This is a genomic window from Microbacterium sp. BLY, assembly GCF_017939615.1.
Classification (GTDB): Bacteria; Actinomycetota; Actinomycetes; order Actinomycetales; family Microbacteriaceae; genus Microbacterium.
In genome coordinates, this window is sequence record NZ_JAGKSR010000001.1 from 1,847,331 (window position 1) to 1,957,113 (window position 109,783).

Annotated in this window: 118 protein-coding genes, 1 tRNA gene and 1 riboswitch (2 of these 120 only partly in view); of the genes, 69 read left to right on the plus strand and 50 right to left on the minus strand. The window is 70.6% G+C overall.

The genetic code is table 11. The features are described 5' to 3' along the window. From KAF39_RS09110 to KAF39_RS09150, 9 genes are all read left to right on the plus strand, one after another. A protein-coding gene (locus KAF39_RS09110; RefSeq protein WP_210676968.1) for a DUF1648 domain-containing protein crosses the window boundary here: on the plus strand, window positions 1-640 show its 3' portion. The gene continues 416 nt to the left of window position 1, outside the view; only the last 640 of its 1,056 coding nucleotides appear in the window; its start codon lies off the left edge, out of view; it ends in the stop codon at window positions 638-640. Continuing rightward, on the plus strand, window positions 637-1,617 hold the full coding sequence (locus KAF39_RS09115; RefSeq protein ID WP_210676969.1) for a CPBP family intramembrane glutamic endopeptidase: 981 nt from the start codon (window positions 637-639) through the stop codon (window positions 1,615-1,617). Before KAF39_RS09110 ends, KAF39_RS09115 begins: the two co-directional genes overlap by 4 nt. 4 nt (window positions 1,618-1,621) lie before the next feature. Beyond that, on the plus strand, window positions 1,622-2,281 hold the full coding sequence (locus tag KAF39_RS09120) for an O-methyltransferase (RefSeq protein ID WP_210676970.1): 660 nt from the start codon (window positions 1,622-1,624) through the stop codon (window positions 2,279-2,281). Window positions 2,282-2,390: 109 nt separating this feature from the next. Further along, window positions 2,391-3,671, plus strand: a complete 1,281-nt coding sequence (eno, locus tag KAF39_RS09125) for a phosphopyruvate hydratase (protein WP_210676971.1) — start codon at window positions 2,391-2,393, stop codon at window positions 3,669-3,671. Between the two features lie 218 nt (window positions 3,672-3,889). Beyond that, window positions 3,890-4,291: a septum formation initiator family protein gene (locus KAF39_RS09130; protein ID WP_246878269.1), complete on the plus strand. Its 402-nt coding sequence runs from the start codon at window positions 3,890-3,892 to the stop codon at window positions 4,289-4,291. A 46-nt stretch (window positions 4,292-4,337) separates the two neighbouring features. Continuing rightward, entirely contained in the window at window positions 4,338-4,880 is a 543-nt protein-coding gene (locus tag KAF39_RS09135; RefSeq protein ID WP_210676973.1) for a DUF501 domain-containing protein, read from the plus strand. 11 nt (window positions 4,881-4,891) lie between these two features. Then, complete coding sequence (locus tag KAF39_RS09140) at window positions 4,892-6,196, plus strand: S8 family serine peptidase (RefSeq protein WP_246878270.1); 1,305 nt, start codon at window positions 4,892-4,894, stop codon at window positions 6,194-6,196. Window positions 6,197-6,221: 25 nt separating this feature from the next. Continuing rightward, on the plus strand, window positions 6,222-7,721 hold the full coding sequence (locus KAF39_RS09145) for an NAD(P)/FAD-dependent oxidoreductase (protein WP_210676975.1): 1,500 nt from the start codon (window positions 6,222-6,224) through the stop codon (window positions 7,719-7,721). A gap of 268 nt (window positions 7,722-7,989) precedes the next feature. Then, window positions 7,990-8,649 (plus strand): cation-transporting ATPase, encoded by a 660-nt coding sequence (locus KAF39_RS09150; RefSeq protein WP_210676976.1) that lies wholly within the window; start codon window positions 7,990-7,992, stop codon window positions 8,647-8,649. Between the two features lie 3 nt (window positions 8,650-8,652). Here the strand turns inward: KAF39_RS09150 and KAF39_RS09155 are convergent. After that, window positions 8,653-8,725 (minus strand) — tRNA-Leu (locus tag KAF39_RS09155). Window positions 8,726-8,790: 65 nt separating this feature from the next. On the opposite strand from KAF39_RS09155, the gene KAF39_RS09160 reads away from it, so the two are divergent. The 3 genes from KAF39_RS09160 to KAF39_RS09170 all read left to right on the plus strand — a co-directional run bounded on the left by KAF39_RS09160 (window position 8,791) and on the right by KAF39_RS09170 (window position 11,998). Then, complete coding sequence (locus KAF39_RS09160) at window positions 8,791-10,035, plus strand: alanine racemase (protein WP_210676977.1); 1,245 nt, start codon at window positions 8,791-8,793, stop codon at window positions 10,033-10,035. Continuing rightward, entirely contained in the window at window positions 10,032-11,345 is a 1,314-nt protein-coding gene (locus KAF39_RS09165) for a D-arabinono-1,4-lactone oxidase (protein ID WP_210676978.1), read from the plus strand. The genes KAF39_RS09160 and KAF39_RS09165 overlap by 4 nt, the downstream gene beginning before the upstream one ends. Before the next feature lie 86 nt (window positions 11,346-11,431). Next, window positions 11,432-11,998, plus strand: a complete 567-nt coding sequence (locus KAF39_RS09170) for a LemA family protein (RefSeq protein ID WP_136051621.1) — start codon at window positions 11,432-11,434, stop codon at window positions 11,996-11,998. Window positions 11,999-12,001: 3 nt separating this feature from the next. Here KAF39_RS09170 and KAF39_RS09175 read toward each other — a convergent pair whose 3' ends face one another. Then, window positions 12,002-12,901 (minus strand): hypothetical protein, encoded by a 900-nt coding sequence (locus KAF39_RS09175; protein ID WP_210676979.1) that lies wholly within the window; start codon window positions 12,899-12,901, stop codon window positions 12,002-12,004. Continuing rightward, entirely contained in the window at window positions 12,898-14,157 is a 1,260-nt protein-coding gene (locus KAF39_RS09180; protein ID WP_210676980.1) for a winged helix-turn-helix domain-containing protein, read from the minus strand. Before KAF39_RS09180 ends, KAF39_RS09175 begins: the two co-directional genes overlap by 4 nt. 85 nt (window positions 14,158-14,242) lie before the next feature. On the opposite strand from KAF39_RS09180, the gene KAF39_RS09185 reads away from it, so the two are divergent. Together KAF39_RS09185 and ilvA are read left to right on the plus strand one after the other, a co-directional pair. Next, window positions 14,243-15,439 (plus strand): AI-2E family transporter, encoded by a 1,197-nt coding sequence (locus KAF39_RS09185; RefSeq protein ID WP_210676981.1) that lies wholly within the window; start codon window positions 14,243-14,245, stop codon window positions 15,437-15,439. Beyond that, window positions 15,436-16,665 carry a threonine ammonia-lyase gene (ilvA, locus tag KAF39_RS09190; RefSeq protein ID WP_210676982.1) on the plus strand — a complete coding sequence of 410 codons (1,230 nt, stop codon included), beginning with the start codon at window positions 15,436-15,438 and terminating at the stop codon, window positions 16,663-16,665. The genes KAF39_RS09185 and ilvA overlap by 4 nt, the downstream gene beginning before the upstream one ends. A 63-nt stretch (window positions 16,666-16,728) precedes the next feature. Here ilvA and greA read toward each other — a convergent pair whose 3' ends face one another. Together greA and KAF39_RS09200 are read right to left on the minus strand one after the other, a co-directional pair. Next, a complete protein-coding gene (gene greA / locus KAF39_RS09195; protein WP_210676983.1) occupies window positions 16,729-17,217 on the minus strand; it encodes a transcription elongation factor GreA in 489 nt (162 codons plus the stop codon). 97 nt (window positions 17,218-17,314) lie between these two features. Next, entirely contained in the window at window positions 17,315-17,701 is a 387-nt protein-coding gene (locus KAF39_RS09200) for a DUF4307 domain-containing protein (RefSeq protein ID WP_210676984.1), read from the minus strand. 68 nt (window positions 17,702-17,769) lie between these two features. Here KAF39_RS09200 and KAF39_RS09205 point away from each other — a divergent pair, with 68 nt between their 5' ends. Further along, on the plus strand, window positions 17,770-18,066 hold the full coding sequence (locus KAF39_RS09205; RefSeq protein ID WP_210676985.1) for a hypothetical protein: 297 nt from the start codon (window positions 17,770-17,772) through the stop codon (window positions 18,064-18,066). Window positions 18,067-18,073: 7 nt separating this feature from the next. Here the strand turns inward: KAF39_RS09205 and KAF39_RS09210 are convergent, their stop codons facing one another. Further along, the gene (locus KAF39_RS09210) at window positions 18,074-18,805 is read right to left on the minus strand and encodes a hemolysin III family protein (RefSeq protein WP_210676986.1); all 732 of its coding nucleotides are present in this window, start codon (window positions 18,803-18,805) and stop codon (window positions 18,074-18,076) included. Window positions 18,806-18,902: 97 nt separating this feature from the next. Here KAF39_RS09210 and KAF39_RS09215 point away from each other — a divergent pair, with 97 nt between their 5' ends. From KAF39_RS09215 to KAF39_RS09225, 3 genes are all read left to right on the plus strand, one after another. After that, window positions 18,903-19,682, plus strand: a complete 780-nt coding sequence (locus tag KAF39_RS09215; RefSeq protein ID WP_210678010.1) for an isoprenyl transferase — start codon at window positions 18,903-18,905, stop codon at window positions 19,680-19,682. 33 nt (window positions 19,683-19,715) lie between these two features. Then, window positions 19,716-20,846 carry an aminotransferase class V-fold PLP-dependent enzyme gene (locus KAF39_RS09220; protein ID WP_210676987.1) on the plus strand — a complete coding sequence of 377 codons (1,131 nt, stop codon included), beginning with the start codon at window positions 19,716-19,718 and terminating at the stop codon, window positions 20,844-20,846. Window positions 20,847-21,037: 191 nt separating this feature from the next. After that, window positions 21,038-22,387: a PhoH family protein gene (locus KAF39_RS09225; RefSeq protein WP_210678011.1), complete on the plus strand. Its 1,350-nt coding sequence runs from the start codon at window positions 21,038-21,040 to the stop codon at window positions 22,385-22,387. A gap of 535 nt (window positions 22,388-22,922) precedes the next feature. Here KAF39_RS09225 and KAF39_RS09230 read toward each other — a convergent pair. The 6 genes from KAF39_RS09230 to xseA form a co-directional block, all read right to left on the minus strand. Continuing rightward, on the minus strand, window positions 22,923-23,759 hold the full coding sequence (locus tag KAF39_RS09230; protein ID WP_210676988.1) for a type IV toxin-antitoxin system AbiEi family antitoxin domain-containing protein: 837 nt from the start codon (window positions 23,757-23,759) through the stop codon (window positions 22,923-22,925). 322 nt (window positions 23,760-24,081) lie between these two features. Beyond that, window positions 24,082-25,476 (minus strand): aspartate ammonia-lyase, encoded by a 1,395-nt coding sequence (locus tag KAF39_RS09235; RefSeq protein WP_210676989.1) that lies wholly within the window; start codon window positions 25,474-25,476, stop codon window positions 24,082-24,084. Continuing rightward, window positions 25,473-26,147, minus strand: a complete 675-nt coding sequence (locus KAF39_RS09240) for a carbonic anhydrase (protein WP_210676990.1) — start codon at window positions 26,145-26,147, stop codon at window positions 25,473-25,475. Before KAF39_RS09240 ends, KAF39_RS09235 begins: the two co-directional genes overlap by 4 nt. Continuing rightward, a complete protein-coding gene (locus KAF39_RS09245) occupies window positions 26,144-26,788 on the minus strand; it encodes a DUF4245 family protein (protein ID WP_210676991.1) in 645 nt (214 codons plus the stop codon). Before KAF39_RS09245 ends, KAF39_RS09240 begins: the two co-directional genes overlap by 4 nt. Next, window positions 26,785-27,024 (minus strand): exodeoxyribonuclease VII small subunit, encoded by a 240-nt coding sequence (locus KAF39_RS09250; RefSeq protein WP_210676992.1) that lies wholly within the window; start codon window positions 27,022-27,024, stop codon window positions 26,785-26,787. The genes KAF39_RS09245 and KAF39_RS09250 overlap by 4 nt, the downstream gene beginning before the upstream one ends. Window positions 27,025-27,060: 36 nt before the next feature. Continuing rightward, window positions 27,061-28,338: an exodeoxyribonuclease VII large subunit gene (gene xseA / locus KAF39_RS09255; RefSeq protein WP_210676993.1), complete on the minus strand. Its 1,278-nt coding sequence runs from the start codon at window positions 28,336-28,338 to the stop codon at window positions 27,061-27,063. 99 nt (window positions 28,339-28,437) lie between these two features. On the opposite strand from xseA, the gene KAF39_RS09260 reads away from it, so the two are divergent. The 3 genes from KAF39_RS09260 to KAF39_RS09270 all read left to right on the plus strand — a co-directional run bounded on the left by KAF39_RS09260 (window position 28,438) and on the right by KAF39_RS09270 (window position 31,041). After that, on the plus strand, window positions 28,438-29,484 hold the full coding sequence (locus KAF39_RS09260; RefSeq protein ID WP_210678012.1) for a 4-hydroxy-3-methylbut-2-enyl diphosphate reductase: 1,047 nt from the start codon (window positions 28,438-28,440) through the stop codon (window positions 29,482-29,484). A gap of 2 nt (window positions 29,485-29,486) precedes the next feature. Then, window positions 29,487-30,278 carry an IclR family transcriptional regulator gene (locus KAF39_RS16245; RefSeq protein ID WP_210676994.1) on the plus strand — a complete coding sequence of 264 codons (792 nt, stop codon included), beginning with the start codon at window positions 29,487-29,489 and terminating at the stop codon, window positions 30,276-30,278. Window positions 30,279-30,510: 232 nt separating this feature from the next. Further along, window positions 30,511-31,041 carry a DUF6264 family protein gene (locus KAF39_RS09270; protein WP_210676995.1) on the plus strand — a complete coding sequence of 177 codons (531 nt, stop codon included), beginning with the start codon at window positions 30,511-30,513 and terminating at the stop codon, window positions 31,039-31,041. Window positions 31,042-31,105: 64 nt separating this feature from the next. Here the strand turns inward: KAF39_RS09270 and fbaA are convergent, their stop codons facing one another. Next, the gene (gene fbaA / locus KAF39_RS09275; protein WP_210676996.1) at window positions 31,106-32,134 is read right to left on the minus strand and encodes a class II fructose-bisphosphate aldolase; all 1,029 of its coding nucleotides are present in this window, start codon (window positions 32,132-32,134) and stop codon (window positions 31,106-31,108) included. 185 nt (window positions 32,135-32,319) lie between these two features. Here fbaA and glpX point away from each other — a divergent pair, with 185 nt between their 5' ends. Beyond that, window positions 32,320-33,306 (plus strand): class II fructose-bisphosphatase, encoded by a 987-nt coding sequence (glpX, locus tag KAF39_RS09280; protein WP_210676997.1) that lies wholly within the window; start codon window positions 32,320-32,322, stop codon window positions 33,304-33,306. A 168-nt stretch (window positions 33,307-33,474) separates the two neighbouring features. Then, a complete protein-coding gene (locus tag KAF39_RS09285; protein WP_210676998.1) occupies window positions 33,475-33,762 on the plus strand; it encodes a hypothetical protein in 288 nt (95 codons plus the stop codon). A gap of 57 nt (window positions 33,763-33,819) precedes the next feature. Here the strand turns inward: KAF39_RS09285 and rmuC are convergent, their stop codons facing one another. Together rmuC and KAF39_RS09295 are read right to left on the minus strand one after the other, a co-directional pair. Continuing rightward, a complete protein-coding gene (gene rmuC / locus KAF39_RS09290; RefSeq protein WP_210676999.1) occupies window positions 33,820-35,100 on the minus strand; it encodes a DNA recombination protein RmuC in 1,281 nt (426 codons plus the stop codon). 51 nt (window positions 35,101-35,151) lie between these two features. Next, complete coding sequence (locus KAF39_RS09295) at window positions 35,152-35,745, minus strand: exonuclease domain-containing protein (protein ID WP_210677000.1); 594 nt, start codon at window positions 35,743-35,745, stop codon at window positions 35,152-35,154. A 59-nt stretch (window positions 35,746-35,804) separates the two neighbouring features. Here KAF39_RS09295 and KAF39_RS09300 point away from each other — a divergent pair, with 59 nt between their 5' ends. Together KAF39_RS09300 and ychF are read left to right on the plus strand one after the other, a co-directional pair. After that, entirely contained in the window at window positions 35,805-36,545 is a 741-nt protein-coding gene (locus tag KAF39_RS09300; RefSeq protein WP_210677001.1) for a class I SAM-dependent methyltransferase, read from the plus strand. A gap of 115 nt (window positions 36,546-36,660) precedes the next feature. Continuing rightward, complete coding sequence (ychF, locus tag KAF39_RS09305; RefSeq protein ID WP_210677002.1) at window positions 36,661-37,734, plus strand: redox-regulated ATPase YchF; 1,074 nt, start codon at window positions 36,661-36,663, stop codon at window positions 37,732-37,734. A 30-nt stretch (window positions 37,735-37,764) separates the two neighbouring features. On the opposite strand, the gene KAF39_RS09310 is transcribed toward ychF, so the two are convergent. After that, window positions 37,765-38,871 (minus strand): site-specific integrase, encoded by a 1,107-nt coding sequence (locus KAF39_RS09310; protein ID WP_246878271.1) that lies wholly within the window; start codon window positions 38,869-38,871, stop codon window positions 37,765-37,767. Next, window positions 38,864-39,412 carry a helix-turn-helix domain-containing protein gene (locus tag KAF39_RS09315; protein WP_210677003.1) on the minus strand — a complete coding sequence of 183 codons (549 nt, stop codon included), beginning with the start codon at window positions 39,410-39,412 and terminating at the stop codon, window positions 38,864-38,866. Before KAF39_RS09315 ends, KAF39_RS09310 begins: the two co-directional genes overlap by 8 nt. Before the next feature lie 103 nt (window positions 39,413-39,515). On the opposite strand from KAF39_RS09315, the gene KAF39_RS16250 reads away from it, so the two are divergent. From KAF39_RS16250 to KAF39_RS09350, 8 genes are all read left to right on the plus strand, one after another. After that, window positions 39,516-39,695: a helix-turn-helix domain-containing protein gene (locus tag KAF39_RS16250; RefSeq protein ID WP_307805160.1), complete on the plus strand. Its 180-nt coding sequence runs from the start codon at window positions 39,516-39,518 to the stop codon at window positions 39,693-39,695. Window positions 39,696-39,697: 2 nt separating this feature from the next. Further along, a complete protein-coding gene (locus KAF39_RS09325) occupies window positions 39,698-40,414 on the plus strand; it encodes a hypothetical protein (protein ID WP_210677004.1) in 717 nt (238 codons plus the stop codon). Continuing rightward, the gene (locus tag KAF39_RS09330; RefSeq protein WP_210677005.1) at window positions 40,411-41,796 is read left to right on the plus strand and encodes an AAA family ATPase; all 1,386 of its coding nucleotides are present in this window, start codon (window positions 40,411-40,413) and stop codon (window positions 41,794-41,796) included. The genes KAF39_RS09325 and KAF39_RS09330 overlap by 4 nt, the downstream gene beginning before the upstream one ends. Before the next feature lie 83 nt (window positions 41,797-41,879). After that, window positions 41,880-42,014 carry a hypothetical protein gene (locus tag KAF39_RS16155; protein ID WP_282595490.1) on the plus strand — a complete coding sequence of 45 codons (135 nt, stop codon included), beginning with the start codon at window positions 41,880-41,882 and terminating at the stop codon, window positions 42,012-42,014. A 142-nt stretch (window positions 42,015-42,156) separates the two neighbouring features. Then, window positions 42,157-42,492, plus strand: coding sequence for a hypothetical protein (locus KAF39_RS09335; RefSeq protein ID WP_210677006.1), 336 nt, complete (start codon window positions 42,157-42,159; stop codon window positions 42,490-42,492). A 104-nt stretch (window positions 42,493-42,596) separates the two neighbouring features. Beyond that, entirely contained in the window at window positions 42,597-42,911 is a 315-nt protein-coding gene (locus KAF39_RS09340) for a hypothetical protein (RefSeq protein WP_210677007.1), read from the plus strand. A 2-nt stretch (window positions 42,912-42,913) separates the two neighbouring features. Beyond that, entirely contained in the window at window positions 42,914-43,105 is a 192-nt protein-coding gene (locus KAF39_RS09345; protein ID WP_210677008.1) for a hypothetical protein, read from the plus strand. Then, window positions 43,102-43,920: a hypothetical protein gene (locus KAF39_RS09350; RefSeq protein ID WP_210677009.1), complete on the plus strand. Its 819-nt coding sequence runs from the start codon at window positions 43,102-43,104 to the stop codon at window positions 43,918-43,920. Before KAF39_RS09345 ends, KAF39_RS09350 begins: the two co-directional genes overlap by 4 nt. A gap of 177 nt (window positions 43,921-44,097) precedes the next feature. Here KAF39_RS09350 and KAF39_RS09355 read toward each other — a convergent pair whose 3' ends face one another. The 3 genes from KAF39_RS09355 to KAF39_RS09365 form a co-directional block, all read right to left on the minus strand. Beyond that, entirely contained in the window at window positions 44,098-44,328 is a 231-nt protein-coding gene (locus tag KAF39_RS09355) for a DUF2188 domain-containing protein (RefSeq protein ID WP_210677010.1), read from the minus strand. A gap of 76 nt (window positions 44,329-44,404) precedes the next feature. Beyond that, window positions 44,405-45,013, minus strand: a complete 609-nt coding sequence (locus tag KAF39_RS09360) for a hypothetical protein (protein WP_210677011.1) — start codon at window positions 45,011-45,013, stop codon at window positions 44,405-44,407. A 17-nt stretch (window positions 45,014-45,030) separates the two neighbouring features. Beyond that, window positions 45,031-45,762: a DUF3800 domain-containing protein gene (locus tag KAF39_RS09365; RefSeq protein WP_210677012.1), complete on the minus strand. Its 732-nt coding sequence runs from the start codon at window positions 45,760-45,762 to the stop codon at window positions 45,031-45,033. A 124-nt stretch (window positions 45,763-45,886) separates the two neighbouring features. On the opposite strand from KAF39_RS09365, the gene KAF39_RS09370 reads away from it, so the two are divergent. Further along, window positions 45,887-46,585, plus strand: a complete 699-nt coding sequence (locus KAF39_RS09370; protein WP_210677013.1) for an AbiV family abortive infection protein — start codon at window positions 45,887-45,889, stop codon at window positions 46,583-46,585. On the opposite strand, the gene KAF39_RS09375 is transcribed toward KAF39_RS09370, so the two are convergent. Beyond that, the gene (locus KAF39_RS09375; protein ID WP_210677014.1) at window positions 46,504-47,169 is read right to left on the minus strand and encodes a WhiB family transcriptional regulator; all 666 of its coding nucleotides are present in this window, start codon (window positions 47,167-47,169) and stop codon (window positions 46,504-46,506) included. The two genes, KAF39_RS09370 and KAF39_RS09375, sit on opposite strands and share 82 nt — an antisense overlap. A 166-nt stretch (window positions 47,170-47,335) precedes the next feature. Here KAF39_RS09375 and KAF39_RS09380 point away from each other — a divergent pair, with 166 nt between their 5' ends. Further along, the gene (locus tag KAF39_RS09380) at window positions 47,336-47,677 is read left to right on the plus strand and encodes a hypothetical protein (protein WP_210677015.1); all 342 of its coding nucleotides are present in this window, start codon (window positions 47,336-47,338) and stop codon (window positions 47,675-47,677) included. Window positions 47,678-47,723: 46 nt separating this feature from the next. On the opposite strand, the gene KAF39_RS09385 is transcribed toward KAF39_RS09380, so the two are convergent. The 5 genes from KAF39_RS09385 to KAF39_RS09405 form a co-directional block, all read right to left on the minus strand. Next, window positions 47,724-48,008, minus strand: a complete 285-nt coding sequence (locus KAF39_RS09385; RefSeq protein WP_210677016.1) for a hypothetical protein — start codon at window positions 48,006-48,008, stop codon at window positions 47,724-47,726. Beyond that, a complete protein-coding gene (locus KAF39_RS09390) occupies window positions 48,005-48,511 on the minus strand; it encodes a BLUF domain-containing protein (RefSeq protein ID WP_307805161.1) in 507 nt (168 codons plus the stop codon). The genes KAF39_RS09385 and KAF39_RS09390 overlap by 4 nt, the downstream gene beginning before the upstream one ends. Further along, a complete protein-coding gene (locus KAF39_RS09395) occupies window positions 48,508-48,765 on the minus strand; it encodes a hypothetical protein (protein WP_025102908.1) in 258 nt (85 codons plus the stop codon). Before KAF39_RS09395 ends, KAF39_RS09390 begins: the two co-directional genes overlap by 4 nt. Window positions 48,766-48,849: 84 nt before the next feature. Further along, entirely contained in the window at window positions 48,850-51,207 is a 2,358-nt protein-coding gene (locus KAF39_RS09400) for a glycoside hydrolase family 65 protein (protein ID WP_210677017.1), read from the minus strand. Window positions 51,208-51,420: 213 nt separating this feature from the next. Further along, window positions 51,421-52,302 (minus strand): manganese catalase family protein, encoded by an 882-nt coding sequence (locus KAF39_RS09405; protein ID WP_210677018.1) that lies wholly within the window; start codon window positions 52,300-52,302, stop codon window positions 51,421-51,423. Window positions 52,303-52,496: 194 nt separating this feature from the next. Between KAF39_RS09405 and KAF39_RS09410 the strand changes: the two genes are divergently transcribed. Then, window positions 52,497-53,891: a M20/M25/M40 family metallo-hydrolase gene (locus KAF39_RS09410; RefSeq protein WP_210677019.1), complete on the plus strand. Its 1,395-nt coding sequence runs from the start codon at window positions 52,497-52,499 to the stop codon at window positions 53,889-53,891. Window positions 53,892-54,036: 145 nt separating this feature from the next. Further along, window positions 54,037-54,606, plus strand: a complete 570-nt coding sequence (locus tag KAF39_RS09415; RefSeq protein WP_210677020.1) for an alpha/beta fold hydrolase — start codon at window positions 54,037-54,039, stop codon at window positions 54,604-54,606. 61 nt (window positions 54,607-54,667) lie between these two features. Here KAF39_RS09415 and KAF39_RS09420 read toward each other — a convergent pair whose 3' ends face one another. Then, a complete protein-coding gene (locus KAF39_RS09420) occupies window positions 54,668-54,967 on the minus strand; it encodes a Fe-S cluster assembly protein HesB (protein ID WP_210677021.1) in 300 nt (99 codons plus the stop codon). 107 nt (window positions 54,968-55,074) lie between these two features. Next, complete coding sequence (locus KAF39_RS09425) at window positions 55,075-55,563, minus strand: GNAT family N-acetyltransferase (RefSeq protein WP_307805162.1); 489 nt, start codon at window positions 55,561-55,563, stop codon at window positions 55,075-55,077. 119 nt (window positions 55,564-55,682) lie between these two features. On the opposite strand from KAF39_RS09425, the gene KAF39_RS09430 reads away from it, so the two are divergent. Further along, window positions 55,683-56,243, plus strand: coding sequence for a Dps family protein (locus tag KAF39_RS09430; protein WP_210677022.1), 561 nt, complete (start codon window positions 55,683-55,685; stop codon window positions 56,241-56,243). Window positions 56,244-56,265: 22 nt separating this feature from the next. Here the strand turns inward: KAF39_RS09430 and KAF39_RS09435 are convergent, their stop codons facing one another. Continuing rightward, window positions 56,266-56,820, minus strand: coding sequence for a DUF6328 family protein (locus tag KAF39_RS09435; RefSeq protein ID WP_210677023.1), 555 nt, complete (start codon window positions 56,818-56,820; stop codon window positions 56,266-56,268). Between the two features lie 81 nt (window positions 56,821-56,901). Here KAF39_RS09435 and KAF39_RS09440 point away from each other — a divergent pair, with 81 nt between their 5' ends. Continuing rightward, on the plus strand, window positions 56,902-57,111 hold the full coding sequence (locus KAF39_RS09440; RefSeq protein ID WP_210677024.1) for a hypothetical protein: 210 nt from the start codon (window positions 56,902-56,904) through the stop codon (window positions 57,109-57,111). 7 nt (window positions 57,112-57,118) lie between these two features. Here KAF39_RS09440 and KAF39_RS09445 read toward each other — a convergent pair whose 3' ends face one another. Both KAF39_RS09445 and KAF39_RS09450 read right to left on the minus strand, forming a co-directional pair. After that, complete coding sequence (locus KAF39_RS09445; protein ID WP_210677025.1) at window positions 57,119-57,694, minus strand: 1-acyl-sn-glycerol-3-phosphate acyltransferase; 576 nt, start codon at window positions 57,692-57,694, stop codon at window positions 57,119-57,121. A gap of 22 nt (window positions 57,695-57,716) precedes the next feature. Continuing rightward, window positions 57,717-58,307 (minus strand): carboxymuconolactone decarboxylase family protein, encoded by a 591-nt coding sequence (locus KAF39_RS09450; protein ID WP_210677026.1) that lies wholly within the window; start codon window positions 58,305-58,307, stop codon window positions 57,717-57,719. A 131-nt stretch (window positions 58,308-58,438) separates the two neighbouring features. Between KAF39_RS09450 and KAF39_RS09455 the strand changes: the two genes are divergently transcribed. Continuing rightward, window positions 58,439-58,585 carry a hypothetical protein gene (locus KAF39_RS09455; RefSeq protein ID WP_210677027.1) on the plus strand — a complete coding sequence of 49 codons (147 nt, stop codon included), beginning with the start codon at window positions 58,439-58,441 and terminating at the stop codon, window positions 58,583-58,585. A 30-nt stretch (window positions 58,586-58,615) separates the two neighbouring features. Here the strand turns inward: KAF39_RS09455 and KAF39_RS09460 are convergent, their stop codons facing one another. Then, on the minus strand, window positions 58,616-60,091 hold the full coding sequence (locus KAF39_RS09460; protein ID WP_210677028.1) for an MDR family MFS transporter: 1,476 nt from the start codon (window positions 60,089-60,091) through the stop codon (window positions 58,616-58,618). A 169-nt stretch (window positions 60,092-60,260) separates the two neighbouring features. Here KAF39_RS09460 and KAF39_RS09465 point away from each other — a divergent pair, with 169 nt between their 5' ends. Then, window positions 60,261-62,330, plus strand: a complete 2,070-nt coding sequence (locus tag KAF39_RS09465; protein WP_210678018.1) for an ABC transporter ATP-binding protein — start codon at window positions 60,261-60,263, stop codon at window positions 62,328-62,330. A gap of 23 nt (window positions 62,331-62,353) precedes the next feature. On the opposite strand, the gene KAF39_RS09470 is transcribed toward KAF39_RS09465, so the two are convergent. Genes KAF39_RS09470 through KAF39_RS09500 form a run of 7 tightly spaced genes read right to left on the minus strand, consistent with a single transcriptional unit; the run spans window position 62,354 to window position 69,676 of the window. Then, on the minus strand, window positions 62,354-63,169 hold the full coding sequence (locus KAF39_RS09470; RefSeq protein ID WP_246878272.1) for an SDR family NAD(P)-dependent oxidoreductase: 816 nt from the start codon (window positions 63,167-63,169) through the stop codon (window positions 62,354-62,356). After that, window positions 63,153-64,100: a glycosyltransferase family 2 protein gene (locus KAF39_RS09475; RefSeq protein ID WP_307805163.1), complete on the minus strand. Its 948-nt coding sequence runs from the start codon at window positions 64,098-64,100 to the stop codon at window positions 63,153-63,155. Before KAF39_RS09475 ends, KAF39_RS09470 begins: the two co-directional genes overlap by 17 nt. A 22-nt stretch (window positions 64,101-64,122) precedes the next feature. Then, window positions 64,123-65,259 carry a cysteine desulfurase family protein gene (locus KAF39_RS09480; RefSeq protein WP_210677029.1) on the minus strand — a complete coding sequence of 379 codons (1,137 nt, stop codon included), beginning with the start codon at window positions 65,257-65,259 and terminating at the stop codon, window positions 64,123-64,125. A gap of 4 nt (window positions 65,260-65,263) precedes the next feature. After that, the gene (gene nadC, locus KAF39_RS09485) at window positions 65,264-66,115 is read right to left on the minus strand and encodes a carboxylating nicotinate-nucleotide diphosphorylase (RefSeq protein WP_210677030.1); all 852 of its coding nucleotides are present in this window, start codon (window positions 66,113-66,115) and stop codon (window positions 65,264-65,266) included. Beyond that, window positions 66,115-67,629 carry an L-aspartate oxidase gene (nadB, locus tag KAF39_RS09490; RefSeq protein ID WP_210677031.1) on the minus strand — a complete coding sequence of 505 codons (1,515 nt, stop codon included), beginning with the start codon at window positions 67,627-67,629 and terminating at the stop codon, window positions 66,115-66,117. Before nadB ends, nadC begins: the two co-directional genes overlap by 1 nt. Beyond that, window positions 67,626-68,963 carry a quinolinate synthase NadA gene (nadA, locus tag KAF39_RS09495; RefSeq protein WP_210677032.1) on the minus strand — a complete coding sequence of 446 codons (1,338 nt, stop codon included), beginning with the start codon at window positions 68,961-68,963 and terminating at the stop codon, window positions 67,626-67,628. The genes nadB and nadA overlap by 4 nt, the downstream gene beginning before the upstream one ends. Next, complete coding sequence (locus KAF39_RS09500) at window positions 68,960-69,676, minus strand: NUDIX domain-containing protein (protein ID WP_210677033.1); 717 nt, start codon at window positions 69,674-69,676, stop codon at window positions 68,960-68,962. The genes nadA and KAF39_RS09500 overlap by 4 nt, the downstream gene beginning before the upstream one ends. A 265-nt stretch (window positions 69,677-69,941) precedes the next feature. Here KAF39_RS09500 and KAF39_RS09505 point away from each other — a divergent pair, with 265 nt between their 5' ends. From KAF39_RS09505 to KAF39_RS09565, 13 genes are all read left to right on the plus strand, one after another. Beyond that, entirely contained in the window at window positions 69,942-71,633 is a 1,692-nt protein-coding gene (locus KAF39_RS09505; RefSeq protein ID WP_210677034.1) for an ABC transporter substrate-binding protein, read from the plus strand. Between the two features lie 41 nt (window positions 71,634-71,674). Next, window positions 71,675-72,670 carry an ABC transporter permease gene (locus tag KAF39_RS09510; RefSeq protein WP_210677035.1) on the plus strand — a complete coding sequence of 332 codons (996 nt, stop codon included), beginning with the start codon at window positions 71,675-71,677 and terminating at the stop codon, window positions 72,668-72,670. Further along, entirely contained in the window at window positions 72,663-73,643 is a 981-nt protein-coding gene (locus KAF39_RS09515; protein ID WP_210677036.1) for an ABC transporter permease, read from the plus strand. Before KAF39_RS09510 ends, KAF39_RS09515 begins: the two co-directional genes overlap by 8 nt. After that, entirely contained in the window at window positions 73,640-74,491 is an 852-nt protein-coding gene (locus KAF39_RS09520) for an ABC transporter ATP-binding protein (protein ID WP_210677037.1), read from the plus strand. Before KAF39_RS09515 ends, KAF39_RS09520 begins: the two co-directional genes overlap by 4 nt. After that, complete coding sequence (locus tag KAF39_RS09525) at window positions 74,488-75,345, plus strand: ABC transporter ATP-binding protein (protein ID WP_210677038.1); 858 nt, start codon at window positions 74,488-74,490, stop codon at window positions 75,343-75,345. Before KAF39_RS09520 ends, KAF39_RS09525 begins: the two co-directional genes overlap by 4 nt. A gap of 49 nt (window positions 75,346-75,394) precedes the next feature. After that, window positions 75,395-75,489: riboswitch (glycine riboswitch) on the plus strand. A gap of 148 nt (window positions 75,490-75,637) precedes the next feature. Further along, complete coding sequence (gene gcvT / locus KAF39_RS09530; RefSeq protein WP_210677039.1) at window positions 75,638-76,753, plus strand: glycine cleavage system aminomethyltransferase GcvT; 1,116 nt, start codon at window positions 75,638-75,640, stop codon at window positions 76,751-76,753. Next, window positions 76,750-77,127, plus strand: a complete 378-nt coding sequence (gene gcvH, locus KAF39_RS09535) for a glycine cleavage system protein GcvH (RefSeq protein WP_210677040.1) — start codon at window positions 76,750-76,752, stop codon at window positions 77,125-77,127. The genes gcvT and gcvH overlap by 4 nt, the downstream gene beginning before the upstream one ends. A 61-nt stretch (window positions 77,128-77,188) precedes the next feature. Beyond that, entirely contained in the window at window positions 77,189-80,029 is a 2,841-nt protein-coding gene (gcvP, locus tag KAF39_RS09540) for an aminomethyl-transferring glycine dehydrogenase (RefSeq protein ID WP_246878593.1), read from the plus strand. Between the two features lie 218 nt (window positions 80,030-80,247). Next, window positions 80,248-81,873 carry an ABC transporter substrate-binding protein gene (locus tag KAF39_RS09545; protein ID WP_210677042.1) on the plus strand — a complete coding sequence of 542 codons (1,626 nt, stop codon included), beginning with the start codon at window positions 80,248-80,250 and terminating at the stop codon, window positions 81,871-81,873. Between the two features lie 80 nt (window positions 81,874-81,953). Next, the gene (locus tag KAF39_RS09550; protein ID WP_210677043.1) at window positions 81,954-82,883 is read left to right on the plus strand and encodes an ABC transporter permease; all 930 of its coding nucleotides are present in this window, start codon (window positions 81,954-81,956) and stop codon (window positions 82,881-82,883) included. Then, entirely contained in the window at window positions 82,873-83,826 is a 954-nt protein-coding gene (locus KAF39_RS09555; RefSeq protein ID WP_210677044.1) for an ABC transporter permease, read from the plus strand. The genes KAF39_RS09550 and KAF39_RS09555 overlap by 11 nt, the downstream gene beginning before the upstream one ends. Next, window positions 83,823-85,553, plus strand: coding sequence for an ABC transporter ATP-binding protein (locus KAF39_RS09560; protein ID WP_210677045.1), 1,731 nt, complete (start codon window positions 83,823-83,825; stop codon window positions 85,551-85,553). The genes KAF39_RS09555 and KAF39_RS09560 overlap by 4 nt, the downstream gene beginning before the upstream one ends. Further along, entirely contained in the window at window positions 85,550-86,116 is a 567-nt protein-coding gene (locus KAF39_RS09565) for a PH domain-containing protein (protein WP_210677046.1), read from the plus strand. Before KAF39_RS09560 ends, KAF39_RS09565 begins: the two co-directional genes overlap by 4 nt. A gap of 7 nt (window positions 86,117-86,123) precedes the next feature. Here KAF39_RS09565 and KAF39_RS09570 read toward each other — a convergent pair whose 3' ends face one another. Then, complete coding sequence (locus KAF39_RS09570) at window positions 86,124-86,867, minus strand: CPBP family intramembrane glutamic endopeptidase (RefSeq protein ID WP_210678020.1); 744 nt, start codon at window positions 86,865-86,867, stop codon at window positions 86,124-86,126. A gap of 192 nt (window positions 86,868-87,059) precedes the next feature. On the opposite strand from KAF39_RS09570, the gene typA reads away from it, so the two are divergent. Both typA and KAF39_RS09580 read left to right on the plus strand, forming a co-directional pair. Further along, on the plus strand, window positions 87,060-88,973 hold the full coding sequence (gene typA / locus KAF39_RS09575; RefSeq protein ID WP_210677047.1) for a translational GTPase TypA: 1,914 nt from the start codon (window positions 87,060-87,062) through the stop codon (window positions 88,971-88,973). A 186-nt stretch (window positions 88,974-89,159) separates the two neighbouring features. Next, complete coding sequence (locus KAF39_RS09580; RefSeq protein ID WP_210677048.1) at window positions 89,160-90,044, plus strand: phospholipase; 885 nt, start codon at window positions 89,160-89,162, stop codon at window positions 90,042-90,044. Between the two features lie 105 nt (window positions 90,045-90,149). Here KAF39_RS09580 and KAF39_RS09585 read toward each other — a convergent pair whose 3' ends face one another. Further along, window positions 90,150-90,698: a helix-turn-helix domain-containing protein gene (locus KAF39_RS09585; protein WP_210677049.1), complete on the minus strand. Its 549-nt coding sequence runs from the start codon at window positions 90,696-90,698 to the stop codon at window positions 90,150-90,152. Window positions 90,699-90,794: 96 nt separating this feature from the next. Between KAF39_RS09585 and KAF39_RS09590 the strand changes: the two genes are divergently transcribed. The 6 genes from KAF39_RS09590 to KAF39_RS09615 all read left to right on the plus strand — a co-directional run bounded on the left by KAF39_RS09590 (window position 90,795) and on the right by KAF39_RS09615 (window position 95,200). Beyond that, a complete protein-coding gene (locus KAF39_RS09590; RefSeq protein ID WP_210677050.1) occupies window positions 90,795-91,505 on the plus strand; it encodes an AzlC family ABC transporter permease in 711 nt (236 codons plus the stop codon). After that, window positions 91,502-91,816: an AzlD domain-containing protein gene (locus tag KAF39_RS09595; protein WP_210677051.1), complete on the plus strand. Its 315-nt coding sequence runs from the start codon at window positions 91,502-91,504 to the stop codon at window positions 91,814-91,816. The genes KAF39_RS09590 and KAF39_RS09595 overlap by 4 nt, the downstream gene beginning before the upstream one ends. Before the next feature lie 41 nt (window positions 91,817-91,857). Further along, window positions 91,858-92,268, plus strand: coding sequence for a histidinol dehydrogenase (locus KAF39_RS09600; protein ID WP_307805165.1), 411 nt, complete (start codon window positions 91,858-91,860; stop codon window positions 92,266-92,268). A gap of 9 nt (window positions 92,269-92,277) precedes the next feature. Further along, window positions 92,278-92,598, plus strand: coding sequence for a ferredoxin (gene fdxA / locus KAF39_RS09605; protein WP_017203330.1), 321 nt, complete (start codon window positions 92,278-92,280; stop codon window positions 92,596-92,598). Window positions 92,599-92,607: 9 nt separating this feature from the next. Beyond that, window positions 92,608-93,720 carry a succinyldiaminopimelate transaminase gene (dapC, locus tag KAF39_RS09610; RefSeq protein WP_210677052.1) on the plus strand — a complete coding sequence of 371 codons (1,113 nt, stop codon included), beginning with the start codon at window positions 92,608-92,610 and terminating at the stop codon, window positions 93,718-93,720. 190 nt (window positions 93,721-93,910) lie between these two features. After that, on the plus strand, window positions 93,911-95,200 hold the full coding sequence (locus KAF39_RS09615; protein WP_210677053.1) for a citrate synthase: 1,290 nt from the start codon (window positions 93,911-93,913) through the stop codon (window positions 95,198-95,200). Window positions 95,201-95,281: 81 nt separating this feature from the next. Here the strand turns inward: KAF39_RS09615 and KAF39_RS09620 are convergent, their stop codons facing one another. Both KAF39_RS09620 and dapD read right to left on the minus strand, forming a co-directional pair. Further along, the gene (locus KAF39_RS09620) at window positions 95,282-96,652 is read right to left on the minus strand and encodes a DEAD/DEAH box helicase (protein WP_246878274.1); all 1,371 of its coding nucleotides are present in this window, start codon (window positions 96,650-96,652) and stop codon (window positions 95,282-95,284) included. A gap of 237 nt (window positions 96,653-96,889) precedes the next feature. After that, on the minus strand, window positions 96,890-97,843 hold the full coding sequence (dapD, locus tag KAF39_RS09625) for a 2,3,4,5-tetrahydropyridine-2,6-dicarboxylate N-succinyltransferase (protein WP_210677054.1): 954 nt from the start codon (window positions 97,841-97,843) through the stop codon (window positions 96,890-96,892). Window positions 97,844-97,909: 66 nt separating this feature from the next. On the opposite strand from dapD, the gene dapE reads away from it, so the two are divergent. The 3 genes from dapE (at window position 97,910) to KAF39_RS09640 (ending at window position 100,448) form a co-directional block, all read left to right on the plus strand. Then, window positions 97,910-98,983, plus strand: a complete 1,074-nt coding sequence (gene dapE / locus KAF39_RS09630; protein ID WP_210677055.1) for a succinyl-diaminopimelate desuccinylase — start codon at window positions 97,910-97,912, stop codon at window positions 98,981-98,983. Continuing rightward, window positions 98,965-100,182: a hypothetical protein gene (locus KAF39_RS09635; RefSeq protein WP_210677056.1), complete on the plus strand. Its 1,218-nt coding sequence runs from the start codon at window positions 98,965-98,967 to the stop codon at window positions 100,180-100,182. Before dapE ends, KAF39_RS09635 begins: the two co-directional genes overlap by 19 nt. A 92-nt stretch (window positions 100,183-100,274) precedes the next feature. Then, window positions 100,275-100,448, plus strand: a complete 174-nt coding sequence (locus KAF39_RS09640; RefSeq protein ID WP_071328210.1) for a DUF3117 domain-containing protein — start codon at window positions 100,275-100,277, stop codon at window positions 100,446-100,448. 83 nt (window positions 100,449-100,531) lie between these two features. On the opposite strand, the gene KAF39_RS09645 is transcribed toward KAF39_RS09640, so the two are convergent. Then, window positions 100,532-101,170: an O-methyltransferase gene (locus KAF39_RS09645; protein WP_210677057.1), complete on the minus strand. Its 639-nt coding sequence runs from the start codon at window positions 101,168-101,170 to the stop codon at window positions 100,532-100,534. Window positions 101,171-101,260: 90 nt separating this feature from the next. Between KAF39_RS09645 and KAF39_RS09650 the strand changes: the two genes are divergently transcribed. Then, window positions 101,261-101,635 carry a twin-arginine translocase TatA/TatE family subunit gene (locus KAF39_RS09650; protein ID WP_210677058.1) on the plus strand — a complete coding sequence of 125 codons (375 nt, stop codon included), beginning with the start codon at window positions 101,261-101,263 and terminating at the stop codon, window positions 101,633-101,635. 10 nt (window positions 101,636-101,645) lie between these two features. Here the strand turns inward: KAF39_RS09650 and KAF39_RS09655 are convergent, their stop codons facing one another. Genes KAF39_RS09655 through KAF39_RS09670 form a run of 4 tightly spaced genes read right to left on the minus strand, consistent with a single transcriptional unit; the run spans window position 101,646 to window position 105,070 of the window. Then, window positions 101,646-102,140: a YcxB family protein gene (locus KAF39_RS09655; RefSeq protein ID WP_210677059.1), complete on the minus strand. Its 495-nt coding sequence runs from the start codon at window positions 102,138-102,140 to the stop codon at window positions 101,646-101,648. Between the two features lie 22 nt (window positions 102,141-102,162). Next, complete coding sequence (locus KAF39_RS09660) at window positions 102,163-103,284, minus strand: Mrp/NBP35 family ATP-binding protein (protein ID WP_210677060.1); 1,122 nt, start codon at window positions 103,282-103,284, stop codon at window positions 102,163-102,165. After that, window positions 103,281-103,802 (minus strand): DUF1003 domain-containing protein, encoded by a 522-nt coding sequence (locus KAF39_RS09665; RefSeq protein ID WP_210677061.1) that lies wholly within the window; start codon window positions 103,800-103,802, stop codon window positions 103,281-103,283. The genes KAF39_RS09660 and KAF39_RS09665 overlap by 4 nt, the downstream gene beginning before the upstream one ends. Then, complete coding sequence (locus KAF39_RS09670) at window positions 103,802-105,070, minus strand: magnesium transporter MgtE N-terminal domain-containing protein (RefSeq protein WP_210677062.1); 1,269 nt, start codon at window positions 105,068-105,070, stop codon at window positions 103,802-103,804. The genes KAF39_RS09665 and KAF39_RS09670 overlap by 1 nt, the downstream gene beginning before the upstream one ends. Before the next feature lie 86 nt (window positions 105,071-105,156). Between KAF39_RS09670 and KAF39_RS09675 the strand changes: the two genes are divergently transcribed. Further along, complete coding sequence (locus tag KAF39_RS09675) at window positions 105,157-105,855, plus strand: general stress protein (protein ID WP_210677063.1); 699 nt, start codon at window positions 105,157-105,159, stop codon at window positions 105,853-105,855. After that, on the plus strand, window positions 105,852-106,529 hold the full coding sequence (locus tag KAF39_RS09680) for an alpha/beta family hydrolase (protein WP_210677064.1): 678 nt from the start codon (window positions 105,852-105,854) through the stop codon (window positions 106,527-106,529). The genes KAF39_RS09675 and KAF39_RS09680 overlap by 4 nt, the downstream gene beginning before the upstream one ends. 268 nt (window positions 106,530-106,797) lie before the next feature. Here KAF39_RS09680 and KAF39_RS09685 read toward each other — a convergent pair whose 3' ends face one another. Continuing rightward, window positions 106,798-108,207 carry an aminopeptidase P family protein gene (locus KAF39_RS09685; protein WP_210677065.1) on the minus strand — a complete coding sequence of 470 codons (1,410 nt, stop codon included), beginning with the start codon at window positions 108,205-108,207 and terminating at the stop codon, window positions 106,798-106,800. A gap of 36 nt (window positions 108,208-108,243) precedes the next feature. Continuing rightward, window positions 108,244-109,266, minus strand: a complete 1,023-nt coding sequence (locus KAF39_RS09690) for an endonuclease/exonuclease/phosphatase family protein (RefSeq protein ID WP_210677066.1) — start codon at window positions 109,264-109,266, stop codon at window positions 108,244-108,246. 115 nt (window positions 109,267-109,381) lie between these two features. Here KAF39_RS09690 and KAF39_RS09695 point away from each other — a divergent pair, with 115 nt between their 5' ends. Continuing rightward, on the plus strand, window positions 109,382-109,783 hold the 5' end (the start) of the coding sequence (locus KAF39_RS09695; RefSeq protein ID WP_210677067.1) for a PHP domain-containing protein. 462 nt of this gene lie beyond the right edge of the window; only the first 402 of its 864 coding nucleotides appear in the window; the start codon lies at window positions 109,382-109,384; the stop codon falls past the right edge of the window.

Below are 109,783 nucleotides of genomic sequence, written 5' to 3' on the forward strand. Positions count from 1 at the left end.
CGTGATGGGAGTGGCTTTCGCGGCCCTCCTCCTCGTGGGCGGCCTGGCCTGGGTCGTGCAGCCGCGCGTGTCCGCCATCGCCGGGCCGACTCTCGAGTCGCGCCGCACCGTGCGGATCGGTGACGGGGAGCGCGTCGTCTGGGTGGGCACCACGACCATGCCCACCGGAGCGCTGCTGCTCCTCCTCGTCGTGCTGCTCGGGCTCGTGGCCCTCGCCGTGACGATGGCCGTCACCGGGGTCCCGCTGGCCTGGGTCTCCGCGCTGGTCGCCCTCGTGGTCGGGTTCGCCGTGGCGGCGACGGCCTCCTTCCGGGTGCGGGTCACCCCCGACGGCATCGACGCGCGGGCGCTCATCGGATGGCCGCGGAAGGCCATCCCGGTGGCCGAGATCGTGTCGGCCCGGGCCGTCCGGGTCTCGCCGTTCGGGGAGTTCGGCGGGTGGGGCTGGCGGCTGGCCCCCGATGGGCGCAGCGGGATCGTGATGCGTCAGGGCCCGGCCATCGAGGTGCATCGCCGCGAGCACGGCCCCTTCGTCATCACGATCGACGGCGCGGAGGAGGCGGCCGCTCTCCTGCAGGCGTACGTGGAGCGATCTGCCGGGCCGGCACCCTCCAGCGAGACGGGGAGGGCCGCGCGATGACGACCACCGCCCCCCGCACCACACTGACGCGCGTGCCCTGGCGCGCCGTCCTCATCTTCACCCTCACGTCCTGCGGTCTGGCCGCTCTCGTCTGCCTGCCGCTCTGGCTCGGCGACGGGCTCGCCGAACCTTTCGCGGGAGCCCTCCTTCCGGTCATGATGTTCACGCCGGCGGCCGCGGTGGTCGTCGTGATGCTGACCACGGGGGTGCCGGAGAAAGGCACCAGGGCGCGTTTTCTCGGGCTCTGGCCGCTGCGACCGGCGAAGCGCGTGGTCGGGCTCCTGTTCGTCGCCTGGCTCGTGCCGCCGGTGCTCGTCGGTCTCGGCATCCTCGTCGCGGCCGCTGTCGGCTGGCTGCAGCTCGACCTCACGTTCGCGGCCTTCGCGGACCAGCTCGCCCGTGCGCTCCCGGCGGGGACGCCGCAGCCGCCGGTCGGCGTCGTCGTGTTCGCGCAGCTCGCCCTGATCCCGCTCGCGGCGCTCGTCAACAGCGTGCTCGCCTTCGGGGAGGAGCTCGGCTGGCGGGGCTGGCTGCTTCCGGCCCTGCGGCCGCTCGGCACATGGCCGGCCCTGCTGCTCAGCGGGGCGATCTGGGGCGTGTGGCATAGCCCGGTCATCCTCCTCGGCTACAACTTCGGCCGGACCGACATCACCGGCGTGCTGTTCATGATCGGCGGCTGCGTCGCCTGGGGCGTGCTGTTCGGCTGGCTGCGGCTGCGTTCCGGCTCGGTGTGGCCAGCGGTGGTCGCGCACGGCGCGCTCAACGCCGCGGGCGGGATGGTCCTGATCTTCGCGGCCGCCCTCCCCGACCTCGCTCTCGCCGGACCGCTCGGCGTCGCGGGATGGATCGTCGCTGCCGTCGTGGTGGCGGTGCTGGCGGTCACCGGGCAGTTCCGGACGCAGCCCGCGCTCGCGGCGCCGCGGACGCCGCCGTCCGCCCCCGCGCTTGACGCCCGCCCGGACCCGGGGGTTGGCTGAGGTCATGGACTCCACCCCTGCCGCCTGGGCACGCGCCGACACCTTCCTCGCCGATACGCTCCTGGGGCCCGACCCGGCATTGGAGGCGGCGCTCGAGGCCCAGCGCGCCGCAGGGCTCCCGGAGATCGAGGTGGCCCCCGTGGCCGGCAAGCTGCTGAACCTCCTCGTGCGGATCAGCGGTGCCCGGCGCGTGCTCGAGATCGGCACCCTGGGCGGCTACTCCACGATCTGTCTGGCGCGCGCCGTGGGGCCGGAGGGACGGGTGGTCACGATCGAGGCGGAGGCCGACAACGCCGCGGTCGCCCGGGCGAGCATCGACGCGGCCGGGGTGGGGGAGCGGGTGGAGATCCGGATCGGTCGCGGAGCCGACGTGCTCCCGACCCTCGTGGGCGGCTTCGACCTCGTCTTCATCGACGCCGACAAGGAGTCCAACACCGTGTACCTGGACTGGGCGGCGAAGCTCGGGCACCCGGGCACCGTGGTCGTCCTCGACAACATCGGCCGCGACGGCGAGATCGTCCGCGACGACTCCACGGATCCCAAGGTCAACGGCACCCGTGCGGGACTGCGCATGCTGGGAGAGGACCCCCGTTTCGAGGCCACGGCGCTGCAGACCGTCGGCCTGAAGGGGTGGGACGGCTTCGCGCTCGCTCTCGTCGTGTGACCGGGGGCGCTCCCGCCCCGTCTCCCTGCCGGTCCGGATGCCGGGGATAGACTGGGCGCGGATCGACGACGCTCCACACACCCTTCCATCCTGAGCAAGGAGCACATCAGTGGCACTGATCGAGGCTGTAGGCGCACGCGAGATTCTCGACTCGCGCGGAAACCCGACCGTCGAGGTGGAGGTGCTCCTCGACGACGGCATCGTGCAGCGCGCGGCCGTCCCCTCGGGTGCCTCGACCGGCGCCTTCGAGGCGTACGAGCTCCGCGACGGCGACAAGAGCCGCTATGGGGGCAAGGGCGTGCGCAAGGCCGTCGAAGCCGTCATCGACGAGCTCGGGCCGGCGCTCGAGGGCGTGGAGGCGAGCGAGCAGCGCATCGTCGACGAGATCCTCATCGAGGTCGACGGCACCGAGAACAAGAAGCGCGTCGGCGCGAACGCCATCCTCGGCGTGAGCCTCGCCGTGGCCAAGGCCGCCGCCGACTCCGCCGACCTGCCGCTGTTCCGCTACCTCGGCGGACCCAACGCCCACGTCCTGCCCGTGCCGCTGTTCAACGTCATCAACGGCGGCGAGCACGCGGACAACGGCATCGACATGCAGGAGTTCTTCCTCGCGCCGATCGGTGCGGAGACCTACTCCGAGTCGCTGCGCTGGGGCGTCGAGACGTACCACGTGCTGCGGGCCGAGCTGAAGGCCGCCGGCTACGCGACGGGCCTCGGCGACGAGGGCGGCTTCGCTCCTGACCTGCCCAGCAACCGCGAGGGCCTGGACTTCCTGGTCAAGGCGATCGAGAAGGCCGGTTTCACCCCCGGCACCGACATCGCGCTCGGCCTCGACGTCGCCGCCACCGAGTTCTTCTCCGACGGCGTCTACCGTCTCGACAACAAGGACTGGGACGCCGAGGCGCTCACCGAGTACTACGTCGGACTCGTCAACGACTTCCCGATCGTCACGATCGAGGACGCGCTCGCCGAGGACGACTGGGACAACTGGAAGCACCTCACCGAGGCCCTGGGCTCGAAGGTGCAGCTGGTCGGCGACGACCTCTTCGTCACCAACCCGCAGCGTCTCGCCGACGGCATCTCGCGCGGCGTCGCCAACTCGCTGCTGGTCAAGGTGAACCAGATCGGCACGCTGACCGAGACGTTCGACGCGGTGAGCCTCGCGCAGCGCTCGGGCTACACGGCCATGCTCTCGCACCGTTCGGGCGAGACGGAGGACACCACGATCGCCGACCTGGTCGTCGCGACCAACGCCGGACAGATCAAGGCGGGGGCTCCGGCGCGCAGCGAGCGCGTCGCGAAGTACAACCAGCTGCTGCGCATCGAGGAGGAGCTGGGCGACGCCGCGGTGTTCGCCGGTCGCTCCGCCTTCCCGCGTTACCGGGGCTGAGCAGCCGCACCAGCGATGACGCCGCTTTCGCGGCACGACAGCGCCGTCCGGATGACGGCGGACACGAAGGAGGAGCCGTGGCACGACGACCGGCTCCTCCTTCGTCGTCTTCGCCGGGGCCCGCCGCCTCTCGGCCGGCCGCCTCGCGCACCCGTCGTCCGCCGCGCGGCTCGGCGAAGCCCGCCCCCCGTGTCGACGTCCGCGAGTGGGCCTCCGGGATGCGGCTGTCCGCGTTCTCGGTGATCATGCTGTCCCTCGTGGTGCTGGGGGCCTGGGTGCTCGTGCCCACGCTCGACACGTTCATCGATCAGCGGCAGAAGATCGCCGCGCTCGAGCAGTCCGTGCGCGTGAGCGAGGACGAGATCGCGGCCCTGACCGCGGAGCGCGAGCGCTGGGACGACCCCGCCTACATCACGACGCAGGCGCGCGAACGGCTCTACTACGTCAAGCCGGGGGAGGTCGTCTACCTGATCGACAACGACCTCGACCCGTCCGCCCTGCCCCGGGAGCAGGAGCCGGTGAGCGACACCCTCGAGGAGAAGCCCGCGGACTGGATGCCCCAGCTGCTGCGCACCCTCGTGTCCGCCGGTCTGAGCGACACGGCCGCCGCGGCCCCCTGACCGCCGCTCCGAGCATCCTCCCTGGCGGCTCCCCTACGCTGGTGGGGTGACCACCCCGCCGTTCCCCGCGCCCACTTCCGCCGAGCTCGCCGTCGTCTCGGCCCAGCTCGGACGACCCGCTCGGGGCGTCGTCGGCATCGCCGCGCGCTGCCGCTGCGGCAATCCGACGGTGGTCGCCACGGCCCCGCGTCTGGCGGACGGGACGCCGTTCCCCACGTTCTACTACCTCACCCACCCGGCGGCGACGGCGGCGATGTCGACGCTCGAGGCGAACCAGGCCATGCCCGAGCTGGCCGCGCTGCTCGCGGAGGACGAGACGGTGGCCGCCGCCTACCGGGCGGCCCACGAGGCGTACCTCGCCGACCGTGCGCAGTTCGGCGAGGTGCCCGAGATCGACGGCATCTCCGCCGGTGGCATGCCCACCCGTGTGAAGTGTCTGCACGCCCTCGCCGGCCACGCTCTGGCCGCCGGGGCCGGTGTGAACCCGATCGGCGACGCCGCGCTCGCCCGCAGCAACTGGTCTCCCGAGGTCTGCCGCTGCGAGGACCCCGGCGCCGCCCTCCGCGACGAATCGGCACGTTCGGCATGACGCCGGGGCGGATGCGGCGAGCCGCCGTCGTCGTCGTGGCGATGGCGGCATCCGTCCTGCTCCTCGGTGCCACCGCCACCCCGACCCCGACCCCGCCGCCGGTTCCCGACGACCCCGCGGACCCGGTCCGGGCCTCCGAGTACTGGCTGGACGGCGCCCGCATCCGTGAGGCCTGGCACACGACGCGCGGCGAGGGCGTCACCATCGCGGTCATCGACACGGGCATCGGCAAGGTGCCGCAGGTGTTCGATGATGCGGTCGTCGGTGGCACCGATGTGTCGGGAGCGGGGACGCCGGACGGCCGGACCCCGCTGGGCGCGGTGGACGGCAATCACGGATCGTGGGTGGCCTCGCTCGCCGCGGGCCGCGGCAAGCCCGACGGCACCGGCATGATCGGCGTGGCGCCGGAGGCGAATCTCCTCTCCATCTCCGTGGGCTTCGGGGCCGCGGCGGCGGTGCCGTTCACCGAGCAGGTGGCGAAGGGCATGCGCTGGGCGGTCGACAACGGCGCCGACATCATCAACCTGTCGTTCACGACCAACACCCTCGACTGGGACGAGAGCTGGGACGACGCGTTCCTGTACGCGTTCGAGCACGACGTCGTGGTGGTCGTCGCCGCGGGCAACAGGGGGAGCGGGACGAACATCATCGGCGCTCCCGCGACCATCCCCGGTGTGCTCACGGTCGGCGGTGTCGATCAGACCGGGACGGCGAGCATCGAGGCGTCCACGCAGGGCATCACGATCGGCATCTCGGCACCGAGCGAAGGTCTGCTCGGCGTGTCGGCGGACGGCGAGGTCGTCTCGTGGCGGGGGACGAGCGGCGCCGCCCCGATCGTGGCGGGGATCGCCGCGCTGATCCGCTCGGCGCATCCGGACATCTCGGCGAACGATGTCATCAACCGCATCATCAAGACGGCGATGCCGGTGGCGGACGCCCAGAAGCCCCGCGATCCGCTCTACGGCTTCGGGCTCGTGGACGCGGAGGCGGCCATCTCCGCGAGCATCCCCACGGTGAGCGAGAACCCGATGGGCGACCTGGCGGAATGGGTTCGCCTGTTCCGGCGCGCGGACAGCGAGCCCACCCCCGAACCGACCGTCGCGCCGGTGGAAGTGCCTCCGCTGCCCGACGCGGACGCGCCGACCGAGGCCGGTTCACCGCTGCTTCCCAGCGCGGATTCGCTGCGCTACGGTACCCTGCCGCTGATCGCCCTCACGGTCCCTGGTATCCTGGTAGCGCTTGGCGTCACCGCAGCTGCCCGGCGCATCCGATCGGCGCGCGTTCCCGTACGCCAAATTCCCGACTCCGAGGAGTAGTTCTTCTGTGCCTCAGAACAGCACTGTGCCCAAGATCCTGATCGTCGGCGGAGGGTACGCGGGTTTCTACACCGCGTGGAAGCTCGAGAAGCACCTGCGCAAGGGTGAGGCCGACGTGACCATGGTCGACCCGCTGCCGTACATGACGTACCAGCCGTTCCTCCCCGAGGTCGCCGCCGGATCCATCGAGGCCCGCCACTCGGTCGTCGCGCACCGTCGTCACCTGAAGCGCACGAACGTGCTCACCGCCAAGGTCACGAACATCAACCACGCGCAGAAGGTCGCGACCATCACCCCGCCCGTGGGTGAGCCGTACGAGTTCGCGTACGACCAGATCGTGGTCACCGCCGGTGCGGTGTCGCGCACGTTCCCGATCCCGGGCATCGCCGACAACGCCATCGGTCTCAAGACGATCGAAGAGGCCGTCGCGATCCGCGACAAGGTCATGTCGAACTTCGACAAGGCGGCCTCCCTCCCGGCCGGCCCGGCGCGCGACCGTCTGCTCACCGTCGTCGTGGTCGGCGGCGGTTTCGCGGGCATCGAGGTCTTCGCCGAGCTCCGCTCGCTGGCGTCGTCGCTTGTGAGCAAGTACCCGCAGCTGAGCTTCGAGGACACGCACTTCCACCTCATCGAGGCGATGGGCCGCATCATGCCCGAGGTCTCGCTGAAGACGAGCGAGTGGGTCCTCAAGGACCTCGCCAAGCGCGGCGCCAACGTCCACCTCGACACGCAGGTCACCGGCGCCATCGACGGCAACGTCGAGCTCTCGACCGGCGAGGTCATCCCGACCGATGTCATCGTCTGGACCGCCGGTGTCATGGCCAACCCGACCGTCGTGCGCGGCGGCGACCTCCCGGTGGAGGAGCGCGGCCGCATCCAGACCCGCGCCGACCTCCGCGTCGGCACGCCCGAGGCGTTCGTCGAGGGAGCCTGGGCCGCCGGTGACGTCTCGGCCGTGCCCGACCTCTCCGGCGGCGGCGTCGGCGGCTTCTGCGTCCCGAACGCCCAGCACGCGGTGCGCCAGGCCAAGCTCCTGGCCAAGAACCTCGTCGCCGTGCTCCGCGGGGAGAGCCCCAAGGAGTACTTCCACAAGAACCTCGGCGCTGTCGCTGGCCTCGGCCTGTACAACGGCGTCTTCCAGTCCGGCAAGATCGCCCTCAAGGGCTTCATCGCCTGGCTCGCGCACCGTGGCTACCACGGTCTCGCGATGCCGACGTGGGAGCGCAAGTGGCGCGTGCTCTGGGGCTGGTGGAACAACCTGTGGCTGGGTCGCGACCTCGTCAACCTCGAGACCGTCCAGAACCCGCGGTACGTGTTCGAGGAGTTCGCAGCGCGCCCGCGCCCGGCGGCTCCCGCCGATGCGGCTCCCGCCGCGACGGCTCCGGCTGCGGCGAAGCCCGCCGCCGACGCCCCGGCCGCCGAGAAGCCTGCGGACGTGAAGAAGCCGGCCACGAAGAAGCCCGCCGCCAAGAAGGCCCCCGCCGCCGCGGCGAAGGACTCGGTGGAGACCGCTGCGACGAAGTGACCGTCCGGTTCTGAGAGCAAGGCCCCGAGCGCGCGAGCGCCGGGGCCTTCTCCGTGTGGAGCCGATCCATAGCCCGACCCGGTAGCGTGCGGAGGGCAAGGGGAGTACTCCCGTCTGCAGCGTCGTCGTCATGACGGGCATGTCATCGTGCCCCGGCCCGCTGGCCCGCGAGGGTGGAGGAGACCTTGGCACCCGAATCACGGGCTGCCGGGAATCCTTGTCGTCCGACAGGGCGCAGAACGGCTGCCCGTCCCACGAAGGGACTTCCATGTCGACACTCTCCCGCCTGATCCGCCTCGCCACCGACGCGCTTCAGACCACGGCGACCCCCGGCGCGCGGAACGCGTCCGCGCCGCGCGCCTCTGCCGCGGATCGCGCCGCCATCGCACGGTACGACTACCTCCTGCAGACCGCCGACCCTCACCGCATCGAGCAGATCCACCGCGAGGCGTTCGCCCGGCTCACGCCCGCACAGCGCGCGCTGGTCGAGGAGCGCATGCGGGCCGAGCTCCCGGCGGGCGAGCGTCCGCGCTCGTCGTCGGCCGACGACCTGGCGCGGGCCGCCGGGCGGGCGGAGGCGATGGAGCCGGGGCGTGTTCGGGGGCTTCTGTCCCGCGTCCGCGGCGCCTCGGCCGGTGGGGCCGCGGTCGCCGCGGGCGGGGCCGCGGTCGGTGTCCTCGGTGTGGTCGCGGGAGGGGCGGTCATGAGCGCCGTGGCCGCGCCGCTCCTGGAACAGGCGGCGGGGCTGGGCGTCGATTTCGACGCACTCGCGGAGGGCGTCGACCTCGAGGCCCTGACCGGCGGCGCCGGGGAGATGCTCGGGTCGGCCGGCGAGGCCGTGTCCGGGCTCGGCGACACGGCAGCGGGATGGGGCGAGCGGCTCGGCGACATCGGCCTTCCCGGGCTCGGCGACATCTTCGGCCGCTGACGGTGCCCCCGCTGGGACTCGAACCCAGACTGCGGCGATTTTAAGTCGCCTGCCTCTGCCATTGGGCTACGGGGGCCGCGTCGTCAGCCTATCGTCGGCGGAGGTCGTGACCCGGCGGGGCTGGAGCCGTAGGGTGGGGGAGTGCTCGACCTCACCGACGAACTGAGCCCCGCCTCGGGAACCCCCGCGATCGCCCCCGAGTGGGAGGATCCCGGCCGCTACTGGCCGCGCCTGTCCGCCGCGACCGGGCACTTGCCCGCTCCCGTCGCCGTCATCGACCGGGAGGCGCTGCGGTACAACGCGATGGACCTTCTGGTCCGCGCCGGCGGCCTGCCGATCCGGGTCGCGTCGAAGTCGGTCCGGGTGCGAGCGGTCCTCGACGCCGTGCTCCGTCTCCCGGGCTTCCGGGGCATCCTCGCATTCACCCTGGAGGAGGCGCTCTGGCTCGCGGAGACGCACGATGACATCGTGCTCGGCTATCCGACGGCAGACCGCGCCGGCCTCGAGCGGCTCTGCGGCGACGAGCGGGCGGCACAGCGGATCACCCTCATGGTCGACGACCCCGTGCACCTCGACCTCGTCGACAGCGTCGCGGGTCCCGCGCGACGACCGGAGATCCGGGTGGCGATCGATGTGGATGCGTCCTGGCGCTCGGCGCTGCTCGGGCACATCGGCGTGCGTCGGTCTGCGCTGTTCACGGCCGGTGAGGTCGCGGCGTTCGCACGGAAGATCGTCGCGCGCCCCGGTTTCCGCCTCGTGGGTCTGCAGATGTACGACGCGCAGATCGCGGGCCAGGGCGATGCCGGTCCCGACGCCCCGCTCATCCGCATGGTGCAGGCGCGCTCGCGTGAGGAACTGCGGGCGCGTCGGGCTGCGATCGTCGCGGCGGTCGGCGCCGTCGCGCCCCTCGAGTTCCTCAACGGCGGCGGCTCCGGCTCCCTCGAGTTCAGCGGCAGCGACGAGTCGCTCACCGAGGCCAGCGCGGGCAGCGGCCTGCTCGGCGGACATCTCTTCGACGGCTACCGGTCCTTCCGTCCCGCACCGGCCGCGGCGTTCGCCTTCGACGTGGTGCGTCGTCCCGCGGCGGATATCGCCACGGTCCTCGGCGGCGGATGGATCGCCTCTGGGCCTGCGGTCTCCTCGCGGCAGCCGCGGCCGGTGTGGCCGCCGAACCTCCGGACCCTCCCGCGCGAAGCGGCCGGTGAGGTGCAGACGCCGCTGCAGGGCCCGGCCGCCGCGACGCTCGGCGTCGGCGATCGCGTCTGGTTCCGTCACGCCAAGAGCGGCGAACCGGCCGAACGGATCGCCGCCTACCATCTCGTGTCCGGTGACGAGGTCATCGACGAACTGCCGACCTACCGCGGCGAGGGAAAGGCCTTCCTGTGACGAGGATCGGCGGCACCTGGCAGAACTGGGGCCGCTCGGCATCGGTCCGCCCGGTGCGGGTCGAGCGTCCGCGCAGCCCCGAAGGCGTGCAGCGCGCCGTCGTGGCCGCCGTTCGGCAGGGCCTGACGATCAAGGCCGTCGGCGCCGGGCACAGCTTCACCGGGATCGCCGTGGCGCCCGGCGTGCTCCTGGAGCTCGACGACCTCCAGGGGCTGGTCTCGGCGGACGCGACGAGCGGACGCGTCACGCTGCTCGCCGGCACCCGCCTGCACCGTATCCCCGGACTCCTCGCCCGTTACGGGCTCGCGATGGAGAACCTCGGCGACATCGACCGGCAGTCCATCGCGGGCGCCCTCTCCACGGGCACGCACGGCACCGGGGCCGGATTCGGGGGGCTCGTGACGCAGGTGGTGGGGGTGACCCTCATCACCGCCGACGGCGCGTTCCTCCGCATCGATGAGAAGCACAGCCCCGAACTGCTGCCGGCCGTCGCGCTCGGGCTCGGCGCGCTCGGCATCATCGTCGAGGTGACGCTCCAGTGCGTGCCGACGTTCGTGATGCACGCGGTCGACGAGCCGCTTCCGCTGGAGGACGTCCTGTCGACGATCGACGAGCGCGTGGCCGCGGCCGACCACTTCGAGTTCTACTGGTTCCCGCACACGGAGGTCGCGTTGACGAAGCGCCAGACGCGCCTCCCCGAGTCCGCGCGACGCGAGCCGCTGCCGGTCGTGGGGCGATGGCTGGACGAGACCGTGCTCGCGAACGGCGTGTACCGCGTCGTCTGCGCGGCGGGTCAGGCCGTGCCGGCGGTGACGCCGCCCTTCAACCGGCTCGCCGTGCGGCTGACCGGCGACCGCGAGTACACGGACCTCTCGCACCGGGTGCTCACGCAGAGCCGGACGGTCCGGTTCCGCGAGATGGAGTATGCGCTGCCGGCGGCCGAGGTGGTGCCCGCATTCCGAGCGCTGCAGGAGCTCATCGCGCAGCGCGGCTGGCGCATCGAGTTCCCCGTGGAGGTGCGCTTCGCGGCGGCGGATGATCGCTGGCTCTCGACCGCTCATGGGCGGCCGAGCGCCTACATCGCCGTCCATCGGTACTGGCGCGCGGACCCGACCGCCTACTTCGCGGCGGTGGAGGAGATCATGCTCGCCCACGGCGGACGTCCGCACTGGGGCAAGCTGCACACGCTGACGCACGAGGCGCTGCGCGAGCGCTACCCGCGCTTCGACGATTTCGTGGCCCTGCGCGATCGCCTCGACCCGGACCGCCGATTCGCGAACCGCTATCTGGAACGCGTGCTCGGCCGCTGAGCGCAGGGCCGGAGCCCTCGCATCCCCAGTCCACGTGCAGGCACCGCGTCTAGGATGAGAGAAACACGGGAAAGGGTGGGGCTCTGATGGAATGGCTCGTGCCGGTACTGATCGTCGTCGGGGTGATCCTGCTCGTCGGCGTCTATCTCTGGGCGACGTACAACTCGCTGGTGCAGCTGAACGTCCGCGTGGACGAGGCATGGAGCGGCATCACGGTTCAGCTGAAGCGCCGCGCCGATCTCATCCCCAACCTCATCGAGACGGTCAAGGGCTACGCCTCGCACGAGAAGGCGGTCTTCGAGAACGTCACGCGGGCACGCGCCGAGACCCTGTCCGCCGGCAGCCCCGGGGAAGCCGGGATCGCCGAGGGGCACCTCCAGCAGGCGCTGCGCAGCCTCTTCGCGGTGGCGGAGGCGTATCCGCAGCTCCAGGCCAGCCAGAACTTCCTCCAGGTGCAGCAGGCCCTCGTCGACACCGAGGACAAGATCCAGGCGGCCCGGCGGTTCTACAACGGCGGTGTCCGTGAGCTGAACACGAAGATCAAGGTGTTCCCCAACAACCTGTTCGCCAAGGGGCTGGGCTTCACCGAGCGCGAGTTCTTCGAGGTCGCCGACAGCGGCGCCATCTCCGAACCGCCACGCGTGCAGTTCTGAACCTCACCGGACGGTGAGGATGAGATCGTCCGCGGTGAAGGCGACCTCTCCGCGGACGCTCCACGTCTCGCTGCGGTAGGTCACCGAGCGGGGCGCTCCGTCCTGGCCGGTTCCGGTCACCGTGGCCACCAGCACGCCGTCGTCCGCGGTGAACGTGGTCGGCGTGAGTGCCACGGCGGGGAACCGTTCGACGGTGAAGGCGACGCCCGTCACCGCACGGAACTCGGTGCCCCAGGGGATCCAGATGCCGCAGTGCCCGGGCGTCGCGGAGCCGCCGGCCGTGCAGGTCTCCAGGTAGGAGTCGAGTTGCTCCTGCGCGGCCTCCGTGGTCTCGGGGCGGAGCTCGGCGGTGACCTCCGTCTCGACGACCTCGTCCGGCAGCACGACCACCTCGGACGCCCCCGCGAGCAGCGCCGTGGGCGCGGCGGCCACCGGGTACACGGCGGGGAGCAGCGCGGTCTGCTCCCCGGCAGGGATCACGGCGCCGCCGAGGGCCACCGCCGAGCCGATCGTGGTCGACGCGGTCAGCCGGCCGAGGCCGGAGTCGTCCACGGTCCATCGGCCGTTCTGCGGCGTCAGCCGCAGTCGGGCCTCGTGCGCCGCGCCGTCGAGCCGGAACGAGACGGTCGCGGTCGCCTCGTCGTCGCCGTCGCGCACCCGGGTCACCGCGGCGTCCGCGATCGTCGCCGTCGCCCCGGCGAACGCCGTCAGCGCGTCCTCGGACACGTCGATCCCGGTCGCCGTGACCTGGGCGGGATCGCCGGACTCCAGGGCATGCAGATACGCCTGTGCCGCGTCCTCGGGCGAAGCCGGTCGCAGCGCAGCGACAGCCCACCAGGCGACGGCAGCGACCGCCAGCAGCGCGACGATCCCGCCCATGAGGGCCCAGCGGCGGCGGCTCATGCGACCCCTTCTCGGACGTGACGGTGACGGCGCACCGCGGCCGTGTCGTCCGCCGACAGGGCGGCGTGCACCGCCGCGGTCGCGTCTCCCCATCCGGAGACCGAGACGTGGTCGAGGCCCTGCCACCGCGCGGCCCGCAGGAGCTCCGCCGCGATCGCATCGGCGTCACCCGGCCGTGCCTGCGGCTCCCACCAGGCCGACTGCACCTGGAGGGCCGAGCCGGCGCGGTCGGCCTTGAGGTCGACACGCGCCACGATCCGGTCGCCGACCAGCACGGGCAGCGAGTAGTAGCCGTAGCGGCGCTTCGCGGCCGGCACGTAGATCTCGATGCGGTAGTCCAGCCCGAACGTCCGCAGGGCGCGGTCGCGGAACCAAACGACGGGGTCGAACGGTGTCAGCAGGGCGGCGGTCTCGACGCGCCGCGGGAGCACGGCGTTGCGATGCCGCCACGCCGGGAGGGGGCGGCCACCGCGCTCCCACCCGCGAACGGACACGGGCTGCAGCTCGCCGGCGTCGACGAGCTCGGCGATGGCCGTGGTCACGGCGACGCGATCGCGGATCCGGTAGTAGTCGGCGAGGTCGGCCGCCGTGGCGACCCCGCTCGAGCGCGCCGCGCGGCGGATGAGCTCGCGGATCGCCTCCTCGCGGGAGACGTCCTGGGTGCGGATGTGCTCCGGGATCACGTCCTCGGCGCGCGCGTAGACGCGTTCGAATCCACGGCGCCCGCGGACCGCCACGTCGCCCGTGCGCCACAGATGCTCGAGGGCGAGCTTGACCTCGTCCCAGTCCCACCACGTGCCGCGCTCCCGCGGGGCGTCGGCCCGGAGGTCCGCCGGGCGGAGCGGTCCGCGGGTGCGGAGCTCGTCCTGCACCCATTGCACCGTGCGCGCGTTGGAGCGGAGCCAGGAGTCCTCCGCCGCCCAGCGCCGGCGGAAGTCGTCCCGCCGGAAGCGCCACAGCGGCCAGTCCTCGACCGGCACGAACGTCGCCTCATGGGCGAGGTACTCGATGTAGCGCGTGGAGGGGGAGAGGAAGTGGCGGTCGAGCAGCGCGGGGTCGTACGAGCCGAGGCGGGAGAACAACGGAAGGTAGTGCGATCGGGCGAACACGTTCACGGAGTCGATCTGCAGCACGCCGAGCCGGTCCATCACGCGGTGCAGATGGCGGGCGGAGACGGTGGCGGGGCGTGCACGGGTGAAGCCCTGTGCGGCGAGGGCGATCCGGCGCGCCTGAGCGGGACTGAGGGTGTCGGTCACGCCGCCAGCGTATCCCCGGAGGCCGACATCGTCCCGGCCGGCAAGATGCGTCGAACGGCATACGGCATGACCGTAGACTGAGGCGATGAGCGAGGACCAGCGACCCCGGCTGCGCGATCTGTTCCGTCCGCGCCCCGTGGTGACCGATCGGACCGTGACCACCGAAGCGGACGAGGCAGTGCCGCTGCCGCTGCGGATCACGGCGAGCTACGCCTGGCGCCTCCTGCTCATCGCGGCCGCCGCCGGTGTCTTCATCTGGCTCGTGATGCTGCTGAAGCTGCTCGTCATCCCGCTGATGGTCGGCATCCTCATCACGGCGCTGCTCTGGCCGGCCTTCTCCTGGATGCTCCGCCGTGGTTTCCCGCGCTGGCTCGCGATCGCGATCTCGCTCATCGGGACGATCGCCATCGTCACGGGGCTCATGTGGCTCGTCGTCTGGCAGGTGCGCGCCCAGCTCCCCGACGTGCAGCAGCGGACCACCGAGGCGTTCGACCAGTTCCAGGTGTGGCTCCACGACGGGCCGCTCAACCTCTCCGACACGCAGATCGCCGACTACCTCCAGCAGGGCCTCGACCTCATCAGCGAGCAGGCCCAGGTGCTGTGGACCGGGGCCCTCGCGATCGGCACCACCGTCGGCCACGTGGCGACCGGTGCGCTGCTCGCCCTGTTCATCCTCATCTGCCTCCTCGCGGACGGCGCGGGCATCTGGCGCTGGACCCTGAAGATCTTCCCGCGTCGCGCCCGGCCCGCCGTCGACGGCGCCGCCCGCAACGGCTGGACGACGATCGTCAACTACGCGCGGACCCAGCTGTTCGTCGCCACGATCGACGCGATCGGCATCGGCCTCGGCGCCTTCCTGCTCCAGGTCCCGCTCGCGCTCCCCGTCGCCGTGCTGGTGTTCCTCGGCTCGTTCATCCCCATCGTCGGTGCCGTCGTGACCGGTGCCGTCGCCGTCTTCCTGGCGCTCGTCTACAACGGTCCGTGGATCGCGCTCTGGATGCTCGTCGTCGTGCTGGCCGTCCAGCAGATCGAGGGGCACATCCTGCAGCCGATCATGATGGGGTCCGCCGTCAAGGTGCACCCCCTCGCCGTCGTCCTCGTGGTCGCGGGCGGCGCCATGATCGCGGGCATCCCCGGTGCCCTCTTCGCCGTCCCGTTGGCCGCGTTCGTGAACGTCGCCGCGGTGACCATCAGCTCGGGATCCTGGCGCACCGGCGTCGGACCGAGCGGAGACCTGATCTGGAGCACAGTTCCGCGCGAGCGGAGACGGAGGAATCGATGAGCGCAGTCCCCAGCCTGACCGAGTTCCAGGACGCGGCTCGAAGTCTGGCTGAGGTGATTTCGCACACTCCGACGCTGCCGTCCCGGGCGCTCTCGGACGCGGTCGGCGCCCCCGTGCTGCTGAAGATGGAGAATCTGCAGCGCACGGGCTCGTTCAAGATCCGCGGTGCCGCCTACCGGCTGTCCCGGCTCAGCGCCGAAGAGCGGGCGCGCGGCGTCGTCGCCGCCTCCGCCGGCAACCATGCGCAGGGCGTGGCCCTGGCCGCGCAGGCCCTCGGCATCCCGGCGACGATCTTCATGCCCCTCGGGGTGCCGGTGCCCAAGCTCCTCGCCACGCGCGGCTACGGGGCGGAGGTCGTTCTCGAGGGCGAGACCGTCGCCACCTCGCTGCGTCTGGCCGCGGAGTTCGCCGAGCGGACCGGAGCCGTGCTGATCCACCCGTTCGACCACCGCGACATCGTCATCGGTCAGGGCACCCTCGGCCTCGAGCTGCTGGAGGACGCCCCCGAGATCGACAGGGTCGTCCTCGGCATCGGGGGAGGGGGGCTGATCGCGGGTGTCGCTGCGGCGGTCAAGGCCCGGGCCGCCGAACTCGGCCGCACGATCCGGGTGATCGGGGTGCAGGCGGAGAACGCGGCCGCGGTACCGCCGTCGCTGGATGCCGGTGAGCCGGTGGACATCGTGACACGTCCGACCATCGCCGACGGCATCCTCGTCGCCCGCCCGGGAGCGGTGCCGTTCGAGATCATCAAGGACCTCGTCGACGAGGTGGTCACCGTCTCCGACGACGACCTCGCCCGTGCCATCCTCGTGCTCCTGGAGCAGGCGAAGGTCGTGGTCGAACCCGCCGGTGCCGCGGGAGTCGCGGCGCTCCTGTCCGGCCGGGTGGCGGCGACGGGCACGACGATGGCGGTGCTGACCGGAGGGAACATCGACCCCCTCCTGCTGCAGCGGGTCGTCTCCCACGGCCTGGCCGCGTCCGGCCGCTACCTGACGATCCGCATCCCGCTGCCCGACCGTCCGGGGCAGCTCGCGCGGGTGTCCGAGCTCATCGCGGAGGCGGGGGCGAACGTCATCGAGGCGATGCACACCCGCCACGGGCACGGACTGCAGATCAGCGAGGTCATCCTCGAGCTCAGCGTCGAGACCCGCGGGGCCGACCACTCGGCGCACACGCTGGACACCCTGCGGCGTGCCGGCTTCGCCCCCATCGTCGTCCCGGACTGACTCCCGAACGTGCGACACCCCCTCGACCGTGGCGGTCGAGGGGGTGTCGTGTGATCCGGGGCGTCAGCCCGTGTAGGTCTCCACCTTCACGATCTCGACGCTGATCGAGCGGCCGTTGGGAGCCTCGTACGACGACGAGTCGCCGACCTTGAGGCCGAGGATGGCCTGTCCGAGCGGGCTGGCCTCGCTGTAGACGTCGAGGTCGCTGCCGGCGGCGATCTCACGGCTGCCGAGGAGGAAGACCTCCTCGCCGCCCGCGACGATCGCGGTGACGACGGTGCCCGGCTCGACGATCCCGCGGCTGGCGGGAGCCTCGCCGACCTTCGCCGTCTTCAACAGGGCCTCCAGGGTGCGGATGCGGGCCTCCTGCTTGCCCTGCTCGTCCTTCGCCGCGTGGTAGCCGCCGTTCTCCTTGAGGTCGCCCTCTTCCCGGGCGGCTTCGATGCGCTTGGCGATCTCGTCGCGACCGACGGTGGAGAGGTGCTCCAGCTCGGCGACGAGCCGGTCATAGGCTTCCTGCGTGAGGAAGGGGACCTGAGCATCGGTGGACATGACGAAGCTCCTTCTATCGGGATCCCGCCGAGATGCCGCGGGGGATATGCCAAGACGCCCCGGCACGGTGCCGGGGCGTCGTCTGTCTGGCATCAGTCTAGGCGACCCAGCAGGTGTTCACCAAACCTGTCGTGGCCTCGGCGACGGTGGGGATTCGCTCCGCGCGGGTGAGGGAGTGGGCGTCTCCGGCCGGGATCTCCACGACCTTCCAGCCCACGACGCCGAACTCCTCGTCGAGCGCCTCGAGCACGCAGACCACGTCCTTGCCCTGCACGCCGGTCACCTGGAAACGCAGGTCGACGGCGTGCTCGTCGACGAGTTCGAACCCCAGGTCGTCGGCGTCGACGGAGCTGAGGGACTGGCTCACGGTGGACCAGGCGAGGGCGCCGACGAGGAGCAGGGCGACGGCCCCGCCGAGGATCCACGGCCACCGGCCCCGGCGGGTGCGGCCATAGCGTTCGTCGAGCTGGGAGGCGGTCGTCACAGGTGGGGTCTTCCGGTCGTTAGGCTGGTGATACCAGGTTATGCGACCTGCGTACGAAAGGCCGATTCATGCGCTTCCTCTCCGATACTCCGATGCCGACGCCGTCGATGACGGTGGCGCCGGAGTCGGTCACGCCGGGCTTCGCCGGCTTCGCGGTGATCGTCATCGTGCTCGTCGCCGTGATCCTGCTGATCTGGGACATGAACCGGCGGATCCGTCGCGTGCGCTATCGCGAAGAGGTTCGCGAGGAGCTCGACGCGGAAGAGGCCGCCCGCGCTGCCGCGGAGGGCGACGGCCCCGCTCCGGAGACGCCGGACGCGCGCGATGCCGAGCGCCGCGGCGACGAGGAGCCGCGCGACCGCTGACGCCGGCTCAGGGGGCGCCGAGCGACGGCGACAGCGGGTGCAGGGCGATGAGCAGACAGGCGGCCCAGTGGCACAGGAACGCCAGCACGGTGCACACGTGGAAGATCTCGTGGAAGCCGAAGTGCCCGGGCCACGGGTTGGGCTTCTTCAACGCGTAGACCACGGCGCCGCCCGTGTAGAGCAGTCCGCCGATGATCACGAGCACCATCATGGCCACGTTCGCAGTGAGCAGGTCGACGATGTACATCACGGCGGCCCAGCCGAGCAGCAGGTACAGCGCGACGTACAGCCAGCGCGGCGCGTTGATCCAGAACACCCGGAAGAGGATGCCGAGCAGGGCCCCGCTCCAGACGAGCGTCAGCAGCAGCACACCCTTCTCGGGCGGCAAGGCCAGAGTCGCGAGGGGGGTGTAGGTGCCGGCGATGAGCAGCAGGATGTTCGCGTGGTCGATGCGCTTCAGGATGCCCTTCACCCGCGGCCGCCAGTTGAAGCGGTGGTACATGGCCGAGTTTCCGAACAGCAGCAGCGACGTGGCCATGAAGACCGCCGCCGCCCACTTCGCCGGTGCGCCGTGGGACGCGACGATGAGGACGATGCCCGCGACGATCGCGACGGGGAAGGTGCCCGCATGGATCCAGCCGCGCCAGGTCGGTTTGATCTCGGTGGCCGCATCGGCGGCCGCCGCTTCGAGCAGCGGCAGCTGGGGAAGGTCGGCGCCGGTCTGGTCGGGAGTGCTCACACGCCTACTGTAAGCGGGCCCGCATGCCGCGAACCGCACACGTCCCCAGACTCTGCACACGGCGCGGAACGGCGGGTCAGGGTAGCGTAGGTGGGTGATGTCACGCGAGAGCCCGGGGCGCGGGCCGCTGTACCGGCTGTACACCAGCCGGCTGCGTCGTCACCTCGATCCGGCCTCGGTCCCGCATCACGTCGCGATGATGATCGACGGAAACCGCCGATGGGCCCGACAGCTCGGGTTCGACACCCCCGCCGAAGGGCACCGCGCGGGCGCCGCCAAGATGCAGGAGTTCCTCGGCTGGTGCGACGAGCTGGGGGTGCGGGTGGTCTCGCTCTACCTCCTCTCCAGCGACAACCTGCGCAAGCGGGACTCCGCCGAACTCGCCGACCTCATCGAGATCATCGCGGAGCTCGCGGAGGCCCTGTCGCAGAAGGGGAACTGGCGGGTCCAGCACGTCGGGCGCTCCGACATCCTCCCCGCCGAGCTGGCACGTGTGCTGGCCGATGCGGAGGAACGGACGAAGGACCACACCGGACTGCACGTGAACCTCGCGGTCGGCTACGGCGGGCGCAACGAGATCGTCGACGCCGTGCGCAGCATCATCACCCAGCACGAGGCGTCGGGCGGCACGATGGAGGACCTCGCGGCGCAGCTCACACCGGAGATGATCGGCGAGCATCTGTACACCGGCGGTCAGCCTGACCCGGACCTCGTGATCCGCACGAGCGGCGAGCAGCGACTGAGCGACTTCCTGCTGTGGCAGAGCGCCCACAGCGAGTTCTACTTCGTCGAGGCGCTCGGACCGGACCTCCGGCAGGTCGACTTCCTCCGCGCGATCCGCGACTACGCCGACCGGGACCGCCGATTCGGGCGGTGACCGCGGCGGCCGGGTGCGTGCCACAATGACGCAGTGAGCACATTCGAGGACTACGTCGGCAGCTTCGACATCGAGCCGGGGTACCTCAACTGGGCGGCGTTCGGGCCCCTCTCGCCGTCGGTGCGCGCGGAGGTCTTCGCGGACGCGGACCTGCTCGGCAGCGGACGACCCTCGTCACTCGCGCTCGTGGGGGAGCGGATCGGCCAGGCGCAGGAGTACATCGCCGAGCTGCTCGGTGTGACCGCCGAGGAAGTGACGCTGCAGCCGTCGTCCACGCACGGCCTGCAGCATGCGCTCTCCGGCGTCTCCGGCGCGGTCATCGCGAGCACGGCGGAGTTCCCGAGCGTGAGTCTGACCCTCGAGCGGGCGGCGACGGCGTCCGACCATGCGGTGACGCCGCGGTGGATCACTCCCGCCGACGGCCGGGTCACCCCGGAGGTGGTGGCCGCCGCGCTCGACGACGACGTCACAGCCCTGGCCGTCAGCCACGTCGACTTCCGGACCGGATACCGGGCGGACCTCGCCGCGCTGCGTGACGTGCTCGGCCCGGACCGGCTGCTCATCGTCGATGCGGTGCAGTCCTTCGGCGTAATCGATGTCGAGCACACGATCGCCGACGTCGTCGTCGGTCACGGCTACAAGTGGCTCCGTGCCGGACGCGGCACCGGATTCGCCTGGTTCTCGGCGCGGGCGCGGGAACGGATCGCCCCCGTGCTCTCGGGCATCACCGGCACGACGGCCAGCGGGCTGGTCGTCGACGAGCGCCCGCCGCCCGCGCTCTCCGCCCGCGCGTACACCGTGAGCATGCCCGACACCCTCGCGGCCGGCCGCCTCGCGATCGGCGCACGCGACGTGCGCGACGTGGGCGTCGCGGCGATCGAGGAGCGGCTCGCCGCACAGGTGGACGCGGTCATCGAGACCGCCGATCGCCACGGGATCGCCGTCGTGTCGCCTCGCGAGCGCGCGGAGCGCGCCGGGATCGTGGCGCTCGCGCCCGAGGAGCCGGCGCGGCTCGCTGCGACTCTCGCCAATGCGGGCGTGGTCGTGACGGCGCGCGGCGATTCGATCCGCGTCGCGCCGCATGCGGGGACGGATGCCGACACCCTCGCCCTTCTCGACGAGGCGCTCGGGTCATCCGGCAGGGAATCGTTCATCGTCCCGTAACGAATCGCTGGCGTGTCGAGCCCGTGGAAAACCGTCCTGCGGTCGTACCTTCAAGGCATCGGGCAAGGCGCCCGGTCGGGTCGGCCTCAGGTTCGCGACTCGTGACCCCCTGGTCGACTCGTTCGAATAGCCGGGATTCCCCGGGTCGGGAGTGGGTCGTGACCACACGTACAGCGCAGCAGTCCACCAGCATCGCGCAGCAGTCCACCCGTCAGACGCCGAGTCAGGCCGCGGCCGCAGAACCGGATCAGGATCTGCGCACCTACGTCCTCGACACCTCGGTCCTGCTGAGCGATCCGCAGGCGCTCTTCCGCTTCGCGGAGCACTCGGTCGTCCTCCCGGTGGTCGTCATCACCGAGCTCGAGGGCAAGCGGCACGACCCGGAGATCGGCTACTTCGCCCGGCAGGCGCTGCGGCACCTCGACGACCTGCGCATCGAGCACGGTCGCCTGGACTTCCCGGTGGAGGTCGGCGAGGGGGGCACCCTTCGCGTCGAGCTCGGCAACACCGACCTCTCCGTCCTGCCCGCGGGAATCCGCCTCAGCGACAACGACAGCCGCATCCTCTCGGTGGCGATGCACCTGGCGCAGGACGGCCAGGACGTGACCATCGTGTCGAAGGACCTCCCGATGCGGGTGAAGGCCGCGTCGCTCGGGCTGCGCGCGGAGGAGTACCTCGCGGAGCAGGCCGTCGACTCGGGCTGGACCGGGATCGCGACGCTCGATCTCTCCGGTGACGACATCAGCGACCTCTACGAGAGCGAGGTCGGACTCAGTGAGGACGTGCACGGCCTTCCGGTGAACACCGGACTCATCATCCACTCCGAGCGCGGCTCGGCGCTGGGCCGGGTCACCGGTGACGGGGAGTTCCGCCTGGTGCGGGGCGACCGCGACATCTTCGGCATGCACGGGCGCTCGGCGGAGCAGCGCATCGCCATCGATCTGCTCCTCGACCCCGAGGTGGGCATCGTGTCGCTGGGCGGCCGCGCGGGCACCGGCAAGTCGGCGCTGGCGCTGTGCGCGGGCCTGGAAGCCGTGCTGGAGCGGCAGCAGCAGAAGAAGATCATCGTCTTCCGTCCCCTGTTCGCCGTCGGCGGGCAGGAGCTCGGATACCTGCCGGGTGACCAGGGGGAGAAGATGAACCCCTGGGGGCAGGCGGTGTACGACACGCTCGGCTCGGTCGTGTCGGGCAACGTCATCGACGAGGTCGTGGAACGCGGGCTGCTGGAGGTCATGCCCCTCACCCACATCCGCGGACGGTCCCTGCACGACGCGTTCGTGATCGTCGACGAGGCGCAGTCGCTGGAGCGCAACGTGCTGCTCACCGTGCTCAGCCGCATGGGTCAGAACTCGCGCGTCATCCTCACCCACGACGTGGGGCAGCGCGACAACCTCCGTGTCGGACGGCACGACGGCATCGCGAGCGTCATCGAGACCCTCAAGGGTCACGACCTCTTCGGCCACGTCACCCTCACCCGCTCGGAGCGCTCCGCGATCGCCGCGCTCGTCACCGACCTCCTGGAGGGCGGCGAACTCAGCTGACCCGAGCCGACGGGCGGGCCCGCCCGCACGACGGGCCCGCCCTCGCCCGCCCGCCCGCCCGCCCTCGTCCTGCCCGCCCGAACGACGGGCCCGCCCGCCCCGGTTCCGGTCGCACGACCTGCCCCCATTCGCGAGCCTCGTGGGCCTATCCGATCGTGCATCCGTGACGGGCTCGTGCACTCGTGGGCCCGCCGCCACTTCTGACGAGTCGGTGGATGCACAGTCCCGTCGGCAGCACGATCCGACAAACGGCCGCGCGGTCACGCGGATGCACGATCCGATGACGACAGTGGGTCCACCGGAGGGATTCAGTCGTGCAGGCGTATTCGGCTCGTGCGTCCGTCCGAGTGGTGTGCGGTGACGTCGGTAGCGGCACCTGCACGATCCTGCACCGACAGCCGGCCGTTGGGGGTGGATGAGTCGTGCGGGCGGAACCGCGTCGTGCGGACGGAAGGAGGTCGTGCGGACGGAACCGGGGCGTGCGGGCGGAACCGGGTCGTGCGAACGGAACGAGGACCTGCAGAGGCTGCCGCCGTCAGAGGCGGTCGCGGGCTCGACGCAGGGCTCCTTCGATCGCGGCCTGGACCGCGGGCCAGTCGTGCACGACCTGCGCGTAGTCGAAGCGCAGAGTCTCATACCCGAGTCGCGATGCTGCGGCGTCGCGGGCGAGATCCCGGTGACGCATCGCGGGGGCGCCGTGGTGCTCCCGGCCGTCGACCTCGATGATGAGACGGCCGTCGACCACGAAGTCGACGCGGCCGACACCGGGGATCGCGAGTTGCGTCGTGAGGTGGACGCCGAGGAGATGGAGACGGAGTCGGAGAAGGGATTCCAGTCCGCTGTCCGCGTCCGGACGAGCGAAGTCCACGAGCCAACGGGCGGACCGCGGCAGCGCGGCGCGGATCCGGTCGCGCGCCGCCCGCCCGATCAGTCCGAGCCGCCAGGCCGACTCGAACGAGACGAAGAACGACTCGTCGCCCTCGCAGGTGTGCAGATGCTGGAGCGCGTCCTCGACCTCCACGATGCCGAACCGGGTGCGTCCCTCGAAATGGTGCCGGACGCAACGGCACCCGAGGTGCGGGTGCGCGCGGCCGTTGCGACCGAGCCACACGTGCGGCGCGTCGCTTTCCGACAGCACCCAGACGCCATGGGTGCGCAGTGCGCTTCCGCAGGTGAGGGCGCCACCATGTGCGGCCGCGGTGACGACGTCGGCGTCGGTGCCGTGAGTGGCGAAGACGCCGGCGCGGACGCGGAGGATGCGACCGGCGTTCACCGAGCGGGACAACGCCGACCGGGAGATACCCAACGCGCCGAGCTGGCGGCCGCGGGCGATGCCTCCGAGACGGTGAAGGGTCGAGACGGGATCGAGCATCCGCCGATTCTGCGTCTTCCCGCGCCGCCACGGGACGCGCGGGGAGCTTTGGGGACGAGCCGGGGAGTCCGAGGATTCGTGGAGGAGGGGTCACGTGCACGATCCGGAGCCGCGGGTAGTCATGATCCGGGGAAACCGTCGTGCGGACGGAGCGCGGTCGTGCATCCGAGACACGAACGAGGGCGGACGGGGACGGGATCCGGGTCGACGGGGACCGCGGCGGGGCCGGGAAGGTGAGCCGGGAGGACGGGACAGAAAGGGGGCGGAGACGACGGATGCCGCGAGGACCGTGGTCCTCGCGGCATCCGTCGTCGAGCGCGGGTCAGCCCGGGTGGGTCATCGACAGCAGGTCGAGCTTCTCGTCCAGCTGCTCCAGCGTGAGCTCGCCGCGCTCGACGTAGCCGAGATCGATCACGGCGTCGCGCACCGTGATGCCGTTGGCGACCGAGTGCTTCGCGATCTTCGCTGCGGCCTCGTAGCCGATGAGCTTGTTCAGCGGGGTCACGATCGACGGGCTCATGCCGGCGAAGGCGGCGGCGCGGTCGAGGTTCGCCTGCAGGCCGTCGATCGTCTTGTCGGCGAGCACCCGCGAGGCGTTCGACAGCAGACGGATCGACTCGAGCAGCGCGGTGCCCATGACCGGGATGGCGACGTTCAGCTCGAACGAACCGGAGGCCCCGGCCCAGGCGACGGTGGCGTCGTTGCCGATCACCCGCGCGCACACCATGAGCACGGCCTCGGGCACGACGGGGTTGACCTTGCCCGGCATGATCGAGGAACCCGGCTGCAGGTCCGGGATGTGCAGTTCGCCGAGACCGGTGTTGGGACCGGAGCCCATCCAGCGCAGGTCGTTGTTGATCTTCGTGAGCGATACCGCGATGGTGCGGAGCGCACCGGATGCCTCGACGAGGCCGTCGCGGTTCGCCTGCGCCTCGAAGTGGTCCTTCGCCTCGGTGATCGGCAGCTCGGTCTCGGCCGCGAGCAGCTCGATGACCTTCTGCGGGAAGCCCAGCGGCGTGTTGATGCCGGTGCCGACCGCCGTGCCACCGAGGGGCACCTCGGCCACACGGGGGAGCGCCGACTGCACGCGCTCGATACCGAGGCGGATCTGACGGGCGTAGCCGCCGAACTCCTGGCCGAGCGTGACGGGGGTCGCGTCCATGAGGTGCGTGCGGCCCGACTTGACCGCGTCCTTCCAGAGCTCCGCCTTGGCCTCGAGCGCGACGGCGAGGTGGTCGAGCGCCGGGATCAGGGTGTCGATGAGCGCCTGGGTGACCGCGATGTGCACCGAGGTCGGGAACACGTCGTTCGACGACTGCGACGCGTTCACGTGGTCGTTGGGGTGCACCGTCGAGCCGAGGATGCGGCTCGCGAGCGTCGCCAGGACCTCGTTCATGTTCATGTTTGACGAGGTGCCGGAGCCGGTCTGGTAGGTGTCGACCGGGAACTCGCCGTCGTGACCGCCGGCGGCGACCTGGTCGGCGGCCTGCGCGATCGCGTCGGCGATGGCTCCGTCGAGCGTGCCGAGCTCCTTGTTGGCCAGGGCGGCGGCCTTCTTGATGCGCGCGAGCGCGGCGATCTGCGTGGACTCCAGGCCCTTGCCGGAGATCGGGAAGTTCTCCACGGCTCGCTGCGTCTGCGCTCCGTAGAGCGCGTTCACGGGCACTCGCACCTCACCCATGGTGTCGTGTTCGATGCGGTACTCGGTGTCGGTCATTCCGAACCCTCCTTGGTTGCGGGGTCGATCCCCTCGGCCTCGATGCCGACCGTGACGACGGGCACTGCCTCGCCCTCGGCCAGACGGTAGTTCGCGCCGACGATGCCCAGACGGCCCTCGGCGACGGCGTTGCTGATGATCTCGGAGGACTGCAGCAGGTCGTTGACCGTGTTGCGCAGGTGCTCGCGTCCGACGAGATCGGCGTCGATGTCGGCGACCGTTCCGCCGCCGCTCTCGGCGAGGACCTTGCGGGCGGCGGGGACGATCGGCGCGATCAGCTTCCAGATGTGCGGGGGCAGCGGCTCCGCGTCGATCGCGGTGCCGTCGATGGCGGCACGCACCGCCCCGCACGAGTCGTGCGCGAGGACCACGATGAGCGGCACCTCGAGAACGGCGACCGCGTACTCGAGACTCGCCACGATCGACTCGCCGATCACCTGACCGGCGTTGCGCACGACGAAGAGGTCGCCGAGACCGAGGTCGAAGATGATCTCGGCGGCGAGACGGGAGTCGGAGCAGCCGAACAGCGTCGCGACCGGGTGCTGCGCCGCGGTCAGGTCCTTGCGGCGGTCGACGTTCTGGTTCGGGTGCTGCGGCTCGTCGCGCACGAAACGGCGGTTGCCGTCCTGCATCTGCTTCCAGGCGGCGGCGGGGGTCAGCGGGTGGGTCATCGGGTCTCCGAGATGGTGCGGATCTGGGGGATGAGCGACTCGGCGAGCTCCGCGGTGGAGTCCGCCGAGCGAGAGCCATAGAGGAGCACGTAGTCGTCGCCGGCCTGCGTGCCGAGGGCGTAGGTGATGTTCGCCTCGGCGCCGGCCGAGCCCGGCTGGTAGACGTCCCAGTCGAGGCCGCCGATGCGCACGGTGTCGGTGGGCGCGGCGCCGTTGAGACGCTGCGGGGCCCACGAGGCGTCGGCGTCGAAGGCCTGGGCGAGCTTGATGAAGCCGCGCTCGTCCTGTGCGGCGGGCGCGAGCGTGACGTCCCAGACCACCGTCGCGCCGCTCTGGAGCTCCGCCGCGTTGACCCGCCAGAACTCGTCGGCGTCCGGCACGATCGCCGGGCTGCCCATCGACGACTCGACGTCCGCGGCGATGGCGGCCACGTCGATCGGCTTCGCGGCGACCGGCTCACCCCGGGGGACGAGCGCGATGATGACGACGACGACCGCCAGGGTCACGAGGAGGGCGGCGACGAGATTGCGGACCGTCTGGCTCGAGCGGTAGGCCTTGCTCGACGCGGCCTTGCGCGACGCGGTCTCCTCCGGGGTCTCCGGACGACCGAGGTCGGCGTTGATCGCGGGACCCTTGCTCATGACGTCTCGCCTGCGCTCTCGTCGGTCGAGGCCGCGCGGGCGGCGTCCAGACGACGCTTGGCGCCCAGCAGCCATTCTTCGCAGCGGGCGGCCAGAGCCTCGCCCCGCTCCCAGAGTGCCAGCGAGTGCTCGAGGGTCGGTGCCCCCTGCTCGAGCTCGGCGACGACCCGCACGAGCTCGTCGCGGGCCGCCTCGAACGACAGCGTGTCCACGGGGGTGTCGTTCACGGCGCTCACTCCTCCATCCTACGTCGTGGCCTGGACGCCTCCGGCTCAGGCGCCTTCCGCGATCTCGCCTTCCGAGCGTGCGGCGAGCGACCCGCGGTCCACCGTGAGGGTGAGGGCGCTGCCGGCGGGGGCATCGGCGGCATCCCGGAGGATGACGCCGCCCTCCAGGTGCGCGATCGCGTAGCCCCGGGCGAGGGTCGCAGCGGGGGAGAGCGCACGCAGCGAGGCGCGGAGCTCCCCGGTGCGTCGCCCCGCGTCGTCGAGCTGCCGGGCGACCGCGTCGCGACCGCGGGCGAGGAGCAGGAAGGTCTCCTGGGCGCGCGTGTCGATGATCGGATCGGGCGAGCGCAGCACGGGGCGTGACCGCAGCTGCTCCAGCTGCGCGATGTCGTGCGTCAGTCGCTGGGTGAGCCGGGTGGTGGCGCGGGAGCGGAGCTGCGCGATCAGAGCGCGCTGCTCGCCCACGTCGGGCACGACCCGCTTGGCCGCGTCGGTCGGCGTGGACGCGCGCAGATCGGCGACGTCGTCGAGCAGCGGGTGGTCGTTCTCATGACCGATGGCGCTGACCACTGGCGTGGACGCCGCCGCCACCGCGCGGACGAGGCGCTCGTCGCTGAAGCCGAGGAGCGTCTGCGGGTCGCCGCCGCCGCGCGCGATGATGATGACGTCGACCTCGGGATCGGCGTCGAGGCGGGCGAGCGCGGCCAGGGTGTCGGGAACGCAGCGGTCGCCCTGCACCGCGGCGTACGCGGTTGTGAACCGCACTTGCGGCCAGCGCAGCTCGGCGTTGCGATGCACATCCTTCTCGGCGTCCGAGCGCTCGCCGGTGATGAGGCCGATGACGTGGGGGAGGAACGGGAGCCGCTTCTTGCGGGACGCGTCGAAGAGGCCCTCCTGACGCAGCTGCACGCGCAGGCGCTCGAGCCGCTCCAGCTGATCGCCGAGGCCCACGTGCTTCATGGCGGAGACCGCGAAGCTGAAGTCGCCGGAGCGGACGAAGTAGTCGGCCTTGACGGCGGCGACGACGTGGTCGCCCACACCAAGGTCGGTCGGGATGCGGCCGCGGACGCTCGACCAGACGCGGATGGAGATCTGCGCATCGGAGCGGGTGTCCTTCAGGCGCGCGAACACGTTGCCGGCACGGACGTTCCACGACGTGATCTCGCCCTCGACCCAGACGGTGTTCCAGCGGGCGACGAAGTCGCGGATGGTGGCGTTCAGGCGCGCGACGGAGGTCGGCGCCTGGGCGGTGGAGTCGCGGGGAGCGACGGCATCCGCCGGCGGGGTCTCGCCCGGTCCCGTCGCCGCTTCGAAGACTGTCATCTGCATCCGTTCCTGCCGTGCGCTCACCGGCCCCGCCCAGCCGGACGACGGTAGAATCGAGGGGTGACTTCGACTGCCGTTCATCTTCCCGCTCCTCGCATCCCACGAGTGCGCGCCGCGGCCGGGCGGCTTCAGGATAACCCGGTGCCCGGACACAAGCGCGTCCTCCTCGCTGCCCCGCGCGGGTACTGTGCCGGCGTAGACCGAGCCGTGGTGGCTGTGGAGAAGGCGTTGGAGCGCTACGGTGCCCCGGTCTACGTGCGCAAGCAGATCGTGCACAACATCCACGTCGTGACCGAGCTCGAGGCGAAGGGCGCGATCTTCGTCGAGGAGGTCGACGAGGTGCCGGAGGGCGCGCACGTCGTCTTCAGCGCCCACGGCGTCTCCCCGGCTGTCGTGAACGCCGCATCGGACCGTGGTCTGCATGCCATCGATGCGACCTGCCCGCTCGTGACGAAGGTGCACCGCGAGGCCGTCCGCTTCGCGCGGGACGACTTCGAGATCCTGCTCATCGGCCACGACGGCCATGAGGAGGTCGAAGGCACCGCAGGCGAGGCCCCCGATCACGTCACCGTCGTGAACTCCCCGGAAGAGGCCGACACCGTGCAGGTGAAGGACCCGTCGAAGGTGGTGTGGCTGTCGCAGACGACGCTCTCCGTCGACGAGACCATGGAGACCGTGAACCGCCTCCGCACCCGGTTCCCCGACCTGCACAACCCGCCGTCGGACGACATCTGCTACGCCACGCAGAACCGCCAGGTCGCCATCAAGAAGGTCGCCCAGGGTGCCGATCTCGTGATCGTCGTCGGGTCGGCCAACTCATCCAACAGCGTCCGCCTCGTCGAGGTGGCTCTGGAGTACGGGGCGAAGGCCGCGTACCGGGTGGACTACGCCGAGGAGATCCGGCAGGAGTGGCTCGACGGGGTGGAGACCGTGGGCGTCACCAGTGGCGCCTCGGTGCCCGAGGTCCTCGTGCGCGAGGTCCTCGACGCGATCGGCGACGCCGGTTACCGCGACGTCGAAGAGGTCAAGACGGCGGAGGAGGACCTCATGTTCTCCCTGCCGAAGGAGCTCCGTCAGGACGCCACGGGTCAGCGCGACGCGCGCGCCCTCGGCGGTCGCGCCTCCGCAGGAGGAGGCGCGTAGCGGTGAACGCCGCGGAGGCGGAGCCGACCCTCATCGGGTCCGTGCAACGCGCGCTCCGCCTCGTCGACATCGTCGCGAACTCCCCGCGGCCGCTTCCGGCGAAGATGCTCTCGTCGATCACGGGGCTCACCCCGGGGACGACGTACAACCTCGTGCGCACGCTCGTGCACGAGGGCTATCTGCGGGCCGAACCGGACGGCCTCGTGCTGGGAGAGCGGTTCCCGTCCTTCCAGCAGCAGATCGATTCGCGGGGAGTCTTCCTCGCGCGGGTGCGTGCGGCGCTGCGCGCGGTCACAGAGGACGTCGGGGCCACGGCCTACCTGTCCCGGTACGCCGACGGCGAGATGCACCTCGTGGACATCGTCGACGCGGTGCGCAACCCCCGCATCGAGCTATGGGTGGGGCTGCAGGCGAGCGCGCATGCCACCGCGCTCGGCAAGCAGATCCTCGCGGCGCTCTCCGAGGAGGACCGCCTGGACTACCTCTCGCGCCACCGACTGGAGGAGCTCACCCCGCGCACCATCAGCGATCGGCGGACGCTCCTCACCCAGCTGGAACAGACGCCGGGGTGGGCGATCGACCGCGAGGAGTACTCGATCGGCGCCACCTGCGTCGCCGTGCCCGTCGTCGCCCCCGGCGTGACCGCCTCGCTGGCGATCTCGCTGCCCGCCGATCGTGCGGTCGTGAACCGGCGACTCGTGTCGAACCTCCAGCGCACGGCGCGTCGACTCTCCCTGCAGCTCGGAGCCGACGTGCTCGACGGCGAGGGACCCGATGCGGAGTTCACCATCTGAATTCGAAGCCCTGGCGCGCGCATCCGGGCTTCCCTATGATCGAAGGCGTAGTGGCTGACAATGCCCTACTGATCGCCCCAGGCGTCCCCAGCGCCGGCGACCAACGGGATGAGGAGCGTCCCCAGCGCTCCACGTCCGCGGCCCCGAGGAGTCCCCACTTCTCCGGGGCCGCTATCGGTTGAGGCCCCGGTTCTCTGAACGGCCGTCCAGCCCCGGCCGATACCATGGCGGGATGACCGACCAGCGCCCCCGGTACGGGGAACTCGCCACGCCAGAGGAGCAGCGGAGAGCCGCGGGACTGCCGCCCGTGGCCGAGGTGGTCACGCCGGCCCTCCCGACGACGCCTCCGCCGGCACCCGAGCCCGGGGGAGTCGCTCCGGCCCGCCCCCACCCGCTGGACCGGTTCGCGACGATCGCCCTGCTGGCGTACGGTCTCGTCAACGTGATCGTCTCGGGCCTGTCGTACCTCGACATCGTCCCGGTCATGAACCAGACCATGGGCATGCTGGGCATCGAGGGCGAGTTCACGAACTACGCTGCCGGCCGCACGTGGGGCACCATCGCCGCCGCCGTCCTCGTCGTCGGTTGGTGCGTGACCGCGGCCCTCTCGATCCGTCGCCTGCGCCGCGGCCGGCTGACCTGGTGGGTTCCCGTCGTCGGGGCCGTGGTGACGGTGGGCATCGCCGCCCTCTGCCTCGTCGTGCCGATGATGGGGGATCCGGCCTTCATCGCCTATCTCGATCAGGCGACCGGCGGACGCTGATCCCTCCCGACACGATGAAAGGGGCCCGGCATCATGCCGGGCCCCTTCGTCATGCAGACCGGGATCAGCTCTTCGACTGACCGTACGAGCCGAGCTGGCGCGTCGACTCGACGACGCGGGCGGCCATCGCCGACTCGGCGATCTTGCCCCACGCGCGCGGGTCATACTGCTTCTTGTTGCCGACCTCGCCGTCGACTTTGAGGACGCCGTCGTAGTTCTTGAACATGTAGTCGGCGATCGCGCGGGTGTACGCGTACTGCGTGTCGGTGTCGATGTTCATCTTGATGACGCCGTTGGCGACCGCGAGCGCGATCTCCTCGTCCGTCGAGCCCGAGCCGCCGTGGAAGACGAGGTCGAGCGGCTTGGCTCCGGTGTTGTACTTCGCGGCGACCTCGGCCTGGATCTCGCCGAGGAGCTCCGGACGCAGCTTGACGCCGCCCGGCTTGTAGACGCCGTGGACGTTGCCGAACGTGAGGGCGGCGATGTAGCGGCCCTGCTCGCCGAGGCCCAGGGCCTGCACGGCCTGATCCACGTCCGCGAACGTCGTGTAGAGGGCCTCGTTGGAGCCCTCGTGCTGCACGCCGTCCTCCTCGCCGCCGACGACGCCGATCTCGACCTCGAGGATGGCGTTGATGGCCTTCATGCGGGGGAGCAGCTCCTTTGCGATCTCGATGTTCTCGGCGAGCGGCACAGCCGAGCCGTCCCACATGTGCGACTGGAAGATCGGGTTGCGACCGGCCTTGACCTCTTCCTCGGAAGCGGCGATGAGCGGTTCGACGAAGCCGGCAAGGGCGTCCTTCGGGCAGTGGTCGGTGTGTAGGGCGACGGTGACCGGGTAGTTCTTGGCGACCTCGGTGGCGTAGCGGGCGAACGCGAGCGCGCCCGTCGCGCGGGCCTTGACCGTGTGGCCGGCGAAGTAGTCGGCGCCACCGGTCGTGACCTGGATGATGCCGTCGGAGCCGGCCTCGGTCAGGCCCTGGAGGACGGCGTTGATCGTCTGCGAGCTGGACACGTTGAACGCGGGGTACGCGAAGCCGCCTGCCTTCGCGCGGTCGAGCATGTCGGCGTACTGATCCGGGGTGGCGACGGGCATGAGAACTCCTGCGGTAGGTGAAGCCGGGACAGGTGCCACTCTATCGGGGCGGGTGCGCGGCTCCTGCAGGAGGAGGGCCGGGGTGGGAGCGGTTCTCCTGCTGGCCCGTTAAGAATCGCAATTCCTTCGCGCTGCGATCGGTGAAAACGAGCGGGGAGAGGGGGACGGCTGGTTAGGCTGGAGCCATGGTGAGTCTGACTGCCGACCTGAGTCCGCTGCGTCCCGACCGCAACCTCGCGATGGAGCTGGTGCGCGCGACCGAGGCCGCGGCGATCCGGGCGGTCCCGTTCATCGGGCGCGGTGCGAAGGAAGCCGCCGACGGTGCGGCCGTCGACGCCATGAGGGCCTTCCTCGGCACGGTCGACTTCCAGGGCCGTGTCGTGATCGGCGAGGGGGAGAAGGACAACGCCCCCATGCTGTTCAACGGCGAAGTCGTGGGCACCGGCCGCGGACCCCTCTGCGACATCGCCGTCGACCCCATCGACGGCACCTCGCTCACCGCGGCGGGTCGGCAGAACGCGCTCTCGGTGATCGCCGTGTCCGACCGCGACACGATGCTCGACGCGTCCAGCGTGTTCTACATGGACAAGCTCGTCACGGGTCCCGCCGGCGTCGGCGTGGTCGACATCCGGCTTCCCATCGGCGAGAACATCCGCAAGCTCGCCGGGGCGCTGGACAAGCCCGTGGACGAGATCGTCGTGTCGGTGCTCAACCGCCCCCGCCACGAGAAGCTCATCCAGGAGATCCGTGATGCCGGAGCCGGAACGCGCCTCATGAGCGACGGCGACGTCGCCGGTGGGATCAACGCCGCCCGCCACGACGCCCGCACCGACATGTGCGTCGGCATCGGCGGCAGCCCGGAGGGCATCGTCACCGCGTGCGCGATCAAGGCGCTGGGCGGTCACATCCAGGGGCGGCTCTGGCCGCGCGACGACGACGAGCGTCAGCGCGGCATCGATGCCGGTCTGGACATGGACCGTGTCTACGAGGCCGACGACCTGGTGCAGGGCAACAACACCATCTTCGTCGCGACCGGTGTCACCGACGGTCAGCTCGTCGCCGGCGTGCGCAGGGAGCGCGGATACGTCTACACGGAGAGCGTGGTGCTGCGCGGCGCCTCCGGCACCCTCCGCCGCATCGCCTCGGAGCACCTCGTCTCGAAGTGGCTGTGACGCGCGATCCGCGTCGATGACGGCGCGGCGATCCGCCATCGTTACCGACCCGGTATCCGCTCCCGGACGGGTCGCCCCCGGTCCGCCGTGTGCTCGTGTCACAATTGAGACTGGGTTTGTCGCCGTCGACGGAGCCGCCAGGCACCGCAGGCACAGGAGGGCGAACGCATGACAACGCAGCACACGAGCGGCTCGAAGAGCGCCGCACCGACGAAGATCATCACGACGAACACCGGACGGATCCTTCGGGTGAGTGCGGATGCCGAGGCGGCGGCTGTCGCCCCGCCGGCGCCCGTGGCGCAGCCCGCCGTCGATCCCGCGCGCCGCGCCGATGTACTGTTCCGGGTGCGCCGCGCCGAGGGCCACGAGATTAGCGCCTGGTGGATGATCGGTGCGTTCTTCGCCACGAGCGGGCTGGTCATCCTGCTGCTCAGCGGCGTTCCCGGCATCGCCTGACGCCCGTCGATCGGTCGCACCCCGGACCGTGGTGCTCCGGCCGGGTGCGTGCTGCCGTCACTCGCGCGGATCGCGCCTGACGTCGACGTGGCCGAGTCGGGCACGAACATCGCCCACGTCGGCCCGAAGGCCCTCGGTGGTCTCGTCGTCGGGTGACTCGTCGTCTTCGGGCGAGAGGAGTTCCGGGGCGGTGAAGCGCCGTCCGTCCGCGGTGATCGCTGTCGCCGGTGCGAGGGCCTCGGCATCGACGCCGGGAAACTGCCGGGCGGTGACGAGCACCCGCGACTCGAGGGAACCGGCGAACCGGTTGTAGCTGTCGACCGTGCGCTCGATGGCCCGCCGCAGATCGTCGGCGTGACCGGCGAGGGTGCCGAGGCGCTCGTAGAGCTGCGTACCGAGCGCGAGCAGCGAGCGCGCCTCGGTGGAGACCTCCTGCTGCGTCCAGGTGTAGGCCACGGTCTTGAGGACGGCCCACAGGTTGACGGGGGAGGCGAGGGCGACGCGGCGGCTGAACGCGTAGTCGAGCAGAGTCGGGTCCTCGTCGATGGCGGCTGCGAGAAGCGACTCGCTCGGCAGGAAGCAGATGACGAACTCGGGGCTCGCGTCGAGACCCGACCAGTAGGCCTTCTTGGCGAGGGCGTCGACGTGGGCCCGGACGGCGCGGACGTGCTTCTGCATGTGGGCCCGTCGCTGGGGTTCGTTGGCGTCGCCGAGCGGGAGGGCGGACGCCTCGAGGTAGGCGTCGAGGGGCACCTTCGCGTCGACCGCGATGGACGTGCCGCCCGGGAGACGGACGACCATGTCGGGGCGCCCCTGCCCGCGGTCGGACGTGATCGTCGCCTGCAGGTCGAAGTCCACGTGCCTGGTCAGTCCTGCGGCCTCGACGACGCGGCGCAGCTGGGTCTCGCCCCAGACGCCGCGGGTGGACGTCGACCGCAGCGCCCCAGCGAGCGACTCCGTCGTCGCGCGGAGCGCTTCATCGGACTCCTGGGCCCGGCGCAGCTGTTCGGCGAGCGTGCCGAACTGTGCCTGCCGCTCGCTCTCGATGGCCGCGACCTTGGACTGCATCTGCTGGAGGCTCTCGCGGACCGGCGCCAGAGCCTGCAGCACGGCGTTCTGCTGCTGGACGCGCTGGGCCTCGGCTCGCTGCTCGGAGCGCGCGTGCTCGACCGCGTCGCGGTACAGGTCGTACTGACGGTCTCGGTCGTCACGGACGGCGGCCAGCTCGGCCTGCGTGCGCGCGAGCTCCGACGCCCCTCGCCCGGCGCGGAGGAACCAGCCGAGAGCGACGCCCGCGGCGAGGGCCACGAGCAGGAGAACGATCGACAGGGCATCCATGGGTCCATGATGCCGAGGGCGTCCGACATCCGCCGGCGGACGCGACCGGTGTCAGGCGACCGCGCGCTCCAAGGCGGGCACGGACGGCTCCGTCACCCGCAGGCTCAGGGCGTCGGCGAGGCCGAACACGTCGCTCGCCCCTGCGCGCGCCGCGGCGTCGACGATGATCTGGGCGCAGGCGAGGGCATCCGCCAGGGCGTCATGGTGCGAGAACTCCGCGTATCCGGCCGCCGCGGCGGCGAGGGGGAGACGGTAGGAATCGAGCTGGTAGGTCTTGCGTGCCACCTGGAGGCTGCAAAGGGAGCGGTAGGGCGGGCAGATCTGTCCGGTGGCCTCCGTCGCCCGGCGCAGCACGTTCAGGTCGAAGCCGGCGTTGTGCGCCACGAGCACATCCGCGCCCGCGAACCCGCACAGCCGGTCGAACTGGTCGGCCCAGGACGCGGCGTCGCGCACATGCTCGGGGCGGATGCCGTGGATGCGGATGTTCCACTCCTGGAACTCGTCGTGCCCGGGCGGCGGCTGGATGAGCCAGTTCGCGGTGGCGACGACCTCCCCGCCCCGCACCCGCACGAGTCCCACGGAACACGCGGAGGCCGGGCTGGAGTTCGCGGTCTCGAAGTCGATCGCAGTGAAGTCCAGGGGCACGTCCTCACTCTCTCCCGGTCCTCGGACGTCGCCGGGCAGGCTCGCCGTATGCTGGCCACATGGCGGACGAACTCGCGAGATCCTTCGGCGCGGCGGCCGGAAGCTACGAGGCCGGACGGCCCGAGTACCCCTTCGAGGCGGTCGCCTGGATGCTCGAACCGATGGCGGACGGTGCGCGTCGGGTGGCGGACGTCGGTGCCGGCACCGGCAAGCTCACGCGCGCGCTCGTCGCCGCTGCGGACGCCGAGGTCGTGGCGATCGACCCCGACCCCGCGATGCTCACGGCGTTGCGCGACGCCGTTCCCGGGGTGCCCACCTTCGTCGGGACCGCCGAAGAGCTGCCCCTTCCGGATGCGAGCGTGGATGCCGTGGTGCTCGGCCAGGCCTGGCACTGGGTGGAGCCCATCGCCGCCTCGGCGGAGATCGGTCGCGCGGTGCGGCCGGGTGGGGTGCTCGGTCTCATCTGGAACCTCCGCGACGAGCGCGTCGACTGGGTGCGCCGGCTCACCGACATCATGCACGGCAGTAACGCCGAGATCATGCTCGCGGCGGGCGACCCCGTGGTGGCGGAGCCCTTCGGCGCTCTGGGGCAGGAGCGCTGGGAGTGGTCGCGCCCCATGACACGGGAGCTCCTGCACCGCATGGCCGCGTCCCGCAGCGCCGTGATCACCGCCGACGATGCCGAGAAGGCGCGGATCCGAGGCGAGATGGACGCGCTGTTCGATGAGCTCGGCCTGCACGGGGACGACGTGATCGAGGTGCCGTACGTGAGCAGGGCGTTCCGCACGGTGCGCCGCTGACCAGGCTCTCGCGCCGCCTCAGGCGCTTTTCGCGACCTGCCGCCTGATCCCGCGTGGATGCCTGCCCTGGCGAGGGTGAGGCGAGGGCAAGGTGCCGCAGGTAGACTCGTACCCCGTGGCTCTCACTATCGGCATCGTCGGCCTGCCCAACGTCGGCAAGTCCACCCTCTTCAACGCTCTCACCAAGAACGACGTGCTCGCGGCGAACTACCCGTTCGCGACGATCGAGCCGAACGTCGGCGTGGTGAACCTGCCCGATCCGCGGCTCGAGAAGCTGGCCGAGATCTTCGGCAGCGAGCGCATCCTGCCGGCCGCGGTGTCGTTCGTCGACATCGCCGGCATCGTTCGCGGCGCGAGCGAGGGGGAGGGGCTGGGCAACCAGTTCCTCGCGAACATCCGCGAGGCCGACGCGATCGCCCAGGTCGTGCGCGGGTTCTCCGACGACGACGTGGTGCACGTGGACGGAGCCGTGAACCCGGCGTCCGACATGGAGACCATCAACGCGGAGCTCATGCTCGCCGACCTGCAGACCGTCGAGAAGGCGATCACACGGTACGAGAAGGAGGTCCGCGGCAAGAAGATCGACCCGTCGGTCCTCGAGGCCGCGAAGGCCGCCAAGGACGCCCTCGAGCGCGGCATCCTGCTCTCCACCAGTGGCCTCGACCTCGAGCCCATCCGCGAACTCGGGCTCCTCACGGTCAAGCCCGTCATCTTCGTCTTCAACGTCGACGAGTCCGTGCTGACCGATGACGCCCGCAAGGCCGAGCTCGCCGCCCTCGTCGCGCCGGCGCAGGCGATCTTCCTCGACGCGAAGATCGAATCGGAGCTGAAGGATCTCGACCCCGAGGACGCCGCCGAGCTCCTCGCCTCGACCGGGCAGGACGAGTCGGGTCTCGACCAGCTCGCCCGTATCGGCTTCGACACGCTCGGCCTGCAGACCTACCTCACCGCCGGCCCCAAGGAAGCGCGGGCGTGGACGATCGGCAAGGGCTGGAAGGCTCCGCAGGCTGCCGGTGTCATCCACACCGACTTCGAGAAGGGCTTCATCAAGGCCGAGATCGTGTCGTTCGACGACCTCGTCGAGACGGGCTCGGTGCAGGAGGCCCGCGCCAAGGGCAAGGCACGTCTCGAAGGCAAGGACTACGTCATGCAGGACGGCGACGTCGTGGAGTTCCGCTTCAACAACTAGAGCGGCCATTCTCCCGCATGATTTGGGCGGCTACGGCGCGACAGTCCGCAGACGGTCCGCAGAATCCGCGAAAACCGCCTCCATCAGCCCGGCGGCCGCGGCGCGCGTACGGTCCTCAGCGTCCGGCCAGAGGTGACCGTACGTGTTGAGCGTCGTCGTCGGTCGAGCGTGACCGAGGGCTCGCTGCACCGTCACGACGTCACAGCCGGCAGCGATGAGGCCTGACGCGTAGAAGTGCCGCAGGTCATGAAGCCGAACGCCTTCGACGGCCGCGGCCGCGGCGGTCTTCTTCCACCAGTAGTGGATCGTGTTCTGGTGCGGCGGGTTGCCATGCTCACCGACGAACAGCCAGCCGGCCTCGCCATATACGCCGAGGTCGCGCACGTGGAGGCTGAGGAGCTCGAGGAGCGCGTCAGGGGCAACGATTGTGCGCTCGGATCCGTACTTCGGAGGCGAGATTCGTACCAGTCCGCCAGGCTGTCGTTGCACCTGACGGCGGACGTGAATCTGTCGGCGCAAGAAGTCGACGTCGCCGATCTGAAGCGCCGCCGCCTCACCGAGACGCAGGCCACCGAACGCACAGAGGGCGACGAAGGGCGCGAACCATGGCTCGGAAGTCGACAGAAGCGATCGCAGCTCCTCCGGCGTGGGGATGCGCATCGACTGCTCGACTTTGCGAGCCCGAGGAAGTGTCACGCCTTCGGACGGGTCTGCACCGATGAGCTTGTCTCGAACAGCCGCGCGCAGCACTGCACGCACGTTGTTCGCTCGGGTGCGGATCGTGCTCGCCGCGAGGCCGCGGCTGTGCATACCCTTGATCCAGCTCTCCACATGCGAGCGGCGGACCTTCCGTAGCTCGATATCCGCGAAGGTGCAGCCCCGCAGCGCGACGTTCATCGCGACTTCCGTAAGCGGCTCCCAGACCTGTCGTGGTGCCCACTCCGCGTAGAAAGCGCTGAGGGTGACGGCGCCGGCCCTCGGGTCGACGTACGTCCCGGTGATGATCTTCGCGGTCTGCTCGTCGAGCCAGCGCTGCCCCTCCCTTTTCGTGGAGAAGTGGCGAGCATGTTCCTTCCCGGACTCGTCGCGATAACGGGCCCGCCACTTGCCGTTCCCGCGCTGCTTGATGCTAGCCATCGATGCCAGCCCCGGAGTACTTCTCGGCCCAGCGCGTCATCCACGGGTGCCCCTCGGGATCGGCGAGGTGCCCAGATGCGCCCTGGTCGCCGTCTTCGCCGATCCCTTGTTCCTCGCGCATCTCTTCGATCACGTCGAGGACTCCGCGCTCCACCCACGACTCGCCCACGATCAGCTGATGGTTCGTGACGTCGTCGGGGGCCACGCTGTCGAGGGTGGCTGCCAGCTGCAGTCGAGTGTTCTCGTATGCGCGAATCGCCGCCTTGAGCTGGTCGTGCGCCACGAGAGTAGCCCGCGCGCGCTGAAGGACTTCCGTCGCGATTCCCGGACTCACGAAGTGTCCAATCGGCAGCTGCAGCGCCTCCGAGAGCATTGTCACTTCCGTGAACTTCAGCGATCGCTCGCCGCGCTCGATCGCGGCGACGGTCGGCTGGGACCATCGCGCCCCGAGCTCGTTCATCCGCTCAGCAAGCGCTTTCTGCGACATGTCGCCACGGAAGCGCCGAACGTTCTCGCCTAGTTCCTTGTCTGTCAGCGTCATGGGTTGGAGCATATCGAATTTTCTTATTGCGTGTCGGCAAATCTTATGTAGTATCGGGTTATCCGATACGCCCTCGGAAAACCTGATACCCCAAGGAGGAGCCGTGCAGAAACTACTCACCCTCGACGAAACCGCTGAGCGCCTGCGAAAGACGCGGACGCAACTCGAATGGATGATCCACGCCGGCACCGCACCGCGCTCGGCAAAGATCGGCGGACGCCGTATGTTCCGTGAGGCCGACGTCGACGCTTTCATCGACGCCGCATTCTCTGGGGCGGTGTGATCATGTCCGAGACGAAGAGTGCCCTCGGAGCTGTTGGAGCAGCTGCCGAGGGCGGTAACCAGAAACCTGCACAGGATTCGGTCGCGCCCATCATCTCAAACGACGACACGGACCGCAGCCGCTGGATCCCGATTCATCTGCTGCGCCTCGAAATCGGACCGCTGATGCGCGACTCGCTCGTGCGCAGGATCGCAGACCTGGAACACCAGCTGAGCGGCCGCACGATGCTCGACGCAGCGTCGATGCGCGACGGCTCCATGGCCGCGATCGTGCATCCCGAGCTCGCGGACGCTGTGCGGGCCTGGTATCGCGACCAAGCCCTGCTGCTCTCGAACTACGCTCCATCGGTCGCGTCGTTTCGCGATCAAACGACGGGCGGTAGTAGGTCCGAAGCCGATGAGCAGTGGTTCTCCGAGCACTCCGACGTGCTCGCATCACGCCCCCCCTGGGCATCCGCTGCCGAGGTGGCGGACTTTGACGGCCTCGAGGGCGTCGAGGTGTACTTCGAACGTCAGATGGGGCCCATATCTCTGACGCGATACGCCACGTACACGGACGGAGCCCTCACATGGGATGACGGGACCAAGGCGCCGTACGTGTCGATCGATACCCGCTACCGGGAAGGCCTGGAGCCGGACGACATGCTCGATCTTGTCGGCGCTCTGCTCGCCGCGGTTCCGATGTATCAGGCCGCGGTGCTCCGTGGCGCGGACGCGTGAGCCTCCTGCGGCCCGTCGACGAGTTCGCCGCGGACCTCGCCGCGTGGGATCACCTGCTCGCCGGCTGGCGGCGCACAGAGGCGACGGGCCCGTTCCTGGCTGCCTACCGACACCCCGGGCAAGTCGAGGGCACGGCGGGCGGCCTGCGCGAGCATGACGGGCGCCTGACGCTGCGCGCACGGGTCGACTATGCCGGACTGGAAAGCGGGTACGACTACACACTCGAGCAAGCTCGCCAACGGCTCTCACCAACGCCGGCGGAACGGGCGGCGATCGCGGACGCCGACCTCGAGCACGAACTGCAGCGCCTCCGTGTCCGACGCGACGCCCGCCGGATGCTCGACGCCGAAGAGAGCGCCGAAACGACGATCCCGGCGCCGACTCGACTAGACGCGTTCCTCGACGAGCCCGACGTCGATGCCGAGTACCGCGTCGACCGGCTGCTCCCCACCGGCGGGAACGCGCTGTTCCCCGCGCCGGCGAAGGCGGGGAAGTCGACCACGATCGGCAACCTCGCCCGGGCATTCGCCGACGGCGACGCGTTCCTCGGCACGTTCGCCGTCCAACCCGCGCGGGTCGTGCTCATCGACAACGAGCTCGACCCGCGTGGCCTCCGACGCTGGCTACGCGAGCAAGAGATCCAGCACCCCGAGCACGTGTCCGTCGTCCCGCTCCGCGGCCGCACCGCGTCGTTCGACATCATCGACCCGGCCACCAGGGCCAGGTGGGCCGACGTGCTGCGCGGTGCCGACGTGCTGATCTTCGACTGTCTTCGCCCCGTGCTCGACGCGCTCGGCCTCGATGAGAATCGCGACGCGGGCCAGTTCCTCGTCGCGCTCGACGCACTCAAGACCGAAGCAGGGATCAGCGAGACGGTGCTCGTGCACCACATGGGGCACGCCGGCGAACGCGCCCGCGGCGACTCCCGCCTGCTCGGATGGCCCGACGTCACGTGGAAGATCACCCTTGAACGCCCCGACGACCCGTCGATGTCGCCGCGGTTCTTCTCCGCGTTCGGTCGCGACGTGTCCGTGCCCGAGACGCAGCTCGAGTACGACCCCGCTCGCCGCCGCATGAGCGTCACCGGAATGTCGAGGCGCGACGCCGCCGTCGAGGTCGCCCTCGCCGCACTCATCGAGCTGCTCGCCGCGAACCCAAACGGGCTCAGCCAGGCCGCGATCGAAGAAGCACTGAAGGGCGAGGGCATTCCCCGCAGCGACGTTCGCCAGGCGACGCACGTCGCACAGCAGCGTGCGTTGTCCGTCGTCGTGCCAGGACCTCGCGGTGCGAAGGTGCACGTCCCAATCCCTCACCTCGCCACCTCGCCGGACCTCGCCGCTACCTCGCCAGCGAGCACGCCGGTCACCTCGCCGCCCCCTTAAGGGGGCGAGGTGGCGAGGTCAACCGCGAACTCATCAACAACCACCTCGCCGCCGGCGAGGTCAACCAGCACAAAGGACACCCCATGAACGAACAGACCGAGCAGGCCCAGGCCTTCCTCGCCCACAACCAAACCGCCGAGGCCAGCGCTCAAGCGCTCATCTCAATCGCGATCTCGCTCGAGCGAATCGCCACAGCCCTCGAGGCAACGCGCTCATGACCATCCGCCAGCACACCGACCCCCACCCCGCAAGAAATCCAGCATCGGCGATGGGGGCGGACCAGGGCCCCGGGGTGTGGTCCTCTCTCCCCGCCCGATTTGGGCACCCCCATCGCGCACGCGCGCGGATTCGGGCCCTCTGATGGACACTCGCAACCATTCGAAGATCGAGGCCGGCCTACGGCGGCGTGCACGGGCGGCCGAAACACAGCTCACCCGCCTGCAGTCGGCGATCGCCGAACAGAACCGGATGCTGCTCGGCATCGTGCTGCGCGATGTCCTCGCCGATCCGGCGGACTTCGCCCGGTTCGTTGACGTCGATCGCCTGTACGAGGCCGACGGGGCGCTGATCTGGGGTGACGTGTACGCGCAGCTCGAGCAGCTTCTCGAGGCGCGGCCGTATCTCGCCGCGCCGCAGGGGGACGATCCTCGCCCGCGGGGGCGACGCGCGTTATCGTGGTTCTCGACGGGAGCGTGATCGGCCGTGTGGGTCGCTCGCTTCGACGGTCAGAAGTCTCCTGGTTGGAGAGCACGCGGACGGGCTGGGGCCGCGCGTGAACGCCTCCATTCCTGGGAGCACTCGTGACTCGTTCATTCAACTCGCTGCACCGCAATCCGCGTGCGAGCATCCCCTCCGTCGAGGACCTCGACCGCAAGCGCGCTGACGCCGCGCGTTTCGTGAACGCCGTATCGGCCCGTCTCGGCGTCGCAGCGTCCGCCGGCGTCGACCAGGTGCTCGCAGCGTTTGACGCGGCGCCCAAGGCGCCGGCGTCGCTCGCCGCTCGTGCTGGCTGGGCGGCGCCCGCCACCGTGGCCCCGCGCCGCGCTGCACCGACACAGGCTGCCCTCAACGCGCTCGCCGCGAAGGCCGGCTGGTCCACGCCAGGGAAGGCGTGACCGTGGCGATCAACAGCTACATCCACGGCCAGGCCAAGTATCGGGTGGTCGCGCCCTGCGTTGTCGCCGATCTCGTAGGTGGCGGCCAAACGTACGTCTACCGCGACGGCTACCTCCCCGCGAGCACGCGGCCGACCCTCGTCGAGCACCTGCTCGAGCAGCACGCCATTGAGAGGGTCGAGGCCGACGCATGAACTGGGACAGCCTGCGCGTCTTCGCTCAGCGATGTGACGCCTTCGGCATCGCAGTGCCGGAGCCGCTCGCCCGCGGCCTCCGTCTGTTCGACGTCGCCGAAGCACACGCGAAGATCCCCGGCGGCCGCGTTCTCGACCTCTCGGACGACGAGCTGCGAGAGCGCATCACGCACATCGCCATCCGGCGCCACGATGGTCATGACCTTCGTTCCCTGACCGGTATGACTCCCGGCGTGAGCCGGGTGCAAGACCAGCTTCGCGCGGAAGTGGTCCGTGACACGGTCCCGCTCCTCGAGGAGATCATCATCGGCCTGCAGCCGCACTTCGATGAGGCCGCCGCGCCCCTCGTCGACGCGGCACAGCGGCACGGGATCACGTACAACACCACGTCAGACTTCATCGTCGACCAGCCGGCCGAGACGATCGCCGCATACCGAGCCGCGAAGAAGTCCTGGTTCGCGATGGAGCCGATCGCCTCGTTCCGCATCCTCATCTCGCGCACCTTCGGCCTCGAGCCGATGGGGAGCTCCGGCGTGGACTTCTCCGTGCTCTTCGCCGAGGGCGAGAGCTGGGGGCACAACGGCCGGTACTACCTCGAGGGAAAGACGACATCGCACCTCGACTGGTTCGCACTCGCGTCCGCTGGCCTCCGTCTCAACGGCATCGCCGTCCTGCACCGCAAGGTGCAGGAGCGCCGTGCTGTCGAGTTCTCTCAGAAGGCTCCCGCGGTAGCACGTGAGATTCGCGAGGCGGGAGAGTCCGTGTTCGCGACTGACCACGGGCCGCAGCCGCCGTTGCCGTCGTATCCGCGGTGACATAACTCTCGTGCGCGTTGCCTGCCCGCCGTCCTTTCCGGTTGGGGCCTGCGCGCACGACGTCTCAGGAGCTACCACGCCCCGCGCGCCAACGCGGGGCGCCTGAGACACCTTGTGGGGCCGACGCTGGGCGGGGTCGGCCCCACGCTCATATCGCGGTCGTGGCCGAGGTGTTGACTATCCGCGAATGTTGCGAGGGTCGTTGCCTGGATAGATGGTGTCCTTGGCCCTGATCTTGCCATCCTCACCGAGGATCACGAGCTCGCCGCCACCGTGGTTCTGGAGCCACTCTCGTGCGACCGTGATCGCCGAGGCTTGAGTACGTTGCAGGTCACCAAGGTTCTCGCTGTTTGCTCTCACCACCCAGAAAGTGCCGACCGGTATCACAAATGCCTGCTGCGCTGCCATAGCGCCTCCCCTCGATTAGAACGGACCATAGCCTCACGAGGTGGTCTCCGCAATAGCCCGGGGCGACGCGGCGGACCTACTCGCGCGAGTATCCGGGCGGCAGCGATGCCGGCCCGGAGGTGCCTCTCACCTGGTTGCCGTCGTAGTCGATGAAGCCCATCGCCACGCGAGTCCACTGGTGAAGGTCGTCTGCGTCCGCGCCGCCCCCATCATTTGCGTCGTTCGCCTCGTCGTCATCTTCGCGGGGAAACCAGGCGGGTGCGATGACGGCGAGCCCGCGCACCCTCCAAGTGAGCTCGAGAAGTCTATCCGCGACCTCACGGAGCTCGGACAGCTGGCGCCGCTCGGGTCGCCGTAGCGCGCGCACCTCACCGGGTGACCACGGGGACTGAACCCACTGGTCGTGCACGAGGCTGTTCCGCTCGCGGTGAGCCTCCTGGACCGCCTGCACGACCGGCACAGCGACCTCTCGAAACGGCGTCGGCGTGCGCTCGTCCATCACCGCCTTCCTCACCAGAGGAAGGAGCCGGCCAAAGGCCGTTGCGGAGTTGCCCGATGCCACGCCAGCGGTGGCCATCTCGGCCCATAGCACGCGCGTCTCTGTCTCCACGAAGACATCGTTCCGCACAACCTCACCGACGAGGAACGAGAACTCGAACCGCGGAGGCAAGACACCATCGGTCATTTGGTCGGGCACACCATTTACTCGATTTGTTCGGCGGGCCACGGCTCGCGCCAGGTATAGGTACGGTCATCCACCGCAGAGCGCATGCGCGCGACTGCGGCGTCGGCATCGGGATGTCCTTGGCCTGGGAGTGTGGATCGATGAAGAACGAACGCAACAAAGTCCGCGAGCTGGACTCCAGGGCTGTCCCGAGAGTCCACATAGTGCATCGAGTCGATCACCGTCTGCAACTGCCTGCCAGGGACAACCCCATTTCCCCATGTCTGCATGTCGCGAACAAGGCGAATTGCGCGCGTTTCGTGCTCTTTCGCTTCATCGGCAACCACGATTCGCATCGCTCCCGTCCTCCAGTTGTCTAGCTTGCCAAGAAGAAACTGCAGGGCGAGGAGATATGCGTTCGAGTCGTACCGTCCGTCGTACCTCTCGTGCAAGGCGCTCTTCCGGATCGCGGAATGGACGACCCAGATATCGAGTTCGGCGAGCAGCGCGATCACAGCCTCGTAGGCAGCAAGTAGCTCGGCTGGCTCCTTCCCCACCCAGGGGTCACGTGCGTTCCAGAGCTCATATGCATGGAACTCGAAATCCGTGGGGCGCCAGCCGAGGTGCTCCATCGCAAGTTCCGTCATCCTCGAGCCAAGACGTTCAACAGTCTCTTCTTTGACGACGACACCGACGAGCCTAAGGAGGGGCTGCCTCCTCGCGCCTCGTCCCACTGATCCGGTCTCGTCCAGATACACCAGTTCAACCATGCACAAAAGAGTGACACAACTGCGCGACTTGCGGTGATGATTCTCTTGAGCCCGAGGCGTCTCGCGGTGATGATGACGGCTGACGCAGTGCCCCGGCTCGCGTGCGGCACGCTACGCTCCACCCATGATCCTCACGCCCGCAACAGCGCGCGCCTACTGGCGCGCGCTGTTGGACAACGCGACTCGGCTGATCGCTGACGCGAACCTCCTACTCGCGGCCGCCTCGATCGGGCGTGCTCGTGCTCTCACGGTCCTCGCCGAAGAGGAGCTCGGGAAGGCCACGACGGTCTACGACACGTTCTCTCGGGCGTGGAGCAAGCGCAGCTTGGAAGGCGTCGAGCTCGCGCAGGGCAGCGCCCGCGATCACCTCGCGAAGTACGCGGCCGCGTACGAGTTCGGTCGCGACCTGGACACGTTCTGGGGCGACGACTACCCGGAGGGCCCCGAGGATGACGACTGGGCGCGCTGGCACGCGGAGCGGCAGGCCGAGGCGCGCGCCGCGGCGAAGGTCGCGAACCAGGAGAAGCAGCGTGGGTTCTACGTCGATCTCGGCGCCGGCGAGATCTCGACGCCGGCGCAGTTCGATCGTGACCGCGTCGAGGAGCACCTGGTTACGGCCGCGCAGGTGATCGAGATGATGCTGATCCGCGATCACTCGCGCATGAAGTTCGAGTCACCGGACCACTACGACAGCACGCACGACATGCAGTGGCGCGTGATGCCCGTCTCGCACGGTCTCGACTACGCCGCGTTCGTCGAGTCCGCGGCCGAGGGCGCGGGTGACGCGGACGATAGCTCACGCCAGGGCGACCCGGCCCAGTAGCCCGAGGTCGGCTTGGTCGCCACGGCGTAGGCGCGGCACAGCTCGAGCACGGGGCATGTGGCGCAGATCGCGGCGAGTACCCGTTGCTCTTCGACGGTGACCTGATCGGCCGTGAACTCGTCGACGTCCCGGCACCCGGTCGGGTTGTCCCGTGTCGCCTTGAGTAGGGTCGCGAACTCGTCGCGGCCGGCCATGGGCCTCATGTGGTCGAGCGGCTCGTGAAAGGGCGCCGGCGCCGGCCACGACGGCGCCTCATCGTCGTCGGGCTCGACGCGCGGCGTCGGAACCAGCTTCGGCTTGGGCCTCGGTTTCAGGACCGGGGCCACGTAGGCGACGCCGGCCTCCTTAGCCCGCTTCCGCATCCGCAGCTGATGGACCGGGCTGTTGTCCATCGCATCGCGCCACCAAGCGAGCAGCACGTCCTCGCGCACGACCCGCGTTCGCTGGCCGTCGATGAGTTCCCAGCTCATGGGCATGCCGACGCGACGCCACCGCCGGACCGTGCGCTCCGACGACCTCACCCGGCCCGCCGCCTGCTTGTACGTGTACCAGCGTTCCTCGACCATGACCGCCCCAGTCCGCATCCAGTCCGCCGGATGCTCCGTACGTCCCGAGATTGAGCACGGTCGCGCAGTGCGCGATCCGCGTAATCGCGGGGCTTACTAGACTGCGCAACACCCAGCGAGGTGTAGTCAGTCGTTCCGCTTCAACAACTAGACGACGGCGGCGTCCGGCTGGGAGAGTGGCCGGATGGAGCCCCGTGCATCGAGCCCGCCGACCCTCGCGTCGAGGGCGGTGCCGCCCGTCGTCATCCTGCTCGCGACCTGGCTGCTGCTGTGGCTCGCCCAGGGGGTGCCCTCGGTGTGCGCCCTCGCGCTTCCGTGCCCGGCGCCGGACGTCCGGGTCGCGCCCGCGCTCCTGTTCGGTGGCCTGATGCTCGTTCCTGTGGCGGTGCTGCTCGTGACGGCGTGGTCGGACCGCGCCTGGAGGGGCGTGCGGGGCCTCTCCTACGCGGTGCTCGTCGCGCTCGCGGTCGTGGGTCTCGCCGCCGTGCTCTTCTCCGGCGGATTCGGCATCGGGTTCGGCATCTGACGCGACGCCGCCTGCGCCTTGGTGAGGAGCGGGGTACCCGGGCCGGTTAGCGTCGCACGCCCGCGTCGCGGCCGTGTCGTTCTTCGAACTCACGGAGGGCGCGCCTCGCGCGGCGGGTCTCGACGACACCGACGACGATCCCAGCAGCGAACACGATGATGCTGAGAACGCGCCACAGTCCTGCGGGCGCATCGAGGAGGAACGCGACCGTCCAGCCCACCGTCATCACCGACGAGAACACGATCGCGTAGACGCCCCAGTTCCGCCGCCGCTCCAGCGCCATGCGCTGCTGGATGAGTGACGGCTCCGGTTCGCTCGCAGGCTCGCTCATGCGTGGAGCGGTGCCCCCTCGGCAGCGGTGGCACCGCTCGCGGCGGGCACGGGGGCTCCGGCGCCGGAGCGGGTGCGGAACCACAGGGTGAGCTCGAACAGCGCGCGCTCCCTGGCGGGCAGATCGTCGCCCCCGACGAGGTCGTCGAAGGAGTCGCGGAACCCGGAGGGAGGCGCGGTGCTGCCGGTGCGGAACGACCGATACCCCATCGACCAGTCCGAGAAGAGCCGTGCAGCGATGGGGGTCTCCAAGAGGATGCGCATCGCGTGATGCCGCGGGTCTTCCGCGATCCTGTCCACCAGGCGGCGCACCGCCTCGGCGGGGCCTTCGAGGATCTGGAGGAACCGCCCGTCGCGGAAGAGGAGGAGCCCGGTGACGTCCCGCGTCGCATTCGACCGACGGGACTGCTGCAGGAGCTGCTCCAGGGCGGTCTCCCGGAACGGCTGCGCCGCTGTGCTCGTGTAGACGAGGCGGAGCGCGCCGTCGGCCATGGCCGCGGTCACCCCTGCACCAGCTCCGGAGCGCCGAGGGCGGCGTCGCCCTCTGAGGGGCCGGCGTGGGCGACGACCTCCGTGGTGGCGTCGCTCAACGTGGCGTGCAGGCCGAGCGGCTGCGCGGACGCGGAGAACGCGGCGAAGCGGCCGTCGGGCTGACGGTCGACGTAGCCGAGGAAGTCTCCGCCGCGGCTTCCGACATGGAAGCCGTCCTCGACGCACGCCCAGAGGACATCCGATGCGGGGTGGGGGGAATCAGGCACGGCTCCACACTACGGTGGCGCACCGACATCGCCACGGGCCTTGCGCTGGGCCGCCTCGATATGGCAGACGCGCCGGATATCGCCTCAGTCACCGGCGCGCGGTCGTCCCGGCTCCCGCCAGCGCGGCGGCACCGGGGGCGGGGTGATCGGCTCGACGCGGTCCGGCGTCGGCAGGCTCGACGGCACTCCGGCGTGCAAGACGACCTCCTGGTCGGCGTGCCGGATCGTCACCGGCTCTCCGGCGCTCAGCCGGTAGGTCGTCTCCGCCGGGGTGATGTCGACGTGCAGGATGCAGCCGTGCAGCCGCACGCCGAACGCGAGACGGGTGACACCGTCCGGAAGCTGGGGGCGGAAGCACAGGCCGTCGTCGCCCTCCCGCATGCCGCCGTACCCGGCCGTGACTCCCGTCCAGATGCCGGCGAGGGCCGCGATGTGCAGTCCCTCGTCCGTGTTGCCGTGGAGGTCGTCCAGGTCGAGGGCCGCGAGCTCCGCGAGGTACGCCGCCGCGAGCTCGATATGACCCACCTCGGCGGCGATCACGGCCTGCGCCGCCGCGGAGAGCGACGAGTCGCGCACGGTGAGCGCGTCGTAGTAGGCGAACGCCCTGGCCTTCTCCTCCCACGTGAACTCCTCGTGCGCGGTGTAGAGCGCCAGGACCAGGTCAGCCTGCTTCAGCACCTGCTTGCGGTAGAGGTCGAAGTAGGGGAAGTGACTGTGCAGCGGATACTCGTCGGGGGCGGTCGCATCGAAGTCCCACCGCGCGTGCGCGGTGAATCCCGCCGACTGCACGTGCACCTGCTCGTCCTCGTCGTAGAGCACGGTCATGGCGGAAGCCGCGGCCTCCCACTCGGCGACCTCGTCCTCGTCGACGCCGAGCCGCCCGGCGATGTCCGGGTGGCGTCGGACGGCCACCGCCGCCCCCCGGAGGTTCCGGCGCGCCGAGAGGTTCGTGTACACGTTGTCGTCGACGACGGCGGTGTACTCGTCCGGACCTGTGACGCCGTCGATGTGGAAGCCTCCGGCGTCGTCCCAGCGGCCGAGCGAGGCCCAGAGCCGGGCCGTCTCGACGAGGATCTCGGTGCCCGCGTCGCGTTCGAAGTCGTCGTCACCGGTGACGCGCACGTAGTGCATCACGGCGCCGGCCACGGCGGCGTTGATATGGAAGGCCGCCGTGCTGGCGGGCCAGTATCCGGAGCTCTCGCGGCCGTCGATCGTCCGCCACGCGAACGTCGCCCCGCGCAGGCCCAGCGTCCGGGCGCGCTCCCTGGCGTGATCGAGCGTGGCGTGGCGCCACCGCAGTGCCTGGAGCGCGGCGTCCGGCGCGGTCGAGGTGAGCACGGGGAGCACGAAAGCCTCGAAGTCCCAGAAGGTGTGGCCCTCGTACCCGGAGCCGGTGAGGCCCTTGCCCGGAACGGACCGGGACTCGGCGCGTGCCGACGCCTGGAACACCTGGAACAGGGCGAAGCGCACGGCCTGCTGCAGCCGCGCGTCGCCGTCGATGCGGACGTCGCCGCACTCCCAGTACCGATCGAGGACTGCGCGCTGCCCTTCGACCAGGGCGTCCCAGCCGAGGCGGGCGGCCTCTTCGACCGCCTCCTCCGCGCGGTCCCGCAGCGTCTGCGGGGCGAGCGATCCGGACCATTCGTGCCCGACGAGCTTGACGACCTCGAGCTCCTCGCCGGGCGCGAGATCGACATGGATGCGCGTGCGCGACAGGTCGCCGTCCGCCTCGGTCGTCACTTCCGGAGCGCCCTGCCCGGACGCCTGCACCAGGTGGTCCGCGCTCACCGCCACGCGCAGAGCGCTGCGGCGGGTGCGGTGCAGCAGCGTGCTCCGCGCGCCGCGCTCCGCTGCTGCGACGGCTTCCAGGGGACGGGCGAGGAGCTCCTGCACGCGCGGATCGTCGTGGGTGATCGGAAGGGGCTCGTTCGCGAGCACCTCCGACAGCACGGTGACCGCGAGGGGGCCGTCGACAGCCCGCACACGGTAGCGCACGGCGGCCAGCGACCGGTGCTCCAGGGAGACCAGACGCGTCGAGCTGATGTGCACCCGTCGGCCCTCCGCCGACTCCCAGTCGACCTCGCGGTGGAGCGTGCCCTCGCGGAGGTCCAGGCGCCGGGTGTGCGCGTGCACGGTTCCGTGCTCGACGTCGAACGGTTCGTCCCCGACCAGCAGCCGGATGAGCTGCCCGTTCGGCACGTTGATCACCGTCTGCCCCGTCTCGGGGTAGCCGTACCCGTCCTCTGCATACGGCATGGGATGCTCTTCGAACACGCCGTTGAGATAGCTGCCGGCCACCCCGCGGGGGTCGCCTTCGTCGAGGTTGCCGCGCCAGCCGATGTGGCCGTTCGAGAGGCCGAAGACCGATTCCTCCTGGGCGAGGTGGGCGGTGTCGACGCCCTCGATGCCCACGGCCCACGGTTCGACCGTGAACGGCGTCATCGCGTCGCCCCGGCCCGCGAGCGCAGATCCGAGGGGGAGGTGAGGCTGCCGAGGAGCATGGATTTCCCTTCTGCCGGAGACCGTGTGCGTCGACGCTAGCGACGCGGTGACGGAGGCACGAGGGAGTTGCGTCCCGCAGACCGGGTCCGGTAGGGCGGCCGAGAGGCGCGGGGTGCGCGGCGGCCGCCCCTTCCGGAGACCGGAGCCCTCAGCTCACTCCTTGTGGAGCGCGTCCTGCGCTGCGCCGGCCACCTTCTCCACGACGTTCGGCAGCTCGGTGGTGCCGTAGAAGCGCGCGTCGGGGTGGGTGGGCGGCGGCATCTCGGCCGTGGTGGTGGGGCCTTCGTGGTAGCTGAACTCGCCGTGTCCGTCCGGGGTCGGCCCGGAGGCCCACGTGCCCTCCGCGGCGGCGGGACCGTCGCTGAAGTTGAGGTACTGGTAGGAGACGTCGCGGTACTCCTTGGACAGCGGGAAGTTGCTCGGCACGGGCAGCTTCTCGGCACCCTCCGCCTTGAGCTCCTCGGCCGCGGCGAGCCACTGGTTCTGGTGCATGGTGTCCCGGGCGAGGAGGAAGCTCAGCAGATCCCGCACGCCGTGGTCGTCGGTCATGTGGTAGAGCCGGGCGACCTGCACCCTGCCCTGCATCTCCGCGTTCGCATTGGCCATGAAGTCGGCGAGGAGGTTGCCGCTCGCGGTGATGTACGACCCCTGCCAGGGGTTGCCGTTGCTGTCCACCGGGCGGGCGCCCGCGCCGGCGACGATGCCCTGCTGCACGTCGGTGCCGCCGATGATCGCGGCGACGGTGGGGTCGTCCTGCACGGCGTCCTCGGTGATGCCGAGCGGGGACTTCTCGAGGAGCTGCGCGATCATGACCGCCAGCATCTCGACGTGTCCCATCTCCTCGGCGCCGATGCCGAAGACGAGGTCGCGGTACTTGCCGGGCATGTGCATGTTCCAGGCCTGGAACTGGTACTGCAGGGCGACGGTGATCTCGCCGTACTGCCCGCCGAGTACCTCCTGCAGCTTGCGGGCGTAGACCGCGTCGGGGGCCTCGGGCGTCGCGGAGAACTGGAGTTCCTGTCGATGGAAGAACATATCGAGCCTTTCTCTTCTGGGGATGGGCTGGCCATGCAACGCCTGCCCGGCCCGTCGGCTCAGGGCCTTCCCAAACCCGGATGCGCCTGGGACAATCACTCTCGGTTCGCCGCGCCGCGGCGACCGTTAGCCGGTGCGCGGCGACGGCGTCAACCCCCGCCCGGAGACGCGGTCCGCCGGGCAGGCTGTCCCTCATGACAGAGGAGACGGCGGCGGCGCACGACGCGATCGGCGTTTTCCTCGGGTCGCATGTCGACGAGATGGTCGAACGTCTGTCGACCTGGGTCGCGATCCCCTCCGTCTCCGCCGACCCCGAGCGTCGCATGGACGGTGTGCGGTCTGCGCACTGGATCGCCGGAGAGCTACGCGACGCGGGATTCACGACGACGCTGCTGCCGGCCGGTGACGCGATCACCGTGTTCGCCGAGCGGCCGGGCGTGCCGGGGGCACCGACGGTCCTCGTCTACACGCATCACGACGTCCGCCACGCCAAGCCGGAGGAGTGGAGCGAGACGGAGCCGTTCACTCCGGTGCTCCGGGACGGACGGCTCTACGGCCGTGGCGCCTCGGACGCGAAAGGCCAGGCGCTCGCGCACGTCTGGGCGCAACGAGCGCTCGCCGCCGTGGACGGGGCCGGTGCCGGGGTGCACCTCAAGCTGCTCGTCGACGGCGAGGAGGAGATCGGCTCGCCCCATCTCAAAGAACTGCTGGAGGCCGAACCCGCACGGTTCGCCTGCGACCTCGTGGTGTTCTCGGACACCCTGCAGTGGGAGGTCGATTCCCCGGCCCCGGTCACGTCGATGCGGGGGACGCTGACTGCGACCCTGACCGTGCAGGGTCCCGACCGCGACGTGCACAGCGGCGCCGCGTCCGGTGTGACCGTCAACCCGGCCCTCGTGCTGTCCGGAGTGCTCGCACGGCTGCACCACGACGACGGCAGCATCGCGATACCCGGCTTCTACGAGGATGTGCCCCCGCTCAGCGACGAGCGCGCGGAGGAGCTGGATGCGCTGCCGTTCGATCCCGAGGACTGGGTCCGGCGCACCGAGACCAGGGTCATCGTGGGGGAGAAGGGCTTCACCCCGAAGGAGCGGCTGTGGGTGCGGCCGGCCATCGAGGTGATCTCGTTGCTCGCCGGGGATCCGGATGGCATCGAGCGCTCCGTCATTCCCCGGGAGGCCATGGCGTCGCTGAGCATCCGGACCGTTCCGGGCCAGCGCAATCACCACGTCGCCGACCTGCTCCGCGCCTTCATCGCCGACGTGATGCCGCCAGAGGCGACCTACCGCCTGGAGGTCGACGAGGACATCGCGCAGGAACCGTACGTCTCGCCTCCCGGCCCCATGCGCGATGCGCTGGAGCGCGCCCTCGCCCGCGGCTACGGACGCGCCGTACAGGGACGGATGGGGAACGCCGGCGGCGGGCCGGCCGATCTGCTGTCCCAGCAACTCGCCGCCCCGGTCGTCTTCCTGGGCACGGGCCTGCCCGAGGACCACTGGCACGCGAGCGACGAGAGCATCGATCTGCGCATGCTCGTCCGCGGCGCCGCGACCCTCGCGCATCTGTGGCGCGAGCTCGCCGCCGCCTGATGACTCCGCCGGGGGATGCGAGGAGGAGGCTCGTCCCCCGGCGGGCTACGCTGGACGCAGGCGCCCGCCCGGTGCCCGGTCGCAGGAGTCCGGCGCGGACCACGCCTGCGAACCTGATACCGACGGCTTGAGGAGAACCACGCCGATGACCGACACCCAGATCTTCGAGCCCGAGGGCCGCGCCATCCCCTTCGTCGACGAGGGCGACGGGCCGGTCAAGCTCGTGCTCATCCAGGAGCGTGGCCTGGCCGCCGACGTGCTCGGTGTGGTCGGTCACTACCTGGCCGAGGAGGCCGGTTTCCACGTCGTGCGGATCGGCCATCGCGCGGATGACGCCGACACCTCGATCGAGGACCGCGTCGCGGACGCGCTCGCCGTCATCGACCACATCGGCCTCGGCGACACGTGGATCGGCGGACACGGCTTCGGCGGCACGATCGCCCGGTCGTTCGCGCTGGCTCATCCGGAGCGCGTGAACGGTCTCGCACTGCTCGGCGTGGAAGACGTGGAGACGCCCCTCGCCCCCGTGATCCCGGTGCTGCTGATCCAGGGGACGGCCGACGAGGTGACCCCGGCCGCGAACGCCGAGAGCCTCCGCGCCACGGCTCCGGAGCGCGCCAGCATCAAGGTCGTCGAGGGCGGGGATCACCTCTTCCCGATGACGCACCCCATCGAGACGGCCGTCGTGCTCGAGGAGTACCTGGACTGGGACTGAACCCGGCACAGACACACGAACGCCGCGGCCGGGGAGGCCGCGGCGTTCGAAGTCTGAGGTCTCAGGCGACCTGAGGGAGCACGGCGAAGGACACGGAGCCCTCGTCGTCCACGCCCGCGTCGAGGATCTTGTCGTCGAGCGCGGAGGCAGCGGCTTCGTCGAGGAACAGGCGGGTGCCGGAGAACTCGACGACCTGATCGGCGGGCTCCGGGTCGGCGGTCACGGCGACGGCGAGCCGGGCCGCGCCCGAGTCGTCCTGCGCCTCGGCGGTGTGGATGCGCAGCCCGGCGGCCGGCGCGTCGTTCTGCCGACTCACGAGGGTCGACACGATGGCGGTGGCGTTGTCGGTGAGGGTGAGCACGGGCTCTCCTTTCCGGTTGGGGCATGACGCGGTCGCGACATGTCCGGGCTACGATTCCTCATCGTCCGGATCCCCTCGACCCCCTTGCGCGGTCGGGGGTGCTGCCCTTAACCTCGCAGTCGCTTGCGGAGGAACACCTGAGCGGTGCCGTCGCCCTGCGGCACCCGCTCGCGCTCCTCGTAGCCGCACGACTCGTACAGCCGGATGTTCGCCTCGCTCAGGCTGCCGGTGAAGAGCTCGGCTTCTCGGGCATCACTGGCCTGCTCGGCGGCCTCGAGGAGCTTGCGGCCGATGCCCTCGCCCTGCATGTCCGGCGCGATGGCGATCCGGCCGATCAGGAGCAGGTCGCCGTCCTCGACGAACCGGATGGCACCGACCAGGCGGCCGTCCACGCGTGCGCCGAGACCCCGTTCGGAGGTCAGCTCGGCCTCCATCTCGGTGAGCGTCTGCGTCAGCGGAGGCATGTCGACACTGCCGTAGATCGCCGCCTCGGAGACGAAGGCGGCACGCTGGATCGTCAGCACCTCGCCCGCATCCGCCGCGGTGAGAGGGGCGATGACCACCTCGGGACGATCCTCCTGTGCTGCTGCCGACACTGTTCCGCCTCTCTCGATGAGCCTGTTGCCCCCCTCACGTTCGGGGGTGGGGCGGGCGGGTGTCAACCCCCTCGAACCGCGCGCCTGCGCCGGTTACCGTGACGGCAGGAGGTCACACCATGGCAGACACGAAGACCAAGAAGTCCGGCAGCTCCAGCAGCAAGAACGCGACGGCGAAGGCGGGAGTCAAGACCACGCGTCAGCAGAACGCGGAGAAGGGGTTCACGGCATCCCCGACCCTCGCGGCGAACCTGCAGGCCGTCCTCGTCGATCTCCTGGAGCTCTCGTTGCAGGGCAAGCAGGCGCACTGGAACGTCGTCGGACGCAACTTCCGCGACACGCACCGTCAGCTCGACGAGATCATTGAGGACGCCCGCACGTTCAGTGACACCATCGCGGAGCGGATGCGTGCCCTGCACGCCGTGCCCGACGGGCGCAGCGCGACGATCGCGAAGACGACCACGCTGCCCGAGTTCCCGACCGGCGAGGTGTCCACGACGGAGACCATCGACCTGGTCACGGCGCGCCTCGAGGCGGCTGTCGCCACGATGCGTGATGTGCACGACGCCGTCGACGAGGAGGACCCGACGTCCGCCGATCTGCTGCACGCCGTCATCGAGCGGCTCGAGCAGTTCGCCTGGATGGTGAGCGCGGAAAACCGCAGCCCCGCCGGCCGCTGACCGGCACGATGTCCGACCGCCGTCACCGTCGCGTCCGCGCCGGGGGCGGCGGTTCGTCGTCTGCGGCAGCGCGCAACCGGGCGCGGCGCAGCAGACCGGGCAGCGCCATCCACAGCCCCACCACGAGCAGCATCGAGGCGATGAGCGCGACGACCCCGGCGGTGCGGCTCACCGTGAAGTCGACGATGAGGGTCGTGACGCCGATCGTGAGTGCACCGATCACGAACAGGTCGATCTTGACGAGGCGCGCGGCGGTCCGGACGAGCTCCGGCTTCAGCCGGCTGCCGAATAGAGCGCGATGGATGCCGACGGGGGCGAGGGCGAGGATGGTGGCGATCGCCGCGAGCGCGACGAGCACGACGTACAGGTCGCGCTGGAATTCGTCCATGTCGGTGAAGCGCGGCTGGAACGCCACGGCGAGGAGGAAGCCGGTGAGGATCTGCGTGCCGGTCTGCATCACCCGCAGCTCCTGCAGCAGCTCTTCCCAGTTGCGATCCGCGCGTTCGTTCGGGGTCTCGTCGCGGCCGTCGGCGCGGTCGTCATGCTCCTCGGCGCCACGGCGGCGTTCTGCTGTCATGGCGATAGTCTCGTGGGCACGATCCGCCGATGTCCAGGACCTTGCACGGTCTGCCCGACACGTGTCGCGAAAGGACCCGAGATGACGCTTCCTCCCATCGACGAATGGTGGCCCGAACTCTCCGACGACGCACGACGTGCCGTTGCGGGGAGCGCATCAGGGCATCTCGATGAGGACGTGCGCGAGGAGATCCGCGAGATCACGGGCGCCGTGGTCGGGATGATCGAGTCTCTGCCGGACGACGACCTCGCGTATGCCCGCGCCCACGCCTCTGCACCCGAGGAGGACTGAGGAGCCGTCAGGCCTCCGCGGTCTCCTCGCGCAGCCGCGGCTCGGTGCGACGTTCGGGGCGCACGCCGTGCTTGTCGGCGTAGAACGACCGGATCCGGTCCATGTCCGCCGCGACGTCACCGGTGAGGTCGATCGTCGGCCCGAGACCGGTGGTCATGGTCTTCCGGTCCACGAACCCGAGGGTGACCGGCATGCCGGTGGCGCGGGCGATCCGGTAGAAGCCGCTCTTCCAGTACTCGTTGCCGCCCCGTGTACCGTCGGGCGTGACGACGAGTCCGAAGACCGTCCCAGCGTGCACCTGGTCGACGACCTCGCCGACCACCCGCGCCGGGTCCGAGCGATCCACGGGGATCCCGCCGAGACCGCGCATGATCGGCCCGCGCCACCCGCGGAACAGGCTCTTCTTACCCAGCCAGTGGACGTCGATGCCGAGACGCCAGGCGATGGCCAGCATGAGGACGAAGTCCCAGTTCGAGGTGTGGGGTGCGCCGATCAGGACGGTCGGTCGCGTGGGGGCGGCGTCGGCGACGAGCCTCCATCGGCTGACGGCCCAGTACACGCGGGCGAGGGATCGTCGGAACATCCCTCCAGATTATGGGGCGCGGCTATCGATCCCCTGTCGGCGACGACGCGGCGCGCGTCAGGGCGGCCCCGAGGGCGGGGTCGAGCCCGGGCACGCTCTCGACGGGCACCGCGAGGGAGAGCAGCGCCCGGCTGAAATGGTTGCGCGCGGCCGCCGCCAGGGCGATGTCGACGATCTGCCGGTCGGTGAACCCCGCGTCCCGCAGTTCCTGCGTGTCCGCGTCGGTCATCGCGGCCGGGTCGGTCGACAGACGTGTCGCGAAGCGGATCACCGCCTGCTCCGAGGCGGTGAAGGCGGCGTCGTCCCCGTCCGCGAACGCCGCGAGCCCCGCCTCGTCGACGACGCCCGCGCGCAGGGAGCGGCGTCCGTGCGCGAGGAGGCAGTGCGCGGAGCCGATGGCACGCGCCGCGCCCAGCGTCGCGGCCTCATAGACCCGCACGCCGATGGACGGCACGATCGCGTGGATCAGCGCTTCGAAGGCGGCGTGAGCGTCCGGGTTCATGGCCATCGCCCGCGTGTGCGCGAAGACCATGCCGTCTTCGGCGAGGTCGCCGTCGTACATCGCGGCGACGTGACCGGTGGCGGTCGCCGGCTCGGGGGGATGGATGATCATGGCCGCTCCTCGACTCCGGCCGGGCGCGCAGGAGGGGCGAGCGCCCGCCTCGCGGGGAACGATACGCCGCATCCGGGGCCGGCGGAAGGGCGACCGGAGCCGGACGCCCGCGGCAGGCGTACGATCGAGGGATGACCGATTCGAAGCAGGAGAACGCCGGGCAGGAAGCGCCGCTCGGGCTGCAGCCGCTGCCGGGAGCGATCGAGCTTCTGGACGGCGACGCCGTCGGCTACTGCAGCAACGGCGTCTGCCACATCCCCGCGCCGAAGACGCAGTGAGCGGCAGACGCCGTCGGTGCTGACAGGCGGTCAGTGACCGCCGGGCGCTCCGTCGCCGATGTCGTCGGCGGGCTTGCGCACCAGCGGGCTGAGAGCCACCGCCGCCAGCGAGATGATCGCTGCGATGAGGAAGGCCGTCCGCGCCCCCGGTGCCCCGGCCACGGCGCGGGACAGACCCTCGTCTTCTCCCGCGTGCAGGATGGCGGAGTACGTGACGGTGAGCAGGGCGACCCCGGCCGCCCCGCCGACCTGCTGCAGCGTGTTCAGCACCGCGGAGCCGTGCGAGTACAGCGAGCGGTGCAAGGACCCCAGCGACGAGGAGAACAGCGGCGTGAAGGACATCGCCAGTCCGACCGACATGGCCGCCTGCACGATGATCAGCATCCACCACACCGTGTGCTCGCCGACCGTCGAGTAGAAGAACAGGGCAGCGGACACGAGGATCGTGCCCGGGATGAGCAGCGGACGGGTGCCCTTCGCGTCGTACACGCGTCCCATGACCGGGCCGAGCAGGCCCATGAGCACCGAACCGGGAAGCAGGATGAGTCCCGATTCCAGGGCGGTGAGACCCGCGACGTTCTGCAGGTACTGCGGCAGCAGGGTCAGCGTGCCGAACATTGACAGGGCGAGGATGGTCATGATGATGACGGCGAGCGAGAAGTTCGCGGAGCGGAAGACCCGCAGGTCGAGCAGCGCGTCGTCGACCCGCTGCAGGACGAGCTGACGCCAGACGAACAGCGCGAGCGAGACCGCGCCGACGACCAGGGCGATGACGCCCGTCGTGCCCCCTGACCCGCCTTCGCCGCCGAACTGGCTGAGGCCGAAGACGATGCCGCCGAAGCCGAGCGCCGCGAGCGGGATGGACAGCACGTCCAGTGGAGCCTTGCGCGTCTCACCGAGGTTCGTCATCCACTTGGCGCCCATGGCGAGGGAGATCAGGGCGATGGGCAGCACGATCGCGAACAGCGCGCGCCAGTTGAACGCATCGAGGACGGCGCCGGCGAGCGTCGGGCCGATGGCCGGGGCGAGCGAGATGACCAGGCCGACGCGGCCCATCATGCGGCCGCGGGACTGCGCGGGGACCACGTTCATGATCGTCGTCATCAGCAGGGGCATCATGATGCCCGTGCCGGCCGCCTGGATCACGCGCCCGACCAGCAGCACGGAGAACCCAGGGGCGACGAGTGCGACGAGCGTGCCGAGCGAGAACGCCGTCATCGCGGCGATGAACACCTGCCGCGTCGTGAAGCGCTGCAGGATGAAGCCGGTGGTCGGGATGACCACCGCCATCGTGAGCATGAACGCGCTCGTGAGCCACTGCCCGAGCTCCGGCGGGATGCCGAGGTCGGTGTTCAGGTGCGGGATCGCGATGCCCATCGTCGTCTCGTTGAGGATGGCGACGAAGGCCGCGACGAGCAGCAGCCAGATGACCCGCATGTCCTTACGGGGGATCTCCCCGTTCGATGCGGGGGGCGTCGTGATGGAGCCGGTATCGACGGCAGACATGGGCGGCCTCCAGGGCATCGGAAGAAAGAAGAGGGTGCGAGAGTTCGCGAGAGTCCTTCAGCGTAACGGGTCGGTCGGACATTTCATTCCGATCCCTGCGATATATCTGCCGTGAGCGGAGGCGACGGCCCGCGGTGTCCGTCGTCGTGGGTACGCTGGCGCCATGAGCATGGGCGGCATGGGCGGAGGCCCGCGCGGAGGTTTCCGCGGCGTGGACGAGAGCGCCCAGCGCCGGCTCAACGCGGAGGCCCCGAAGATCGACGGGCTCGGCACCCGGGTGGTGGCGCTGTTCCGTCCCTACCGCTGGCGTATCCTGTTCACCGGCGTCCTCGTCGTCCTGGGAGCGGGCATCGCCGTCATCCCTCCCCTCCTCGTGCAGCGCATCTTCGACGACGCGCTGTTCCCCGTCGACGGGGGCGGCCCGCACCTGTCCCTCCTCGGCGTCCTCGTCGGGAGCATGGTCGGCTTGTTCCTCTTCTCCGCGGTGCTCGGCGTCGTCCAGACCTGGCTCACCGCGACGGTGGGCAACAGCGTCACCGGAGACCTCCGCGTCCGCCTGTTCGAGCACCTGCAGTCCATGGAGCTGGGCTTCTTCACCCGCACCAAGACCGGCGTCATCCAGTCGCGGCTGCAGAACGACGTCGGCGGTGTCTCCGGCGTGCTGACGAACACCGTCACCAGCATCCTCGGCAACGCCGTGACGGTGATCGCCTCGCTCGTCGCGATGATCCTCATCGACTGGCGGCTCACGCTCATCGCCGTCGTGCTCATGCCGTTCCTCGTGCTCGTCCAGCGCCGGGTCGGTCAGGTGCGGGCCCGCATCGCGGGGGAGACCCAGGAGTCGCTGTCGGAGCTGACGTCCATCACCCAGGAGACGCTGAGCGTCTCCGGCGTGCTGCTGTCGAAGGCGTTCAACCGGCAGCGCACCGAATCCGCCCGCTACCAGGAGGAGAACCGCAATCAAGTGCGCCTCCAGGTACGCCGGGCCATGAGCGGGCAGGGGTTCTTCGCGGTCGTCCAGGTCATCATGGCGAGCGTCCCCGCTGTCATCTACCTCGTCTCCGGCTATTTCATCGCGGGCGGCACGGGGGCGATCACCGCGGGCACGATCGTGGCATTCACGACGGTCCAGGCGCGACTGCTCATGCCGCTCATGGGACTCATGCGCGTCTCGCTCGACCTGCAGACCTCCTCCGCGCTCTTCGCCCGCATCTTCGAGTACGTCGACCTCGTGCCCGAGATCACGGACGCGCCGGATGCGATCCCGGTGGCGCAGGCGCCCGGGCCGCGCGGGAGGATCGAGTTCCGCGACGTCGTCTTCCGCTATCCGGACGCCGCCGCCGACTCGCGCCCGACGCTGCACGGTGTCTCGTTCGTGGCCGAGCCGGGGCAGCACGTCGCCTTCGTGGGGCCGTCGGGGGCGGGCAAGACGACGATCCTCTATCTCGCCCCGCGGCTGTACGAGGCGAAGGGCGGTGCGGTGCTGTTCGCCGGCGCCGACGTGCGCGCACTCACGCAGGAGTCGATCATCGACGACGTGGGCATCGTCTCCCAGGAGACCTACCTGTTCCACGCGACGATCCGGGAGAACCTCCGCTACGCCAAGCCGGACGCGACCGACGACGAACTGGTCGCCGCCTGCACCGCCGCCAACATCCACCACATCATCGCCGGATTCGAGAACGGGTACGACACCGTCGTGGGCGAGCGCGGCTACCGCCTCTCCGGCGGAGAGAAGCAGCGGATCGCGATCGCCCGTGTGCTGCTCAAGGATCCGCCCGTCCTCCTGCTGGACGAGGCCACCTCCGCGCTGGACACCGTGTCCGAGCGTGTGGTGCAGGAGGCCCTCGACGAAGCGGCGAAGGGGCGCACGACCCTCTCGATCGCGCACCGGCTCTCGACGGTCATGGGCGCGGACGTCATCCACGTGCTGGAGGCCGGGCGCATCGTGGAGTCCGGCACGCACGCGGAGCTGCTCGCGCAGGGCGGCCTCTACGCCGAGCTCGCGGCGCAGCAGATCGCCGCGTCGCGGGTGCTGGACGCCGAGCGCGAGGCGGAGATCGACGCGGAGAGGGAACTGGCGGCGGAAGGCGGCCTCGAGGCCGGTCTCGCGCCCCGACGGGCGGATCGTGAACCGGAGGACTCCGCCGCCGCCGATGCCGTCGTCGCGCTGACCACCGGCGTGCCGCTCCCGACGCAGTCGGACGCCGACTCCCGCCCCCGACCGAGCGAGGTCTGAGAGCCGGGCGGCGCCGGAGTGCGTCAGTGCACGGAGAGGCCGCCGTCGACGAACAGCGACTGACCGGTGACGTACGCCGAACCGGGGCCGGCGAGGAACACCGCGGCGGCCGCGAAGTCCTCCGGGAGTCCGTTGCGTCCGATCATCGTCCGCGCCGCGAGCGCGTTGATCGCCCCGGGGTCCTCCTGCAGCCGCGCGTTCAACGGCGTCAGCACGAATCCGGGGACGAGCGTGTTGCTCGTCACCCCGGTGCCGCCCCACGCTTCCGCCTCCGAGCGCATGAGCGATTCGACCGCACCCTTGGAGGCGCCGTACACCCCGCTGCCCACGAACGCCCGGTGGGCCTGCTGCGAGCTGATGTGGATGAGCCGCCCGTACCCGCGCGCCGCCATGCCCTGCGCCCAGTGCTGACCGAGGAGGAAGGGGGCGAGCGCGTTGACCGTCATCGTCGCGTCCCAGTCCGCCTCGGTGATCTCGGCGAACGGCGGACGGATGTTGATGCCGGCCGAGTGGACGACGATGTCGGGTTCGCCGAACGGTACCGCTGCCTCCTCTGCGACGGCGTGGATGCCCTCTCGGGATCCCAGGTCGCCGACCACCCCCGCGGCACGGCAGCCGTGGGCGCGCAGCTGCTCGACGGTCGCGGCGATGCGCTCCTCGCCGCGGGCGACGACGACCGTGGCCGCGCCCGCGCGGGCGAGCGCGGTCGCGATGCCCTGCCCGATGCCGGAGCTTCCGCCGGTCACGACCGCGGTGCGGCCGTCGAGGGAGAAGAGGGAGCGGAGGTACGCGGTCATGTCGTCGGAGTCCTTCGGGTGGGCCTCACCAGGTGAGGGCATCGGCGAGCGTGGGGTCCGGATCAGCGTCGGCGTACTCGGGCAGTGCGCGGAGGTCGGCGAGGAAGGCCGAGACCTCGGCGGCGTAGGCCGGGTCGGGATGCGTGCCGGCGATCTCGAGCAGAGGGGCGATGTCCATCGCGAGGATGAGGTCGAGGCGGGCGGTGACGGCGGCATGCGCTCCCGCCTCCTGCAGCACGCGGATGCCGCCGCGGAGCGCAGCGAGGTAGTCGCGGAGCACGGGAAGCTGCGCCTTGCTCTGGGTGATCGACGTGCCGTCCGGGCGCACACGCCAGCGCACGACGACCTCGGGCAGCACGTCGAAGGCACGCGCCCGCGTGTACATGGTCTGCGCCACGACCTGATCCTCGTACGCGACGCCCTCCGGGAACCGGAGGGCGGACCACATCTCCGTGCGGCTCACCTTGGACCACGCGACGATGTTCGACACCGCCTGCGGGTGGGCGTCGAGTGTGGTGCCGAGACGAGCAGGGGTGGTGGCTGCGGCCACCCAGGGCTGCACGCGGCCCGCGGCGTAGCCGTCGCCGGCGGGGCGCAGCCGCACGTACGCGCCGGCGGCGAAGTCGCTCCCGGTGCGCTCCAGGGTGCCGATCAGGTGCTCCAGGGCACGCGGCGTCAGCTCGTCGTCGGCGTCGAGGAAGCCCGTGAAGGGGGTGTCGACGAGGCCGAGGCCGACGTTGCGTGCGGCACCGAGTCCGATCGACGCGTCGTGGCGGACGACGGTGAAGCGGTCGTCCGCGGCGGCCGCGGCGGCGAAGACCGCCCGGGTGTCGTCGACGGAGCCGTCGTCGATGAGGACGGCGCGCCAGCGCTGATCGGTCTGCGCGCGGAGCGAGTCGAGGGCGGCGGGGGCGAACGCGGCGATGTCGCGCCCTGGCACGATCATCGTCACGATCGGAGTGGGGGCGGTCACGACCCGAGTCTAGAGCCGGTGGTCACCGGCGGACCGCGTCGACCGCTGCGGAGACGAGTGCGGCCAGGCGTTCGGGGGCGTCGGCCGGGAGGGGGGAGCGCCCGAACGTGAACCGCACCGCCGTCTGTGCGACCTCGGGGGCGATGCCGCAGGCGAGGAGCACGGGCGAGGGCTCGTCGCTCCCGGCCGCACATGCGGAGCCGCTGGACGAGATCACCCCGCGGCGTTCCAGTTCGAGGAGCACCGCCTCACCGCCCACCCCGGCGATCGTGAAACTCGCGGTGCCGGGAAGCCGGTGCACGGGGTGCCCCGTGACCGCCGCCTCCGGGATGAGCCGCCGCACGGCCGCGATGAAGCGCGAGGTCGTGGCACCGACCAGGGCGACCGTGCCCGCGCGCCCTCGTTCCGCCAGTTCCAGGGCGGTCGCGAGTCCGACCGCGCCCGCGACGTCGACGGTGCCGGAGCGTCGCCCCCGCTCCTGGCCGCCCCCGTGGAGCACCGGCTCCAGGGGGAGCCGGCCGCGCACGACCAGCGCCCCCGTGCCCTTAGGGGCGCCGAGCTTGTGACCGGCGATCGAGACGGCGTCCGCGTCCAGGCCGTCCAGGGCCAGCCATCCGGCCGACTGCACGGCGTCGACGTGGAGGAGTGCACCCTGAGCGCGGGCGACCTCGCGGAGCGCGGCGACGTCCTGGACGGTGCCGATCTCGTTGTTCGCGTGCCCGACGGACACGAGCAGGGTGTCGTCCGTGAGCACCGCGTCGAGGGCGGCGGGGCTGACCCGCCCCGTCGCATCGACGGACGGCATCGACACGCTCACGTCGTGGAAGCGGGCGAGGTAGGCGGCGGACTCGCGGATCGATTCGTGCTCGATGGGGGACACGACGAGGCGTCGACGACCCGACGTGAGCCCCCCGAGCACGAGGCCCTTCACGGCCAGATTGTTCGCCTCGGTCCCGCCGGCGGTGAAGACGACGTCGCCGGTGCGCACCCCGAAGACGCGTGCCACGCGGGCGCGGGCGTCCTCCAGCGCGCGCGCCGCCGCCTCGCCCGCGGTGTGGTGACTGGCGGGGTTGCCGAACATCTCGGTGAGGTAGGGCTCCATGGCCTCCCGCACCTCCGGGCGCACGGGCGAGGTCGCGGCGTGGTCGAGGTACAGCACGGCCTCAGTCGATCCGCAGGTCGAGGCCGAGATCGAGGGCGCGGGCCGAGTGGGTCAGGGCACCGACGGAGATGACATCCACTCCGGTCTCGGCGATGGCGCGCACTGTCGCCAGGTCGACGCCGCCGGAGGCCTCCACTGTCGCGCGTCCGCCGATCAGCGCCACGCCCTCCCGCAGGTCGGCGAGCGAGAAGTTGTCGAGGAGCACGGTGTGGGCCCCGCCGTCCAGGACGGCGGGGATCTGGTCGAGGCGGTCGACCTCGACCACGACGTGCGCCGTATGCGGCAGCCGCGAAAGGGCGTCGCGGAGGGCCGTCGCGAGGTCGAGACCGGATCGCCGGAGGACGGCGAGGTGGTTGTCCTTGGCCATCACGGCGTCCGAGAGCGAGTACCGGTGGTTGCGACCACCGCCGGAGGCGACCGCGTGCCGTTCGAAGGCCCGGAGCCCCGGCGTCGTCTTGCGGGTGTCGGCGATCCGGGCGGTCGTCCCGTCGATCGCGCGGACGTACGCGGCGGTGAGCGTCGCGATACCGGACATCCTCTGGACGAAGTTGAGGGCCACGCGCTCGGCGGTGAGGACGGCGCGGGCGGGACCGGTCACGGTGGCCAGGACGTCGGCGGCCGCGAACGCGTCGCCGTCACCCACGTGCAGGTCGACGGTCAGGGCGGGGTCGGTGAGGAGGAAGGCGGCGGCGAACACCTCGCCGCCGCTGAAGACGCCGTCCTCGCGGGCGACGAGGTCGGCGGTGGCGGTGGCGTCAGCGGGGAGGAGGGTGGTGCTGGTGAGGTCGCCCCATGGGGCGTCCTCCTCCAGGGCGGCTCCGACGACGCGGTGCAGGGTGGCGCGGGTGAGCATCAGGCGGTCTCCAGGATCGGGGGGTGCGCGGGGATCGGCGGCACGGGAGCAGGGTCGTCGCGGTGATGGGCGCCGACCGAGACGGTCCGGGCGAGAGCCGCGCGGAGGGTGGCGTCGGCGAGCAGCAGCAGGTTCCTGTCCTCGTGTGTGCGGACGTCGTGGGCGGGCGGCGTCCCCACGGTCCAGGCGCGGACGATCCCGAGCGCCCGCTGCAGGCCGGGGCCGGTTCGCCGCAGTCCTCCCTCGTCCCACAGGAGCCGCTGCAGCGCGGCACGGTCGAAGGCAGGAGCGGAGACGTCGTGCGGGTGCGGGTTCGCCCCCGGGGCGGAGGGCGCCGTGCGGTGAGGGGGCGGCCACGGTTCGGAGAGAGCGGCCGCCGCCCTGGCGCCGAAGACGGCGCCTTCGAGGAGGGAGTTGGACGCGAGCCGGTTCGCCCCGTGCACGCCCGTGCGCGCGGCCTCCCCGACGACGAAGAGCCCGGGGAGCGTGGTGCGGCCGTGCAGATCGGTGATCACGCCGCCCATGAGGTAGTGCGCGGCCGGGGTCACGGGCAGCGGTTCCCGGGACCAGTCGTGGCCGCGGGTCCGCGTGACGCGGTCGATCGTCGGGAAGCGGCGGGCGAGCGTGTCCGCCCCGAGCTCCGTCGCGTCGAGGTGCACCGGCGTCCCCTGCACCGCGGCCTGCCGGGCGATGGCCCGCGCGACGACATCGCGGGGGGCGAGTTCCCCGTCGGGGTGACTGTCGAAGACGAAGCGTCGCCCGTCGCGATCGCGGAGGACGGCGCCCTCGCCGCGGACGGCTTCGGAGAGGAGGAAGACGGGGATGCCGGGGAGGACGGTCGGGTGGAACTGGACGAACTCCAGGTCGGCGACCGCGGCGCCGGCGCGCAGCGCGGCGGCGATGCCGTCGCCGGTGGCCCCTTCCGGGTTCGTGGTGTGGGCGTAGAGCTGCCCCGCCCCTCCCGTCGCGAGGATCACGGCGTCCGCATCCAGCTCCACCGGCCCCTCCGCGGTGAGCAGGGCGACGCCGCGCACGCGTCCGGCGTGCGGGCGGAGGTCGACGAGCATCGCGTGCTCGCGCACGAGGACGGACGTGCGGCGGAGGGCGGCGCACAGCGCCGCGGCGATCGCGGCGCCCGTCGCGTCGCCGCCGGCGTGGAGGATGCGGGCATGGGTGTGCGCGGCCTCGCGCCCCCGGGCGAGGGAGCCGTCCTCCGCATGGTCGAAGGAGACCCCGCGGGCGACGAGCTCTGCGATGCGGGCGGCGCCGTCGCTCACGAGGGCGTCCACCGCGTCGGGGTCGGCGAGGCCCGCCCCGGCGGTGATCGTGTCGGCGGCGTGGGCGACCGGACCGTCGCCCGGCCCGTAGCTCCCGGCCACCCCTCCCTGGGCGAGCGGGGTGCACCCGTCGCCGAGTGTCCCCTTCGTGACCACGGTGACCGTGTGCCCGGCCTCGTGGGCGTGCAGGGCGGCGGTGAGCCCCGCGATCCCCGAACCGACGACGACGACGTTCATCGGACGCCGGCGGTGGCCGGGGGCTTGGCGGCCAGCATGCGCTCCAGGGCGATCCGTGCCGGGTCGGCGACGTCGGGCGAGACTGTGATCCGGTTCGGGGTCCGCCCGGCCACGAGCTCCTCCAGCACCCAGGCGAGATAGCCGGGGTGGATCCGGTACATAGTCGAGCAGGGGCAGACGACCGGGTCGAGACAGAAGATCCGATGCTGCGGATACTGCGCAGCGAGGCGCCGCACGAGGTTGATCTCCGTGCCGATCGCGAAGGTCGTCGGCTCGACGGCGTCGGCGATGGCGCGGCGGATGTACTCGGTCGACCCGGCCTCGTCCGCGGCGTCCACCACCTCCATCGGGCACTCGGGGTGGACGATCACGCGGACCCCGGGGTGCTCGGTGCGGGCCTGGTCGATCTGGGCGACGGTGAAGCGCCGGTGCACGGAGCAGAAGCCGTGCCAGAGGATCACCTGCGCGTCGACGAGCTCGTCCGGCGTGGATCCGCCGAGCGCTCGCCGCGGGTTCCACATCGGCATCCGGTCGAGCGGTACGCCCAGGGCCTTCGCCGTGTTGCGTCCCAGGTGCTGGTCGGGGAAGAAGAGCACCCGGCGGCCGCGGGCGAACGCCCACTCGAGCACGGTCGTCGCGTTGGCCGAGGTACAGACGATGCCGCCGTGTCGGCCGACGAAGCCCTTGATCGCCGCCGAGGAGTTCATGTACGTGACGGGGATCACGGGCACGCGCCCGTCGGCGTCCGGGGTGTCGAGGTCGCCGAGCACGTCGGCGAGCTGCTCCCAGCACTCCTCGACCTGGTCGATGTCCGCCATGTCGGCCATGGAGCACCCGGCCGCGAGGTTCGGCAGGACGACGGACTGGTGCGGCTGAGAGAGCAGGTCGGCGGTCTCGGCCATGAAGTGCACGCCGCAGAAGACGATCGCCTCCGCCTCCGGCCGCATCGTGGCGGCGGTGGCGAGCTGGAACGAATCGCCCACCTCGTCGGCATGCGTCACGACCTCCTCGCGCTGGTAGAAGTGTCCGAGGATCACGACCCGGTCGCCGAGTGCCGTCTTGGCCGCATCGATGCGGCGGTGGAGTTCCGCTTCGTCCGCCTCGCGGTACGCCGCGGGGAGCTCGCCCTGTCGCGGCGCACCCGTCGGGATGACGTCGCCCATGGACGAGCCGGGTCCGTAGCCCGGTCGCGTGTCGAAGTCCCACGGGCCGACGGCGAGGTCGGTGGTGCAGGTGGCGTCGGTCGATGCGCCGCCGACGATGGCCTGGATCGCGTGGTCGACGGACGGATCCGACGGGGGAACGGCGGGCGTCGGGACGAAGGTGATGCTCATCGGATCCTCGTTTCCTCGGGGCGGAGCGGGCCGCGGTCGGCCAGCTCGAGGTCGGTGTCGTCGCGGTACAGGCGGGCGGGCCGGTGGCTGCCCGTGCGGAAGCGGTCGGTGCGGGTGAGGTTGCCGGCGGTCTCCACCTGTCGCCGGAAGTTCGCGGGGTCGAGCGGTCGTCCGAGGATCGACTCGTACGCCTCCCGCAGCTCGGCGAGGGTGAACTCGGTGGGCAGGAAGCCCTGGGCCACCCGGCTGTAGCCGACCTTGTTGCGCAGTCGCCACAGCGCGTACTCGACGATCTCGCGGTGGTCGAAGGCCAGGGCGGGGAGATCGTCCACGTCGAACCACTCGACGTTCTCCGGGGCGCGTCCCGAGGCGCGGTGGGCGGCGATCTGCGCTTCGACGTCGTCCTGTCGCAGCAGCGCCCAGTAGACGAGGGAGATGACGCGGGTGGGGGAGCGGTCGACGGCTCCGAAGGCGTACAGCTGCTCCAGGTAGGTCGGCGACAGCCCGGTGGTCTCGGCGAGCGTGCGGGCGGCGGCGTCGACGGGGGACTCCGCGGCCGTGAGCCAGCCCCCGGGGAGGGCCCACCGCTCCGCGAAGGGCTCTCGGGTGCGGCGCACGAGGGGGAGGGCGAGGACGGCGGCACCGTCGCCGCTGCGCCGCAGCGTGAGGATCACCGTCGAGACGGCGACGCGGATGTCCGCACTTCGAGTCATAGGCACCTTAACCTCCGCCTCGATCTTAGTGTCATCCGGACCTTTAGTGCGAGTGTGTGACGACTCCTGGCGTCGAGTCCGAAACGTTATCTCCCCCACGCGAGAACGCTTGTCCCCTCGCGGCGGGTTTGTTAGGTTACTGTCCTAACAAACCCCTTCGAGGGCGGCCCGCAGGCCACCTCCCGGGGTTCCCGTGAACCCCGTCCGGGGTTCGGCTCCAACCGGAGAATCCCTCCTGCAGTGCAGCACCGAGAGGAAATGACGAATGATCCGTAACGGAAAGCGCAAGATCGCGCTCACGGCGGTCGCGGGGGCCTCGGTCCTCGCCCTGGGCTTGACGGCCTGTGGCAGTGGCGGGGGCGACGGCGGCGACGCCGACGGCGACCGTGCGCTGCGCGTCTGGGCGGGAAGCCAGACGCCGATCACCGCGAACTACAACCCGTTCGCGCCGACCGTGCTCCACGGCGCGCTCGGCCCGATCTACGAGCCCCTGTTCTTCTACAACAAGACGAAGGACGCCGAGCCGGTCGGCCTGATCGGCGACTCGTTCGAGTACAACGAGGACGGCACCCAGATCACGGTCAAGATCAAGCCCGACCTGAAGTGGAGCGACGGCGAGCCGCTCACCGCCGACGACGTCGTGTTCTCCTTCCAGTACGAGGCGAACAACCCCGAGGGCAACGGGCTGGTCTCGGCCGAGGCGACCGACGACACGACCGCGGTCCTGACATACTCGAGCGCCCAGTACACCACCGAGTTCCAGCGCATGGGCTCGAGCTACATCCTCCCGGAGCACATCTGGAAGGATGTCACCGACTTCGCGAACTTCGCGAACGAGGAGCCCGTCGGCTCCGGGCCGTACGTCGTGGACAAGACCACCAGCGAGTCCTACACGCTGGTCGCCAACGAGAACTACCGCGGTGCGGACGAGCTCGCCGTGAAGAAGGTGCAGTACATCGCCGTCGACAACAACCAGACCGCGCAGGACCTCCTCGCCGCCGGCAAGCTCGACTGGACGGGCATGTTCATCCCCAACCCGGACGACGTCACGGGCAACGGCGCGATCGATTGGATCAACACGCCGCAGGACCCGACGGTGCTCTACACCTGCGCGAACGCCGACCTCGGCTGCACCGGCCCGCAGACCGATGTCGCGGTGCGTCAGGCGCTGAACGTCGCCATCGACCGCGCGACCATCAAGGACAAGGCGTTCGTCGGCCTCACCGGTGACATCTCGCCCACGTACACGCTGCTCCCGCGCGACGAGAAGTGGCTCGCCGACTCGGCCAACGAGGTCAGCCCGCAGGAGGCGGACGTCGCCGAGGCCGGGGAGATCCTCGAGGCCGCCGGCTACACCAAGGGATCGTCCGGCATCTACGAGAAGGACGGCACCCCCGTCGAGCTCAGCCTGATCTCGGTCGACGGCTGGACCGACTACAACGACGCCGCGAAGCTCATCGCCGAGCAGGCCGAAGCCGCGGGCATCAAGGTGACCGCCTCGACCGTGCAGTGGCAGGAGTTCTCCGACGCCCGCCAGGGCGGGAACTTCCAGCTCATCGTCGGCGGTGTCGTCGGCACGTCGGTCGCCGACCCGTTCCAGATCTACCGCGACTGGTTCGGCGGCACCGAGGTGGAGTCCACCAGCCCCGTCGGCACGGAGATCCCCGCTGGTCGCTGGAACTTCAGCCGCTACAGCAACCCGACGGTCGACGCGGCCATCCAGTCCGCGATCAGCACGAACGACGAGGCCGAGAAGAAGGAGCTGTACGCGACGATCCAGACCGAGATCGTGCGTGACCTGCCCTACATCCCGCTCGTGATCAACGCGACGCAGACCTTCTACAACACGAAGGACTACACCGGCTGGCCGACGGAGGAGGACCTCTACGCCTTCCCGCCGTCCTGGGGCGCCATCGCCGCCGGGTACGTGCTGACGCAGATCAAGCCGGCCGGCTGAGTCGAAGGAGTCGGGGAAGCAGGAAGTCAGGACACGGTGACATGAAGTTCTATGCACGACGGATCGGGTTCTACGCGTTCACGCTGTGGGCCGCGATCTCCATCAACTTCCTGCTTCCCCGGCTCATGCCGGGGAACCCCGCGGACATCATGATCGCCAAGATGCAGCGGGCAGGCGGAGAGGTCTCCGAGACCACCATCCGCAACATCAAGCTCCTGCTCGGCGGGGACGACGCGTCGCTCTGGGAGCAGTACCTCGCCTACTGGGGGCGCATGTTCCAGGGCGACCTCGGAGTGTCGGTGACGAAGTTCCCGACCCCGGTGACGGAGCTGATCGCGGGGGCGCTGCCGTGGACGCTCGTGCTGGTCGGCACCGCGACGGTCATCTCCTTCCTCCTCGGCGTCGTCCTCGGCGCCTGGGCCGGGTGGAAGCGCGGCACCTGGGTCGACCACCTCATCCCCGCCACCACCGTGCTGCAGTCGATCCCGTACTTCTGGATGGCCCTCATCCTGGTCGCGGTGTTCGCCGTCGGTCTGGGGTGGTTCCCGATCTTCGGCGGCTACGACGTGTTCGACTTCCCGGACGGCCCGGAGCCGACCTGGGCGTTCTTCTCCGATGCGCTGGCGCACTCCATCCTCCCGGCCCTCACGATCGTCATCAGCTCGGTCGGGGGCTGGATGTTCGGCATGCGGAACATGATGGTCTCCACGCTCGCGGAGGACTACGTGCTCACCGCCGAGGCGAAGGGACTGCGCCCCCGCCGCATCATGACGACCTACGCCGCGCGCAACGCCGCGATCCCGTCGATCGCCGGCTTCTCGATCACGCTCGGCTTCGTCGTCGCCGGTTCCATCGTGATGGAGCAGGTGTTCACCTATCCGGGCGTCGGCAAGCTGATGTTCCAGGCCGTCACCAACAACGACTACGCGCTGATGCAGGGGCTGTTCCTCGTCATCACCCTCACCGTGCTCGTCGCCAACTTCTTCATGGACCTCGTCTATGGCTTCATCGACCCGAGGGCTCGCCAGAATGTCTGACACGAAGAACCCGCTCCTCGTGGAGGAGCCTCCCACCATCGCCCCCGAGGGCACGGTCGCCGTGGCGACGCAGCGGCAGGAGCGCCGGCCCCGGCGGATCCTGCCCCGCAGCTCTCCGAAGTTCATCGTCGGCGCGATCCTCGTCCTCGCGATCGTGCTCTTCGCCATCATCGCGCCGTTCTTCACGCAGAACCCGCGCCGCACCGACAATCCCGCCCTGCAGCCGCCCTCGGCGGAGCACTGGCTGGGGACGACCAAGCTCGGCAACGACGTGTTCGCCCAGCTCGCGATCGGGGCCCAGGGCTCGCTGCTCATCGGTGTCACGGCCGGGGGCATCGCGATCGTGCTGTCCCTCCTCTTCGGCGTCCTGGCGGGCTACCTCGGCGGATGGCGCGAGGACGCGCTCGCCCTGCTGACGAACGTCATGATCGTGATCCCCGGCCTTCCTCTGGTCATGGTGATCGCCTCGTTCGTCCCGCAGCGCAGCTGGCAGCTGGTCGCGTTCGTCCTCGGCATCACCTCATGGGCCGGGGCGGCGTACGTGCTGCGACTGCAGACCCGTTCCCTCCGCACCCGCGACTACGTGTACGCCTCGAAGGTCGCCGGGGAGAAGTCCCTCCGGGTGATCCTCGTCGAGATCATGCCCAACCTGCTCCCGCTGCTGACGGCCCAGTTCCTCTTCGCGATCATCTTCGCGATCCTCGGCGAGGCCGGCCTGTCGTATCTCGGCCTCGGCCCCAACTCCTCGATCACCTGGGGATCGATCCTCAACGACGCGCAGTCCGGTCAGGCGCTGGGACGCGGGGCCTGGTGGTGGTTCGTCCCGCCGGGCATCATGATCGCCGTCCTCGGCGCGGGCCTGGCGCTCATCAACTTCGCCATCGACGAGGTCATCAACCCGAAGCTGCGCAACGCGCCCGATGCGGCCCGCCGTCTGCGCAAGGCCGCGAAGGAGAAGGGGGTCACCGCATGAGCGACGCCGTGCTCACCGCCAGGAACGTCTCGATCGAGTACGAGGTCGACCCGCCCGTCAAGGCCGTCCGCGACGTGTCGCTGACCCTCCACCGCGGCGAGATCCTCGGGCTCGCGGGGGAGTCGGGCTGCGGCAAGACCACCCTCGCCTACGGCATGAACCGGCTGCTCAAGGCCCCCGCGCTGATGACGGGCGGCGAGATCGTCTTCCACGACCGCGACGGCCACGACATCGACGTCGTCGCGCTCGACGGCGACGGGCTGCGGGCGTTCCGCTGGGACAAGATCTCGATGGTGTTCCAAGGGGCGATGAACTCCCTCAACCCCGTCATCTCGGTCCGCGCGCAGATCTTCGACATCTTCGACACGCATCGCCCCGGGATGTCCAGGAAGGCCAAGCAGGAACGGGCGGAGGAGCTGCTCACGCTCGTCGGCGTCGACCCCGGTCGGCTCACGAGCTTCCCGCACGAGCTCTCCGGCGGCATGCGCCAGCGCATGATGATCGCGATGGCCCTCGCGCTCGATCCGCAGGTCATGATCATGGACGAGCCGACCACCGCCCTCGATGTCGTCGTGCAGCGCGGCATCATCCGCGAGATCATGCGGCTGCGCGAGAAGCTCGGGTTCGCGGTCATCTTCATCACCCACGACCTGCCCATGCTCATCGAGATCAGCGACCGCATCGCCGTCATGCTGCAGGGGCGGATCGTCGAGCAGGGCACGGCGGAGGAGATCTACCGCGACCCGCAGCACGAGTACACCCGACGGCTGCTGTCGAGCTTCCCGTCCCTCACGGGGAAGCGGGGCGACTTCGTCCGCAGCGGCGTGAACCAGGAGGTCATCCGATGAGCGTGGACGCAGCGGGACGGGTGGGCACGCTCGAGGCGAGGAACCTCGTCAAGGACTTCCCCCTGCGATCGGGGTTCCGCACGAGTGTCCTGCACGCCGTGAAGGATGTGTCGTTCACGCTGGAGCCGGGCCGGACGACGGCCCTCGTGGGCGAGTCCGGGTCGGGCAAGTCGACCATCGCACGGATGCTGATGAAGCTGGAGACGCCGACCTCGGGGAGCATCCTCCTCGACGGCGAGGTGTCCGGGACGCGGGGGCGGGCGCTCGAGCGCTACCGCTCCGACGTGCAGATGGTCTTCCAGGACCCGTTCGCGTCGCTGAACCCCTTCCACACGATCATCCATCACCTCGAGCGCCCGATCCGCCTGCATCACCCGCAGCTCAGCGCGCGCGAGGTGCGGACACGGGCGATCGAGCTCCTCGAACGCGTGCGGCTCACGCCGGGGGAGAGCTTCGCGGAGCGTCGGCCCCACGAGCTCTCCGGTGGACAGCGGCAGCGTGTGGCGATCGCGCGGGCGCTCGCGCCGGGGGCCCGTTTCATCGTGGCGGATGAACCGGTGTCGATGCTCGACGTGTCGATCCGGCTCGGGGTGCTCAACCTCCTCGCCGAGCTGCAGCGCGAGGAGAACCTCGGAGTGCTGTACATCACGCACGACCTGGCGACCGCGCGGCACTTCTCCGACGACATCATGGTCCTCTTCCGGGGCGATGTCGTGGAGCGGGGACCGGCGGACGAGGTGATCCTGAACCCGCAGCACGAATACACCCGCACCCTGCTGGCGGCGGCGCCCGAGCCGGAGAACCTCGGACGGCTCAGGGACGAGGTCCGGGCGGAGCTCGCCCTGGGCTCCTGATCCGGCGGGGGACACCGCTAGACTGAACCCACAATCGAAGACAGGCCGAACGACCGACGCGGGAGAGCCCCGGCGCACGCAGCCGGGCACCGAAGGAGCAAGCCTCCCCGCCAATCTCTCAGGTACGCGTACCGCGGAGGTCCGGCCGCTCTGAAAAGCGATCCCGAGCACCTGGGGATCCGCCGACGGTGAAAGCCCAGCGCATGCGCGGGCGAAGCTCTCAGGCCGATGACAGAGGGGGAGTTCCCAGGGGCGACGCCGTCGCCCCGCCCGACCCGTCCGGGAGAACTCCATGTCCGATCCCCGCTACACCCCGTTGCGCGAGCGCCATGAGGCGCTGGGCGCCTCCTTCACCGATTTCGGCGGCTGGCAGATGCCGGTCCGCTACACGTCCGACCTCGCCGAGCACCACGCGGTGCGGCAGGCGGCCGGCGTGTTCGACATCTCGCACATGGCCGAGTTCACGGTCCGCGGCGCCGGTGCCGCGGCCTTCCTCGACTACGCGCTCGCCGGGCGCCTGTCCGCGCTCGCGGTCGGCAAGGCGAAGTACTCGCTGCTGCTGACGCCCGAGGGCGGCATCGTCGACGACGTGATCGTCTACCGGTTGGCCGACGACGACTTCCTCGTCATCTCCAACGCCGGCAACCGCGACGCCGTGCGCCGGGCGCTCGCCGAGCGGGTCGCGGACGCGGACGCGGGCGCCGTGCACGTCGCCGACGTCTCGGACGACTACGCACTGATCGCCGTGCAGGGGCCGCGGGCCGAGGAGATCCTCGCCGCGACCGCCGGGATCACCGAGGTCAGCGTGCCCTGGGCGGAGCAGAAGTACTACGCGTGGGCGACGGCGTCGTTCGGCGGGGAGCCGCTGCTCCTGGCCCGGACCGGCTACACGGGCGAGGACGGTTTCGAGCTCCTCGTGCCCGCGGCCCTCGCGACCGCGCTGTGGGATGCCGTGCTCGACGCGGGTGCCCCGCACGGCCTGGTGCCCGCCGGCCTCGCCGCGCGCGACACCCTCCGGCTGGAGGCCGGCATGCCGCTGTACGGCCATGAACTCAGCCTCGACACCGCGCCGGCCCAGGCGGGTCTCGGCCGCGTCGTGGTCGCCGCGAAGGAGCGCTTCGTCGGTAAGCACGCTCCGGCGCCCGCCGACGATGCCCGGATCCTGGTCGGCCTGACGGCGGAGGGGCGCCGTGCCGGACGCGCGGGCTACGCGGTCGTCGACGCCGACGGCACCGTGATCGGCGAGATCACCAGCGGCGCCCTGAGCCCGACGCTGGGTCATCCCATCGCGATGGCCTACGTCGATCCTTCTTCCGCCGAAGAGGGAACCGCAGTATTCCTTGATGTGCGGGGGACCCGCATCCCCGCGACCGTGACCGCCCTGCCTTTCTACCGGAGGACCAAATGACCGACCTCAGCGCACTCCGCTACACCGACGAGCACGAGTGGATCGCCGGTGACGGCGACACCGTCACCATCGGGATCACCGACTATGCCGCCGAGAAGCTGGGCGACGTCGTCTTCGTGGAGCTTCCCGCCGTCGGCACCGAGCTGACCGCGGGCTCCGTCGTCGGTGAGATCGAGTCGACGAAGTCGGTCGGCGAGCTCTACGCTCCCGTCGCCGGCACGGTCGTCGAGATCAACGACGCCGTGGTCGACGACCCGTCGCTCGTCAACGCCGAGCCGTTCGAGGGTGGGTGGCTGATCAAGGTCGCGGTCGCCGCCGGGGCTCTCGACGGGCTGCTGGACCGCGACGCCTACGTCGCACTCACGGAGGGCTGATCCGCACGTGGTTGCTTTCGCCGATCGTCACATCGGACCGACCGAGGCCGCTCAGCGCACGATGCTCGATGCGCTCGGGCTCGGCGCCGTCGACAGCGGGACGCTGAGCCCGGTCGAGGAGCTCATGCGGCAGGCCGTTCCCGCCTCGATCTACACGGGACCGGAGGACGCGGTCGCCGACTCCCGCATCCCGGTCGCCGCATCCGAGACCGAGGCGCTGGCCGAGCTGCGCGCCCTCGCCGCCCGCAACACGGTCAACCGCTCGATGATCGGCCTCGGCTACTACGGCACGGTCACCCCGCAGGTGATCCAGCGCAACGTCCTGGAGAACCCGTCCTGGTACACGGCCTACACGCCGTACCAGCCCGAGATCTCGCAGGGCCGGCTCGAGGCGCTGATCAACTTCCAGACGATGGTCGCCGACCTCACGGGGCTCACTACGGCGAACGCGTCGATGCTCGACGAGTCCACCGCCGTCGTGGAGGCGATGCTGCTCGCGCGGCGCGCGTCGAAGACCGGGGCCAACGTGTTCGCGGTCGATGCGGACGCGCTGCCGCAGACGAAGGCGATGCTGGCCTCCCGGGCGGAGGCCCTCGGCATCGAGCTCGTCACGGTCGACTTCGCCGCGGGGGAGGAGCTGCCCGCCGAGCTGTTCGGCGTCTTCGTGCAGTATCCCGGCGCCTCGGGGCGCGTGTGGGATCCGTCCGCCGTCTTCGACGCGGCCCACCTCGCCGGCGGTCTGGCCGTCGCCGCCGCCGACCTGCTCGCTCTCACGCTCCTCACGGCCCCGGGGACCCTCGGCGCCGACGTGGCGGTCGGGACCACCCAGCGCTTCGGCGTGCCGATGGGCTTCGGCGGCCCGCACGCCGGATACATGGCGGTGCGCGCCGGCCTCGAACGGCAGCTGCCCGGACGCCTCGTCGGCGTGTCCGTCGACGCCGAGGGCAAGCCGGCCTACCGCCTCTCGCTGCAGACCCGCGAGCAGCACATCCGCCGGGAGAAGGCGACGTCGAACATCTGCACCGCGCAGGTGCTCCTCGCCGTGATGGCCTCGATGTACGCGGTCTACCACGGCCCGGACGGGCTCCGTGAGATCGCCCGCGACGTGAGCGCGAAGGCGACGCTGCTGCGCGACTGGCTGACCGAGGCCGGTGCGGACGTCGTCCACGCGCACTTCTTCGATACCCTCACCGTGCGCGTGCCAGGCCGCGCCGCGGAGTACGCTGACCAGGCCCGGGACGGCGCCGGCATCCTCCTGCGGGTCGCCGATGCCGACACGATCGGCATCGCGGTCGACGAGACGACCACGGTGGCCGAGCTGCACCGGGTCGCGCGGGTCTTCGGCGGGAAGACGGAGCGCGCCTTCGGGTTCGGCCTCGGCGACGCCGACGCGCTGCCGGACGCCCTCCGCCGCGAGGACGAATACCTCACGCACCCGGTGTTCCACAGCCACCGCAGCGAGACCGCCATGATGCGGTACCTGAAGAGCCTGTCCGACCGGGACTACGCCCTCGACCGCGGCATGATCCCGCTCGGCTCCTGCACGATGAAGCTGAACGCCGCCACCGAGATGGCCGCGATCACCTGGCCGGAGTTCGCGGGCATCCACCCGTTCGCGCCCGAGGCCGATGTGCGCGGCTACCTGGAGCTCATCGACCAGCTCGAGAGCTGGCTCGCCGAGATCACCGGGTACGACGCGGTGTCGCTGCAGCCGAACGCCGGCTCCCAGGGGGAGCTGGCCGGCCTCCTCGCGATCCGCGGCTACCACCGCGCGAACGGCGACGACCACCGCATCGTGTGCCTCATCCCGTCCTCCGCCCACGGCACGAACGCGGCCTCGGCCGTGCTCGCCGGGATGAAGGTCGTCGTGGTGGCGAGCGACGCGCTCGGCAACGTCGACCTGGACGACCTGCGCGCGAAGATCGCCCAGCACGCCGACGACCTCGCCGCGCTGATGATCACCTACCCCTCCACGCACGGGGTGTACGAGGAGCAGGTGGTCGAGATCACCGGCGCGGTGCACGACGCCGGCGGTCAGGTGTACGTCGACGGCGCGAACCTCAATGCGCTCCTCGGCTACGCCCGCTTCGGCGATCTGGGTGGCGACGTCTCGCACCTCAACCTGCACAAGACCTTCGCCATCCCGCACGGCGGCGGCGGCCCGGGCATCGGTCCGGTCGCGGCGAAGGCGCACCTCGCGCCGTACCTGCCGTCGCACCCGCTCGCCCAGCGCGCCGAGCACTTCGGCGGCCACACGTTCGAGGGTGCCGTGATCTCCGCCGCACCGTACGGCTCCGCGGGCATCCTCCCGATCTCGTGGGCGTACGTGCGCATGATGGGTGCGGACGGGCTCCGGCGCGCGACCGCGGCAGCCGTCCTCTCCGCCAACTACATCGCCGAGCGTCTCGGCGGCCACTTCCCGGTCCTCTACACGGGGGAGAACGGACGGGTCGCGCACGAGTGCATCCTCGACCTGCGTCCGCTCAAGGAGGCCACCGGCATCTCCGTCGACGACGTCGCCAAGCGGCTCATCGACTACGGGTTCCACGCGCCGACCATGTCGTTCCCGGTGGCCGGCACCCTCATGGTCGAGCCGACGGAGTCGGAGGACCTCGACGAGATCGAGCGCTTCATCGAGGCCATGATCATGATCAAGGCCGAGGCGGATGCCGTCGCCGCCGGCCGCTGGCCGGCCGACGACAACCCGCTCGTGCACGCCCCGCACACCGCGGTGTCGCTCATCGCGGGGGAGTGGGCGCACGCCTACACCCGCGAGGAGGCCGCATACCCGGTGCGCTCGCTGGTCGCCGCGAAGTACTGGCCGCCGGTCCGCCGCATCGACCAGGCGTACGGCGACCGCAACCTCGTCTGCGCCTGCCCGCCGGTCGAGGCCTTCGCCTGACCGGATCCCGCACGACGAACGGCGTCGCGCCCGCCTCACGGCGGCGCGGCGCCGTTCGCGTCGTCGCGCATGTTTCGGGCGTGTGACGGTTGGTCACCACTCAGTAACGGTTCGTTAGCCGAATGTCCCGGACGGGCGGCCCCCGGTTACGCTCAGGTATCCCTGCGCGCTCGATGGTGAGTTGCGCAGTCTCAGTACTGTCCACAGGAGGACGAGAAGTGAAAAGAAACAGGATTGCCTTCGCCGGTATCGGCCTGGTCTCGGTCGGCGCGATCGCTCTGGCGGGTTGCGCCTCTGACGGCGGCAACGGCAGCGGTGAGGAAGGTGGCGAGGCCTCGACCGGTATCGTCACGGTCCAGAGCAACGAGCCCCAGAACCCGCTTCTGCCCGCAGTCACCAACGAGGTCGGCGGCGGCCTCGTTCTGCAGAACATCTTCGCCGGCCTCGTCTACTACGAAGCGGACGGCGCGGTCGCGAACGACCTCGCCGACTCCATCGAGTCCGACGACAACCAGAACTGGACCATCAAGATCAAGGAGGGCGAGGAGTTCAGCGACGGCACCCCGGTGACCGCCGAGTCCTTCGTCGAGGCGTGGCAGTACGCGGCATCCGACCCCGCGTTCGAGAACCAGTGGTGGTTCGCCAACTTCGCCGGCTACAGCGCCGACGAGGTCAAGGAGGACTCCCTCGCGCTCGAGGTCGTCGACGACACCACCTTCACCGTCGAGCTCGCCGCTCCGCAGTCCGACTTCCCCACGACGCTGGGCTACCAGGTGTTCGCGCCGCTGCCCGAGTCGTTCTTCGACGACCCCGAGGGCTTCGGCCAGGCTCCGGTCGGCAACGGCCCGTATGTGCTCGACAAGTGGGAGCACGACTCCGTCATCTCCCTCCTCCCGAACGAGAGCTACGACGGCCCGCGCAAGGCGCAGAACGGCGGGGTCGACCTCGTCAGCTACGCCACCGCGGAGGCCGCGTACACCGACCTGCTGTCGGACAACCTCGACGTGATCAACCCCGGCGTCCCGCCGACGGCTCTGGCCACCTACAAGGACGACCTGGGTGACCGTGCGGTCGACCAGCCCGCTGCCATCTGGGAGGGGCTGACGATCCCGTCGCGTCTCGCTCACTTCGGCAACGACGAGGAGGGCAACCTGCGTCGCCAGGCCATCTCCTACGCGATCGACCGTGACGAGATCACGAGCGTGATCTTCGAGGACACCCGCACCCCGGCTGTCGACTTCACCTCGCCGGTCATCGACGGCTGGAACGACGAGATCGCCGGCTCCGAGGTCACGCACGCCGACGCCGACAAGGCGAAGGAGCTGTGGGCCCAGGCCGACGCCATCTCCCCGTGGAGCGGGACGTTCACCATCGCCTACAACGCCGACGGTGGCCACCAGCCGTGGGTCGACGCGGTCTCCAACCAGCTGAAGAACACGCTGGGCATCGACGCGGCCGGTCAGTCGTTCCCCGACCTCGCCACGCTGCGCGAGGAGATCAAGAACCGCTCGCTGAACGCCGCGACGCGTTCCGGGTGGCAGTTCGACTACCCGGGTGCGTACAACATCCTGGGTGCGCTGTTCATCACCGGTGCCGGCTCCAACGACGGCGACTACTCGAACCCCGAGTACGACAAGCTCGTGCAGGAGGGCGCCACGGCGCCGTCGGTCGAGGAGGGCAACAAGCTCTTCGAGCAGGCGCAGGAGGTCCTGTTCCAGGACCTGCCCGTCCTGCCGCTCTGGTACCGCTCGACCAACGCCGGCTACTCCACGCTGGTGGACAACGTCGAGTACGGCTGGGACAGCTGGCCCATCGTGTACGAGATCACCAAGGCCGGCGAGTAATCACTCGCATTCCGATCTGAACCGTCCGTGCGGGGCGATGCGCGAGCGTCGCCCCGCTCGGTGCGGTTCGGCTCCCTGCCATGACTGCCTACATCATTCGACGCCTGTTGCAGGCGATCCCGGTGTTCCTCGGGGCGACCTTCCTGATCTTCTCGATGGTCTTCCTGCTCCCCGGGGACCCGATCCTCGCGCTGTTCGGCGACAAGACGCCGACGGACGCGCAGTACGCGGCGCTCCAGGCGCAGTACCACCTCGACCAGCCGTTCTTCACGCGCTACCTGATCTATCTGGGCGATCTGTTCCAGGGTGATCTCGGCACGACCTTCCGTGGCCAGAGCGTCAATGAGATCCTCGCGGCGAAGTTCCCCGTGACGCTTCGTCTCGCGCTGCTCGCCATCCTGATCCAGCTCATCTTCGGCGTGGTGGTCGGCCTGATCTCCGGTCTCCGCAAGAACAGCCTGTTCGACCACGCATCCATGCTCGTCAGCCTCGTGCTGATCTCGATCCCCGTGTTCGTGCTCGCCTTCATCGCGCAGTACTTCCTCGCGATCGAGTTGCACCTGTTCCGTCCGACGGTCGGTCGCGGGGCGCCCTGGTCGGATCTGATCCTCCCGGCGATCGTCCTCGCGGCCCTCAACTTCGCCTACGTGGTGCGCCTGACCCGCAACTCGGTCATCGAGACGCGGCAGCAGGACTTCGTCCGCATGGCCTTCGGCAAGGGGCTGTCCGCCCGGCGCGTCATCCCCGTGCACGTGCTGCGCAACTCGCTCATCCCGGTCACGACGAACCTCGCCGCCGACTTCGGCATCCTGATCGTCGGTGCCACCGTCACGGAGGGCGTGTTCAACGTGCCGGGCATCGGCAACGAGCTCTTCAAAGCCATCAACCAGCACGACGGCCCGGAGATCGTCTCGATCGTGACGGTGCTCGTCGTGATCTACGTCCTGGTCAACCTGTTCATCGACCTGCTCTACGGTGTGCTCGACCCGAGGATCCGCTATGTCCGATAACGCTCCCACCCGCCGGATGGCGCACTACGTGGCGGAGGCCGACGAAGCGGGCCTGGGCGCCGTCGACGCCGTCCGCGTCAGCGAACGCAAGAGCAACCTCTGGCTCGACGCCTGGCGCGACCTCCGCGGCCGCTGGATGTTCTGGACGGCCGGTGTCTTCGTCGTCATCCTCGTGATCGTCGCCTCCTTCCCGGACCTGTTCGCGCCGGTGGACCCGTTCGCGTGCGATCTGAAGTTCTCGAACAACGGCCCCTCCGAGGGCCACCCGTTCGGCTACACGTTCCAGGGCTGCGATGTGTACTCCCGTGTCGTGCACGGGGCGGGCACCTCGCTGTCGGTCGGCATCCTCGTGACGCTCATCATCGCCATCATGGGCATCGTGATCGGCGCGTTCGCCGGATTCTTCGGCGGCTGGATCGACTCGCTGCTCATGCGCATCGGCGACATGTTCTTCGCGATCCCCTACGTGCTCGCCGCCGTCGTCATCATGTCGATGTTCCTGGAGAACCGGAACATCCTCGTGGTGTCGCTGGCCATCGGCTTCTTCGGCTGGCCCGCCACGGCGCGCATCCTGCGTGCAGAGATCCTGCGGATCCGTTCCGCGGACTTCGTGATGGCCTCCGAAGCCCTCGGCGTCTCGCGGGTGCGGACCATGTTCTCGCACGTCATGCCGAACTCGATCGCCCCGGTGATCGTGCTCAGCACCGTCGGTCTCGCGGCCGCCATCACGGCGGAGGCGACGCTGTCCTTCCTGGGCGTCGGCCTGCCCCCGGAGTTCATCTCCTGGGGCAACGACATCTCGCAGGCGCAGACCCGCCTGCGGACCGACCCCATGCCCCTGATCTATCCGTCGATCGCGCTCTCGCTGACCGTGCTGTCGTTCATCATGCTCGGCGAGACGGTGCGCGACGCACTCGACCCGAAGGCGAGGGCCCTGCGATGAGCGCTCCTGACATCCCCGACGTCCCGCTGCTGTCCGTCGAAGACCTCGAGGTCGCGTTCAAGACGCAGGACGGCTTCGTCCCCGCCGTCCGCGGCGTGAGCTTCGACATCTTCCCCGGCGAGACGATGGCGATCGTCGGCGAGTCCGGCTCCGGGAAGTCGACGACCGCCCACGCGATCATCAACCTGCTCCCCGGCAGCGGTCGGATCACCGGCGGCGCCGTGAAGTTCGAGGGTCGCGACCTGACGAAGCTGGGTCGCTCCGAGATCGAGCAGGTGCGCGGGAACCTCATCGGACTCGTTCCGCAGGACCCGATGAACAGCCTCAACCCGGTGCACCGGATCGGCTTCCAGGTGGAGGAGACGATCCTCGCCAACGGCCAAGCGGACGGTCGGAAGGCCGCGCGCAAACGGGCGATCCAGGTGCTGCAGGAGGCGGGCCTCGCGGACGCCGACCGGCGGTTGCGCCAGTTCCCGCACGAGTTCTCCGGTGGCATGCGGCAGCGGGTCCTCATCGGCATCGGCCTCTCGTCGGATCCGAAGCTGCTCATCGCGGACGAGCCGACCAGTGCGCTCGACGTGACGGTGCAGAAGCGCATCCTCGATCACCTCGAGACCCTCACGAAGGAGCGCAACACCGCGGTCCTGTTCATCACGCACGATCTCGGCCTGGCCGCCGAGCGGGCCGAGAACCTCGTCGTGATGCATCGCGGGCGCATCGTGGAATCCGGACCGGCGCTGGAGATCCTGCAGAACCCGCAGCACCCGTACACGCAGCGTCTCGTGGCGGCAGCGCCGAGCCTCGCGTCCAAGCGCATCCAGACGGCGGTGACCGGCCACGCGGACCCGCTCGCCGAGGTGCTCACCGAGGCGACGGGCACGGTGGACCTCGCGGCGATCGCGCACACGGACGCGGCACCGGCGGAGCCGGTGATCGAGTTCCGCGACGTGACCAAGGTCTTCAAGATCCGGGGGAGCGGCTTCCGCTCCAGCGACTTCACGGCCGTCGACAAGATGTCGTTCCAGGTGCCCAAGGGCTCCACGATGGCGATCGTCGGCGAATCGGGTTCCGGGAAGTCGACCGCGGCCAAGATGCTGCTGCGACTGGAGCCGAAGACCTCGGGGTCGATCCTCGTCAACGGCCGGGACACCGACACGCTCTCGCGGCCGGAGCTGCAGGCGCTGCGCCGACAGATGCAGCCGGTCTTCCAGGACCCGTACGGGTCGCTGGATCCGCTCCACAACATCGGGAACACGGTGGCGGAGCCACTGCGCGTGCACGGGGTGGGCGACGCGGGATCGCGCCGCACACGCGTGCTCGAGGTTCTCGATCAGGTCGCGCTCCCGGCGAGCGTCGCCGACCGCTACCCGAACGAGCTCTCCGGCGGCCAGCGCCAGCGCGTGGCCATCGCGCGTGCCCTCGCGCTCAAGCCGGAGATCGTGGTGCTCGACGAAGCGGTGTCGGCTCTCGACGTGCTCGTCCAGGCGCAGGTGCTCAACCTCCTGGCCGAGCTGCAGTCCGAGCTCGACCTGACGTACCTCTTCATCACGCATGACCTCGCCGTGGTGCGCGTCATCGCGGATCGGGTCTGCGTGATGGAGAAGGGGCGCGTCGTGGAGCAGGGCACGGTCGACGACATCTTCGCGAACCCGCAGGAGGAGTACACGGAGCGCCTGCTGCAGGCCATTCCGGGCGCGGCGATCACCCTAGGTGGTCGATCGTCGTGAGTCAGCCCGATCCGTCGGAGGGCGCGCGGACGTATCGCGCGTCCTCCGGACCGGTCGCCCTCGTGGTCGGCTCCCTGCTGGCGCTGTTCCTCCTCGGAGACGCGGTGCTGCGCGCCGGCTGGGGGCAGATGCTCCTGCTGGCGCCGTGGGTGCTGCTCGTGCTCTGGGTCGTGTACGTGAACTCCTTCGCCTCGGCGGTCCGGGTCGACGACCACGGCGTGGTCGTACAGAACCTCCTGCGTCGGATCGAGTTCGGCTGGGCCCACGTCCGTGACGTCGAGATGCGCTGGCAGCTCGTGTTCTCGTTGGATGACGGGACCGACGTGGCGTGCTACGGCGGTCCCGCGAAGGCGGGCTCCTTCCGCCTCCCGGCTCGAGGCGATCAGGAGGAGCGGGTGCCCGCCGGGCTCCGGGCCCTCGCCGAGATCGAGGAGCGTCGCGATCAGGCGTCGCCCGCAGCTGAGGCGCCGATCCGACGGAGTTGGGACGGCCCGGCGGTCGTCGCCCTCATCGTCCTCGTCCTCTGGGCGCTGGCCGCGATCCTCGTCGTCAACCTCGGCTGAGCGCGCCTCAGCCGGGGAGGCCGAACAGAGCGGGCCAGGTGGCCGCGGCCCAGGGATAGCCGACGAACGCCGCGGCGTCGATGAGGAAGTGCGCCACCAGGAACGGCAGCAGCCGACCGGTGCGGTGGTAGAGCCACCCGAAGAGCAGTCCCATCGCGAGGTTGCCGATGAAGGCGCCGGGCCCCTGATAGAGGTGGTACGTCGCGCGGAGCACCGAGGTCGAGATGATGATCGTCCATGGCGACCACCCGAGGTCCCGCAGACGGGCGAACAGGTACCCGAGCACGACGAACTCCTCCTGCAGCGACGCGCGTGCGGCGGCGAGCAGGAGGATCGGCACGGTCCACCAGTGCGCGTCCAGACCCGCGGGGTTCACGGCCACGAACAGTCCGAGCGCCCGCCCGCCGAGGTAGAGCGCCAGTCCCGGCACGCCGATCGCCAGGACGAGGAACACGCCGCGGCCGACGTCGCCGGCCACGCGGGTGCCGTCGAGGCCGAGGCGCTCCAGGTGTGGGCGACGGCGCTGCCACAGCAGGAAGCAGACGAGCAGCACCGGCACCAGGGCGAAGCCGATGGACAGCACCTGATAGATGAGGTCGAACACCTCCCGGTCGCTGCGGGAGGGGTTGAGGGTGGCCGTCTGATCCGCGAGAGGCGTGTCGTCCGTGAGGCGATAGGCGAGCTGCACGATCGCGTAGATCGCGGACTGTCCCAGGCCCAGCGCGAGCACGATGGCGATCTCCCACCACAGGCGCGCTCGACCCTCACGCGGCTCGTCGCGCCGGGTGGGCGCGGTCGACGGCTTCTGCGGCGCCGGGGGAGTCGGGTCGGGGAGGGTCACGGGACGATGGTACGACGTGTGCTCAGGAACCCGATCCGCACGTACGTTATCCTGGAACGTCGGCTTCCCGGCGCAACCCCACACTCCTTGAGGAACCCTTGTATGGCGCACGCCCTCCGCTCTGACCTCCGCAACGTCGCAATCGTCGCCCACGTCGACCACGGCAAGACCACGCTCGTCGACGCGATGCTCCGCCAGACGGGCTCCTTCGGCGAACACTCGCACGTGGAGGAGCGCGCCATGGACTCCAACGACCTGGAGCGTGAGAAGGGCATCACGATCCTCGCCAAGAACACGGCGATCACCTACAAGGGCAAGCACGCCGGCGGCAAGGAGATCACGATCAACGTGATCGACACCCCCGGCCACGCCGACTTCGGCGGCGAGGTCGAGCGCGGCCTGTCGATGGTCGACGGCGTCGTGCTGCTCGTGGACGCGAGCGAGGGCCCGCTGCCGCAGACCCGCTTCGTGCTGCGCAAGGCGCTCGAGGCCAAGCTCCCCGTCATCCTCCTGGTCAACAAGACCGACCGCCCGGACGCCCGGATCGCCGAGGTCGAGGAGGAGGCGCACGACCTGCTGCTGGGCCTCGCCTCCGACCTCGTCGACGACGTGCCCGACCTCGACGTCGACGCGTTGCTCGACGTCCCCGTGGTGTACGCCTCCGGCCGCGCCGGCGCCGCGTCGCAGAACCGTCCCGCGGACGGCTCGCTCCCCGACAACGACGACCTCGAGCCGCTGTTCGAGGCCATCCTCGAGCACGTCCCGGCCCCGGCCTACGACGACGAGGCGCCGCTGCAGGCCTGGGTCACGAACCTCGACTCCAGCCCGTTCCTCGGTCGTCTCGCGCTGCTGCGCGTCTTCAACGGCACGCTCAAGAAGGGCCAGACGGTCGCCTGGGTCCGCTCCGACGGCTCGACCAGCAACGCCCGGATCACCGAGCTGCTGAAGACCCGCGCCCTCGAGCGCTACCCGGCGGACTCCGCCGGCCCCGGCGACATCGTCGCCATCGCCGGCTTCGAGGACATCACGATCGGCGAGACCATCGCCGACCCCGAGGACATCCGTCCGCTGCCGGCCATCACGGTCGACGACCCCGCGATCTCCATGACGATCGGCACCAACACCTCGCCGCTCATGGGCAAGGTCAAGGGTCACAAGCTCACCGCGCGCATGGTGAAGGACCGCCTCGACCGCGAGCTCATCGGCAACGTGTCGCTCAAGGTCGTCGACATCGGCCGTCCCGACGCCTGGGAGGTGCAGGGCCGCGGCGAGCTGGCCCTCGCCATCCTCGTCGAGAACATGCGCCGCGAGGGCTTCGAGCTCACGGTCGGCAAGCCGCAGGTGGTCACCAAGAAGATCGACGGCAAGGTGTACGAGCCGTTCGAGCACCTGACCATCGACACGCCGGAGGAGCACCTCGGCGCGATCACGCAGCTTCTCGCGAACCGCAAGGGGCGCATGGAGAACATGACCAACCACGGCACCGGCTGGGTGCGCATGGAGTTCGTCGTGCCCTCGCGTGGCCTCATCGGCTTCCGCAGCGAGTTCCTCACGACCACCCGCGGCACGGGCATCGCCAACGCGATCTCGCACGGCTACGAGCCGTGGGCCGGTCAGATCACCACGCGCCAGAACGGCTCGATCGTGGCCGACCGCGCGGGTGTCGTCACCCCGTTCGCGATGATCGCGTTGCAGGAGCGCATGTCGTTCTTCGTGCAGCCCACCGAAGAGGTCTACGAGGGCATGGTCATCGGCGAGAACTCGCGCGCCGACGACATGGACGTCAACATCACCAAGGAGAAGAAGCTCACCAACATGCGCTCCTCCACGGCCGACAACTTCGAGTCGATGACGCCCCCGCGGCTGCTCACGCTCGAGGAGAGCCTGGAGTTCGCGCGCGACGACGAATGCGTCGAGGTGACTCCGGAGAAGGTCCGCATCCGCAAGGTAATCCTCGACCAGACCGTCCGCGGTCGTGAGGCCTCGCGCCTCAAGCGTCAGGACGCGAACGCCTGATCGCTCAGCGCTCCTTTCGAGAGGGCCCCACGCCGCCGCCTGGCCGCGTGGGGCCCTCTCTCATGAAAATCCCAGGTGAGGGCTAGTTTTCGCTCAGGTTGATGACGCAGACTCGTTCACTTGCGCCCGGGGCGAGCTCCCGATGAGTCCCCTGAATGGGCGTACGACGACCCGAAAGTCACAGCCTTGCTTCAGAAGACCCGTGCGCTTCGGCGCGCCTCCGACGCGGCCGCCGCTCGCGCCACCGTCACCCGGACACCCCTGATCACCCTCGGCGCCGCCACGGCCGCGCTCGTCGGCATCACCCTCACCGTCGGCCTCGCCTCGGCCCCGGCCGCCGGCGCCGAGCGCTCCGACGCCGCCTCCGTCGTCACGAGCCAGGACCTGGGGCGAGAGCCCCTCGCCCGCATCGCCGACCAGGCGGTCATGACCGTCGCGGACGGCGAGGCCGCTGTTGCCGCCGCCGCGAGCCTGACGGCCGAGGTGACGAAGTCGGGACTCGATGTGAGCGCCGCGGCGCCCGTCGACACGACCGCCCTCGAGGACGACCTTGAGACCCTCGCCGATCGTTCCACGCTCCCGCTCGTCCTCATCACGGTCACGACCGAGCAGGCCGCAGCGGAGACCGAGAAGGTCGTCGCCGCCACGACCGCCCTTCAGCAGGCCTTCACCGCCGCGCAGGAGAAGAAGGCGGCGGAGGATGCCGCCCGCGCCGCCGAGGAGAAGGCGGCGGCCGCCGCGGCCGCCCTCGCCGCCGCGAACACGCCGGACGGCGCCCGGGCCACCGCGCAGCAGATGATGGCGGACCGCTACGGCTGGGGCGGAGACCAGTTCTCCTGCCTGAACTCCCTGTGGAACAAGGAGTCCGGCTGGAACTACCAGGCGTACAACAACGATGGGGGAGCGACCGGCATCCCGCAGGCGCTGCCCGGCAGCAAGATGGCGTCGGCGGGCGCTGACTGGCAGACCAATGCCGCCACCCAGATCGCCTGGGGCCTGCAGTACATCGCCGACGCCTACGGCACCCCCTGCAGCGCCTGGGGCCACTCCCAGGCCATGAACTGGTACTGAGCCGCGGACCCCTTCGTCGACCCGGCCCTTTGTGGGCGAACCGGCCCCTTGCGCGCGAACGCAAGGGGCCGGTTCGGTCGTAAGGGGGTGGGTCGGCGGGGAGCCTCAGCGGAGCTCGGAGATGAGGACGGCGCTCGTGCCGGGGAGGATCGCGTCGAAGACGTGGGCCACGTCGCCGGCGTAGGTCAGGTAGTCGCCGGGGTGGAGCAGGACGGCATCCTCCGGGGGACCCACCCGCGCCTGCCCGGCGATGAGGATCACATGCTCGATCGTGCCCGCGTGATGGGGATCGGATCGGCGGGGATCCCCGGGCTCCGCCTGGATGAGGTACACGTCCCGTCGCGCACCCGGAGGGCTCGCAGAGAGGAGGGTGGCGCTGTAGGCCGCGGCAGAGGAGGGGACGCCTGCGAGGTCGTCGGCGCGGATGAGGGTGGGGGCGTTGGCCTGCTGATCGACGAGCACGGCGAACGGGACGCCGAGCGCAACGCCCAGCGCCCACAGTGTCTCGACGCTCGGATTGCCCGCGCCGCTCTCGAGCTGGGAAACCGTGGCCTTCGAGATCCCGGCCCGTCGCGCGAGCTCGGAGACGGACAGATTCGCCGCCTCGCGCTCGCGGCGGAGTGTACGGGCGATGCGGGTGCGGAGATCCTCCATCCGTTCATCATGGCAAACGATCGTTCGCTTGACTATCTTCCTGTCGATGTTCAGAATGATGGTCGTGTGTTCAGCGAACCGAACGGACTGGGTGGCATGAGCGCTGAGCGTGAGGTGTGGCGCGAGGCGCTCGGCGTCGTGCTCGCCACGAGCGCCTACGGCGTCTCCTTCGGCGCGCTCGCCGTGGCTGCAGGGCTCGATGTCTGGCAGACGTGTGTGCTCAGCCTCCTGATGTTCACCGGGGGATCCCAGTTCGCGTTCGTCGGCGTGTTCACGGCGGGAGGCCTGGCGGCTCTGCCGTCGGCGATCGCGTCGGCGGCACTCCTCGGCGTGCGCAACGTCGCCTACGGTATGCGCATGTCGCCCGTCATCGGGGGAGGGGCGGCCCGACGGGCGGCGGCCGCGCACTTCACGATCGACGAGTCGACGGCGGTCGCCATCGCGCAGGACGACCCGCGCCTGCGCCGCGTGGGGTTCTGGGTCACCGGCATCGGGATCTTCCTCGGCTGGAATCTGACGACCCTCCTCGGGGCGCTCGTCGGCGACGTGCTGGGGGATCCGAAGACGTGGGGGCTGGACGCGGCAGCGGCCGCGGCCTTCCTCGCTCTGCTGTGGCCCCGCCTGCGTCAACGGCAGGCGGTCGCCGTGGGGATCGCGGCCGCCGTCGTCGCGGCCGCCCTCACCCCGTTCCTCCTGCCGGGACTGCCCGTGCTCGTCGCCGCCCTCGTCGCGATCGCCGTCGGCTGGTTCAACTGGCTCGGTGCCCCGCAGGCGGCCGTCGCCACGGGCCGGGAGGAGCATCGATGAGCCTCTGGAGCGCGATCCTCCTCGCCGCGCTGATCTGCCTGGCGCTGAAGGCCGTGGGCTACCTCGTGCCCCCGAAGGTGCTGGAGGCGCCCCGGCCTGCGCGGATCTCCGATCTGCTGACCGTCGCCCTGCTCGCCGCTCTCGTCGCGGTGCAGTCCCTCGGCGAGGGGCAGGCCATCACGGTCGACGCCCGCGTGCCCGCCCTGCTCGTGGCGGCCGGACTGCTCTGGATGCGCCAGTCGTTCCTCGTCGTCGTCGCGTCCGCGGCGCTCGTCGCGGCGCTGCTCCGGCTGATGGGTCTCGCCGCCTGACGCGCGTCGTCCCGCCGGCGGCGCGCGGGTAGGATCAGGGGGTGCGTGCGAAGTGGTTGTCCCGGGTGCTGTCCTGGGTGGCGGCGGCCCTGGTGGGCGGCGTCTACGGTGTGGCCGGGACCATCGCCCACAGCGTGATGTGGGGGCCGATCCCGATCGGGCTCATCGTCGCGGCCATCGCGTGCGCCGCCATCCTCATCGCGGTCCGCGCTCTCACGCATGATCGCGGAGCGGCCGTCGCCGCGGGCCTGGGGATGCTGGGCATGCTGGTGCTCATCTCGGGCGTCGGTCCCGGTGGCTCGGTCGTCGTGCAGGACACCGTCGCCGGACGCATCTGGACGTATCTGGCCGCGGGCATCGTGCTGCTCGTGGTCGCCTGGCCGTCCTTCTCGCGCCTGCCGGCGCGCCCGTCCGCGCCGCGCGCGGAGGACCCCGGGGTCCACGGGTCGTAGACTGAGGGGGTGACGTATGTGATCGCCCTCCCGTGCGTCGATGTCAAGGATCGCGCCTGCATCGACGAGTGCCCCGTTGACTGCATCTACGAGGGCGAACGGTCGCTCTACATCCACCCCGACGAGTGCGTGGACTGCGGAGCGTGCGAGCCGGTGTGTCCCGTCGAGGCGATCTACTACGAGGACGACCTGCCCGACGAGTGGCAGGACTACTACAAGGCCAACGTCGAGTTCTTCGACGAGATCGGCTCGCCCGGTGGCGCCGCGAAGGTCGGCGTCTACCCGTTCGACCACCCGATCATCGCCGCGCTCCCGCCGCAGGGCGAGTAGGCGCGGTCCGTGAGCGTCCGCGACCTCGCCGACTACCCGTGGGATGCCGTCGTCCCGTACCGCGAGCGCGCGTCCCGGCATCCGGATGGCCTCGTCGACCTCTCCGTCGGCTCGCCCGTCGACCCCACGCCGGAGGTCATCCGGCAGGCGCTCGCCGAAGCGACCGATGCGCACGCCTATCCGCAGACGGTCGGCACCCCCGCGCTCCGCGAGGCGATCGTCGACTGGTATGCCCGCCGCCGCGGCGTCCCGGACCTCCGGGTCGACAACGTGCTGCCCACGATCGGCTCCAAGGAGCTCGTGGCACTGCTGCCGACGCTGCTGGGCCTCGGCGCCGGAGACATCGTGGTGCACCCCCGCGTCGCGTATCCGACCTACGACGTCGGTGCGCGGGTGGCGGGGGCGACGCCGGTCGCCGCCGACGACCCGGCCGACTGGCCGGAGGGCGCCAAGCTCATCTGGATCAACACCCCCGGCAACCCGGACGGTCGCACGTGGACCGTCGACGAGCTCGCCGCCGCCGTGCAGCGGGCGCGGGACCTGGGCGCCGTGCTGGCGAGCGACGAGTGCTACGCCGAACTGGGCTGGGACGGTCCGTGGGCCGATGAGCCCATCCCGTCGGTGCTCGACCCCCGGGTGACCGGCGGCACGCGGGCGAACCTCCTCAGCGTCTACTCGCTGAGCAAGCAGTCCAATCTCGCGGGATACCGAGCGGCCTTCGTCGCCGGATGCGCCCGCGTGGTGGGGGAGCTCCTCACCGCACGCAAGCACCTCGGCCTCATGCCGCCGGCACCCGTGCAACAGGCGATGGTCGTCGCGCTCGGCGACGATGCGCACGTCGCGGCGCAGAAGGAGCTTTACCGCGAGCGGCGGGCCCTGCTGTTCCCCGCCGTCGAGGCCGCCGGCTTCCGCATCGACGGGTCGCAGGCCGGGCTCTACCTCTGGGCGACGGAGGGACGCGACGCCTGGGAGTCGATGGGGCGTCTGGCCGACCTGGGCATCCTCGCCGGACCCGGGCACTTCTACGGTGCATCGTCACCTGCGCACGTGCGGCTGTCGCTGACGGCGCCGACCGACCGCGTCGCCGAGGCTGCTCGGCGCCTGCGCGGAGCAGATCTGTAGGAACCCTCCCTGTCGCGACCATCCCTTTGGCGGTTGTCACAGTAGGCCTGCGTGACGACTAGGCTGTAAAGGCGATTCGGTCGGCACCCGGCCAGGCGCTCGGCGCCCGAGAGATCGCCAGTTCCGGCTTGATCAAGAACTTGCTGACGCCCGCGATGCCGGGGCGATCAGACAGAAGGAGGAGGTCCGCGTGAGCGCTGCGGCAGACCAGACGGCGAAGCTGACGATCGGTGACACCACCGCCGAATTCCCCCTGGTGCGCGGGACGGCGGGCCACGACAGCATCGACTTCTCGACGCTGACCCGCCAGACCGGTTACACCGGGCTCGACTACGGCTTCGTCAACACGGCCTCCACCAAGTCGGACATCACCTTCATCGACGGCGACAAGGGCATCCTGCGGTACCGCGGGTATCCGATCGAGCAGCTCGCCGGCAGCACCAGCTACCTCGAGGTCGCCTGGCTGCTCATCTACGGCGAGCTGCCCTCCGCATCCGAGCTGGCCGAGTTCGACGAGAAGATCCGCCGTCACACGCTGCTGCACGAAGACCTCAAGCGCTTCTTCTCCGCTCTGCCGCACACGGCGCACCCCATGTCGGTCCTGTCCTCCGCCGTCGCCGCACTCTCCACGTACTACGAGGGCCAGACGGACCCGCACAACCCCGAGCACGTCGAGCTGAACACCATCCGCATGCTCGCCAAGCTCCCGGTCATCGCGGCGTACGCGCACAAGAAGAGCGTCGGGCAGGCGTTCCTCTACCCCGACAACTCGCTCGGCTTCGTGGAGAACTTCCTCAAGCTGAACTTCGGCGTGAACTCCGAGCCGTACGAGATCAACCCGACGATGGTGAAGGCGCTGGAGCTGCTGCTCATCCTCCACGAGGACCACGAGCAGAACGCCTCGACGTCCACGGTCCGCCTCGTCGGATCCACGGGCGCCAACCAGTTCGCCTCGGTCTCCGCCGGCATCCAGGCGCTCTCCGGCCCGCTGCACGGTGGCGCGAACGAGGCCGTGCTCACCATGCTCGGCCAGATCCGCGACTCGGGTCAGAGTGTCTCGCGGTTCGTCGAGCGGGTGAAGAACAAGGAAGAGGGCGTGAAGCTCATGGGCTTCGGGCACCGGGTCTACAAGAACTACGACCCGCGTGCCAAGCTCGTCAAGGAAGCGGCCGACGAGGTGCTGAGCTCGCTCGGCGTCACCGACCCGCTTCTGGACCTCGCGAAGGAGCTCGAGGAGATCGCCCTCGCCGATGACTACTTCCGTGAGCGCCGGCTGTATCCGAACGTCGACTTCTACACGGGCGTGATCTACAAGGCGATGGGTTTCCCCACGCGCATGTTCACCGTCCTCTTCGCGATCGGCCGCCTCCCCGGCTGGCTCGCCCAGTGGCGCGAGCTCCAGCTCGACCCGCAGACCAAGATCGGCCGTCCGCAGCAGCTGTACACGGGGTCGCCGGAGCGCTCCTTCCCGACGCGCTGAGCACGTCGTCGCAGACGCCGAAGGCCCCCTCGCACCGGAGTGCGCGGGGGCCTTCGCTGTCGCGCGGGGCGTGAGCCGGGGTCAGCGTCCCTGGGCGCCGCGGGCGCCCTGACGGCCCTGGCCGCCCTGACGCTGCGAGCCCGGGGCGCCGCCCTGACCCGCGGAGCGCGGGCGACGACGACGCCGGGACGGCGGGGTGGTCGCGGTGCTCTTCTCGCCGCCCGCCGGTCGCTGCTTCGCGGAGCGCTGCTGCTGCGGCTGCGGGGGAGCGGGGCGCACGTGCTGGGCCCGCTCGGGAACGAGCTCGGCGACGGCGTCGGTGGTGAGGTTCTCCAGCGGTGCCGTGATCGCGGCCTTGCGCAGGAGATCCTTCACGTCGCGGCGCTGCTCGGGCAGGACGACGGTCACGACCGTGCCGGCGGCTCCGGCTCGGGCCGTGCGGCCGGAACGGTGCAGGTACGCCTTGTGCTCGACGGGCGGGTCGACGTGGACGACGAGGTCGACGTTGTCGACGTGCACGCCGCGGGCGGCGACGTCCGTGGCCACGAGGACGCGGACGCCCCCCTCCGCCGGGTCGGCCGAGAAGGCGCCGAGGTTGCGCTCGCGCGCGTTCTGGGACAGATTGCCGTGCAGGTCGACGGCGGGGATCCCGGCGGCGGTGAGCTGCTTGGCGAGCTTCTTCGCCTGGTGCTTGGTGCGCGTGAAGAGGATGCGGCGGCCGGTGCCCGAGGCGAGATCGCGCACCAGCACGGTCTTGTTCTCCGGCGAGTCGACCACGAGCACCCGGTGGGTCATCTCGCCGACGGGCACGCTCGCCTCGTCGACCTCGTGACTGACGGCGTTCGTGAGGAACCGGCGCGCCAGCGTGTCGATGCCGCGGTCGAGCGTGGCGCTGAAGAGCAGACGCTGGCCGTCGGACGGGGTCGCCGCGAGGATGCGGGTGACTCCGGGGAGGAAGCCGAGGTCGGCCATGTGGTCGGCCTCGTCGAGCACGGTGACCTCGATGGCGCTCAGGCGCACGACCTGCTGCTTCATGAGGTCTTCCAGGCGGCCGGGGCAGGCGACGACGATGTCGACGCCGCCCTGCAGTGCCTGCTCCTGCGGACGCTGGCTGACGCCGCCGAACACGGTGGTCACGCGGAGGCCGACGGCCTCCGCGAGCGGGGCGACGGTCGCGGCGATCTGGGTCGCGAGCTCCCGGGTGGGGGCGAGCACGAGACCGCGCGGGAGCCCGGAGCGCCGCTTGTGGCCGGACGCGGCCAGGCGGGCGACGAGCGGGAGGGCGAAGGCGATGGTCTTGCCGCTGCCCGTGCGTCCGCGACCGAGGAGGTCACGGCCGGCGAGCGAGTCGGGCAGGGTGTCGCGCTGGATCGCGAACGCCTCGGTCTTTCCGGAGGCGGCGAGAACGGTGGCGAGCTCGGCGGGAACGCCGAGATCGAGGAAGGAAGGCATGCAGAAAACTCCGTCAGCGCACGAGAACGGCGCGGGATAGTGGGGTGAGGTGGGCGAAGGCGCAGCGAGTGCGCGTCCGTTCGCCGTGCGAATGGCCAGTTCGGGCTGGAGAGGGGAGCGCGGGCGCTCGCTTCGGTCCTCGGAGACCCCTAGACGACGACGATGCTGACCGGCCGGCGGCGCGGGCAACATCCCCACTCTACCAGCGGAGGCCGGTGGTGGGCTGCAGAGCGGCTGTCAGGCGTGGAGCGCCTCGTTGAGCGTGACCCCGACGCCCGTGCGACGGACGGCTTCCACGGCTCCCGTGAGCGAGTTGCGCCGGAAGAGGAGTCCGTCCTGACCGGACAGTTCCGCACCCTTGATCGTCTTCCGTCCGCCGTCGGCCGTCGCGGGCCCGTCGGCCAGCACGATCTTGGTTCCCGCGGTGACATAGAGCCCGGCCTCCACGACGCAGTCGTCGCCGAGGGAGATGCCGATGCCGGCGTTCGCGCCGAGGAGCGTGCGCGCACCGATCGACACGCGGTGCGACCCGCCACCCGAGAGGGTGCCCATGATGGAGGCTCCGCCGCCGATGTCGCTGCCGTCGCCGACGACCACGCCCTGGGAGATGCGTCCCTCGACCATCGAGGCGCCCAGCGTGCCGGCGTTGAAGTTGACGAACCCCTCGTGCATGACGGTGGTGCCGGGGGAGAGGTGGGCCCCGAGCCGCACGCGCGAGGCGTCGGCGATGCGGACCCCGGCGGGCTGCACGTAGTCGGTGAGCCGTGGGAACTTGTCCAGCCCCTGGATCTGGATGCCGGCGCGCTGGAGCTGCGGACGCAGACGTGCCGCATCGGCGGGCAGCACGGGGCCGGCATTCGTCCAGGCGACGTTCGGGAGATGACCGAAGATGCCGTCCAGCGAGAGCTCGTTCGGCCGCACGACCAGGTGCGACAGGGCGTGCAGACGCAGATAGGCGTCCGCCGTGGAGGCCGGGGGCGTGTCCAGATCGATCGTGAGCTCGATGACCGCGAGCGTGACGTCGCGGCGGTCATCGGGACCGGCCTGCTCCTCGAGGGCGGCGCGCGCCGCGGCGACCTCGGCGTCGGACGGCGCGGACGAGCGGACCTCCGGGTACCACGCGTCGAGGACCGTGCCGTCGCTCGCGGTGGTCGTCAGGCCGAGTCCCCAGACAGATCGTGCGTCGCTCATGCCTCCACGGTATCGCGCCCACGACGGTGTCCCGTCCCGCATGACGGGCATCAGTAGGCTGGGGGCATGGTGCTCGATCTGACGGCGTCCTCCGCCGACATCACCCGCGCGATCTGCGACGTCCCGAGTGTCTCCGGCGACGAGAAGACCCTGGCCGATCTGATCGAGGAGGCCGTCTCGGGGGTGCCGCATCTCGAGGTCATCCGGCACGGCAACACAGTCGTCGCGCGCACGAACCTCGGCCGCGCGCAGCGCGTCGCGATCGCCGGGCACATCGACACCGTCCCCCTCAACGACAACCTGCCCACGCGCGACATCGAGATCGACGGCGTGCCGTATCTGTGGGGACGCGGCACGGTCGACATGAAGGCGGGGGTCGCGGTGCAGCTCAAGCTCGCCGCCGAACTCACCGCGCCCGCGATCGACGTGACCTGGATGTGGTACGACAACGAGGAGGTCGCGGCGTCGCTGAACGGCCTCGGGCTTCTCGCCGCGGCGCGTCCCGACCTGTTCGAGGCCGACTTCGCCATCCTTGGCGAACCGTCGGACGGCGAGGTCGAGGGCGGCTGCAACGGCACCCTGCGGGCGATCGTGCGCACCACGGGCGTGCGCGCGCACAGCGCTCGCGCCTGGATCGGCGAGAACGCGATCCACCGCGCGGCCCCCATCCTCACGCGGCTGTCGGAGTACCGGGCCCGCGAGGTGATGGTGGACGGGCTGCTCTATCGCGAGGGCCTCAGCGCGGTCCGGATCGCGGGTGGAGTGGCCGGCAACGTCATCCCCGACGCCTGTGAGGTCGAGGTCAACTACCGGTTCGCGCCGAACAAATCCGCTGCCGACGCCGAGGCGCATGTCCGGGCCGTGCTGGCGGGGTTCGACGTCGAGATCACGGACGCGGCGGACGGCGCGCGTCCGGGACTGGAGGCAGACATCGCGCGCCGGTTCGTCGCCGCTGTCGGTGCGGAGCCCAAACCGAAGTACGGCTGGACCGACGTCGCCCGCTTCTCGGCTCTCGGCATCCCGGCCGTCAACTACGGGCCGGGCGACCCGCACCTCGCCCACCATGACGAGGAGCGCGTGCCGCTCGCCCAGATCGACGCCGTCGAGCGGGGTCTGCGCGCATGGCTCACGGCACACTGAGTCCCGCCCGCCGGTGGGCGCGGATGCCGCTGCCCCTGCGCATCGGCCTCATCTACGTCCTCGCGCGGGTCGTGACCACGGCCCTCCTCCTCGCGGCGGCCTCGCTGTCCACGGTGTTCTCCCGCTTCGGCGGGGACGCGGGGCTCATCGACTTCGTCCTCGGCTGGGACGCGCAGTGGTACTGGCAGGTGGCGGTCGACGGCTACCCCTCCGAGCTCCCGCTGACCGAGGACGGACAGGTGGCGGAGAACGCCTGGGCGTTCATGCCCGTGTTCGCCTACGCCGCGAAGGCGCTGGGCTTCGTGTTCGGCTCCTGGGGGGCCGGAGCTTTCGTCCTCTCGCTCGGGGCCGGCTACCTGGCCTGCCTGGCCCTGCACCGTCTGCTCCGCGACCGGATCGGGAGCGCCGCAGCGCTGTGGGCCGTCGCCTTCTTCGCCAGCGGGCCCCTCGCGGCGATGTTCCAGGTCGGGTACGCGGAGACCCTGTTCCTCCTGCTGCTGTTCCTCGCGCTGGATGCGACGATCCGCCGGAACTACGCGTGGCTCTATCTGCTGATCCCCGTGCTCGGGTTCACCCGTCCCGGAGTCCTCGCGTTCGCCCTGTATCTCGGTCTGCACGGCATCCTCCGGTGGGTGCATCGGCGGTCCGACCCGCTGGCGGTCCGCGAGATCGTGCACATCGTCGCCCTCGGGGCGCTGGCGACGGCCACCGGCTTCGCGTGGCAGGTGATCGCCGGCATCGTGACGGGGGATCCCGGCGCGTACCTCGCCACCGAACTGGCCTGGCGTCGGCACTGGATCGCGGGCGGCGTCGACGGCTTCGTGCCGTTCGAGGGATGGGTGCAGGCCTCGCAGTTCTGGTTCGCGCTGTGGGGACTGCCGTCGGCATGGGGCCCGGTGGCCCTCGTGCTGCTGGTCATCGCGGCGGCCGCGGCACTGCTCCTGTCTCCGCAGGTGCGCGCGCTCGGCGCGGATCTGCGGCTCTGGAGCGCGAGCTACCTGCTGTACCTGCTTGCGGTGTTCTTCCCGCAGTCGAGTACGTTCCGTCTGCTCCTGCCGCTCAGCCCCGTGTGGGGAGCGGTCGCCGTGCCGCGCTCACGCCCGTGGCGGCTCGGCGTGCTGGCGCTGTGCCTCCTCGGACAGTGGGTCTGGATCTATCACGTGTATGCCCTCGGCAGCACGTTCTGGCAGGTGCCCTGACGACGCGGGGCGGGGATTGTGTCCCCGTGACGTCCACGGCGCGGTCGCACCCGATAAACTCGTCCCATACCACCGGAGGAAAGGGAGCCACGATGGCAGCGATGAAGCCGAGGACCGGAGACGGACCCATGGAGGCCGTGAAAGAGGGACGACTCATCATCGTGCGTGTTCCGCTCGAAGGAGGAGGCCGCCTGGTCGTCTCCGTGAACGACGCCGAGGCCAAGGAGCTTCACGACGTGCTCGGTGCCGTCGTCGCCCCGGCCTGATCGAATCTGGATCCGCTGCGGCGGAACCGAGAGGGCGATGGATCCGCGGATCCATCGCCCTCTTCGCGTCTCGGCGGGCTCCGTCAGGCGCGGTCGTCCAGGCGGATCAGCTGCAGCAGGCCCTCTCCGGCGGGGGAGACGGTGGCCAGCACGGCCGACGACTCCTGCGTCTCCTGTACGAGGGATCGGTAGGCGGACGTGACCTCGTCGCGCTGCACCGGATCGGCCACGCGCCCGCCGGCGAGGATCCGCGGCACGAGCACCATGCCGCCGGTCCGGGCGAGGCGGAGTCCGTGCTCGACGTATTCGATGACGTTCTCCGGGTCGGCGTCCACGAGGACGATGTCGTAGGACGACTCGTTCATGCGCGGCAGGACGTCGATCGCGCGCCCCGCGATGAAGCGGGCGCGGGTGGACGGCACCTTCGCCTCGGCGAACGCCTGGCGAGCGGCGGCGAGGTGTTCGGGCTCGTTGTCGATCGATGTCAGCACCGCGTTCGGGGCGCCGCGCAGCAGCCACAGTCCGGAGACGCCGGCGCCGGTGCCGATCTCGACGATGGAGCGGGCGGTGGCGGCGGCGGCGAGCACCGCGATCTGCGAGCCGACGACGGCACTCACGGGGGCCGCCCCGAGCTCGACGGCGTGGGCGCGGGCGCGGGCGATGGAGTCGGGCTCCACGATGGACTCGCGAAGGAAGCGCGCGTTGGCGTCGTGCTCGCTCATGACCTGCCTCTCCCTGCCTGCGTGGCTGTTGTGTCCAGGGTATTCGGTCGTTGCGCGCAGAGGCCGCAGGCGCGGCGGTAGCCTGGTCACATGACGTTCGGCCTCACCTTCGAGAAGCTGCTGCTCATCGGCCTGATCGCCGTGCTGATCATCGGCCCCGAGCGTCTTCCCCGTGCCGCCGAAGGGTTCGCGCGCATCGTGCGCAAGGCCGGCGAGTACATCCGCGACACGAAGTCACGGGTGCGGGAGGAGATGGGGCCGGAGCTCGACGACGTCGACTGGCGCAAGCTCGATCCGCGTCAGTACGATCCCCGCCGCATCATCCGCGACGCGCTCCTGGAGGAGCCGCAGCCCGCGACCCCCGCCCAGGCGACCGCGACGATCGCCGAGCCGGTCGCCCCGCGCACACCGCCGCCCTCGTTCAGCGCGGACAACCGGCCGCCGTTCGACTCCGAGGCGACCTGATCCCGACCGTTCAGCCGATCCGGGTCCGGAGCAGCGCCACCTCGTCGTCGCTGAACAGGGAGCGGGGGATCGCCGTGGCGACGGAGGCGTCGCGCACCTTGAAGAGCACCGCGTCCCGCCCGACGCGCAGGCTCTGGAACGTGCGGTAGGGGATCTCGGACCGGCGACGTCCGCTCCCGAGCTGCAGCACGTCGTCCTCCAGGGCCACCCAGACGACGGCGTCGACGGGCATCGCGGCCCGGACCGCCCGGCGCGCGTTGGCCGTCGTCAGCACGACGGCGTAGACCCCGAGAGCGACGGTGACGGCCGGCAACCATGCGACGATCGTGCTGACCTCGTCCCCGGCGGCCACCCGGCCGAAGAGCGTGAGGACACTGAGCAGGAGACCGGCGGCGAGGGCGATCCACATCACGATCGCGGCCGGACGGGTCAGTGCGAACACGGCGGCGTCGCGCGCCATCCGCCGTTGCAGCGTCTCATCGACGGTCACGGAGCGGTGCGGCATCCGGGCCTCCTTCCCCGCGGGCTCATGCGATCGACATCGGCAGGGAGCGGCCGGCGAGGCCTCGCCCCTGGCGGGCGAGCCCGGCGGCCAGCGCCCGTATCGCCTGCGCGGCGGCGTCGTCCGGGGCGGCCGCGACCACCGGCACCCCCTCATCGCCCCCCTGGCGCAGGGCGGGGCTGAGGGGGATCGAGGCCAGGAGGGGCACCGGGGCGTCGGGCTCGGAGAGGGCGTCGGCGACGGAGGCGCCGCCACCGGCCCCGAACAGGTCGACCACGGTGCCGTCCGGGAGCGTGTACGCCGCCATGTTCTCGACGACGCCGATGACGCGCTGCCCGGTCTGGCGTGCCACGAGCCCGCTGCGGATCGCGACGTCCGATGCGGCGGGCTGCGGCGTGGTCACGACGAGCACCTCGGCGTGGGGGAGGAGCTGTCCGATCGAGATGGCGATGTCTCCGGTGCCGGGCGGCATGTCGATGAGGAGGACGTCCAGGTCGCCGAAGAAGACGTCGGTGAGGAACTGGGAGACCGTGCGGTGCAGCATCGGTCCGCGCCAGGCCACGACGGCCTCTCCATCGCGGAGGAACATCCCGATGGAGATGGTCTTCACGCCGTGCGCCACCGGCGGCAGCATGAGGTCGTCGATGCGGGTCGGCTGCGTACCGGCGGGGATGCCCAGCAGGCCGGGGATGGAGAAGCCGTGCACGTCCGCGTCGACGAGCCCGACCGCGAGCCCGTGATCGGCGAGGGCGACGGCGAGGTTGGCGGTGACCGTCGACTTGCCGACCCCGCCCTTGCCGCTGGAGACGAGGATGACGCGGGTGAGCGAGTCGGGCCCGAACGGCATGTGCCGTGCGGGTCGTCCGGCGCGCAGCCGCTCGGTGAGGGCCTTCCGCTCGGCCGGGGTCATCACGCCCACCTCGACCTCGACGGCCGTGATGCCGGGGACCGCCGCGGCGGCCCCGTGCACATCGCGCTCGATGCGGTCGGCGGCGGGACACCCCACGATCGTCAGCACGATGCCGACGTGGGCGACGCCGTCCTCCACGCGGATGTCCCGCACCATGTCCAGGTCGCCGATCGGGCGACGCAGCTCCGGATCGGTCACCGCCGCCACCGCCGACCGGACGCTCTCCGCCGCCGTCATGATCCGGTGCCGCCTGCGGTCTTCTCGTCGGACTCGCCCAGCTCGGCCAGGAGGGCCCGGAGCTCCTGCCGCAGGACGTCACGCGTGACGACCTGGGAGTTGCGCTCCTCCAGCGACATCCGCAGCGCGACGATCTCGCGGGCGAGGTACTCGGTGTCGGCGAGGTTGCGCTCGGCCCGCTGCCGGTCCTGCTCGATCTGGACCCGGTCGCGGTCGTCCTGTCGGTTCTGCGCGAGGAGGATGAGCGGGGCGGCGTAGGACGCCTGCAGCGACAGCATGAGGGTGAGCGCCGTGAACCCGAGCGCGGCGTCGTCGAAGCGCACCTCTCGCGGCATCAGCGTGTTCCAGCCGATCCAGAGGATGCAGAAGAGGCTCAGGATGACGAGGAACGCCGGGGTGCCCATCGCGCGGGCGACCCACTCCGTGAACCGGCCGAAGCGGTCGCGCGACGTCGAACGGGGGCGCGTGCTGGTCCGTCCGGGGGCGTCCAGGCGGGCGGCCCGTTCCTTGCGCGCCATCAGCGTGACTCCGTCACGGGCGGAGCGACATCGTCGCTGTCGTGGGTGCGCCAGTCGTCCGGCAGGAGGTAGTCGAGCACGTCGTCGATGCTGATCGCGCCGACCAGGCGGTGCGCGGCGTCGATCACGGGCAGCGAGACGAGGTCGTAGCTGGCCAGCATGCGCGCGACCTCGGCCGCGGACGCCGTGACGGGGACCGGTTCGAGGCTGTCGTCGAGGATCGCCCCGAGACGCTCGTGCGGCGGGTACCGGAGCATGCGCTGGAAGTGCACGAGGCCCAGGAGTCGTCCGGTCGGGGTCTCGAACGGCGGCAGGGTGACGAAGACGGCCGCCGCGAGGGCGGGGTGCAGCTCATGGCGGCGGATCAGGGCGAGGGCTTCCGCGACGGTGGCGTCGGCGGACAGGATGATGGGCTCCGGCGTCATCAGGCCGCCCGCGGTGTCGGGGCCGTAGCGCAGCAGCATCCGGACGTCCTCGGCACGCTCGGGTTCCATCCGCTGGAGCAGCTCCTCCAGCTGCGCGGGCGGCAGCTGGGCCAGCAGGTCCGCGGCGTCGTCGGGCTCCATCTGGTCGAGGATGTCGGCGGCGCGCTCCTCGCCGAGGCGATCGAGGATGTGCACCTGCTCGTCCTCGGGCATCTCCTCCAGGGCGTCGGCCAGACGGTCGTCGGAGAGCTCCTCCGCGACCTCGATCATCCGCTGCTGGGGCAGGTCGAGCAGCGTGTTCGCCAGGTCGGCCGCGTGCAGCTCAGAGTACGAGGCCACGAGCTGCTCCGCGGACTGCGCCTCGCCCGGGGCGTGCTCCTCGGTCACCTCGCTCCAGGCGGCGAACGTCGTCGGACCCTTCGCGAACGGAGAGGCGCCGGTCTTCGGACGCCGGAGGAAGAGCTGGCTGATGGCCCACTCGCCGAGCCGGTTGGGCTCGATCGCGACGTCCTCGATGACGGCGGTGCCGCTGCCGTCCGTGAGGCTCACGCGGCGCCCGAGCATCTCGGCGAGGACGCGCACCTCGCCCGCGCGCGGCGAGAACCGGCGCACGTTGATGAGGCCGGTCGTGATGACCTGTCCGGACCGGATCGACGTCACGCGACCGATCGAGAGGAACACGTGACGGCGCCCCGGGATCTCCACGACGAGGCCGATCACACGCGGGGCCGCGGTACTTCGATACACGACGACGACGTCCCGGACCTTGCCGAGCCGGTCGCCGACGGGATCGAAGACGGCGCACCCTGCCAGGCGCGCGGCGAAAACCCGTTGTGTGCTCACTCGACCAGCGTAGCCCGCGGCCCGCCTGCACGGCGGTCGCGGCGGCCCCTCGGCCGGCCCGGTGCGCGACGTGGGAGAATGGCCGGATGAGCATGCTGAATCGCCCCGCGAGCGGCACGGACACCGGTGAGATCGTCGCGTCGATGCGCGACTACGAGAGCGCGCAGAAGGCGGTGTCGAAGCTGATCGCCGGAGAGGTCCCCGCGCGGGACATCGCGATCGTCGGTCAGAGCGTTCGGACGGTCGAGCGCGTGACCGGACGACTCGGCTACGCCGCCGCCGCACGATCCGGGGCGATCAACGGCGTGCTCATCGGTCTCTTCCTGTCGGCGATCCTCGTGCTGGGCAACCCCGAGGTCCCGATCCAGCTGTTCGTGGGATTCGTCCTCATCGGCGTCGCGGTCGGCATGCTGCTGAGCCTGATCACCTATGCCATCGTGCGCCGCCGTCGGGACTTCGCGAGCGTCACCCAGTTCGCCGCCGACCACTACGAGGTCACCGTGCAGGCCGGTTCGCTGGCGAAGGCCCGCCAGGTGCTCGGCGCCCAGCGGGTCGCCCCGGTGCGGCCCCCGGTGAACCTCGACGAGCCCCCGAAGTACGGAGAGCGCATCACGCCCGGCGCCCCGGCGCCGGCTCCGGAACCTGCTCCCGAGCCCGCCCCGGCTCCGGAACCGGCTCCCGCTCCGGAGCCCGCTCCGGCTCCGGAACCCGGTCCGGCTCCCGAGCCGGGTGTCCCGCCGCGCCCGGCCGATCCGGAGACCGGCACCCCCGGATCCGTGCGGTGACCGCGGAGCCGTCACCCCTCCGCTTCGATGTCGCCCTGCCCGGCGGGACGACACCGGTGTCCGCCGACTGGACACCGGGCTCGGGCAGCGACGTGATCCTCATCGCGCACGGCGCGGGTGCGGGCAAGGACCACCCGTTCCTCGTCGGTTTCGACGCCGCGCTGGCGGCGCTCGGATTCTCGACGCTGCGCTTCGCCTTCCCGTACAGCGAGCAGGGGCGGCGCATGCCCGGTCCCGCGGCCCACGCCATCGCCACGTGGGAGGCAGCCGTCGCGGTCGCTCGAGACCGGATGCCCGATGCCGCCGTCTGGGCGACCGGCAAGTCCTACGGAGGGCGCATGGCGTCCGTGGCGGTCGCCGACGGTCTCGTCGTGGACGGACTCGTCTATCTGGGCTACCCGCTGCATCCTCCCGGCCGGCCGGACAAGCCCCGGATCGCGCATCTGCCGTCGATCACCGTCCCGCAGCTGTTCATCGAGGGGACGGCGGATCCGTTCATCCAGCCGCTCGCCGACCTGGAGGACGCGGTCGCCGCGTGTCAGGATGCCCGCGTGCACTGGATCGAGGGCGGGGGGCACTCCTTCGAGGTGAAGGGCCGTCGCCGCCCGCCGGCGGAAGTGGCCGCGGATCTCGCTCCCGTGGTCGGTGCCTTCATCGCGGCGCAGGCGGGCTGACGCCGCCCGGCGCGAAGATCTCGCCGAGATCGCGTAATGAACCGCGCGGGTCTGCATCTCTTCCCATGGAGACGCGTGCAGCTCACTGGGGGAGAAGAGCACCGCACCGGCGCCGGGCACGATGCCGGTGTGCGGCTCCGGGATCCTCGGGGGAGGAGATCCCGGTCCGACCGTCGTCTCTGTCGAGGGGGTAGGGCCGCCGGTCTGGGGAGAACGGCGGCCCTCCGCTCCTCGCTGCGCGGCCGTGGCACGCCGCTGCGGGCTTCCGTCAGCGCTGCAGACGGGCCATCCACGCCTCGACCTCGTCGGCCGTGCGCGGGATGCCCGCGGAGAGGTTGACCGGCCCGTCCTCGGTCATCAGGATGTCATCCTCGATGCGGACGCCGATCCCGCGCAGCTCCGCGGGCACCGTGAGGTCGTCGATCTGGAAGTACAGTCCCGGTTCGATCGTGAAGACCATGCCCGGCGTGAGGATGCCGTCGTAGTACATCTCGCGGCGCGCCTGTGCGCAGTCGTGCACGTCGATCCCGAGGTGGTGCGATGTGCCGTGGACCATGTAGCGGCGGTGCTGCCCGCCCTTGTCCGCATCGAGCGCCTCCTCGGCCGTGACCGGGAGCAGTCCCCACTCCGCCGTCCGCGCCGCGATGACCGTCATGGCCGCCGCGTGGACGTCACGGAAGCGGACACCGACCTTCGCCGCCGCGAAGGCCGCGTCGGCGGCTTCCCGCACGGTCTCGTAGACGCGACGCTGCACGTCCGTGAACGTTCCGGACACCGGCAGCGTGCGGGTGATGTCGGCGGTGTAGAGGCTGTCGGCCTCGACACCCGCGTCGACGAGGATGAGGTCGCCCGGCACCACCGTGCCGTCGTTGCGCGTCCAGTGCAGGTAGCAGGCGTGCGGGCCGGAGGCGGCGATCGTGTCGTAGCCTTCGCCGTTGCCGTCCTCGCGGGCGCGCCGGTGAAAGACGCCCTCGACGACGCGCTCGCCGCGGGCGTGGGCGACCGCGGCGGGGAGTTCGCGGATGATGTCGTCGAAGCCCTGCGCGGTGATCTCCACAGCGCGGCGCATCTCGGCGATCTCGAAGTCGTCTTTGATCAGACGCAGCTCGGAGACGAAGCGCGTGAGGCCCTCGTGCTCGTCGAGGACGAGTTCCCCGTCGACGGGGACGAACTCGTCCAGATGTGCCGTGGCCACCTGGAGGTCGGCGGCGACGCCGGCCAGGGAGGGGCGAGGGCCGATCCAGAACTCGCCGACCGTGGCGTCGGCGTAGAACTCGGTCGTCGTACGGTCCGCCCGCTCGCGGAAGTACAGCGTGACGTCGTGACCGTCGTCCGTGGGCTCGAACACCAGGACGGAGTCGGGCTCGGCGTCCGACGCCCAGCCGGTGAGGTGGGCGAACGCGGAGTGGGCGCGGAAGACGTAGTCGGTGTCGTTGCTGCGCTGCTTGAGCGCGCCGGCCGGGATCACGAGGCGCTGGCCCGGGAAAGCCGCCGACACGGCGGCGCGTCGGCGCTCGGCGTACGGCGCCTGGGCGCGCGGCGCGGGGAGGGTCTCGGGGCGCTCGGCCCACCCGGTCGAGATCGTGTCAAGGAAGCCCTGGGGGAAGGGCTGCTTCCGGTTGGTCGAGCTGTTCTCGACGGTCTCGTCCGCGATCGTGTCGTTCTCTCCGGTGCTCATCCGTCCAGTCTCTCACCTGGAACGGGGAGCCGTTGTTCAGCCGGCGGGCTCGAGCTGGACGACGAGCGCGCGGTGGTCGCTGCCGCCGGCGTCCTCGAGGACGGCCGACCCCGTGGGGCGCCAGTTGGGCGACGCCATGACGTGGTCGATGGGAGCGCCCGCGAGGGCGGGGAAGGAGCTGGGCCAGGTGCCGGACATCCCGTTGCCGGTCCGGGACGCCACATCGCGGCAGTACCCCATGTCGCCGCCGTCGACGCCGAGCGAGGCCATGTGGTCCACGGTCGCGTTGAAGTCACCCGCGAGGATGAAGTCGCCCGCCGGGCACTGGTCGGCGATCCACTGGAGGTCGCTCTGCCACTGCTGCATCTCCTCCATGCGCGGTGCCACGGCGTGCACGGCGACGATGGTCGGACCGTCGCCGTCGATCGGCATGAGGACGGCGCTGGGGACCGATCCCGTGTTGTTGCTGCCGTCCTTGGAGGACTCGATCACGGAGTACTCCCCGAGTTCCGGCGCCACGAGCACGGTCGTCTGCCAGGACTGCGGACCGTCCGGGACGTCCGGGCGGAACTGCACGTGGTGCACCCACATGGGATGCCCCTGCTCGCGCAGCATCAGGGCGATCCGCTCGCCGACGGCCTCCGTGGTCTCGGGCAGCGCCACCACGTCGGCGCCCTGCTCCAGGATCTCCTGGGCGATCTGCTCGGCCGACACCGCCTCGCCCGCCGTGTTCCACGTCAGCACCCGCAGACTCGTCTCGGTGCGCTCGGGGAGCGTCGCCACGCCGAATCCGCGGGTGGCCCCGATCGCGCCGGTCGCTCCGGCGCCGAGGAGCGCGACGATCAGCACCGACGCCGCGAACCCGCGGAGCGGTCGGGCGAGGAGCAGCAGCAGCGCCAGCACCGCGATGACCAGGAATCCGCCGAGCACCAGACCGCGGGCGGCGACGAGCTGGGCGAACGGGTAGGTCTGCTCGAGGTGGAAGAACTGCGGCCACACGACGATCGCCGTCGCGATCGCGAACAGCACGGTGAGCAGGATCCCCAGCAGTCGAAACATCCCCTCCAGCCTAGGAGCACCGCCTGTGAACTCCCTGCCTCGCGGCGGCCGCGGGGCGTCCGGATCACCCGTCCGATTCCGCGCCGACGGCCCCCGCGCTCGGTACGCTCGGAGGATGCCCGTTCCGCCCGCCGGTCCCGCCGACCTGCACCTGCACTCCAACCACTCCGACGGCACCGAGTCGCCCGCCGAGGTCATGAGGCAGGCGCATCGGCACGGCGTGCGGACCGCCGCGCTCACCGATCACGACCGCACCACGGGGTGGGCGGAGGCCGGGGACGCCGCGGTCGCCCTCGGCATGACCTTCCTCCCCGGCATGGAGCTGTCCGCGAAGCACGAATGGCGCAGCGTGCACGTGCTCGGATACCTGTTCGACCCGGAGGACGCGGCCCTCCGCGCGGAGACCGACCGCATCCGGAACGACCGGATCGGTCGCGCCGAGCGCATCGTGCGCAACATCGGCCGCGACTACGACCTGCACTGGGATGACGTGCTCGCCCAGACGACGCTCGATGCG

What these genes read in the sequence shown, in the direction of transcription:
- KAF39_RS09310 (WP_246878271.1), bottom strand. Translation starts at nt 38,871, where the DNA reads ATGGCTAGCATCAAGCAGCGCGGGAACGGCAAGTGGCGGGCCCGTTAT.
- KAF39_RS09445 (WP_210677025.1), bottom strand. Translation starts at nt 57,694, where the DNA reads ATGTTCCGACGATCCCTCGCCCGCGTGTACTGGGCCGTCAGCCGATGG.
- nadB (WP_210677031.1), bottom strand. Translation starts at nt 67,629, where the DNA reads ATGAACGTCGTCGTCGTCGGTTCGGGGATCGCGGGGCTCACCGCCGCC.
- KAF39_RS09550 (WP_210677043.1), top strand. Translation starts at nt 81,954, where the DNA reads ATGACTGCCTACATCATTCGACGCCTGTTGCAGGCGATCCCGGTGTTC.
- KAF39_RS09665 (WP_210677061.1), bottom strand. Translation starts at nt 103,802, where the DNA reads ATGGCGCGCAAGGAACGGGCCGCCCGCCTGGACGCCCCCGGACGGACC.
- KAF39_RS09655 (WP_210677059.1), bottom strand. Translation starts at nt 102,140, where the DNA reads ATGCCGCACCGCTCCGTGACCGTCGATGAGACGCTGCAACGGCGGATG.
- typA (WP_210677047.1), top strand. Translation starts at nt 87,060, where the DNA reads ATGGCGCACGCCCTCCGCTCTGACCTCCGCAACGTCGCAATCGTCGCC.
- KAF39_RS09555 (WP_210677044.1), top strand. Translation starts at nt 82,873, where the DNA reads ATGTCCGATAACGCTCCCACCCGCCGGATGGCGCACTACGTGGCGGAG.
- glpX (WP_210676997.1), top strand. Translation starts at nt 32,320, where the DNA reads ATGGTGAGTCTGACTGCCGACCTGAGTCCGCTGCGTCCCGACCGCAAC.
- KAF39_RS09115 (WP_210676969.1), top strand. Translation starts at nt 637, where the DNA reads ATGACGACCACCGCCCCCCGCACCACACTGACGCGCGTGCCCTGGCGC.
- KAF39_RS09515 (WP_210677036.1), top strand. Translation starts at nt 72,663, where the DNA reads ATGTCTGACACGAAGAACCCGCTCCTCGTGGAGGAGCCTCCCACCATC.
- gcvP (WP_246878593.1), top strand. Translation starts at nt 77,189, where the DNA reads ATGCTCGATGCGCTCGGGCTCGGCGCCGTCGACAGCGGGACGCTGAGC.
- KAF39_RS09525 (WP_210677038.1), top strand. Translation starts at nt 74,488, where the DNA reads ATGAGCGTGGACGCAGCGGGACGGGTGGGCACGCTCGAGGCGAGGAAC.
- KAF39_RS09470 (WP_246878272.1), bottom strand. Translation starts at nt 63,169, where the DNA reads ATGCCCTCACCTGGTGAGGCCCACCCGAAGGACTCCGACGACATGACC.
- KAF39_RS09505 (WP_210677034.1), top strand. Translation starts at nt 69,942, where the DNA reads ATGATCCGTAACGGAAAGCGCAAGATCGCGCTCACGGCGGTCGCGGGG.
- KAF39_RS09120 (WP_210676970.1), top strand. Translation starts at nt 1,622, where the DNA reads ATGGACTCCACCCCTGCCGCCTGGGCACGCGCCGACACCTTCCTCGCC.
- KAF39_RS09230 (WP_210676988.1), bottom strand. Translation starts at nt 23,759, where the DNA reads ATGCTCGATCCCGTCTCGACCCTTCACCGTCTCGGAGGCATCGCCCGC.
- KAF39_RS09415 (WP_210677020.1), top strand. Translation starts at nt 54,037, where the DNA reads ATGACCGACACCCAGATCTTCGAGCCCGAGGGCCGCGCCATCCCCTTC.
- KAF39_RS09315 (WP_210677003.1), bottom strand. Translation starts at nt 39,412, where the DNA reads ATGACGCTGACAGACAAGGAACTAGGCGAGAACGTTCGGCGCTTCCGT.
- KAF39_RS09235 (WP_210676989.1), bottom strand. Translation starts at nt 25,476, where the DNA reads ATGACCGACACCGAGTACCGCATCGAACACGACACCATGGGTGAGGTG.
- dapE (WP_210677055.1), top strand. Translation starts at nt 97,910, where the DNA reads ATGGTGCTCGATCTGACGGCGTCCTCCGCCGACATCACCCGCGCGATC.
- KAF39_RS09325 (WP_210677004.1), top strand. Translation starts at nt 39,698, where the DNA reads ATGTCCGAGACGAAGAGTGCCCTCGGAGCTGTTGGAGCAGCTGCCGAG.
- KAF39_RS09240 (WP_210676990.1), bottom strand. Translation starts at nt 26,147, where the DNA reads ATGACCCACCCGCTGACCCCCGCCGCCGCCTGGAAGCAGATGCAGGAC.
- gcvH (WP_210677040.1), top strand. Translation starts at nt 76,750, where the DNA reads ATGACCGACCTCAGCGCACTCCGCTACACCGACGAGCACGAGTGGATC.
- KAF39_RS09690 (WP_210677066.1), bottom strand. Translation starts at nt 109,266, where the DNA reads ATGTTTCGACTGCTGGGGATCCTGCTCACCGTGCTGTTCGCGATCGCG.
- KAF39_RS09500 (WP_210677033.1), bottom strand. Translation starts at nt 69,676, where the DNA reads ATGACTCGAAGTGCGGACATCCGCGTCGCCGTCTCGACGGTGATCCTC.
- gcvT (WP_210677039.1), top strand. Translation starts at nt 75,638, where the DNA reads ATGTCCGATCCCCGCTACACCCCGTTGCGCGAGCGCCATGAGGCGCTG.
- KAF39_RS09335 (WP_210677006.1), top strand. Translation starts at nt 42,157, where the DNA reads ATGGACACTCGCAACCATTCGAAGATCGAGGCCGGCCTACGGCGGCGT.
- greA (WP_210676983.1), bottom strand. Translation starts at nt 17,217, where the DNA reads ATGTCCACCGATGCTCAGGTCCCCTTCCTCACGCAGGAAGCCTATGAC.
- xseA (WP_210676993.1), bottom strand. Translation starts at nt 28,338, where the DNA reads ATGACAGTCTTCGAAGCGGCGACGGGACCGGGCGAGACCCCGCCGGCG.
- KAF39_RS09675 (WP_210677063.1), top strand. Translation starts at nt 105,157, where the DNA reads ATGAGCATGCTGAATCGCCCCGCGAGCGGCACGGACACCGGTGAGATC.
- KAF39_RS09660 (WP_210677060.1), bottom strand. Translation starts at nt 103,284, where the DNA reads ATGACGGCGGCGGAGAGCGTCCGGTCGGCGGTGGCGGCGGTGACCGAT.
- KAF39_RS09215 (WP_210678010.1), top strand. Translation starts at nt 18,903, where the DNA reads ATGTCACGCGAGAGCCCGGGGCGCGGGCCGCTGTACCGGCTGTACACC.
- fbaA (WP_210676996.1), bottom strand. Translation starts at nt 32,134, where the DNA reads ATGCCCGTCGCCACCCCGGATCAGTACGCCGACATGCTCGACCGCGCG.
- KAF39_RS09640 (WP_071328210.1), top strand. Translation starts at nt 100,275, where the DNA reads ATGGCAGCGATGAAGCCGAGGACCGGAGACGGACCCATGGAGGCCGTG.
- KAF39_RS09355 (WP_210677010.1), bottom strand. Translation starts at nt 44,328, where the DNA reads ATGGCAGCGCAGCAGGCATTTGTGATACCGGTCGGCACTTTCTGGGTG.
- KAF39_RS09430 (WP_210677022.1), top strand. Translation starts at nt 55,683, where the DNA reads ATGGCAGACACGAAGACCAAGAAGTCCGGCAGCTCCAGCAGCAAGAAC.
- KAF39_RS16155 (WP_282595490.1), top strand. Translation starts at nt 41,880, where the DNA reads ATGAACGAACAGACCGAGCAGGCCCAGGCCTTCCTCGCCCACAACCAA.
- KAF39_RS09650 (WP_210677058.1), top strand. Translation starts at nt 101,261, where the DNA reads ATGACGTTCGGCCTCACCTTCGAGAAGCTGCTGCTCATCGGCCTGATC.
- KAF39_RS09460 (WP_210677028.1), bottom strand. Translation starts at nt 60,091, where the DNA reads ATGTCTGCCGTCGATACCGGCTCCATCACGACGCCCCCCGCATCGAAC.
- KAF39_RS09645 (WP_210677057.1), bottom strand. Translation starts at nt 101,170, where the DNA reads ATGAGCGAGCACGACGCCAACGCGCGCTTCCTTCGCGAGTCCATCGTG.
- KAF39_RS09365 (WP_210677012.1), bottom strand. Translation starts at nt 45,762, where the DNA reads ATGGTTGAACTGGTGTATCTGGACGAGACCGGATCAGTGGGACGAGGC.
- KAF39_RS09405 (WP_210677018.1), bottom strand. Translation starts at nt 52,302, where the DNA reads ATGTTCTTCCATCGACAGGAACTCCAGTTCTCCGCGACGCCCGAGGCC.
- nadA (WP_210677032.1), bottom strand. Translation starts at nt 68,963, where the DNA reads ATGAGCATCACCTTCGTCCCGACGCCCGCCGTTCCCCCGTCGGATCCG.
- KAF39_RS09360 (WP_210677011.1), bottom strand. Translation starts at nt 45,013, where the DNA reads ATGACCGATGGTGTCTTGCCTCCGCGGTTCGAGTTCTCGTTCCTCGTC.
- KAF39_RS09300 (WP_210677001.1), top strand. Translation starts at nt 35,805, where the DNA reads ATGGCGGACGAACTCGCGAGATCCTTCGGCGCGGCGGCCGGAAGCTAC.
- KAF39_RS09520 (WP_210677037.1), top strand. Translation starts at nt 73,640, where the DNA reads ATGAGCGACGCCGTGCTCACCGCCAGGAACGTCTCGATCGAGTACGAG.
- KAF39_RS09380 (WP_210677015.1), top strand. Translation starts at nt 47,336, where the DNA reads ATGGAGCCCCGTGCATCGAGCCCGCCGACCCTCGCGTCGAGGGCGGTG.
- KAF39_RS09175 (WP_210676979.1), bottom strand. Translation starts at nt 12,901, where the DNA reads ATGAGCCGCCGCCGCTGGGCCCTCATGGGCGGGATCGTCGCGCTGCTG.
- KAF39_RS09130 (WP_246878269.1), top strand. Translation starts at nt 3,890, where the DNA reads ATGCGGCTGTCCGCGTTCTCGGTGATCATGCTGTCCCTCGTGGTGCTG.
- KAF39_RS09400 (WP_210677017.1), bottom strand. Translation starts at nt 51,207, where the DNA reads ATGACGCCGTTCACGGTCGAACCGTGGGCCGTGGGCATCGAGGGCGTC.
- KAF39_RS09685 (WP_210677065.1), bottom strand. Translation starts at nt 108,207, where the DNA reads ATGAGCACCGGAGAGAACGACACGATCGCGGACGAGACCGTCGAGAAC.
- KAF39_RS09185 (WP_210676981.1), top strand. Translation starts at nt 14,243, where the DNA reads ATGAGCGAGGACCAGCGACCCCGGCTGCGCGATCTGTTCCGTCCGCGC.
- KAF39_RS09635 (WP_210677056.1), top strand. Translation starts at nt 98,965, where the DNA reads ATGGCTCACGGCACACTGAGTCCCGCCCGCCGGTGGGCGCGGATGCCG.
- KAF39_RS09455 (WP_210677027.1), top strand. Translation starts at nt 58,439, where the DNA reads ATGACCGATTCGAAGCAGGAGAACGCCGGGCAGGAAGCGCCGCTCGGG.
- KAF39_RS09440 (WP_210677024.1), top strand. Translation starts at nt 56,902, where the DNA reads ATGACGCTTCCTCCCATCGACGAATGGTGGCCCGAACTCTCCGACGAC.
- KAF39_RS09435 (WP_210677023.1), bottom strand. Translation starts at nt 56,820, where the DNA reads ATGACAGCAGAACGCCGCCGTGGCGCCGAGGAGCATGACGACCGCGCC.
- KAF39_RS09450 (WP_210677026.1), bottom strand. Translation starts at nt 58,307, where the DNA reads ATGATCATCCATCCCCCCGAGCCGGCGACCGCCACCGGTCACGTCGCC.
- KAF39_RS09410 (WP_210677019.1), top strand. Translation starts at nt 52,497, where the DNA reads ATGACAGAGGAGACGGCGGCGGCGCACGACGCGATCGGCGTTTTCCTC.
- KAF39_RS09270 (WP_210676995.1), top strand. Translation starts at nt 30,511, where the DNA reads ATGACCGACCAGCGCCCCCGGTACGGGGAACTCGCCACGCCAGAGGAG.
- KAF39_RS09140 (WP_246878270.1), top strand. Translation starts at nt 4,892, where the DNA reads ATGCGGCGAGCCGCCGTCGTCGTCGTGGCGATGGCGGCATCCGTCCTG.
- rmuC (WP_210676999.1), bottom strand. Translation starts at nt 35,100, where the DNA reads ATGGATGCCCTGTCGATCGTTCTCCTGCTCGTGGCCCTCGCCGCGGGC.
- KAF39_RS09150 (WP_210676976.1), top strand. Translation starts at nt 7,990, where the DNA reads ATGTCGACACTCTCCCGCCTGATCCGCCTCGCCACCGACGCGCTTCAG.
- KAF39_RS09590 (WP_210677050.1), top strand. Translation starts at nt 90,795, where the DNA reads ATGAGCGCTGAGCGTGAGGTGTGGCGCGAGGCGCTCGGCGTCGTGCTC.
- KAF39_RS09595 (WP_210677051.1), top strand. Translation starts at nt 91,502, where the DNA reads ATGAGCCTCTGGAGCGCGATCCTCCTCGCCGCGCTGATCTGCCTGGCG.
- KAF39_RS09205 (WP_210676985.1), top strand. Translation starts at nt 17,770, where the DNA reads ATGCGCTTCCTCTCCGATACTCCGATGCCGACGCCGTCGATGACGGTG.
- KAF39_RS09620 (WP_246878274.1), bottom strand. Translation starts at nt 96,652, where the DNA reads ATGCCTTCCTTCCTCGATCTCGGCGTTCCCGCCGAGCTCGCCACCGTT.
- nadC (WP_210677030.1), bottom strand. Translation starts at nt 66,115, where the DNA reads ATGCTCACCCGCGCCACCCTGCACCGCGTCGTCGGAGCCGCCCTGGAG.
- KAF39_RS09285 (WP_210676998.1), top strand. Translation starts at nt 33,475, where the DNA reads ATGACAACGCAGCACACGAGCGGCTCGAAGAGCGCCGCACCGACGAAG.
- KAF39_RS09510 (WP_210677035.1), top strand. Translation starts at nt 71,675, where the DNA reads ATGAAGTTCTATGCACGACGGATCGGGTTCTACGCGTTCACGCTGTGG.
- KAF39_RS09350 (WP_210677009.1), top strand. Translation starts at nt 43,102, where the DNA reads ATGAACTGGGACAGCCTGCGCGTCTTCGCTCAGCGATGTGACGCCTTC.
- KAF39_RS09385 (WP_210677016.1), bottom strand. Translation starts at nt 48,008, where the DNA reads ATGAGCGAGCCTGCGAGCGAACCGGAGCCGTCACTCATCCAGCAGCGC.
- KAF39_RS09370 (WP_210677013.1), top strand. Translation starts at nt 45,887, where the DNA reads ATGATCCTCACGCCCGCAACAGCGCGCGCCTACTGGCGCGCGCTGTTG.
- KAF39_RS09465 (WP_210678018.1), top strand. Translation starts at nt 60,261, where the DNA reads ATGGGCGGCATGGGCGGAGGCCCGCGCGGAGGTTTCCGCGGCGTGGAC.
- KAF39_RS09585 (WP_210677049.1), bottom strand. Translation starts at nt 90,698, where the DNA reads ATGGAGGATCTCCGCACCCGCATCGCCCGTACACTCCGCCGCGAGCGC.
- KAF39_RS09245 (WP_210676991.1), bottom strand. Translation starts at nt 26,788, where the DNA reads ATGAGCAAGGGTCCCGCGATCAACGCCGACCTCGGTCGTCCGGAGACC.
- ilvA (WP_210676982.1), top strand. Translation starts at nt 15,436, where the DNA reads ATGAGCGCAGTCCCCAGCCTGACCGAGTTCCAGGACGCGGCTCGAAGT.
- KAF39_RS09375 (WP_210677014.1), bottom strand. Translation starts at nt 47,169, where the DNA reads ATGCGGACTGGGGCGGTCATGGTCGAGGAACGCTGGTACACGTACAAG.
- KAF39_RS09170 (WP_136051621.1), top strand. Translation starts at nt 11,432, where the DNA reads ATGGAATGGCTCGTGCCGGTACTGATCGTCGTCGGGGTGATCCTGCTC.
- dapD (WP_210677054.1), bottom strand. Translation starts at nt 97,843, where the DNA reads ATGAGCGACGCACGATCTGTCTGGGGACTCGGCCTGACGACCACCGCG.
- KAF39_RS09560 (WP_210677045.1), top strand. Translation starts at nt 83,823, where the DNA reads ATGAGCGCTCCTGACATCCCCGACGTCCCGCTGCTGTCCGTCGAAGAC.